73 protein-coding genes and 2 pseudogenes are annotated in these 92,898 nt (G+C 57.2%); 35 read left to right on the forward strand and 40 right to left on the reverse strand.

The window, feature by feature from the left end:
• Positions 1 to 902 (forward strand): annotated as a pseudogene (locus tag GG681_RS17730) (hypothetical protein); the annotation flags it as partial.
• Positions 903 to 954: 52 nt separating this feature from the next.
• On the opposite strand, the gene GG681_RS15775 reads toward GG681_RS17730, so the two are convergent.
• Together GG681_RS15775 and GG681_RS15780 are read right to left on the reverse strand one after the other, a co-directional pair.
• A complete protein-coding gene (locus GG681_RS15775) occupies positions 955 to 1,608 on the reverse strand; it encodes an ABC transporter ATP-binding protein (protein WP_153549002.1) in 654 nt (217 codons plus the stop codon).
• A gap of 10 nt (positions 1,609 to 1,618) precedes the next feature.
• Positions 1,619 to 3,154 carry a sugar transporter gene (locus tag GG681_RS15780; protein ID WP_235900016.1) on the reverse strand — a complete coding sequence of 512 codons (1,536 nt, stop codon included), beginning with the start codon at positions 3,152 to 3,154 and terminating at the stop codon, positions 1,619 to 1,621.
• 101 nt (positions 3,155 to 3,255) lie between these two features.
• Here GG681_RS15780 and GG681_RS15785 point away from each other — a divergent pair, with 101 nt between their 5' ends.
• Positions 3,256 to 4,095 carry an ABC transporter permease gene (locus GG681_RS15785; protein ID WP_153549003.1) on the forward strand — a complete coding sequence of 280 codons (840 nt, stop codon included), beginning with the start codon at positions 3,256 to 3,258 and terminating at the stop codon, positions 4,093 to 4,095.
• 6 nt (positions 4,096 to 4,101) lie between these two features.
• On the opposite strand, the gene GG681_RS15790 is transcribed toward GG681_RS15785, so the two are convergent.
• From GG681_RS15790 to GG681_RS15800, 3 genes are all read right to left on the reverse strand, one after another.
• Positions 4,102 to 5,088 (reverse strand): glycosyltransferase, encoded by a 987-nt coding sequence (locus GG681_RS15790; RefSeq protein WP_153549004.1) that lies wholly within the window; start codon positions 5,086 to 5,088, stop codon positions 4,102 to 4,104.
• Between the two features lie 254 nt (positions 5,089 to 5,342).
• On the reverse strand, positions 5,343 to 6,494 hold the full coding sequence (locus GG681_RS15795) for a ParB/RepB/Spo0J family partition protein (protein WP_153549005.1): 1,152 nt from the start codon (positions 6,492 to 6,494) through the stop codon (positions 5,343 to 5,345).
• Between the two features lie 53 nt (positions 6,495 to 6,547).
• A complete protein-coding gene (locus tag GG681_RS15800) occupies positions 6,548 to 7,966 on the reverse strand; it encodes an AAA family ATPase (RefSeq protein WP_153549006.1) in 1,419 nt (472 codons plus the stop codon).
• Positions 7,967 to 8,502: 536 nt separating this feature from the next.
• Here GG681_RS15800 and GG681_RS15805 point away from each other — a divergent pair.
• Both GG681_RS15805 and GG681_RS15810 read left to right on the forward strand, forming a co-directional pair.
• A complete protein-coding gene (locus tag GG681_RS15805) occupies positions 8,503 to 9,507 on the forward strand; it encodes a replication initiator protein A (RefSeq protein ID WP_153549007.1) in 1,005 nt (334 codons plus the stop codon).
• A 204-nt stretch (positions 9,508 to 9,711) separates the two neighbouring features.
• Positions 9,712 to 10,275 carry a hypothetical protein gene (locus tag GG681_RS15810; protein WP_153549008.1) on the forward strand — a complete coding sequence of 188 codons (564 nt, stop codon included), beginning with the start codon at positions 9,712 to 9,714 and terminating at the stop codon, positions 10,273 to 10,275.
• Between the two features lie 107 nt (positions 10,276 to 10,382).
• On the opposite strand, the gene GG681_RS15815 is transcribed toward GG681_RS15810, so the two are convergent.
• On the reverse strand, positions 10,383 to 12,746 hold the full coding sequence (locus tag GG681_RS15815; RefSeq protein WP_194287204.1) for a M10 family metallopeptidase C-terminal domain-containing protein: 2,364 nt from the start codon (positions 12,744 to 12,746) through the stop codon (positions 10,383 to 10,385).
• Between the two features lie 961 nt (positions 12,747 to 13,707).
• Between GG681_RS15815 and GG681_RS15820 the strand changes: the two genes are divergently transcribed.
• A complete protein-coding gene (locus GG681_RS15820; RefSeq protein WP_153549010.1) occupies positions 13,708 to 14,628 on the forward strand; it encodes a glycosyltransferase family 2 protein in 921 nt (306 codons plus the stop codon).
• A gap of 12 nt (positions 14,629 to 14,640) precedes the next feature.
• Here the strand turns inward: GG681_RS15820 and GG681_RS15825 are convergent, their stop codons facing one another.
• From GG681_RS15825 to GG681_RS15835, 3 genes are all read right to left on the reverse strand, one after another.
• On the reverse strand, positions 14,641 to 15,183 hold the full coding sequence (locus GG681_RS15825) for an acyltransferase (RefSeq protein ID WP_153549011.1): 543 nt from the start codon (positions 15,181 to 15,183) through the stop codon (positions 14,641 to 14,643).
• Positions 15,184 to 15,251: 68 nt separating this feature from the next.
• Complete coding sequence (locus tag GG681_RS15830; RefSeq protein WP_153549012.1) at positions 15,252 to 16,610, reverse strand: O-antigen ligase family protein; 1,359 nt, start codon at positions 16,608 to 16,610, stop codon at positions 15,252 to 15,254.
• 91 nt (positions 16,611 to 16,701) lie between these two features.
• Complete coding sequence (locus GG681_RS15835) at positions 16,702 to 18,096, reverse strand: oligosaccharide flippase family protein (RefSeq protein WP_153549013.1); 1,395 nt, start codon at positions 18,094 to 18,096, stop codon at positions 16,702 to 16,704.
• Between the two features lie 320 nt (positions 18,097 to 18,416).
• Here GG681_RS15835 and GG681_RS15840 point away from each other — a divergent pair, with 320 nt between their 5' ends.
• Positions 18,417 to 19,598: a polysaccharide pyruvyl transferase family protein gene (locus GG681_RS15840; protein WP_153549014.1), complete on the forward strand. Its 1,182-nt coding sequence runs from the start codon at positions 18,417 to 18,419 to the stop codon at positions 19,596 to 19,598.
• A gap of 44 nt (positions 19,599 to 19,642) precedes the next feature.
• Here the strand turns inward: GG681_RS15840 and GG681_RS15845 are convergent, their stop codons facing one another.
• A complete protein-coding gene (locus GG681_RS15845) occupies positions 19,643 to 20,884 on the reverse strand; it encodes a right-handed parallel beta-helix repeat-containing protein (protein WP_235900025.1) in 1,242 nt (413 codons plus the stop codon).
• A gap of 290 nt (positions 20,885 to 21,174) precedes the next feature.
• Here GG681_RS15845 and GG681_RS15850 point away from each other — a divergent pair, with 290 nt between their 5' ends.
• From GG681_RS15850 to xrtD, 3 genes are all read left to right on the forward strand, one after another.
• On the forward strand, positions 21,175 to 21,804 hold the full coding sequence (locus GG681_RS15850) for a polysaccharide biosynthesis/export family protein (protein ID WP_153549016.1): 630 nt from the start codon (positions 21,175 to 21,177) through the stop codon (positions 21,802 to 21,804).
• Between the two features lie 45 nt (positions 21,805 to 21,849).
• Complete coding sequence (locus GG681_RS15855; protein ID WP_194287206.1) at positions 21,850 to 23,226, forward strand: hypothetical protein; 1,377 nt, start codon at positions 21,850 to 21,852, stop codon at positions 23,224 to 23,226.
• A gap of 104 nt (positions 23,227 to 23,330) precedes the next feature.
• On the forward strand, positions 23,331 to 24,923 hold the full coding sequence (gene xrtD / locus GG681_RS15860) for a VPLPA-CTERM-specific exosortase XrtD (protein WP_153549018.1): 1,593 nt from the start codon (positions 23,331 to 23,333) through the stop codon (positions 24,921 to 24,923).
• A 153-nt stretch (positions 24,924 to 25,076) separates the two neighbouring features.
• Here xrtD and GG681_RS15865 read toward each other — a convergent pair whose 3' ends face one another.
• Both GG681_RS15865 and GG681_RS15870 read right to left on the reverse strand, forming a co-directional pair.
• Complete coding sequence (locus tag GG681_RS15865) at positions 25,077 to 25,685, reverse strand: DJ-1/PfpI family protein (protein WP_153549019.1); 609 nt, start codon at positions 25,683 to 25,685, stop codon at positions 25,077 to 25,079.
• 409 nt (positions 25,686 to 26,094) lie between these two features.
• Complete coding sequence (locus GG681_RS15870) at positions 26,095 to 28,533, reverse strand: tetratricopeptide repeat protein (RefSeq protein ID WP_153549020.1); 2,439 nt, start codon at positions 28,531 to 28,533, stop codon at positions 26,095 to 26,097.
• A 527-nt stretch (positions 28,534 to 29,060) separates the two neighbouring features.
• Between GG681_RS15870 and GG681_RS15875 the strand changes: the two genes are divergently transcribed.
• The 4 genes from GG681_RS15875 (at position 29,061) to GG681_RS15890 (ending at position 33,799) form a co-directional block, all read left to right on the forward strand.
• Complete coding sequence (locus GG681_RS15875) at positions 29,061 to 29,921, forward strand: ExeA family protein (protein WP_153549021.1); 861 nt, start codon at positions 29,061 to 29,063, stop codon at positions 29,919 to 29,921.
• Positions 29,922 to 31,481 (forward strand): GumC family protein, encoded by a 1,560-nt coding sequence (locus GG681_RS15880; protein WP_153549022.1) that lies wholly within the window; start codon positions 29,922 to 29,924, stop codon positions 31,479 to 31,481.
• Positions 31,482 to 31,524: 43 nt separating this feature from the next.
• The gene (locus GG681_RS15885; protein WP_153549023.1) at positions 31,525 to 32,364 is read left to right on the forward strand and encodes a CpsD/CapB family tyrosine-protein kinase; all 840 of its coding nucleotides are present in this window, start codon (positions 31,525 to 31,527) and stop codon (positions 32,362 to 32,364) included.
• A 169-nt stretch (positions 32,365 to 32,533) separates the two neighbouring features.
• Positions 32,534 to 33,799 carry a Coenzyme F420 hydrogenase/dehydrogenase, beta subunit C-terminal domain gene (locus tag GG681_RS15890; RefSeq protein WP_153549024.1) on the forward strand — a complete coding sequence of 422 codons (1,266 nt, stop codon included), beginning with the start codon at positions 32,534 to 32,536 and terminating at the stop codon, positions 33,797 to 33,799.
• A 94-nt stretch (positions 33,800 to 33,893) separates the two neighbouring features.
• Here the strand turns inward: GG681_RS15890 and GG681_RS15895 are convergent, their stop codons facing one another.
• The 5 genes from GG681_RS15895 to GG681_RS15915 form a co-directional block, all read right to left on the reverse strand.
• The gene (locus tag GG681_RS15895; RefSeq protein WP_153549025.1) at positions 33,894 to 34,757 is read right to left on the reverse strand and encodes a spondin domain-containing protein; all 864 of its coding nucleotides are present in this window, start codon (positions 34,755 to 34,757) and stop codon (positions 33,894 to 33,896) included.
• A 317-nt stretch (positions 34,758 to 35,074) separates the two neighbouring features.
• Entirely contained in the window at positions 35,075 to 35,629 is a 555-nt protein-coding gene (locus GG681_RS15900; RefSeq protein WP_153549026.1) for a VPLPA-CTERM sorting domain-containing protein, read from the reverse strand.
• A 486-nt stretch (positions 35,630 to 36,115) separates the two neighbouring features.
• A complete protein-coding gene (locus GG681_RS15905; RefSeq protein WP_194287207.1) occupies positions 36,116 to 36,616 on the reverse strand; it encodes a glycosyltransferase in 501 nt (166 codons plus the stop codon).
• Complete coding sequence (locus tag GG681_RS18040; protein ID WP_214645156.1) at positions 36,613 to 37,089, reverse strand: UDP-N-acetylglucosamine--LPS N-acetylglucosamine transferase; 477 nt, start codon at positions 37,087 to 37,089, stop codon at positions 36,613 to 36,615. Before GG681_RS18040 ends, GG681_RS15905 begins: the two co-directional genes overlap by 4 nt.
• A 212-nt stretch (positions 37,090 to 37,301) precedes the next feature.
• On the reverse strand, positions 37,302 to 37,961 hold the full coding sequence (locus tag GG681_RS15915) for a rhomboid family intramembrane serine protease (protein WP_153549028.1): 660 nt from the start codon (positions 37,959 to 37,961) through the stop codon (positions 37,302 to 37,304).
• Between the two features lie 217 nt (positions 37,962 to 38,178).
• On the opposite strand from GG681_RS15915, the gene GG681_RS15920 reads away from it, so the two are divergent.
• Positions 38,179 to 38,442, forward strand: coding sequence for a spike base protein, RCAP_Rcc01079 family (locus tag GG681_RS15920; RefSeq protein WP_153549029.1), 264 nt, complete (start codon positions 38,179 to 38,181; stop codon positions 38,440 to 38,442).
• Positions 38,442 to 40,463: a hypothetical protein gene (locus GG681_RS15925; protein WP_153549030.1), complete on the forward strand. Its 2,022-nt coding sequence runs from the start codon at positions 38,442 to 38,444 to the stop codon at positions 40,461 to 40,463. The genes GG681_RS15920 and GG681_RS15925 overlap by 1 nt, the downstream gene beginning before the upstream one ends.
• Here the strand turns inward: GG681_RS15925 and GG681_RS15930 are convergent, their stop codons facing one another.
• From GG681_RS15930 to GG681_RS15940, 3 genes are all read right to left on the reverse strand, one after another.
• Positions 40,464 to 41,174, reverse strand: coding sequence for a metallophosphoesterase (locus GG681_RS15930; protein WP_328593421.1), 711 nt, complete (start codon positions 41,172 to 41,174; stop codon positions 40,464 to 40,466).
• Between the two features lie 3 nt (positions 41,175 to 41,177).
• Positions 41,178 to 42,344: a nucleotide sugar dehydrogenase gene (locus tag GG681_RS15935; RefSeq protein ID WP_328593423.1), complete on the reverse strand. Its 1,167-nt coding sequence runs from the start codon at positions 42,342 to 42,344 to the stop codon at positions 41,178 to 41,180.
• Between the two features lie 93 nt (positions 42,345 to 42,437).
• Positions 42,438 to 43,814, reverse strand: a complete 1,377-nt coding sequence (locus GG681_RS15940; protein WP_153549032.1) for a phosphomannomutase — start codon at positions 43,812 to 43,814, stop codon at positions 42,438 to 42,440.
• 150 nt (positions 43,815 to 43,964) lie between these two features.
• Here GG681_RS15940 and GG681_RS15945 point away from each other — a divergent pair, with 150 nt between their 5' ends.
• A complete protein-coding gene (locus tag GG681_RS15945; RefSeq protein ID WP_153549072.1) occupies positions 43,965 to 44,936 on the forward strand; it encodes a KpsF/GutQ family sugar-phosphate isomerase in 972 nt (323 codons plus the stop codon).
• A gap of 21 nt (positions 44,937 to 44,957) precedes the next feature.
• Positions 44,958 to 45,752 carry a 3-deoxy-manno-octulosonate cytidylyltransferase gene (locus tag GG681_RS15950; RefSeq protein ID WP_153549033.1) on the forward strand — a complete coding sequence of 265 codons (795 nt, stop codon included), beginning with the start codon at positions 44,958 to 44,960 and terminating at the stop codon, positions 45,750 to 45,752.
• A gap of 162 nt (positions 45,753 to 45,914) precedes the next feature.
• Here GG681_RS15950 and GG681_RS15955 read toward each other — a convergent pair whose 3' ends face one another.
• The 6 genes from GG681_RS15955 to GG681_RS15980 all read right to left on the reverse strand — a co-directional run bounded on the left by GG681_RS15955 (position 45,915) and on the right by GG681_RS15980 (position 53,104).
• The gene (locus GG681_RS15955; protein WP_153549034.1) at positions 45,915 to 46,166 is read right to left on the reverse strand and encodes a hypothetical protein; all 252 of its coding nucleotides are present in this window, start codon (positions 46,164 to 46,166) and stop codon (positions 45,915 to 45,917) included.
• A 166-nt stretch (positions 46,167 to 46,332) separates the two neighbouring features.
• The gene (locus GG681_RS15960) at positions 46,333 to 47,010 is read right to left on the reverse strand and encodes a YjbF family lipoprotein (RefSeq protein ID WP_153549035.1); all 678 of its coding nucleotides are present in this window, start codon (positions 47,008 to 47,010) and stop codon (positions 46,333 to 46,335) included.
• Positions 47,007 to 49,172: a YjbH domain-containing protein gene (locus GG681_RS15965; protein ID WP_328593422.1), complete on the reverse strand. Its 2,166-nt coding sequence runs from the start codon at positions 49,170 to 49,172 to the stop codon at positions 47,007 to 47,009. Before GG681_RS15965 ends, GG681_RS15960 begins: the two co-directional genes overlap by 4 nt.
• Positions 49,173 to 49,335: 163 nt before the next feature.
• Complete coding sequence (locus GG681_RS15970) at positions 49,336 to 51,204, reverse strand: polysaccharide biosynthesis protein (RefSeq protein WP_153549036.1); 1,869 nt, start codon at positions 51,202 to 51,204, stop codon at positions 49,336 to 49,338.
• Positions 51,205 to 51,535: 331 nt separating this feature from the next.
• Positions 51,536 to 52,147 carry a sugar transferase gene (locus tag GG681_RS15975; RefSeq protein ID WP_153549037.1) on the reverse strand — a complete coding sequence of 204 codons (612 nt, stop codon included), beginning with the start codon at positions 52,145 to 52,147 and terminating at the stop codon, positions 51,536 to 51,538.
• A gap of 87 nt (positions 52,148 to 52,234) precedes the next feature.
• Positions 52,235 to 53,104 carry an NAD-dependent epimerase/dehydratase family protein gene (locus tag GG681_RS15980; RefSeq protein ID WP_235900020.1) on the reverse strand — a complete coding sequence of 290 codons (870 nt, stop codon included), beginning with the start codon at positions 53,102 to 53,104 and terminating at the stop codon, positions 52,235 to 52,237.
• Positions 53,105 to 53,205: 101 nt separating this feature from the next.
• Here GG681_RS15980 and GG681_RS15985 point away from each other — a divergent pair, with 101 nt between their 5' ends.
• A complete protein-coding gene (locus GG681_RS15985) occupies positions 53,206 to 54,327 on the forward strand; it encodes a polysaccharide biosynthesis/export family protein (protein WP_153549038.1) in 1,122 nt (373 codons plus the stop codon).
• Positions 54,328 to 54,472: 145 nt separating this feature from the next.
• On the opposite strand, the gene GG681_RS15990 is transcribed toward GG681_RS15985, so the two are convergent.
• The 7 genes from GG681_RS15990 to rfbC all read right to left on the reverse strand — a co-directional run bounded on the left by GG681_RS15990 (position 54,473) and on the right by rfbC (position 61,387).
• Positions 54,473 to 55,549: a hypothetical protein gene (locus GG681_RS15990; protein ID WP_153549039.1), complete on the reverse strand. Its 1,077-nt coding sequence runs from the start codon at positions 55,547 to 55,549 to the stop codon at positions 54,473 to 54,475.
• A 146-nt stretch (positions 55,550 to 55,695) separates the two neighbouring features.
• Positions 55,696 to 56,931 carry a glycosyltransferase family 4 protein gene (locus GG681_RS15995; RefSeq protein WP_153549040.1) on the reverse strand — a complete coding sequence of 412 codons (1,236 nt, stop codon included), beginning with the start codon at positions 56,929 to 56,931 and terminating at the stop codon, positions 55,696 to 55,698.
• 8 nt (positions 56,932 to 56,939) lie between these two features.
• Entirely contained in the window at positions 56,940 to 57,815 is an 876-nt protein-coding gene (gene rfbA, locus GG681_RS16000; RefSeq protein ID WP_153549041.1) for a glucose-1-phosphate thymidylyltransferase RfbA, read from the reverse strand.
• Positions 57,812 to 58,660 carry a dTDP-4-dehydrorhamnose reductase gene (gene rfbD / locus GG681_RS16005; protein ID WP_153549042.1) on the reverse strand — a complete coding sequence of 283 codons (849 nt, stop codon included), beginning with the start codon at positions 58,658 to 58,660 and terminating at the stop codon, positions 57,812 to 57,814. Before rfbD ends, rfbA begins: the two co-directional genes overlap by 4 nt.
• On the reverse strand, positions 58,660 to 59,757 hold the full coding sequence (locus GG681_RS16010) for an acyltransferase family protein (RefSeq protein WP_153549043.1): 1,098 nt from the start codon (positions 59,755 to 59,757) through the stop codon (positions 58,660 to 58,662). Before GG681_RS16010 ends, rfbD begins: the two co-directional genes overlap by 1 nt.
• Complete coding sequence (gene rfbB, locus GG681_RS16015; RefSeq protein ID WP_153549044.1) at positions 59,754 to 60,806, reverse strand: dTDP-glucose 4,6-dehydratase; 1,053 nt, start codon at positions 60,804 to 60,806, stop codon at positions 59,754 to 59,756. Before rfbB ends, GG681_RS16010 begins: the two co-directional genes overlap by 4 nt.
• A gap of 26 nt (positions 60,807 to 60,832) precedes the next feature.
• A complete protein-coding gene (gene rfbC, locus GG681_RS16020) occupies positions 60,833 to 61,387 on the reverse strand; it encodes a dTDP-4-dehydrorhamnose 3,5-epimerase (RefSeq protein WP_153549045.1) in 555 nt (184 codons plus the stop codon).
• 481 nt (positions 61,388 to 61,868) lie between these two features.
• On the opposite strand from rfbC, the gene GG681_RS16025 reads away from it, so the two are divergent.
• Positions 61,869 to 62,537, forward strand: a complete 669-nt coding sequence (locus GG681_RS16025; RefSeq protein WP_153549046.1) for a sugar transferase — start codon at positions 61,869 to 61,871, stop codon at positions 62,535 to 62,537.
• A gap of 310 nt (positions 62,538 to 62,847) precedes the next feature.
• On the opposite strand, the gene GG681_RS16030 is transcribed toward GG681_RS16025, so the two are convergent.
• Positions 62,848 to 63,888 carry a polysaccharide pyruvyl transferase family protein gene (locus GG681_RS16030; protein WP_235900022.1) on the reverse strand — a complete coding sequence of 347 codons (1,041 nt, stop codon included), beginning with the start codon at positions 63,886 to 63,888 and terminating at the stop codon, positions 62,848 to 62,850.
• 634 nt (positions 63,889 to 64,522) lie between these two features.
• On the opposite strand from GG681_RS16030, the gene GG681_RS16040 reads away from it, so the two are divergent.
• Both GG681_RS16040 and GG681_RS16045 read left to right on the forward strand, forming a co-directional pair.
• The gene (locus GG681_RS16040) at positions 64,523 to 65,773 is read left to right on the forward strand and encodes a glycosyltransferase family 4 protein (protein WP_153549049.1); all 1,251 of its coding nucleotides are present in this window, start codon (positions 64,523 to 64,525) and stop codon (positions 65,771 to 65,773) included.
• Positions 65,774 to 65,783: 10 nt separating this feature from the next.
• Positions 65,784 to 66,746 carry a glycosyltransferase family 2 protein gene (locus tag GG681_RS16045; protein ID WP_153549050.1) on the forward strand — a complete coding sequence of 321 codons (963 nt, stop codon included), beginning with the start codon at positions 65,784 to 65,786 and terminating at the stop codon, positions 66,744 to 66,746.
• Positions 66,747 to 66,851: 105 nt separating this feature from the next.
• On the opposite strand, the gene GG681_RS16050 is transcribed toward GG681_RS16045, so the two are convergent.
• From GG681_RS16050 to GG681_RS16060, 3 genes are all read right to left on the reverse strand, one after another.
• A complete protein-coding gene (locus tag GG681_RS16050; RefSeq protein WP_153549051.1) occupies positions 66,852 to 67,169 on the reverse strand; it encodes a hypothetical protein in 318 nt (105 codons plus the stop codon).
• 120 nt (positions 67,170 to 67,289) lie between these two features.
• The gene (locus tag GG681_RS16055) at positions 67,290 to 68,321 is read right to left on the reverse strand and encodes an SDR family NAD(P)-dependent oxidoreductase (RefSeq protein WP_153549052.1); all 1,032 of its coding nucleotides are present in this window, start codon (positions 68,319 to 68,321) and stop codon (positions 67,290 to 67,292) included.
• A 135-nt stretch (positions 68,322 to 68,456) separates the two neighbouring features.
• Positions 68,457 to 69,878, reverse strand: coding sequence for a mannose-1-phosphate guanylyltransferase/mannose-6-phosphate isomerase (locus tag GG681_RS16060; protein ID WP_153549053.1), 1,422 nt, complete (start codon positions 69,876 to 69,878; stop codon positions 68,457 to 68,459).
• A gap of 301 nt (positions 69,879 to 70,179) precedes the next feature.
• On the opposite strand from GG681_RS16060, the gene GG681_RS16065 reads away from it, so the two are divergent.
• Positions 70,180 to 71,742: a M10 family metallopeptidase gene (locus tag GG681_RS16065; protein ID WP_153549054.1), complete on the forward strand. Its 1,563-nt coding sequence runs from the start codon at positions 70,180 to 70,182 to the stop codon at positions 71,740 to 71,742.
• 70 nt (positions 71,743 to 71,812) lie between these two features.
• On the opposite strand, the gene GG681_RS16070 is transcribed toward GG681_RS16065, so the two are convergent.
• Complete coding sequence (locus GG681_RS16070) at positions 71,813 to 74,050, reverse strand: calcium-binding protein (protein WP_153549055.1); 2,238 nt, start codon at positions 74,048 to 74,050, stop codon at positions 71,813 to 71,815.
• Positions 74,051 to 74,353: 303 nt separating this feature from the next.
• Here GG681_RS16070 and GG681_RS16075 point away from each other — a divergent pair, with 303 nt between their 5' ends.
• The 11 genes from GG681_RS16075 to GG681_RS16125 all read left to right on the forward strand — a co-directional run bounded on the left by GG681_RS16075 (position 74,354) and on the right by GG681_RS16125 (position 86,508).
• Entirely contained in the window at positions 74,354 to 75,493 is a 1,140-nt protein-coding gene (locus tag GG681_RS16075; protein WP_153549056.1) for a peptidase G2 autoproteolytic cleavage domain-containing protein, read from the forward strand.
• A 194-nt stretch (positions 75,494 to 75,687) separates the two neighbouring features.
• Positions 75,688 to 76,308, forward strand: coding sequence for a D-sedoheptulose-7-phosphate isomerase (locus tag GG681_RS16080; RefSeq protein WP_153549057.1), 621 nt, complete (start codon positions 75,688 to 75,690; stop codon positions 76,306 to 76,308).
• Entirely contained in the window at positions 76,305 to 77,615 is a 1,311-nt protein-coding gene (locus GG681_RS16085) for an HAD-IIIA family hydrolase (RefSeq protein ID WP_194287208.1), read from the forward strand. The genes GG681_RS16080 and GG681_RS16085 overlap by 4 nt, the downstream gene beginning before the upstream one ends.
• The gene (locus GG681_RS16090; protein ID WP_153549059.1) at positions 77,612 to 78,589 is read left to right on the forward strand and encodes a GHMP family kinase ATP-binding protein; all 978 of its coding nucleotides are present in this window, start codon (positions 77,612 to 77,614) and stop codon (positions 78,587 to 78,589) included. The genes GG681_RS16085 and GG681_RS16090 overlap by 4 nt, the downstream gene beginning before the upstream one ends.
• A gap of 29 nt (positions 78,590 to 78,618) precedes the next feature.
• Complete coding sequence (locus GG681_RS16095) at positions 78,619 to 81,198, forward strand: glycosyltransferase family 2 protein (protein ID WP_194287209.1); 2,580 nt, start codon at positions 78,619 to 78,621, stop codon at positions 81,196 to 81,198.
• A gap of 7 nt (positions 81,199 to 81,205) precedes the next feature.
• Entirely contained in the window at positions 81,206 to 81,778 is a 573-nt protein-coding gene (locus tag GG681_RS16100; RefSeq protein ID WP_153549061.1) for a class I SAM-dependent methyltransferase, read from the forward strand.
• 106 nt (positions 81,779 to 81,884) lie between these two features.
• Positions 81,885 to 82,466 (forward strand): hypothetical protein, encoded by a 582-nt coding sequence (locus GG681_RS16105; protein ID WP_153549062.1) that lies wholly within the window; start codon positions 81,885 to 81,887, stop codon positions 82,464 to 82,466.
• Positions 82,467 to 82,473: 7 nt separating this feature from the next.
• A complete protein-coding gene (locus tag GG681_RS16110) occupies positions 82,474 to 83,436 on the forward strand; it encodes a glycosyltransferase family 2 protein (RefSeq protein ID WP_153549063.1) in 963 nt (320 codons plus the stop codon).
• Positions 83,430 to 84,455 carry a glycosyltransferase family 2 protein gene (locus tag GG681_RS16115; protein WP_153549064.1) on the forward strand — a complete coding sequence of 342 codons (1,026 nt, stop codon included), beginning with the start codon at positions 83,430 to 83,432 and terminating at the stop codon, positions 84,453 to 84,455. Before GG681_RS16110 ends, GG681_RS16115 begins: the two co-directional genes overlap by 7 nt.
• Entirely contained in the window at positions 84,452 to 85,462 is a 1,011-nt protein-coding gene (locus GG681_RS16120; RefSeq protein ID WP_153549065.1) for a hypothetical protein, read from the forward strand. The genes GG681_RS16115 and GG681_RS16120 overlap by 4 nt, the downstream gene beginning before the upstream one ends.
• Positions 85,463 to 85,467: 5 nt before the next feature.
• Positions 85,468 to 86,508 (forward strand): hypothetical protein, encoded by a 1,041-nt coding sequence (locus GG681_RS16125; protein WP_194287210.1) that lies wholly within the window; start codon positions 85,468 to 85,470, stop codon positions 86,506 to 86,508.
• An 81-nt stretch (positions 86,509 to 86,589) separates the two neighbouring features.
• On the opposite strand, the gene GG681_RS16130 is transcribed toward GG681_RS16125, so the two are convergent.
• Positions 86,590 to 87,258, reverse strand: a complete 669-nt coding sequence (locus GG681_RS16130) for a sulfotransferase family 2 domain-containing protein (RefSeq protein ID WP_153549067.1) — start codon at positions 87,256 to 87,258, stop codon at positions 86,590 to 86,592.
• A gap of 9 nt (positions 87,259 to 87,267) precedes the next feature.
• Positions 87,268 to 88,440: a UDP-galactopyranose mutase gene (gene glf, locus GG681_RS16135; RefSeq protein ID WP_194287211.1), complete on the reverse strand. Its 1,173-nt coding sequence runs from the start codon at positions 88,438 to 88,440 to the stop codon at positions 87,268 to 87,270.
• Positions 88,441 to 89,079: 639 nt separating this feature from the next.
• Between glf and GG681_RS16140 the strand changes: the two genes are divergently transcribed.
• Together GG681_RS16140 and GG681_RS16145 are read left to right on the forward strand one after the other, a co-directional pair.
• Positions 89,080 to 91,794, forward strand: coding sequence for a polysaccharide pyruvyl transferase family protein (locus GG681_RS16140; RefSeq protein WP_153549068.1), 2,715 nt, complete (start codon positions 89,080 to 89,082; stop codon positions 91,792 to 91,794).
• A 132-nt stretch (positions 91,795 to 91,926) separates the two neighbouring features.
• Positions 91,927 to 92,898: pseudogene (locus GG681_RS16145) on the forward strand (glycosyltransferase); the annotation flags it as partial.

Genomic DNA, 92,898 nt, shown 5'->3' on the forward strand with positions numbered 1-92,898 from the left:
ACCACCGCGCCCTCATTCAAATGCAGTTTGACAGTGTCGCGCCGCAGCCCGACACGCTCTATGGCGGCTGGTGGTTCTTTGCTTTCCCCATCGCCCAGGTGCGCCACCACCCGTTCCCCTTCTTTGTGCGCGGCGATGACAGCTCGTTTTCGCTCGCCAATGATTTCACCATCCGCACTTTCAATGGTATTGTCTCGTTCCAGGATGATTTCAGCGCCAAGGAAACACCGCTGATCCATTATCTCGACCTGCGCTACCACCTGATCCATCATCTCACCTTTGATCGGCTGGCCCGGTCGCCTCTGCGCACGGCATGGGTTGGCCTGCGCCTGATGATACGATCGCTGCTACAGCTGCATTACGCCTCTGCCGAGGCGCAGCTGCTGGCAATGAAAGACGTGATGCAGGGCCCCGAATTTTTCGACCGCAATGTCGACATGAGCGTGCGCCGCGCCCGGATCAAAGAGATCCCCAGCGAAGAGACCTGGCAGCCGATACCCCAGCACCAGCTGAGTGAGCGTCACAAACGTCTGACCCGACTGTCACGCAATCTGCGTACAAAGATCGGCCTTCTGACTCTAAACGGGCATCTGGTGCCGTTCTGGAGCCGGATCGCAAGCCATGTGAATATTGAGATCAGACAGCGTGGTCTGGTGTATTACACTCTGGGCGCTGCCCGCGTGACCTTCTTTAATGCGGCGCGCGATCAGGCCTATACGGTGCGCCATAACAAGAAGCGCTTTTACAAGATCGTCTGGGACATGATCCGCACCACGCGGGAATTCTGCCGCAGCCACGAGGCGCTGAAGCGCCAGTATCGTCAAGGCTATGAAGATATGGCGAGCCGGGCGTATTGGCACAAGACGTTGGAGATGCCTCCGAAACGCCAAGCGGCGGAATAAAGCTCGTTTAACAATGCTGCAAAACAGGCTCTAACAAAGGAAAATCCTCTCATTATGAGAGGATTTTATCATGCAGCTTGATGGCCTCTTCCAGATCGTCGAAATACTCTGCCTTGCCCGCCTCCAGCACCACTCCGGCATCACAGAACTGACGAATCTGGCTCATGGAGTGGTTGACCATAATGGCGCTTGCATTGCGCATACGGTTGGCAAACAGCAGCCGACTTTTGGCGCGAAACGCCTTGTCTCCCACTGCGGTCACCTCATCCACCAGATAGGTGTCAAATTTGATTCCCATCGATGCGCCAAACGTCAGCCGGGTGCGCATACCGCTGGAATAGCTACGCATAGGCATGTGATAGGACGGCCCAAGTTCGGCAAACCAGCCCACAAAGTCCACCAGCTCATCCGTATCCACCCCATAGATCCGGGCAATGAAGCGCACATTTTCCGCCCCGCTCAGATCCCCGTGAAACGACGCCGCCAACCCCACTGGCCAGGATACGGTGCCATTGCTGAGAACCCGGCCGGAATCCGGGTTCATTGTGCCCGCAATAATCTTCAGCAAGGTGGATTTGCCTGCCCCATTGCGCCCCAGCAGCGCCAGCGATCTCCCACTGGGCAGCTCCAGCGACAGGTTATCAATCACCACTTTGCGCTGCCCTTTCAACCAGAAGCTTTTGGACAGGTTTTCCAGTTTGATCATAAAAACACCCTCAGCGGCGGTCGCGGATGGAATAATAGATCAAAATGATCACCGACCAACCCAGCAGCAAAAACAGCGCTGACAGCGCCGACAGTACCAAACGGCGCGGCGCTTCAGATGTTTCCGCCAACGTCGGGCGGATATAGGTGGCAAGATAACGACTTTGTCGGGTGGCTTCATCGCGCGCAAGCTCCAGCGCGGTCAACGCCGCCCGATAGGATTGCTGGGCAAATTCACGATCCACACTCAGACGCTCATATTCGGAAATCAGCGAAGGGTAATCTTCACCGATCCCGCCACTGTCGGTGCCTTCCGCACTGGCAAAGGAGCTCCGCTCCAGGTCGATGCGATCGCGGATCACCTCAATGCGTTTTTGCGCTGACGTGATGCGTGGATCGCTGCTCCCAATCGAGCCGCGCAGCAGGTCCAGCTCAATCAGCGCCTCTGCCAATTGCTGTTGCAGATTGTTCATCACCCCCATACGGCCCTGAATATCGGTTTCAGGATCCACAATGCGGGTACGGGTGCGAAATTGGATCAAAGCTTCGCGGGCAAGCTTCAGCCGTTCCAACGCCTCTGCCAGATCTGTTTGGGCATAGCGCATTGCATCGGTGCGGGCCTGCTCGTTCAGCGCATTGATCCGGGTCTGGCTCAACTCCACAATGGCCATTGTAATTGCCTGGGCCATCTCGGGACTGTAGGCCCGGGCCTGCACTTCCATCAGGCCCGAAGCGGAATCATAAGACACCCGCACCACGCGCTGCCAATACCAGTTCAAGCCTTCGATCGTAGCATCAGGCCACAGCGCAAACACCCAGTCGCGCGGCCAATGGGCTGTATAATGCGCTTTGAAACTGGTCTCAGCAGACACCGCTTCGACAATTTCCTGGCTGCGCACATATTCATAGAGGATGTCGCTGTCAGAGGCGGTTGATGTGCCCGCAAACTGTGCCAGGCCGCCAAGGAATTCATTGGCTCCGGTGCTGTCCTGAGAGCGCACAATAAAGCCTGCAGACGACAAATATTGGTCTTCGGCCAGCACAAAAAGGTAAAACACCACCGCCAGCACCGGCGCCAGTACCAAGGCACCAAAGCTGGCCAGAACGCCCCAGTGACGGCGTTTCATTTGCGCAGGGGCCGCCATGGCCTGCAGGTTTTTGTCCTGCAGCTGGGTCTCCAATGTTTTCACCCGGGCCTCGGCGGTTTCAGCCCGCTTGCGCAATAGCGCGGCCCCGGGCCCCGGCTTAGCGCCCGGTTTAGCACCCGGTTTAGCGCCCGGTTTAGCGCCCGGCTTAGCGCCCGGCTTAGCGCCCGGTTTAGCGCCCGGTTTTTGCGCGGCTTTGGCACCCGATTGGGCCGCCAAAGCCTTCTCAGTGGTGTTTTGATTTGATTTCGCAGGCGCAGCCTGACCTGTGGCCTGCGCGGCATCCGGAGCTTTGCCAGCAGGACCTGCAGCCGCCTTATGTGCTGCAGCAGTATTTGCGCCAATATCCGCATCGACCACAGAAGACGGCTTCATATCGGTCGTCGCGCGGTTGTCTGTCATGGTGACTTATCCTACATCATATCTACGCAAAGAAGGCTTTGTAATTGCGTCATGCTTTGCGCATAGTATCCATCCCTGATGCATATCCACAATGGGGTATCATGTCGTTTTCTTCACCCGGTACGGATGAAACTGCCGCAGCGATTCCTGCGGCTTTGACCCCCGTACGCAGCAGCCCCCGCCGCTTTGCTTCGGCCCGAACCATCCTCGCGCTGATCTTGCGCGAAATGTCGACCCGATACGGGCGCACCCCGGGGGGCTACCTGTGGAATGTGCTGGAACCGCTGGCCGCCATTCTGTTTCTCAGCGTGGGCTTTTCGCTGCTGTTGCGAAACCCATCTCTGGGCAGCAGTTTTCTGCTGTTCTATGCCACCGGCTACGTGCCTTTTGATCTGTATATGTCCTGTTCGCGCAACTGTCAGGCCGCGATCAAATACTCCCGCCCATTGTTGCGCTACCCGGCGGTGACATGGCTGGATGCGGTGTTGGCGCGATTTCTGCTCAACGGGTTGACCGGCTTACTCACGGCCACATTACTGCTGGGAGGGATCATCATTGCCATTGATCATCAGATCATTGAAATGATGCCGATCCTGCGCGCCATGGGCATGGCGCTGATGCTGGCTTTGGGCGTTGGTACGTTGAACTGCTTGCTGCTGGGTTTATTTCCTTTGTGGGAAATCATCTGGAACATCCTGAACCGGCCTCTGTTCCTCGCGTCTGGCGTGTTCTTCCTCTATGAGGACCTCCCCCAGATCGCGCAAGATATCCTGTGGTTCAACCCGCTCATGCACATCACCGCCACAATGCGCACCGGATTTTACCCCACCTATCACCCGGAATTTGTCTCCTACCTCTATGTGACGCTGGTCTCGATGAGCCTTCTGGTGCTTGGCCTCATCTTAATGGGACGGTTCCACCGGGATATTCTGAACCGCTGATATACTCTAATCTGCGCGTTTCAACACATCTGCATGGCTGCGCTGAGACTGCACGCGCAACCCATCCCGCAACGCCAGGCACAGCAGACGCAGAAAGATCTGACGCTCATCGCCGTAGTGGCGCGCTTTCAGCAGCCATTTCGGCAGCACCACCAGAAGCGCAGGCCAAAAGAAGATCCCCGCCGCCATGCGATAGAGCAGCAAGAGATTGCGGTGGTAATAATAGACCTTCCACAGCGGCGCGAGACGGCCCCGTTGCACCGTGGTTTTTTCCACGCCGGTTTGCGCCTGAAAACTGGTGAGATCATGTTCAAACCGCACGCCAGGTTCAAAGCCGATTTTGCCGCCGGATTTGGTCAACCCCAGCGTATAGATCCCATCATCGCCATAGATAAACAGGGCAGGGTCGGGGTAGCCGATCTTGCGCACCGACTGCGCTGAGATGAAAAAACCAACAAAAGAGGTCACATCAATCTGCATGCCTGCGCCCTGGTAATCTGATGGCTGCACGTGAAAGCCAGAGCGCCCGCCACCAAACAGCGTGCGCAGAAACTCGCGCCCGTGCCAGAACGGGTTGCGCGAGGGGCGGTTCATTTCGCAGATCTCACCAGAGGGGAAATAGACCGCGGCCGCCACCCCATCCCATTTACCCTCTGGCAGCGCATGAAACGCGGCCAATGCGCCCGGTTCCGGGCGGCCATCATCATCCATCACCACCAGCCAGTCGGGGCTGTGCTGCTCCATCGCGCGGCGCATGCCCATTTCAAACCCGCCGGCGCCACCGGTGTTTTTGGCGCTGTTCAAAATATCCAGCCGTGGATCATCTAGCCCCGCCAGCCAATCTGTGGTGCCATCGGTTGAGGCATTGTTGGCCACAACCACCATCGCCAGCTCATCTGCCGGGCTGTCCAGCAGCCGCGCCAAAGTGGTCTTGAGCTTATCAAGACGATTATAGGTCACCACCACGGCAACAAGACGTTTGGAGGAAGACATGGCGGGACCCTTAAAGCTGAACGGCTGCTGGCAGAAATCCCCAAGCCACAAGGGAATGTCAATTGCTTTGATCACCCGCGGTGAGATCAGGAGGTGTGACCGCAAGATGGCGCTGCAGGGCAGGGGAGATCTTAATCAAATGTTTCGCATGCGAAACATTCCTCTTTTTATATATGTGTGGAAATGTTTCGCAGAATACGAGTCTATCAAACGAATTAGGCTCATATAAAAAGAGCGCCCGAAGGCGCTCTGATCTACCCCTGTCTGTGACGTAGCCAATCTTGCAGATCTTCCAGCAACTGATCGGTGACTGCGGTGCCCATCAGCTCGATCTTTTTTTCATCCGGGGTAAAGCCAAGGCGCAGGCCCGGGCCCGCGTTTACAATAAGCCGTTCGCCGGGGGCCATCTGCGCCGAGGTGCTGCGCACCCGCGGGCGAGGTTGCGACCGGGGCGGCGCAGCGGGAACATCCGGTGCAGCGGGAGTTTCTTCACGCGCGCTATCTGGCTCTACAGGTTTATTTAGGCTCTGATCTTCTTGTTGAGCCGCATTCAAAACCTGCATCAAAACCTCGATCTCAACCGCAGCTTCAGGGCGATCCGTCCGCGAAAGTTCCAGCCGCAGGGCCTTGGTAAAATCCGCATCCAGCTCCATTTCCCGCACCAAGGACAATCCAAGACGCTCCGTAATTGCGGTGGGATAGAGCAGCACATCATCCAGCGCTTCAACCAGGGTGACAAATGTGCCGATCTTGGAACGGCGCGCGCGGGTGGCATTGGCAAACAACCCCTGCAGCGCCTGTTTCTGGTTGGGAAACACCCCTTCATGCAGCGCACGCACCGCAATGCGGGCACGTTCATAATGGGAGAGATTGACCCGGATTTCATTCTCTTCGACCATCGCCACATAGGCGTCTTCGGCGCTGTCAGGCTCAATGACGCGGGCCAGTACTGTGGCAAACTTAGGGTCTGAAGTTTCTTCATAGAGCCTACGCAAGGCCGTCAATCGCCGCCAGCCCGAGATCAAACCATGGGTGGTGCCACCCGTGCGGGGATCCACCGAAACCACTTCGATCGGGGTCTGCTGGCCGCGCGCCTTGAGCGAGGCAATCAGCGCCTCCATCTCTTCGACGTTTTGCTCCAGCCGGTCGCGCACCAGATGCGCGGCATCAATGGCAGCCAGGGGCAGCTCGGCAATCATCAAGCCCTTGGAGCGCGCGTTTTCCAACACGCCCGAGAGTTCTTCCAGCGCCGCATGGGTCGAGGCTTCGCTGGCGACCTTGGCAATCGGAGCTGCCCCAATCGACGGGCCAGACGATGGACCAGCTGCGAGGCCGGTGTTGGGCACGGCAGGTTTTGCCGTGAGGTAATCTGCTTTTGGTGGCGTTAGCCGTTTGCGTTTTGCCATGCTCTCACTCCTGTGCCAGATCTTCAGCCTGGCAGATGGTTCTTTTTCAGCGGTTACTGGGCCGCGCGCTGATCCGCCTCTTCGCGCAACGCATCGCGCCGCCACACGCCCAGAAGCAGCCGTTTGAACGCGGCATAAGTCGCATCAAATGTTTCCCGGCCCCGCGCATAGGTCTCGCGGTTGAAATCGCGATAATCCGCCTCGTAGATGCCAGAGACCTGCTCGCCGGCCTGGCCGATGAGGGCGGTGAAATCCTGTTTATGCGGAGAAAGCACCCGGCCCATATAGGCCTGCATCAAGGCGGCAAGCTCGCCCTGTTGGGCGGCGTCATAGCGGGTGATCACCGTGCGCACCGCATCCCATTCAAAGCCCATCTCTGGCCGGCCCAGGGCGCGGGCAGCAAGGTTTTCGCCATCTTCAATCGAAGCAAAGGTGGAATGCAGCATGTCAAAGAAACGGCCGGTGCTGTCAAACTCCAGAAACGACGCGCCCATGGGCACCAGCAAAATATCCGCCGCCGACAACCCATTGATGGTGAGATAGCCAAGGGCAGGGGGGGTGTCGATGAAGATGACATCGTATTGATCCAGCACCCCGTCGGCCTCAAGCCGCTCGGTTAGCGCATCCCACAGTTTCCAGCTGCGTGCGGCCATGCGCCAGACCGGGATCTGAAACTCAGCCCAATACAAATTCAGCTGCGCGCCAATGAGATCGATATTGGGCCAATGGGTGGATTGAATGACATCCTGCGCTGTCATCTCCATCGCAGCGCTCAGCGCCTCGTCCAAGGGCTGGGGCGCATCGCCACGATCCAGCCGGCGCTGGTTTTCAAGCCGCAGATGTTCGCCGTAATGGCGCGCCAGAAGCGGGAAGGCGGTTTGCCATTCGTCTTCAACCGTGCCGCCAAAAATCGAGGTCATCGAGCCCTGACTGTCGAGATCCACCACCAGCACCTTGTAGCCATCCAGCGCCGCGGACATCGCCAGATGCGCCGCGGTTGAGGTCTTGCCCACGCCGCCTTTGAAGTTGGCCACCGCCACCATTTTGGCGGGCAGTCCTTCGGGGCGGTAGGGGGTGTAGTCTTTGGCCTTGGAGCCCTGGGCGCCAAAGAAGGCGCGCAGGCGCAGCACCTCATCGAGGGTAAACCATTTGGCGCCGCCCTCGGTTTCCACCCGCCCCTGGGGCAGCTCGGGGTTCTGTTTCAGCACCCGGCGGAAATGGGCCTGCGCCACCGGGATCACATAGCGGGTGATCTCCCAGGTGGAAAACAGGCGCAGCTCTTTCTGGCCCGCCTCATTGAGACCACGGCTGGCAAGATCCGCACGACCCTGACCACAGGCTGTTGCGATATCGGCAAAGCCCTGGGTGGAGGTGGGCGCATCCAGTTCTGCCAGAGCTGCGTCTGGATCAATGTTGAAATAGGGGGGCAGGTCGAGCTCTTTGGAGCGACCCTTGTGGGTATCTTTGGCCATCTGCGTTCAAAGCCTCATGCTTATGGCAACTGCGCGGGGTTGGGCGCAGACCTTAGGGGAGGGGATCACCCAAGGTCATGTGCTGTGTTTTTCGCATAATACGCAAAAAGACGCTACATGAAAGATATATCGCACCAAATCCTGAATTTTCTAAGCAAATCCAAGGCTTGCAACATGTAGTCCGGGGGCGGTGTGAACCCAAATTCAGGGGCTGTGAAATATTTTCCCTGTTATTTTTGAGTTATATATTAGTTACAGCAGCCAGGGTGTTTGCGCAAAGCCCTTTTTTATATGGCGATTTGTGCAAATTTCAGCGGGCAGGTGACTCTGAAACCCCGATTAAATGAATCTAATCCCCCGATAAAGCGAATCCAAACCCCCGTTGCGAGCGCATGTGGATAACTCTAGGGTGGGTGTAATCAAAACCACGAAGATGAGTCGTCCTTGAGATCAGACCGGAAAACCGGCGGCCAGGGGCGCATGAGCAGTAAATCCGCCCTCTGAATTCGGGGGCATGAAGGCAGGCAGTTAACGAGATGACAGACGCGGTGAGCGCCTATCCCCCAGAAGGGCAGGGGGAGTTTTTCCTATGCGATATCTTTGATGCGATCCCCAAAAACGATCTGGCGTCGATGGAGCATCCGCTGTTTTCGCTGAGCACCCGGCCCGATCGGCGCATTCTCAACTATGAACACAATGGCGCAGAAATCACCGTCACCCCCAGCGTCAAAGGGCTGGCGACAATCCACGACAAAGACATTCTGATCTTTTGCATCAGCCAACTGATGGCGGCGTTGAACGCGGGCCGGCAGGTGGCGCGCACCCTGCATCTGACCGCGCATGATCTGCTGGTGGCGACCAATCGCGAAACCTCGGGTGATGCCTACCGGCGGCTGCGCGAAGCCTTTGAACGGCTCGCGGGCACCCGCATCACCACCAATATTGTCACCGGTGGCAAAGAGGTGACCACGGGTTTTGGCCTGATCGAGAAATGGGAAATTGTGCGCAAGGCCCGTGGTGGGCGTATGGTGAGCGTGGCGGTGACGCTGTCGGATTGGCTTTATCGGGCGGTGCTGTCGAAATCGGTGCTGACGCTCAGCCGCGATTATTTTCGCCTGCGAAAACCGCTTGAACGGCGCATCTATGAACTGGTGCGCAAACATTGTGGCCGCCAGCCGGAATGGACCGTCTCGGTGGATACGCTGTTGAAAAAATCAGGCTCCGCCAGCCCGCGCCGGGTGTTTCGCAAAATGCTGCGCGACATGATCGCAGCTGACACGCTGCCCGATTACAGCATCGAAGAGCGCCCCGGCGATCTCATGCGGTTTAGCCGCAAGGGCGCGGTGGTTGAAAGCGGTGCTCCGCAGGCGCTGCCCACGCTGAAGCCGGAAACCCTGGATGCGGCGCGCGCGCTGATGCCGGGGGTGGATCCCTATGGGCTGGAAGCCGACTGGCGCGCCACCTGGCTGCGCACAGGTCAGCCCGCTTTGCGCAATGCGGATGCGGCCTTTCTGGGCTGGGTGAAAAAGCGCACGCGCTGAGGCTGGCCTGAAACTGAGATAGGTCTGAAACCGGCCTGGAATACTGGCCGGGAATATTGGCCCGTTAAAATTTGAACCTGTCACCAAACTGTTGGCATTTCTTTGTGATCTCTTCACATCTGCGCGCCGCAAAGCGCGCTATCTAGCGCCTGTTTGAAGCTGCGGTTTCGCGGCCCCGAAGCAGAGAGAGATGTGAGACGTTTCATGATACGATTGATTTCAACGGTCCTTTTGTTGTGTGCCACGCTGTCCACCGCGCGCGCGGCCACTTTGTCAGATGTGCAGGTGGTGCCGCAGAGCGCGGTTTTGTTTAATGAGGTGATCGTCACCGCAGATGGGGGTGACATTGGGGTTCAGGGTTTTGCGGCCACCTCGTTTTTTGAGGGGCTGCCCACACATCAGTTCGACACCAGCATCACGCTGAATGCCACAACCACCCAGTTCAGCGCTGTGGATCAGACCCTTGGGGCGCTGGCGCTGGAAGGTCAGCTGTTGGATTCCGTCAATCTGGACGGTGTTTTCCTGGCGCTGTTTGCCACCAATGCTGGCACGCTGGCGGCTGATTTTGGCAACTTGTTCCGCACCGCTTTGGTGTTTGATGTGCAGCAGCCTGACCTTCTGTCGGCTTCTGGATTTGTGGGCGATGCGATTTTGATCGTGGAAGCGGTAGAAGAGATTGCTCCGGTGCCGCTGCCAGCGGGGCTGCCGCTTTTGCTGACAGCATTGATTGGTCTGGGGCGCCTGGGGCGTCTGCGCAAAACCGCCTGATCCAATATCTGCCGTCTGGGGTGCGATTGTTTGATTGTGCATTTGAGCCGCACAAGACGGTGTTGAGAAAAAGGCTGCGGGCGGTACCGCCCGCAGCACAAGGGCTATCAGATAAACCAGTCTGAGCTGAGCACCGCATCATCTGCAATACCATTCAGGTGGGCAATGTTGAAGCTGGAGCTGATACCGCTGGTGCTGCTGGAGCTGGCCTGTTCCAGGCTGAGCCAGACGCCATCACTGGTGTTATGCAGGCTCAACGAGCCGTCATTCAACGCGGTCTCCAGATCGGTGCCCAGAGCTTCCAGCAACATATCAATATCCAGTTGATCACCTTCTGCTTGGTCAAAATCAGTGATGGTATCGCCCACATCTGCCAGCGCTTCAAAGATAAAGACATCTGCGCCGTTGCCACCGGTGAGCCGATCGGCAGCCTCGCCACCGTAGATCTGATCGTCTCCGCTTCCTGCGTTGATCTTATCTGCTCCCGTGCCGCCCTTGATGGTGTCATCACCTGAACGACCATGGAATTTGTCAGCTCCCGCGCCGCCATCCAACAGATCATTGCCGTTGCCGCCATCAATGTAGTCATTGCGTGCTCCGCCTGACAGCGTGTCATTGCCATAATTGCCACGCAGGAAGTCAGACCCGTTACCACCTGTGATACTGTCGTCGCCTGCATTGCCATAGAGTTTGTCGTTGCCTGCGCCACCGTTCAGGGTGTCATTGCCGCCCCGACCATGTAGGGTATCGCGCCCTGCGCCGCCAGACAGGTCGTTGTCGAGATCCGAGCCAATGGCTGTGTCATTGGCAGAGCCCAGCAGGAGATGCTCGATGTCACCTTCGATGCTCAACCCGGTGCTGCCAATCTGGCCTTGGCCTGTTGCCAGATTCACGGTGGCTCTGGTGGTGGTGGCGCTGATGTCCAGCGTGTCCAGACCCCCATCAAGATCGCGGATTTCAAGCGTGCCGGCTGCGGCAATGTCAGCCATGTCAAACGTATAGACCGTATCGCTGTTCACCACTGGAGGCTCTGCCGGTGGTGTCACCGGGGCAGGGTCTTCGACGGGTTCGGCAACAGGTTCTGCATCCTGCACCGGCTCCGCCGGGGCCACAACAACAGGTTCTGCAACAGGTTTTGCAGGCGCTGCGGGCAGACCATCGGTGACCAGCAGCGAAAGACCATCCACCGCAGCAGATACCCCTTCCAGGAAGGCCAGTTTGACATCTTGCACATAAAGCCAGGCGCCATTCGCCGCCTCTTTCAGCTGCAGCACACCCGCAGCAAACGGATCATATACAAGCTGGCCGATCTTGTTCAGCAGTGCGGTGACATCCAGACGGTCGCCATCGGCGTGGTTGAAATCGCGGATGGTGTCGCCGGCCTCATCCAGGCTGGTGTAGACAAAGATATCCGCGCCTTCACCCCCGCTAAGCGTGTCCTCGCCCTTGCCGCCGATCAGCACATCTGCGCCCGCGGCCCCCAGGATCTGGTCATGGCCCGCGCCGCCGTTCAATGTGTTGTTGGCTGCATTGCCGGTGAGTTTGTCATTACCCGAGCCGGTGGTTGCATTTTCAATCACGGTGCCGCGGGCAATGGTGAAGGTGCCGCGTTTGCCACCGATATCAGAGAAGCTCTCGGCCACAAGTGACAGGTCGTCATTGGTTGTATGTGACGACAGATCAATCAGATCGATGCCGCCGCTGTCCACCAGCGCCACAGCAACCTTACCGCTGAGATCATGACCGTAGATGCCGGTGGTATTGCCATCCCCATAGATGGTGTTGCCGGTCTCCACATTGGTGGGCACGCCATAGAGATTGTGCACCGCCAGAATATCGGCAAGCTGCGGTGTCACCAGATAGGCAAAGGAGGCATCCACCTGGCTGTTCTGGCTTTGGTTGAAATAGGACATGATCGACAGCTGCCAGCTGTCATTGGCAAAATTGGCATCACTGCTGTAGCTGCCCGAACCGTTATAGTCACCCGCGTGGCCCAGACCCAGGGCATGGCCAATTTCATGGATGAAGGTCTGCAGGTAATAGCCGCCATATTTGGACCAGGCATCATCCACATTGATAAAGCTGCTGGTGACAGTGCCATTGACCACACCGGTGCTGGCAAAGGCGCCGGAGAACACATCTTCAAAGGTGATCTGGCCACGGGTGCTGATTTCTTTGAACTGAAGGCCGCTCACTGCGGTCCAGCTTTGCAGCGCGGTGCGGGCGGTGGCTTGACCCAGCGCATCCAGCCCGCTGAGGTTGACAGTGATCTCACCGCCAGAGCTGACATCAAAAGACCGGGCGCTGCGGTTGCTGTCGGCCCAATAGCCATGGGTCAAATATTGGGCCAGCTGGTCTACCGTGGCAATGGGTTTGCCATTGCTGGCCACTGGAGCTGAGCCATTGGTATCGGAATGGTCCTGAGTGTGTTCTGGGATGCGGTGCTCGTTAGAGCCACAATAGTCACACATGTGCATGCTCCGTGTTTAAGGAGTGAGATTTAAAGAATGGGCGGCGCAGAGCTGAAACGATCTGGCGGGAAACATCCCACCGGGCTGTACCGCAACAAGGGGGGGCAAACCGGTCTGAGCTCTGCGACTGTTCAGCTGCAAATCTGTCAAGCCAGCAGGTATGGGCCCAAGGGGCGCCGATACGGGCTGTTGAAGCAAATGAAACATCAGGCGGCTCTTTCGGTTTGAATTCTTAACGGGTTCAGGCGCCGTTCTGGCGTCCTTCAATGGTTTATTAAGGAAATCGGGTGGGAAAGGTGGCGCATGGGCGGCTGAATTAAGGCAACGTAAACGGAATTGGGTCTGACAGCCGCGGCGGGGCTTTGAAAATGTGAAATCCTGTTGGACCTGCGAAGAGAAAAAACCTGTAAAATCAGAGAGGTTCGCGGCTAAGTAACTTATTTTTAAGGAGTATTAATTAAATTCCGATATCGGAATGTATATTTAGCCAATTGGAAAGATCTGCCGCAATTAAAGCGCTTTTGAGGGAAAACCCCAGCATTTCAACCAAATATGGTGCTGCGATTTCCAGTACGCGCAAAATTGCGGGAGAAAAGGGGGAAAAAACCGCTGCCACATGCCGGGTTGAGTTGAATTAAGGCAGCATTAAGGCAGGCAAGCTTCCCGAATCGTTACACTTTTTTGAAAGTCACCACCGATCTGAGCTCTGGAGTTCGCACCAACGAAACCAGAGCGGGCGTGGGATTGTTGGCAAATCGGGAGCGCGGGTAATCCATATTATGTGTCTTTTGGTGGAAATCGTTAAGCGTAGGTCTGATGCGTATACCTTTGGGCAATAGTGGCATGAAACAGATCGGCCGCACCTTGGCTTTATTGTTTGGTGTTATTGCCTTTCAATCAGCATCATTTCCCAGCATAACAACCTCACTTTGCTTTAATCCGGTATAGAGTTGTTCTTATCATGCCTGATCATTTGTCTTCTTGTATTACCACTCGCAATGACCCGTCCAGATCGGAGGTAACGGCCTCTTACGCGGTGATCATTCCTCACTTTAACGATGTCACTCGCTTGGTTCGTTGTTTGGATGCGCTGGTGCCGCAGTTGGATGAAAAGACCGAGCTGTTGGTCGTGGACAATAACTCCAGCGCGGATCTTAGCCCTCTGACTGCTGCATATCCGGATATACGTCTTGTCCGTGAAAATAAGAAAGGTGCCGCGGAAGCACGCAACCGCGGGGTGCTAGAAACCACTGCGCCTGCTTTATTCTTTCTGGACTGTGATTGCGTGCCCGCGGCCAACTGGCTTAAAACGGCGCAAGACATACATGGCACAGCCGATGTGGTTGGCGGTCAAATTTCGGTGTTTGATGAAACTCCAGCACCGCGTTCCGGTGCCGAGGCCTTCGAAGCAGTGTTTGCCTTTGACAACCGTGTATATGTAGAAGCCAAAGGTTTTTCGGTCACTGCCAACCTCTTGACGCAGCGCGCGGTTTTTGAGGCCACAGGTCCCTTTGTTGCGGGGCTGTCTGAGGATCTCGATTGGTGCCGCCGGGCAACGGCAGCAGGTTTTGAATTACGCTATGCCGACGAGCTGCAAGTCAGCCATCCTTCGCGCAGTGATTGGGCGGCATTGTGTAAAAAATGGCGTCGGTTGACCGAAGAAAGTTTTGGCGTAAATGGAACCCAGGGTGGCAAGGCCCGGCTGCGCTGGCTCTTGCGCGCACTGCTGATGCCTGTGAGCGCTTTGGCGCATACGCCGCGGGTGCTAAATTCCCAAAAACTCACCGGGAAAGAGTGCCGCCGTGCAGTTGCCACCCTCTGGCGGCTTAGACTACAGCGCGCCTCTTGGATGCTGAGACAAGCCGTGCAGGGATGTATATAGCGTGCGCCTGTTTCATTTGCGATACTTTAGAACCTTGGCAGGAATACCGGCTGCAATGGCACCTGCGGGGATGTCTTTGGTGACGACGGAGCCTGCACCGATCACACAGCCTTCACCGAGAGTGACACCTGCGGTGATTACGGCCTTGGTCCCGATCCAGCAATCAGCGCCGATTACCACATCACGTTCGACCATCGGCTGTGTAACGATGGGCGCATGAGCGGCCATGCCGTAATCAGCTGCTGTGATAAAACAATTGGGGCCAAAAGTGGTACGTTCCCCAATGATGATCTTGCCATGTTCACGCCCGCCCCACAGAGCGGTGTGTTCGCCGATTTGCACCTCATCATGGAGGTGTATTTGCGCACCATTGCGAAAGGAGGCATTGGGAGCAATGCGCACACGATGCCCCAATTTCATCTCCGTGCGCGGTATAACATGTGAATAGCCATAGTAATGCAGCAACCGTAGCGGGTGCATCAAAACTTTGGGGTGGAGGAATGAACCCAGCAGGCTCCAGATGCGCTGATGTAATTTGCGATCCCTGTGGGCCATTGGTTGTCCTTTTTATTGAAGTGGCTGCAGTAAATGTGAGTGTTGGATGCGGTCTGATGTGGCGTCGATTACTTGGTCGACGTTTTTGGGGGAAACCGTGTGTAGCGATTTTCCGGTCGTTTGGGCGGCATGTCTGTACCAGTTGTGTCGTCATCTGATGCAGAGTTGGTATTTGGATCAGCTGAGAGCAGCCACATGCCTGCACCAAATATGAAAAATACAAACGAGTAGATATTGGTCCATATGTGAACGGTTGCCAATGTGAACGACAGCCCCACCATGGTGAACACCCAGGCGCGGCGGATGTTGATTAATTGCTCATCTCCCTTCAGAGAGACTGCCATAACACGGAAGAGGCCTGCCAAAAAACCGATCGTCAGCACCATCATACCTGGGATGCCATAGCGTACGGCCAAGACCAGCCAAAAGTTGTCCATACTGCCAGAGACCATATACGACGGGCGCACCCAGTCATTCAGGCCAATTCCAAAGATAGGGTTGTCCCAGACGTTAATCATCCCCCATTCAAATATGATGCTACGCCAGTAGGCGGTATGAGGTGAGAATGTGGCGTAAGTCATAAAGACCCGTATCGGAGTGCGGGTTGAGAGCAGGTCGATGGCGACATAAAGTGTCGCAAAAAGGCCAACAAGCAGCCACCAGCGCCAATGCAGGCGCCGAAGGGCCCAATTCCACAGTATCAAGCCGATTTGAAGGATGAGCGCTAGAAATGCGCCACTGGACAGGGCTAAAAGTCCGGAACAAAAGACAATTCCGCTGATGAAAATGTTTTTCGCACGCGACCATATTGATTTCATGCTGACAAAAGTCAACGAGAACGCGACCGAGCATAGCAGACCAAAATGGATTGGATGGGCAAAGGTACTTTGAACCCGTTCAATACCAAATCTGGGTTCTGCATATACAACTGCAACAGAGCCCACTCCAGGAAGAGAACGGATTAGGTTGATTAAGGTCGGGTTGCCTGTGCGCGCTTCTAGTAAGGAGAAAGGTAAAAGCAATATAATGATGGTGCTTAACCATTTGACCATGCCCAGAAAACTCTCACGATCACGAATGCAAGCACGGCTGATAATATAGCCGCCAATAAATTCAACACCAACAGAACCGGTCTGCTGGATGACCCGGTCTGGATTGTTGTAGGCCAGCGCCACGATCATCCAGAGCGTATGCAGTACAAAGAAGATGTCTGGCAACATCAAGCGGCCGTAGCGGCCCATCAACAGTTTTGCCATGAGTGGTAGTATTGTCAGCAGCAAAAGCACCCGTAGGGCAGAGAGCAGTAAGGGGCCCGCGTGCACATAAATCGGCAAGACGACCGCAAAGAGATACAGAATGACCAGTAAAGGTGTTGTGGTGCGGCCTGAGGAAGCGTTTGGCCCGGCTGGCGAGTGCAAAGTTACCATACGTACCACGCTTTTTGTTTAGTCTGTTTCATAATGCAGTATGTTTTTAGCATAGATATTGCGGGAAAAAGCCAATTCAAAACCTGTTCGTTTACCGTCGCGCGTATGCAGATTGGATACTATGAAGAGTCTCGGGCATTAGTTTGACACAGATACCTAAAAAGCCCATAGCGAGCACACAGTTGAGAACCGGTGTCGCTGCGACAATAGGTTGTACGGCCACGAAGATACATGAAAATAACCAGGCAATCCCGATGCGGGACCAGGACCTGCTGGACGCTGGTATGATTTTATAGCTGTACAAGAGCGCGCAGCTCACCAGGAGGCTGAGGCTTTCACCAAGGCAGGCAAGCAGCAGGATGTCGCTGAGGCTTCCACCCTGATGCGCCCACCACCACGCGACCGGAAGCACTGCAATACGTGGAATGTTGGCGAGCATCCCAACTGTGGTGCGCCCGGCTGCAAGGGCGACGATTGCAGGGCCATTGCGCATCAGGCGAACCCCTTGAGACAGGCCAAACCATAGCATTACCCCAGTCAAAGCGTTGTATTTCTCGCCAAGAAGCAGCGGCACAAGAAGGGGTCCCAACAAGACAACGCTGATTACAAAGCCCACAGCCAAAAACGTAGTCGCCTGCATGCCCATCATTGATGCGTCTGTGAATTTGACGTGATTGTCTTTGAGTGTGGAGAGCTTTGGCAAGAGAAGGTTTTGTGCTGATTTTGACAATACCATGGATGGATTGAGGGTCAGTGTTAGGCCCATTGCGAATATGGCGAGGCTGACCATGCCCATTTCCCGGGCCACGATGAGGCGGTCTCCCTGGAAGATGCAGAACATTAAAATTGCATTGATAAGGAGTGGCCAGCCAAACGTGAAGGCCTGTTTCCAGATCGCTGGGTTTATAGTGGCTTTCCAGCGATGGTCCGCATAATAATGTGTTACCAATGTCGCAACAGCTGCCTGTATCAGCAACGACCAAAGCATAATTTGCCAGTCGTCGAACCAAAGATACAGGGGGGCAAGTGCCAGAACCGCTATCAGCGAGGACAGCCCATGTGTCATCAACAATGGCCGAAACTGCCTGTGGCGCGTTTTCCGATGAATATCAAGATGTTGCAGTGATTTCAAAAACGGTACGAGAGCCAGAATCTGGTACGCCCATACGACTTGAGGGATTTCAAGCAGCTGAGCTAGCGGGTGCGCCATAAGAAACAATACGATGCTGGATAGAATGCCGCGCAGCAGCTGAAACCCCTGTAGCCCGGCTTGAAAATCTGGATCATCGCCATCGGAAGACTGCACGATCTGCTGTTGCAGACCAAAGGCGGATGCCATTTCCACCACGGCCATAGCAACGGCAAAGGTTGCGGCGATCCCATAGTCTTCGACCGGGATCATCCGGGCAATGATCAAATTGCGCAACAAGAGCAGCAGCGATGCCCCAGCATTGCCGGACAACACGGAAACAGCGGATTTGATCATTAAAAAACCTTATGTATCGTAAATCGATTTAGGGTGTTCTTCCCTGTTCTCCGCTGTGGGTCAAGCTGGATTAAAAAACGCATGAACAAAAAAATGTCACAGCAGCGCTCTAAGTGATCCCCTTAGCGCAGGATGTATGTTAGCGCAGTGTGACATCTTTATGAGGCCCCTGAAACGCAATGAAGACAACCCGTAAAAGACGGTCTGCCCGGGGGGCGGCAGATCCGCAATTTAAAGATTTCTTTGCTCTGCCTGTGGCGGCCTGCGCCGGTGCAGAGACTGGACGACTGGTCTTTTGAGACCAAGAAGGAGTATGTGCAATGGCTGCGCCGGTTTTGAATATTTGTTTGATTATGCATTCTACCAGATCCGACAATCTGGGGGTTGGGGCGCTGACGGTCTCTGAGGTTGCCATTCTGCGTGACTGTGCTGTGCGGATCGGCTGTGAGCTCAAGATTACCGTGGTGGACTGGAAAGATGCACGCATCCCCTATGTGACGGGGGCTGATATCCATGTTGTTGATATGGATGGACGCTTCCTGGTCAGCCCGTCGGGGTTTTTCAAAACCGTGCGCCAGGCAGATCTGGTGATCGATATTGGCGCAGGTGACAGCTTTGCTGATATTTATGGCGCAGGGCGGCTCAAACGCATGTTTGCGATGAAGTTTCTCACCCATATTGCCGGCACGCCGCTGGTGGTGGCACCGCAGACCATTGGCCCCTTTACCAAAGGCTGGTCAAAAGTGCTGGCCAAACTGTCGCTGCGCCTGTCCAAGCTGGTGGCAACGCGGGATGCAAAATCCACCGCTGCCCTGCGCGATCTTGGTTATCGGGGCACTGCGATTGAAGCCTCTGATGTGGCGTTGCGCCTGCCGTTTGAACCCGGTGACAAGGCTGCGGGTAAAACCCGGGTTGGTATCAATGTATCCGGCCTTTTGATGGCGGGCGGCTATACCGGCAAAAATGAGCTGGGGATCGCGCTGGATTACCCGGGGCTTATTCGTCGGCTGATCGCCGCGTTTCAGGACAAAGGGGCCGAGGTGCATCTGGTGCCGCATGTGATCGTGCGCGAAGGCCGTATGGTCATGGAAGATGACGCGCGGGCAAGCGCCGCTTTGGTGGAAGAATTTCCCGGCACCATACTGGCACCTGCCTTTGACAGCCCCTCTGAGGCCAAGACCTATATTTCCGGGCTCGATTTTTTCATGGGCGCGCGGATGCATGCCTGCATCGGGGCGTTTTCTTCCGGGGTGCCGGTGATGCCGATGGCATACAGCCGCAAGTTTGAAGGGCTGTTTGGTTCCATTGGGTTTGACCGTACTGTGGATTGCACCAGTGAAACCGGGGATGTGATCTTTGCAAAAATCATGGCCGGGTTTGAGGCCCGCGACACGATCGCACAGGAAGTTGCCACAGCGCTGAGCAACGGGCGCGAGAAACTGGGCCTTTATGAAGCCGCGCTGCAAGATGTGATAAAAAACATGCTGGCTGCAAAAAAGTAGCAAAGTGGGGCATTGTTTCCAATGCCCCAGCCCCTTGGGCGTGATTATCGGTCAGCAAAGGCCTTTTTCACACGCTCTAACATCGTGGCGTCAAATTTTATGCCAAATGCGCTGTCGACGAGTGGCCCATCGGGGTGGGCGGCGAAATCGCCCATCCTTGGGTTTTGGTAAAATGGGGTCACCGGGCTGACAACCATGTTGTCTTTGGCCGCGGAGGGGATGCCTTGAAAGTTAACAGCTACATTGCCACGGACAGTTACGTTCTTGCTGGGTGTTCCATTTTTGTGGGGCTTCACCATGATCCACGGGAATTTTCCGCTACGCAGGTAGGGATGTAGTACCGTGTTATTAAGAATGCTGCCCTTGCGTGCACCATATAGGGCAATTCCATGATATTGGGTCGAAAGCACGAGATTGTTTTCGATTCGGACGTTCTTATAAAACCCATCAAACAAGCCGATACCCTGAAGGGTTCCATGTAACGGGTGATCAACTTGTCCAGTCCATTCTATGAATGCATTTCCAACGACTGACAGGTTTTCAATCGTGGAATCGGGACCATTTCTTTTCGGAGACCAGGATTGAAAGCCATCATCGTGATTGGTGTCAACTTTGAAGCTATCTTGCACGAGGTTGTTGCGAAACAGATTGTTGGACCCGATACCACGCAGACCATCACCGCTGAAACCTTGAATGTGGTTACCCTCAACAACAGCGTCTGGACCTGTGGTCTGAATTGAAAAATCCATTGCTGTGATGGTGCTATTGCGTATGGTCATACTTTGGCCACGCAAAAAGAAGCCGTTGCTGTGCCAGGTTGAGGTCCAGTCTTCAACGCTCCATTTCATATAGGTTTCAATAGCATCAGCACGGCCTCGCACGTCAAACCCTTCGAAGATGAGATTGGCGCTTTGGGCATCTGCGTTCACGAGGCTCCTCATTTTTTTGACCGGCTGTCTCGGCCAGATTGAAAAATTCACAAAGTGAAGGTTTTTCATACGCTTCAAAGACATGATGTCGAAATGGGCCCGGCCAGGGTTGTCAACGGCAATTCGGATCATGCGAGGGGGAGTAATATCCGTCCAATAGACATCTCCATAGTGACCGTCTTGCAGTAGCACATGATCCCCCTGCCCGGCTTCTATTGCCGCGATTGCCTGTGACAGTTTGACAAAAGGGGCTGTGGCGCTGCCCGTGCGCGGGCCATCTGATGTTGCGGTTGGAGGGGCAAGGTAAACCGGTGCGGCCGCAGCTGTTTGTGACAGGCCAAAACAGATCATCAACATCAAGCAAGACACAACAAGCCGTATGCTTCTTTGCATATGCCGACTGCTCCAGCCTGTTGCCCTGTGCGTACTTATAATAAGTGCAGAGTATGTCATCGAGAAAAATCCTAAATTAGGGGGCAAAGCAATCAGCATACTGCATGCGCAGCTGGTGTGTCAGTTAGGTCTCATAAGGAAGGAATTGGCAATAGTGCTGCAGTTTTCCGAGTGAAAAAAAACAGCTGTTTGACGTTTCTTTTTACCTGTATATGAAGATCATAGATGTGATTAGAATTAGTTGAGGGCCGAATATGTTGTCTCGTTTGTTGAGCTTGCTTGTGGTTTGTGCCGCAGCGCTGGCGATTGTGTTGCCAGGTGCCGCTTTTGCCCAAGCTGGCGCTGCATACTCCATTAAACGTGGCGACACGCTGCGTATCGAAGTTTTTGAGGATGCAAGCTTGAACCGTGATGTGCTGGTTGTACCTGATGGCACGATTAGCTTTCCCCTGGTTGGCAGAGTGACTGCTGTTGGGCGTGATGTTGGCAATGTGGCCAGTGACATTCGTCAGCGTCTGGCATCGAATTTTGCAACAGCTCCCACTGTACATGTCTCTGTAGCAGCTCTGGCCACACGCCGTACCGGCTCAGGCACCAGCCGCACCGTTGATGTCTTTGCCCTGGGTGAAGTGGCCGATGCGGGCCGCAAGGAAGTCAAACCAGGCATCACCTTGCTGCAATTTATCGCCGAAGCTGGCGGTCTGGGTCCGTTTGCGGCAGATAAGCGCATCGAGCTCATTCGCACCGATGGCAAATCCGGTGATGTTTCGACCTATCTGTTCAACTATCGCCTGCCTCAGGGCGGCGGCAGCTTTATCTCCGGCAGCACCAGACTGCAGTCCGGCGATGTGGTCAAAATCCCGCAAAAACGTCTGTTCGAGTAAGCAGGTCGTCTGATGGTGCGCGCGTGTTTCAAACGGTTTGGGCCCGTGCCCCGGGTCGTTTCTCTGTCAGTTCTTGCTAGTTTTGCTGTGCCCTTGGTTTGGGCGCAGGAGAACACGGCTGAAGAAAACTTTGGTATCTCCCTGTCGCAAAGCCTGCGCGTCACGGACAATATTCGCCTGAATGAAGAGTCGCAGGGCACCACAACTGCTGCGGAGACGGAACTGTCGTTTGGCTATCGTTTTGGCAGTGGTCTTCAGAGCCTGACACTGAGAGGCGATGCAGTTGCCCGGCTGCAGGATGACCCGGTGCTGGGCAGTGATGCAGGGCTGAATGATCTAAATTTCGACCTTGAATACCTGCGTCAATCGGCCAATGCACGCCTGCAGCTGCAAGCGCAATATTTACGCACCGATCTGTTGTTCAATGACCCGCTGGAGCAAGATGATCTCACAGAAGAAGATCTGGGCGACAACACTGGCCGTCGTAATACCATCACCACTGGGCTAGAATTTGAAACCGGCTTGCAGTCAACAGTTGGACTGCGCCTGGCTGTGCAGCAGCAGGATGAGCGTTACAGCGATGTGATCGATCCGGATCTGTTTGACACAGACACGCGCAGCGCCACGCTGACGGTGCCTGTACGGTTCTCTGAGCACACCGAGGCGCGGCTGATTTATTTCAACAGCCGCTATGATGCTGAAGACCTGGTGCGTACCGAACGTGATAGCGAGCGGTTGACCATCGGGCTGAGCCACGCACTATCGCCGATCTCGCGTCTGTCGTTTGATGTGGGGCACAGTGAGGTGGTGGAAACCTTTGACAGTCGACCGGGCTTTGAAGACCGCGAGACCGGCGCGGTTTACAATATTGTCTGGGATCGCGACCTGGCAAATGGGGCGCTGCAGGCCAGCTATTCGTCCAATATTACCCAGGAGGGGCGGCGCAGCACCTTTCAAATCGAGCGCGTTCTCAGCCTTCCCGATGGCAGCCTGACAGTGTCGCTGGGCGCTAGCGACGGGCGCAACAGCAGCCCACGCCCAATTGGTGCGATCAACTGGCGCAAGCAAAACGGCCGTTCCAACTTTAGCGCGGATCTGAGCCGCAACTCTATCGTCAGTACCACCACATCGGAGGTAACTGAAACCACCCGCCTGAATCTACTCTACGGACTGGAGTTGACCACGCTGTCCAGCCTCAATTTTGGCCTGCGTTACGCCAATATCTCTGAGCTGAACGGACCTGTAGACGAAGAAGATCGCCGTCGTGCCAGCTTTGATGTATCGCTCAATCGTCAGGTCACTGAGGATTGGGATCTGGTCACCGGTTATCAGTTCAGCCATGCACGGCGTGACACCGGTAGCAGTGGTAATTCCAACGCGCTGTTCTTTACACTTAAACGTGATTTTGGCGGCCTGAATTAAACAGCCATTATACGCAGGCTTCGCAAGGAGCCTGCACTGCGTTAATGACATATTGTAGCCCAACCTTTGTTTTATGACCCCGGCAAACCTGCGGATATTTGATCATGACCTCTTTGAACAAGTCTTTGCCTCTAAGCTCTGTTGCCTTTAATCCCTATGGTCTGGGCTGGTTCAGCCTGTTGATCCTCGGTTCTTTGCCGGTGTTCTGGATTAGTCTTCAGTCGCTTGTGAGCGCCTGGAGCACACCGGAATACAGCCATGGGCCGCTCATTCCGGTGATTTCGCTCTATCTGTTCATGCGCGAATTGCGCTCTAAACCGCTGCCCGAGCTTGAGGTTCACGATCGCTGGCCAGGGGTGCTGGTGGTGATCTTTGGCCTGGCGCTGGCGGTCTTTGGCAATCTCACCCGTATTCCCGATATTGTCTCTTATGCGCTGATCATCTGGGTCGGCGGTGTGGTGCTGACGCTGTTTGGCTGGAAACGTGGTATTCAGCATCAATTGCCGGTGTTTCACCTGATCTTCATGCTGCCCTTGCCGCAGTTCATCTATTGGCAACTGACGATTTTCCTGCAGGGCGTCTCCTCTGAAATTGGCGTGTGGATTGTGCGCCAGGCGGGGGTCTCGGTCTTCCTCGAAGGCAATATCATCGACCTTGGCGTCTATAAGCTGCAGGTGGCTGAGGCCTGTTCGGGGCTGCGCTACCTGTTCCCGATCCTGTCGTTTTCCTACCTCTTTGCGATCCTTTATCGCGGGCCGATGTGGCACAAGGCGGTGCTCTTGCTGTCAGCTGCGCCCATCACCGTTTTGATGAACTCTGTGCGCATTGGCATCATTGGCGTCCTGGTCGACAGCTACGGTATTGAACAGGCCGAAGGGTTTTTGCACTTCTTTGAAGGCTGGGTGATTTTCATCTGCTGTATTGCCATCCTGTTTGGCATGGCGGTGGCGCTGCAACGGCTCACCCCCAACCCGCTGCCCCTGTCCGAGGCGGTTGATCTGGATGTATCGGGCCTTGGCCCAATTGGCATGCGCACCCTGGCCATTCGTGCGTCATCGGCGCTGGCGATTGGCAGCCTGCTGACCACCGCGGTCTCTGCCGGCTGGCTGATGATGGGTGATATTGAGGCTAAACCGCTGGATCGGCGCAGCTTTATGCTGTTTCCGCGCCAATTTGACGATTGGTCCGGCACCACATCGCGGCTGGAACCTGACATTGAGCGGGTGCTGGGTGCGGATGATTATCTCAACGCAACCTACCGCCAGCCCGGCAGCAGCGAGTATGTGAACTTCTTTGTTGCCTTCTATGAAAAACAGACCGAAGGCTCGGGCATCCATTCGCCCGAAGTCTGCCTGCCGGTGGGCGGCTGGGAAGTGTTCTCGCTGGAGCCACATCAAGTGGATATGAGCGAGACCGGTTACGGGGTGTTTGATGTCAACCGCGCGGTGATCCAGAAAGGCACCAGCCATCAGCTGGTCTATTACTGGTTTGAACAGCGCGGCAAGCGCATGACCAATGACTATAAGGCCAAGGCCAGCGTGGTTTATGACAGCCTTGCCATGGGCCGCACCGATGGGGCGATGGTGCGTTTTGTCACCCCGATCCGCCATGATGAAACCCCCGAAGACGCAGACAAGCGCTTGCAGGGCTTTATGGCTGAGAGCCTGCAACGCCTGCCGGAATTTGTCCCGGAATAAGCAACCAGACAGAGCTGCGCTTGCGCCGCTCTGTCTTGGCCTACTGCACGCTTAAGTTGAACTTCGTTGCGCCATGATCGAACTGGGAATATGCGGACGGCGTGAGCTTTCGCTGTGGTTGCGCGAATGTCGCCTTACGAGGTTAAACCCTACTCAAACAAGGTCATGGACTCTGGCAAACGGGTCCCAGTCTTTGTCTTTGTGCCAATCGTATTCACTCCACGTCGCAACTTTTTCGGCTGTCTGGCGGTCGTGCATGAGCGCAATAGCACCCAAAGCCATATCCATTCCGGCTGAGACACCGGAAGACGTAATGAACTTGCCGTCTTCCACCCACCGGGCCTGTTTTACCCAATCGACCTGCGGGTACTGATCCGCGATTGTTTTGTAAGCTGCTTTGTTGGTTGTGGCGCGACGGCCGTCCAAAACACCCGCTGCTGCGAGAAGCAAACTGCCTGTGCATACACTTAAGACGTACTCCGCTGAGCCTGATGTTGTTCTGATCCAATCTAAAAGAGGCAGATTGTCAACTTCTCGGCGCGTTCCCATGCCTCCGGGAACGAACAGAATATCGAAGTGGTTAGTACCTGTTATAGTTACGTCTGGGTTGGCGCTAACCTGTTGATTGCTCGCAACCGGGGCAGTTGTCTCTGCTACCAGTTGAAGGTCAAAATCGTTTTTGAGCAACCCGAACATTTCAAGTGGGCCAAAGAGATCCAGCAACTCAAAACCAGGAAAAATCAAAGCTCCTACGCGCCGCATTGCTCAACCTCTTCAATTAATTTGCTTCGAGCATATTGGTAGCGCTGGTCAGATGCTCGCTCCATAGGAAAGTAAAAATTTACTCAGCGTCGCCGGTTGAGAAACCGGACATTCAATATTCATGCAGCATCAGTCAAGTTGGGCTCTTTGGGGGATTTCGCCGCTTGGTGTATGAAAGTCCGGTTCGCGTCACGCATTATCCCGCCCCTACCGGCAGCCGCCCTCCAATACGCCATATATTGATGAATATGATCGTTCGCTGTGCGCTGCGTGGTGCAGACACTCTTAAAGACATGATCCCGTGTTGCCCTGCCCGCCAGACATCAACCATAGAAAAACCGGGCGCTGGTGAACGCCCGGTTTTTTGTCGCTCTCATCAGCGCGCCCCACAGGGCGCGCCTGATCTGGGTTATTGCAGCGCCTGAATACGGGCGATCTCGGATGTGACCTGATCCATAAACGGCGGCTCATTGGCGCCTGCGGCAACAAGATCCACCACCCGTTGATAATAGGGCAGCGCGTCTTGGTCGCGACGCAGCTGACGATAGACCTCAGCCAGGTGGAACTGCACCACCGGATCATTGCCAAGGCCCACGGCAGCAGGCTCCAGATAATCCAGCGCTTCTTGCAGATTGCCCAGTCGCGCGGTGATCCAGCCATAGGTGTCCTGGAACGCGGGCTGCTCGGCCGCGCGCAGACGCCGCGCCACCACAAAGGCACGCTGCAGGCTGTCTTCATCATCGCGGTAGGTGGCCAAGAGGCTCGCCAGGTTATTGGCCACAATCACATTGCCGCTGTCGACCTCATAGAGGGTTTCATAGGTGGCAATGGCGCTGTCGATATCACCACGGGCCTCAGCAACGCTGGCCTGAACCCATTTGATATTGCTGCTGTCTGGCAGGGCGGCTGCGGCCTGTTCCAGCGTGGCATCCGACGTGTCGCGCAGGCCTTGGCTGCGCTGCACCCGATAAAGCGACAGCCAGGTCTGTTCGCTTTGGGGGAATTCCTGCGTCAGCGCCTGCAGCAGCACGGCAGCCTCATCCAATTGGCCTTCGGTGGCCAGAACACCTGCCTGCAAGAAACGCAGCGTGGGGTTTTGAGGATCCGCATTGAGCAGTTCGGTGGAATATTCCAGCGCCTGACTCACATCACCATTGGCCAGATGCAGGCGGATGATTGCAGCCGATGCCCCAAGGTTGGTCTGATCTTTGGTCAGCTCATTGAGGAAGCTGGTCAGATCCTGCGCCCGGTTCTGCGCCGCCAGCAGCCGCGCGGTGAGCTCGGTCACCAGGGCTTCGCTCTGGGGCAGGTTGAGCGCTTCCAGTCGGGTCATGACCTGACGGGCCCGGCCCCAGTCTTCGCTGCGCACATAAAGATCACCAAGACGGGCCAGAAGCTGCGGATCTTCGTTTTGATTGCGCAGCGCCGACAGCAGGATTTCTTCTGCGGCAAACAGCTTATCTTCCGACACCAGATGGGTCACATAGCGCAGCGCCTCTGCCTGGCGGTGGCCCGAGACCTCAACCGCCATGGCCAGCATTTCCGCCATCAACGTGTGATCGCCCGCACGCTGGTGCGCCTGCGCCATCAGCGTCAGGATATCCGGGTCGCGCGGCGCATTGTCCAGTGCTGCGCGCAGTTCCACCAGCGCATCACCGGGGCGGTCATCTTCAACCAGCCAGCCCGCTTTGAGCTTGATGGCACCGATCTGGCTTGAGTCATGCTCCAGCACCTCTTCGACCAGGGCGCGGGCGCCAACCACATTGTCCACCTCCTGCAGCATACGCGCATAAAGCACTTTGATGGTGTCGGTCTCGCGGCTTTCGGGGGCCTCTTTGATCAGCGCATCCATCGCCGCCAGCGCCTGATCGCGGTTGCCGCGTTCAAAATCAAGATTGGCGCGCAGCGAGCGCAGCACCATGGCTTCGGCTGGATCGTCCTCCAGCATGCGGTCTACCTCGGCGATGGCGGCATCGATGCCGCGCTGCTCGGTGATAAAGGACAAAAGCTCAAGACGGGGCTGAGGGCCTTCTTCTCCGTTTTGGGCCTGGTTGGCGATGCGATCGCGCAGATAGGCTTCGGCATCTGGCAGACGGCCATCTTCGATCAGGCGTGAAATCAGCGCCCGGTGCAGACCGGCCTCGGGGAAGCGATCCACCATCAGGCGCAGGTGATCGGCCACCGCATCGCGTTCGCCAAGCTGGTCCAGCACGCTCAGGCGCAGACGGTGCAGATTGAAGGCGTCAGAAACCTGCAGCAGCCGGTCCACCAGCGCCAGGGCACTGTCCCAGTCCTGAAGGCGCACCAGGTTTTCCACCGCTACCATCTGGGCCACCGGCAGGGTCAGATCCTGTTGCAGCAGCGCATTGGCCACTTTGGCTGCTTCGGCCTTGGCCAGGTCATCCTCATCGCGCAACGCATTGCGATAGTTCAACCCCACCCGCACGGAGCGCAGCACCGGGTCATTGGGCGCAAGGGCTTCGGCTGCTTCCAGATGGCGTTCAGCTTCGGTCCAATTGCCAGATTGCGCCGACATATGCGCAAGCTTGGTGCGCCCGTCGAGATCTTCGGGGTATTGTTCGACCAGGCGCAGATATTGGGAATAGGCTGCAGCCTGATTGCCCTGATCTGCCACGGTGCTTGCATAGAGGCGGCGCGCTTCCAGGTGCTCGCCGTTCAGTTGGAACACATTGCGCAGCTCCACCAGAGCCCGTTCCACTTCGCCTTGTTCCAAAAGCTCCTGCCCTTTTTGGAAATGGGCTTCGGCGCGCTCTTCGGACGAATCACAGGCTGCCACCAGGCAAGCTGTTGCGACAAAAGAAACAATTACTAAAAAACGTTTCAACATATGCAGTATACCTTACAATCTCTTATCAGCGTCCACGGCAGCAGGCGTCGAATCCCTGACAGTTGCCCTCTTCTATAACACCAGCGGATTCCTGCACAGCGCCACAATGAGACAAATACTAGGATGTGATGAGCTCAGGCCCCTGTTTTAGCCCCCGCCCCCGTTTCAGGCTCCCGCTTCAGGTCCCCACCTGTGGTCTTTACCGCGCTCTGGCTGGTTTTGCTCATATTAAGCCCGCCTATGATTGCCTGATGGAGGCCTGGTATGGCCTGTGCGCAGCATAGTGTTCTTATCTGACAGCCTGAGCTTTGGGTCCAATGCTGCATTTGCAGCATCAGGCGTCGACATGGGGATCACTTCGGCGAGAATTCCCCGCTGAATCCCTGTGGGGCATTTGAATTTGTGATGCAAATCTCATAAGGCTCCTCTATACCGAAGCCACTTTGGCTCGGGGCTGGCGATCCTCGCGAAATTCATTATGTGGAGCGGGCATGTCCCAGATCCCTTTGTTAGATGTTTGAAATGCAATGAGTGCCCCATCCGATCTTTTATATGCCGCTCATTTCGGCATGACAGAGCGCCCGTTTTCACTGGTGCCCGATCCTGCCTATCTGTTTTGGTCCAAAGAGCATAAACGTGCCTTTGCGGTGCTGGAATATGCGCTGTTCACCCAGGCCCCGATTGCGCTGGTCACCGGTGAAATTGGCGCGGGCAAAACCACATTGCTGCAGGAGCTGCTGTCGCGTCTTGGCAATGATGTCACCGTGGGGCTGGTCTCCAATGCGCAGGGCGGCCGCGGTGAGCTGATCCAATGGATCCTCAATGCGCTTTATGTAAAAACCGCGCCCGAGGCCTCTTATGTGGAAATGTTTCAGGCGCTGCAGGATCACCTGCTGACCGAATATGCCAATGGGCGTCGGGTGGTTTTGGTGTTTGATGAGGCGCAGAACCTTTCGATGGAAGGGCTCGAAGAGCTGCGCATGCTCACCAATATCAACTCGAACAAAGATGTTCTGGTGCAGCTGGTGCTGGTGGGTCAGCCCGAGCTGCGCGATATGGTGATGAACCCCAAGCTGGAACAGCTGTTTCAGCGCATTGCCTCCAATTATCATCTCTCCAAGATGAGCCGGAGCACAATGGAAGACTATATTCGCCACCGGCTCAAGATTGCGGGTGGTTCCGGTGAAGAATTCGACCCGGAAGTGTTTGATCTGATTTTTGCCGAGACCGGGGGCACCCCCCGTCTGGTCAATCAGCTGTGTGATTTTTCCTTGCTGTATGCCTGGAGCTCGGAAGAGCCCAAGGTCAGCCTGGATACTGTAACTCAATTGCTCGATGACGGCGTCTATATGCGCCGTACGCGCCCCTCCAAAGAGGAAGCTGTCTAAATGGACAACATCCGCTATTATTTTTCGATTTTCCGCCGTCGGTTTTCCTATTTCCTGATTGTGGCTATGGTGATCTCTGCCGCTTCAATCATTGCGGCCATGTCGCTGCCCCCGGCCTATGAAAGCCGTGCGGTTCTGGTGATGGAAAGCCCGCAGATCCCGGAGGAGCTGGCGGCTTCGACGGTGCAGGCCCCGGCTTATCAGCAGTTGCAGCTGGTGCAGCAACACCTGCTGGCGCGCGAAAACATGTTGGATGTGGCCTATAAGCTGAAGGCCTTCCCCAAAATCGATGAGATGAACCCGGATGCGATTGTTGCGGCCATGCGCGCCCGCACCACCATTCGCGCCAAAGGGGCCCGCCGCGGCGAAGCGCCGATCATGACCATCCAGTTTGAGGCGTCTAATCCACGTATCGCGGCGGGGGTGCTGAATGATTATCTGGTGCTGATCCAGGCCCGCGACGCTGAATTCCGCCGGGGCCGTTCTGGTGAAACGCTGGATTTCTTTGTCCGCGAAGTGGACCGTCTGAGCGCCGCATTGGATGCGCAAAGCAAACGCATTCTGGAGTTCAAACAGAAAAACAGCGGCGCGCTGCCCGAAAGCCTTGAATTCCGCCTGTCGCAGCAATCCGTGTTTCAGGACCGCATCACCCAGGTGGATCGCGATGTTTCTGATCTCAACAGCCAGCGCGACCGGCTGAAACAGCTCTATGAGCTGACCGGCAATGTGGAAACACCGCTGGACCGGCGCAAGACCCCGGAAGAAGCTGCGCTGGAAGCGGCCGAAAATGAGCTGGCAGATGCGCTGGCGATCTATTCCGCCACCAACCCGCGGGTAAAAGTGCTGCAAGCCCGGGTCGACCGGTTGCTGCAATCGGTCAGCGTTGCGGCGCAGGCCAATCTCAACGAAGAAGATGGTGACACCTCCAACACCGAGCAGCTGCCCGCAGTCCTGGCTGTACAGCTGAGCGAAGTGGACAGCCGTGTTGCCGCGCTGATGGAGCAGAAGATCCAGGCGCAGGAACGGCTGAAACTCCTGGATGCTTCGATTTCGCGCACCCCTGAGGTCTCCATTGTCCTGGAAGAAATGGAGCGCGAATATGGGGCGCTGGAAGGTCAATACGCCCAGGCGCAGGATCGTCTGGCCAAGGCTCAGACCGGTGATCAGATCGAAACCCGCGCCCGCGGTCAGCGTCTGTCGGTGATCGAACAGCCCTCTGTGCCAACCCAGCCCACCAAACCCAACCGGATCATGATTGCCGGCGGCGGCACCAGCTTTGGTATCTTGCTTGGTCTTGGCCTGATTGTGCTGCTGGAGATGCTGAATTCCGCGCCGCGTCGGCCGGAAGATATTGTCAGCAAGCTTGGCATTACCCCATTGACCACCATTCCCTATGTGCAAACCCAGGGTCAGCAAGTGCGCCTGCGCCTGCGCCGCATCGTGATTGCCCTGCTGATTGCCCTTGGGGTGCCTACAGCCATTTATATGGTGCATATTCACTATCTGCCGCTGGATCTGATTGCAGATAAAATCATGAACAAACTGGGGGTCCGCTGGTGATCTTGCTTCTCCAGCACCATCATCCAGTTCGGGAGATATAACGATGGAACGTTTACAGGTTGCGATTGAAAAGGCCCGTGCACTGCGTGGCCAGACCAACCCGGTACGCGAGCGTGGCACTGTCGCTGAGATGGACGAGGCCCCTGAGCTGGGCCCGGTGGCTGAAGCCTGGGAGGCGCTGACGCCGCTCACGCTCAACAATCGCTCTTTGACGCGCAACCGCGTGCGCACCATGGATCAGGGCAGCGAAAGCGCGCCTTTTGATCTGCTGCGCACCCGCATGCTGCAACTGTGCAAACAAAACAGCTGGCGCCGGGTGGCGATTGTCTCGCCCCATGCGGCCTGCGGCAAATCCACCACCGCGCTTAATCTGGCGTTTTCGCTGGCGCGCCAGCAGGATCTGCACTCATTGGTGTTTGATTTTGATATGCGTCGTGCGGGTCTCACCAAAATGCTGGAACAGACAGTTGCCCATGATATCTCTGCGGTGCTGGAAGGCTCGGTGAGCTTTGCTGAGCAGGGTCTGCGCTATGGTGACAATGTGGGTTTTGGGCTTGGCGGCAGCTCCAAGGTGAAAAACCCCTCGGAAATCCTGCAAAGCCAGCAGACCAAAGCGGTGCTCGATGAGATTGAAGCCAGCTATCAGCCCGATCTGATGCTGTTTGATATGCCGCCGCTTCTGGCCAGTGACGACAATTTTGGCTTTTTGCAGAATGTGGACTGCGCCCTGATTATGGTCGCGGCCGAGGAAACCCGCATGTCGCAGATCGATCTGGCGGAACGCCAGGTGGCTGAGCTGACCAATGTGATGGGGGTGGTGCTGAACAAATGCCGCCACACGGCGCATTCGCAACATGCTTATGATTACAACTATTATTACTGAGGCAGACAACTGAGCCAGGGGCCTGGTCGCAGCACACATCTGTTGCCCTCGCCGGGCGGCGCAGCTGTGCCACAGGCCAGGGCGGGGACCAACTTTGGCAAACACGCATGGCGCAACCAAGGTTTAGCCCAGCTTATCTGCCTCAGCCTGTATTTTAAGAGTCAGGCAAATGTCTGGGAGACATGTGACAATGGGTGAAAAAGCCAAGACAAACCAGGTGCACTCACCGCTGTTGTGCCTTGGATGTGGCGTGTGTCGCTATGTCTGCGACAAATCCGAAGTGACCATGGTGGATGTAGACCATGTAGGGCGGCGGCCTTTGTTTTCTCCAGATCTGAGCGCGCGCTCCAAACGCCTATCGCATGCGGTCTGCCCTTCGGTCTCAGCTGATTTTGGCCAGCTCAAACGCTTGCCCGATTATGAACCAGCAGTCGACAAAGTGACGGAACGCAACTGGGGGGCAATCACCGGCATTTGGGAAGGCCACGCAACCGATGAAGAGATCCGGTTCAAAGGCAGCTCTGGTGGCGCGCTGACAGCCATTTCGCTCTATTGTCTGACCGAGCTTGGCCATCACGGCGTCCTTCATACCGGTGAAGACATCGATGACCCCATTCGCAACAAGACGCGCATGTCGCATTCGCGCGCGGATCTGCTCGCGGCTGTGGGCTCGCGTTATTCACCAGCGGCCATCTGCGAAGGTTTGGAACATGTGGAAACGGCACCCGCACCCTGTGTGGTGATTGGCAAACCGGTTGAAATCGTCGCCACCCGCAACGCTATGGAAGCCTTTCCGGCGCTGAAAGAAAAAGTGGGCGTCACGCTATCGTTTTTCTGTGCGGAAACGCCGCCCACATTGGCCACCCGCAAGCTGATGGAGAAGTTCGACGTCCCCGAGGACAGTTTGGAAACCCTGCGCTATCGTGGGTATGGCTGGCCTGGGTATTTCACCACCCGCAACAGCGCAGAAGAGCCGCGCCAGCACTGGATCTATCAGCGCAGCTGGGCATTTTTGCAGAAATTCCGCCCCTGGGCGACACAGCTTTGGCCAGATGGATCTGGTGAGCTGGCTGATATTTCATGTGGCGATCCCTGGTATGAGGAACCGGATGGCGAAAACCCCGGCTTTTCGTTGATTGTGGCCCGCACCAAACGGGGCAAGGAGATCATCGAAGGCGCAATTGCGGCGGGCTATCTGCAGGCCACCCCGGCAGAAACCTGGAAGCTTGATAAATCCCAGGAAGGCTTGCTGCGCAAAAAAGGCGCGGTCTGGGGACGGCGCCTGATGCACCGGCTGTTTTTCCTACCCAATACCAAGTTCAAGGGTCTTGACCTGTTTGGCATCTGGCTGACCCTGTCGCGCCGGGAGAAAATAGGCTCAACCATCGGTACTGCCCGCCGCATTCTTAAGGGCAAACCCTGGTCAAAGCCCTGACTTTAAACGCTGATTGTAAAACCGTATAGAAATGGGCCACCCCGGATAGGGCGGCCCATAATATTTTCACAGCTGCTACAGCCAGCTGGAGCGCTTAGGCGCGTTTAGATGTGCTGCGGGCTTTGCGGCGGGCGGCAAAGCCACCAAAGGCAAGACCAGACAGCAGCAATGCGCCGCCCGCTGGCAGCGGCACCGGTGCAACCACCTCTTCGATGGTGATGGTGGCAATGTTGAACAGGCCCGCATTGCTGGCATCGGCAAAGAAGCTTGGGGGTGCAAGTTCCGGATCAATATTGAAGCCCGCAACCGTTGTGGTGCCCAAAAACTCTTCCAGTGCTGCAAAACCTGCGCTTGCCACCCCGTCGGTGTCGACACCACCCGGCGCGTTAGAGCCTGCAATAAAGGCCGCGCCACCAGAAACATCGGCGTTGTTTTCTTCGGTGCCCGCATCAAATACCTGCAGCCCGGTGATATTGATGGTCTGTGGACCAACAAAGCTGCCGTCATCATTGAACAGATCATAGGCCAGCGCATTGTCATTGGCGACGAACAGATCGTTTGACGGGATGATCATCGACAGGAAGCTGAAATAGCGCTGGTTGGCAATATCGGTGATATCCACCTCGGCGCTGGCGCTTTCGCCGCCAAAGATCGGGCGACCATTGGCAATTACAGCAGCTGTTGAGCCGGGCAATGCCGCTTCGCGCTCGGCGCGCACCGCCGCCGGGCTGCCCAGTTCAGCCAGGGTTTCCACACCAGCAGAGACCTCTTCGCCCAGTGTCACAGTGTCAAAGCTGCCATTGTGAAACGCGCCATAAACCGGGGTCAGGGCAAAACCTGCATCATTGCCGTTGGCGGCAGCGTTTTGGTTGTTGGTGACGGTGATGCGCAGCGTTGTGGCACCTGCAGGCAGCGCCAGCATGGTGGTGGTAGCAAGGATTGCGGTCAGTAACTTCATGGTTTTTCTCCGTAAGGAACCCTGTGTGGTGGTGCCAGCGCAGCGGCCTGAAATCTGATGGTCTGTGTGGGGCAGCCCTGGCCTGTTTTTTCTACCATTGCGCTAAAACAGCTGGATACAGCCGCACCGCGCGATCAGGGTCACGTGGGATCACGTCTGAGACAGAACCGCGTGAGACCGGGCAAAAGGGTTAATGGGGGGTTAACCAATGGGGGACATGAAGCAGGTGCGCGCTCTGCGGAGGTGACCACCAGAGCGCAAAAAAACGGGGCACCAGCTGGCACCCCGTCTTGAATTCTTGATGATTTAAAAAGCGCTTAGGCTTTTTTCGCCTTGCGACGGCCAGCAGCTGCCAGACCACCCAGAGCGCCAACCAGCAGGAAGCCAGCTGCAGGCAGCGGAACCGGTGCTACTGCTGCGTCGGTGGAAACGATCTGTGCGGTGTAGCTTTCTGCGCCACCCAGAGCAACGGTGTCAAATGCCAGCAGTGCTACGGTGTCTTCGAAACCAGCTGCGCTCAGAACGCCGGTTGCAGTGAACTGACCTTCGTTGTCGTCGAAATCAGCGAAATCAGTCGCGGAGAAGGTGAAACCGCCGGTTACGATGGTCCAGATGGTTTGACCAACTTGCGAGAAGTCGATGTCAGAAACCAGAGCAACAGAGTTCGGGTTCACAACAGCCAGGGTGCCGGAACCGTTTTGCGCGGAGCTGGTGCCAGCAAAAGTAACGTTACCGTTAGATGCGAAGGTGCTCGCGTCCAGGTCGATACCACCGGTGATCTGAACGTTGCCGCTGATGGTTGCTGCGTGTGCAGAAACGGCTGCCAGAGAAAGTGCTGCTGCTGCTGCGACGACTTTGATATTTTTCAACATAACTACCCCTAAGGTTTTTACAAAAGTAAGGCATCCGAAAATACGAACGCGCTAAGGTCTTCCAAGAGTTCATTAACTAATGGGATCTTCTTTGCAAATCGCAGATGTGGCCTTGGGTAAGATTAGTTGCGAATTTGTGGTAAAAAACAGGCGTATTTGCCAAAAACACACAGAGACAAGGGGGAACAATCGCTCGTTGAGATCAAGATTGACGACGGTTTGAGATCAATCTTCTGCATCTGCACAATTGGTAGCTGAGGATACGAATCAATGGGAGGTTTCGCGATTTTCATATTTGTGAATATGCAATACACATCGCCTGATAAATGCGTAAAAAGCAATTTAATGCCCCCATGCGGCGATGCAGCATTCGAGGGTAAGCAACACAGGTATTGGGGGAGTTGCGACCAATCCAATGCTCGCCTGTCTCAGCATCTGCTGCGCCCACGCGGTGACGCAGGTCGTGATCCAAGCTGTGATCCGAGATCAGCCGTTGTGGATGAAGCTGCTCAGCCGTTGAATAAGACGCTCTTCGGCAAAAGGCGGCACCCCGTTGCCACTGTTTTGCTGCCCGGTCTGCAAAATGCCATTCAGCTGCTGTGACAGTTCAACCGCGTTTGCCACCGCATGCAGGCCGCTGCGCGATTTGAACCGTTGCAACGTGGCTTCCTGGTGGTCGTTGCGGTGCTCCCCCAGATGGGCGCGCCGCGCCATGATCACCGTGGGCTTGCGAAATGTCATAGCGGTGATGATCGATCCCATCCCCGCATGTCCCACCACCGCAGTGGCCGATTTGACCCGGCGGGTGAAATCATCGGGGCTGATTTTTTGGGCCCATTCAAAGTTCTGCGGGATATAACTGTTGGGACCAATGATGCCAATCTGGCCAAAAACCTTAATATTTTTAGCATGTTCACCGCACCATTCATCCATGGCGCGGGTCAGGCGATCAAAGGGCAGCTGGGTGCCAACCGTTAAAAAGATCATATAACGGATCCGCTGTAGGAAGGGCCATTGGGTTTGGAGAGGTTTTCCCATTGGGTCAGCCAGAGATCGCAGCAGCCCCCCGCCATCTGTCCCGACAGCGAGAGCGTTTCCGCATTGGCGATACTGTCAATCCAGGCGGTGCGCTTACCCATGAGGCGGCCCAGGCGCAGGGCAAAAAAACCAGGCGCTGCGCCGGTGGTGATCACCACATCGGGGCGGCTGCGCAGCATGATCCAGATGATCTGACACAGGGAATAAAGCAGACGCAGCTTTTGCCAGCGGTTGGCATCTTTCACCGCGTAAAACCGCACCTCTGCGGCGTCTTGCGGATCAGACAGAACGGTGTCGCGCAGCTGGGGATCGGTTGACACATAGGTCACCCGGCAGCCGACCCAGGCAGGGGTAAGGCGTCGCAGCTGGACCCAATGCCCACCTGCAGATGCAATTGCCAAAACATGGGGAGGCTTCTTCACGCTAAAATACCCTGTTTCAAAACCCGCCGGATTGTCTCCGACCTGCCGGATTGCCTCCGGCACACTGCTAAAGACCGCTGGTGCGGCCGCCTGACCTGCATAAATCTATACCTCTTTGGGATATAGCGAAATGCTTTTTTACGCATCGGCTTATTTGCGCTGACCTTCTGCCCCTGTTTAAAACAGCCTGATCCGGGCCACAGCAGGGGCGATCAGCGGGGTTTTGTGCTGTTTTTGCCTGATAAGGACAGCAGCAGCGCCGCCAGCCCGCCGCCAAGGTAGCCGCCCAGGTGGGTCTCCCAGGCCACACCACCAGGTTGCAAAAGCCCCATAATCACATTGAGCGCGATGAGCCACAGCATCACCCGCACCACCCCCCAGCGGCTTTCCCCCGAGAGCGCGCGCCATTGCCACAGCTGCCAGGCCCCAATCAGGCCAAACAGCGCGCCAGATGCGCCCACCATCGGCTGCACACTGGCAGACAGCAGCGCAAAAGTCGCTGCCCCCATCAAGAGCGACATCAGGTAGATGACACAAAAGCCAAAAGCCCCCGCCCGCAGCAGCACCATGCGCCCCAGAATGGCCAGCACCAGCATATTGCCCAGCAGATGCCACAGATCCGCATGTAAAAACCCATAAGAGACAAACATCACCCAGGGTTGCAGCGCGTAATTGGGCCGCCAATTGTGCAAAATCCCGGTCCAGAAGGCGGCGTTTTGCAACGCAAGGCTGCGCCAGGGCCCGGCGGCAATCCAGCCCTGATCAGCGGCCAGAAACACCAGCTCCGGCAGGCAGCACAGCGCAATAAGCCCCCACAAAAGCAGCGCATAACGCCTGCGCGGGCGCGATGATATGGCAGGTAGCTCACTCATACCCCTGTTAGAGCATAGCCAGAGGTGTCGGCAAAGCGCTTTGTAATCGCATGGAAATTTCACGCCGATCTGCGCCCGCCGCTTTCTCTGTACCTTCTCTCCTGCGTTAGATTTCCTTAGCCAGGTCTTAACGGCGCGCGCGGCGCGCGCGCCTGGGCGGCAACAGGGGCAAAAGCGCAGCTAGACTAAGCGCTCTTTCTTTCACAGGAGCCCTGTTATGCCGCAATATGATCCCTTTGCCAGCCACCAGCGCAGCCTTACCAGCCCGGCGACGCGCCATTTTGCCATTACACCCGCAGATGGTGTTGATCTGCCGCTGCGCCCCCGGGTGCTGCGGGTGCTGAGCGCAGGCACGCTGGTGCTGCGCGACAGCGAAGATGACATCCTCAGCTATCAGGTGAGTGCGGGGGATATGGTGCTGTTTTCCCCCAAAGGGGTCGAAGCCACGGGCACCACGGCCACCGTTGTGGGGTGGCTCTGATGTTGGGGCTGGGGCTGTTGTCACCACAGCGCGCCGCCGCCGAGCGGCCTTTGGCGCAGGTCGAAACCAGTGGCTGGAGCGCGCAGCTGCCTGACCCCACCGCTGTTGGTGCGCCGCTTTTGGTGCAGCGTCAGGGCTTTGACGCTGCTGCCGCCCCCCGCCGCTTTCCTCAGGAGGTGGCGCTCACCGCGCGTATTCGCGAGCCCTACCCCAATCATCAGGTGCTGAGCGCAGATCGCGTCAGTCTCAGTGATTTCATCTATCAGGGCGATCAGATCGTGGGCGCTGCCAACAATAGCACGCGGCCCGCGCCGCGCCCGATTGCCATGTGGCTGACGCCAGATTTTGAACATATCCGTACCCCGATAGCACGGGTGCAGCTGGCGGTGGCCCATGCCCATGCCCGCGCGGGTCGCCCGGTGGCGGCGGTGCGGTTCACGGTGTCAGACGGCAGCACCAGCGCCAGCGTGTTGGTCAATACAATGACGCCCGTTGCGTTCTCGGAAACAGGGCTGACAGTGCCCTGTTTTGAAGCCGAGCTGGATCTGTCTGCGCTGGCTGAAGGCACGGTAACAGTGGATGCCACGATTTACCCCTGGGTGGGCGCGGCGATGACCCTCTCTGAGGTTGGCAGTGCAGGGCGCGCAAACATTGGCCCGCTGCAACTGGTGAATGATCACGCCGGAGGTGTGGGGACAGCTTATGCCTATGTGGATGCAGCGGGCGATGACACCTTTGGTGTTGCCTCCGGTGCCGATACAGCGGCACAGGCCGCGCCCTTCGCAAGCCTGCGTGCTGCGGTGGCGGCTGCGCGCGCGTTCAACAACGCCAACTTTGGGCGCGACAATGCAGGGGGCGCGGTGGTTGTGGTCAATGACGGCGGACATGTCTGGCAGGATATTGCTGGGCAGGCTGGCACCACCGAATATCCCCTTGTGATCCGTGGTCAGTCGCGCGCCGGTGCGGTCCTCAGTGATGCGGGATCCAACACCACCACCTCGATCCCGGATCATATGCGATTTGAAAACATCACCCTGCGCAAAACCGGTGGCAGTCTGATCATGCTTGATAACGGCTCCGGAGATGATGCTGGCCTGCTGGTTTTTGATGCGGTAACACTGGATCAGAACGGCACCAGCAGCTATGGCGCGTGGATCTACCGAGTGGGCCGTTTGATTGCTCGCAACAGCGATCTTGCTGCACTCGTAAATGCGTTTGGTACTGCCGCCAAGCACGTGGCGCTGATTGGCAGCCGCGATAGCGGCAGCGGCGCAGCGCTCTATAACGCAGCAGGTAGCCGGATGGTTACATTTTCCAACCTGCACGCGGGCGCGGGCGGTCGCGTTCCAGCTCGTGGCCAGCTGTGCAGCCATTCGTTTATTTCACAGGCGAGTGCTTCAGGCCGTTGCCTATCCTCTGTTGCACCCATTGGGCCTGAAGGTTTTGCGGTTATTGGTACAGTTATGGAAGCAGTCTCCGGTTCGACTGCACCTGCTGTCAGGTTGAATGCTGATGGCAATCTCGACCCGGTGGAAAACCTGGTCTTCCTCGGCAACACGGTGATCGGCAGCCGGGTGAACTGGCTCTATCAGGATGTTGGCTCCACCACTGTGGAGAAATCCGGCTACCGCAGCTTTAATGTGCAACTGCTGCAGAACTGCAAATCCGATGTGTTTGGCGCAGATCCCGCGCTAAATGGCAACTGGTCGGAAATCTACAATGTGGGCAATAGCCACAATATGGCGCTGCAGGGCTCCAATCAGAATGATATCTACGGGGCTGGATCTTGGTTGGGTGAAGTCGCGGGTGTAGGGGATGTAAACGGATCTGAAGCATCGCCGCTGGATCCGCGCTGGGTGCATGACGCCAGTGTCTCGGGCACTGGTGCAGGACAGGGTGAGTATCGGCCACAGCTGGGCACGGATGTTCCGGTGCTGCCTGCGGCGCTTGCGCCTTACAGCCATGATCAGAACGGGCGGGCGCTGGCAGAGGGCAGCTATATTGGTGCCCTATGTGGGTGATCAGCCGCGCGCCTCAAGGAATGTGATCTGGGCGGGCGCAATGCGCGCCGCACTCAGCCGCCCGGTGGCAAAAGCACCGGTGTCGATATTGATATGGCCGCGCTGCTGCAGTGGCGCGGGTTCAATCACATGCCCATGCACAAGCCACAGCCCATCGCGCCGCCTGAGCCGGGGGAAATCCGGATGGCCCCAGATCAGATGTTTGCTGTCTTGCGCCTCAATTGGCCCGCGCGGATCTGCGCCAGCGTGGGTGACAACCATATTGCCCGACTGCCAGAAGGCAGGCCGCGCCCGGATCCAGCTGATCAGATCCGCGCCCATGGCCTGGGAGAGCTGGTTGCGCAGATCTTCTGCGTGCTCTTCCGGGCCTTGCGGTACCGCAATGTCAAAGCTTTCCAGCGTCTCCACCCCGCCATAGCGCAGCCAGGGCGCGCCGCGATCGGGATCATCGAGAAAGCGCAGCAGCATGACCTCATGGTTGCCCATCAGGCAGGTGATTTCAGGATGCATCTGCAAAAAGCGCAACACCTGTGCGCTGTGGAGGCCGCGGTCAATATAATCGCCCACACAGACCACCGGAATTTCAGGCTCTAATTTGGATAAAAGCGCCTGAAACAGGTCAAAACAGCCGTGAATATCCCCCACTGCATAAAACGGTGCAGCAGGGGCAATTGGGGGATCTTTCCACAGGGCTGTCCAGCGGCTCAGCACCGATCAGTCATTGCCAAAGAGATCGCGGGTAAAGACCTTATCCGCCACATCCAGCAGCTCTTCGGTCTGGCGGTTGGCCACAATCACATCCGCCTCGGCCTTAAAGGCGGCAAGATCGCGCACCACTTTGGAGCCGTAAAACTCATCCTCAGGCAGGCTCGGTTCATAGACAATCACCGGAATGCCCTTGGCCTTGATGCGTTTCATAATGCCCTGAACCGAGGACTGGCGGAAATTGTCCGAGCCCGCTTTCATCACCAGACGGTGGATGCCAACGCAGGTGGGTTTGCGGCCAATGATGGCCTCGGCCAGATAATCCTTGCGGGTGCGGTTGGCGTCGACAATGGCGCGAATAAGGTTTTGCGGCACCTCGGCGTAATTGGCCAGGAGCTGTTTGCTGTCTTTGGGCAGGCAATAGCCGCCATAGCCAAAAGACGGGTTGTTGTAATGGCTGCCAATGCGCGGATCGAGCCCGACGCCCTGGATGATCTGACGCGCGTCCAACTCGCGTGACAGCGCATAGCTGTCGAGCTCGTTGAAAAAGGCCACCCGCATTGCAAGATAGGTATTGGCAAAGAGCTTGATCGCCTCGGCCTCGGTGCTGTCGGTGAACAGCACCTCCACGTCATCATCCAATGCACCCTGTTTCAGCAGCGCGGCAAATTGCTCGGCTGCCTCGGACTGGGCACCGACAATGATGCGCGAGGGGTGCAGATTGTCATAAAGCGCGCGCCCTTCGCGCAAAAACTCGGGGCTGAACACCACGCGATTGCTGCCAAGGCGCTGCTGCAGCCCCTGGGTAAAGCCCACCGGCACGGTGGATTTGATAATGATCGTTGCGTGATCGTTTAGCGCCAGCGCCTGTTCCACCACGCTTTCCACGGTGGAAGTGTCAAAATAGTTGGTTTGCGGGTCGTAGTTTGTGGGGGTGGCAACAATGATGAAATCCGCGCCGCCAAACGCTTCGCTTGCTGCGGTGGTTGCGCGCAGATCCAGCTCTTTGGTGGCGAGATATTCTGCCAGTTCCGCATCGACAATCGGGCTTTGGCGTTGGTTCAAAAGATCCACCCGCTCCTGGGTGATATCCAGCGCCACCACCGTATTGTGCTGGGCCAGAAGCACCGCATTGGACAATCCAACATAACCAATACCAGCAACTGCAATCTTGATTTTTGCCATAACACGCATCCAACTATCGGGCACCTAAATGGGTGCAATATAACTTAGCTGCATATAGGCAGCTTCGAAGAGATCAGACAAGCCTCAGCCCAGTGTGGCGCGCAGCTGCTTAAGCCCCGCATTCAGGCGTTCTTGCGCCAGTTCCTGGGTTTCAGCCTCGACATAAAGACGCAGCTCGGGCGCGTTGCCCGAGGGGCGGATGTGGAGCACACCGCCTTCTGCCACCGTCATGCGCACCCCATCGGTGAGATCGAGCGCCGCTTCTGTGAGGGAGAGCGTGCCAAGAAATTCAGCACGTGCCGCGGCATCTTGTGCAAGCTTTGCCACAAAGGGCTGCGAACGTTCCTGCGCCACCTCTTGCAGGCGATCGGCCACGGTGACCACCGCAGGTTCTTGCGCAACCCGCGCCGACAAAGGCCCCGGCTGCATCAGCGCCATCAGAAGCGGCAGCACACAATCGCGGGTTTTGAGCGGGGTGAATGTGCCAGCGGGGCCTTGCGCTTCAAAGCCCAGCAGATAGCCGCCATTGGCCTCATAGCCGACCACATTGCCCTGCCCCTGATCTGCGGCGGCCTCCATGCCTGCAATCACATAAGGGGAGCCAATCCGGGTGAGCGTCACCTGCGCAAAACCTTTCTGCGTCACGCCGGAGTTTGAGGAAATCGGCGTCACCACAACCTCGGCCCCCAGCGCCTCAGAGGTGATCTGGCCGATGATATCACCGGGCACGATATTGCCCTGTTCATCGGCAAGAAGCGGCCGGTCACTGTCCCCATCGGTGGAGACCAGCGCATCAAGATTATGTTCAGCGACCCAGGTTTTGATCTGGGCACGAGTGTCTGGGTCTACCGCTTCGGTATCCACCGGGATGAAGGTTCTGGAGCGGCCCAGATCAAGCACATAGGCACCAAGCTTTTCGAGGATTTCCGCCAGAAGATTGCGCCCCACCGCCGAGTGGCTGTAAAGCCCGATGCGTTTACCGCTGAGCGCGCCTGATCCGCAGGCGGTGACATAACGCGCCACAAAATCCGCGCCGACGCTGGTGTCTTTTTCAACAGAACCGCCACCAGAACGGGGGCTGCGGCCGAGGTTTTCCTTGATCGCGGCCTCATCGACTTTGGTGATTTCCCCTGTCTTAGAGTAGAATTTCAGCCCGTTTCGATCAGCGGGGATATGGCTGCCGGTGATCATAATGGCCGCCGCGCCGCGTTTTTGCGCCGAAAGCGCCAGCGCGGGCGTTGGCACCGCACCGCAATCAATCAGCGTAATACCTTCGCCCTGGGCGGCCTTGCGCACGGCCTCGGCAATATCAGGAGATGAGGGGCGCAGATCCCAGCCCAGGCAGATGCCCGCGCCTACGTCACAGGCGGCAATAAAGGCGCGGATGTGATCGGCCACCAGATCCTCTGTCAGCTCCACCACCAGGCCGCGCAGCCCGCTTGTGCCAAATTTTGGTGCCATGCCCGATCTTCCTTCAGTATCTGAAATGCCTGTTTGCGCCGGACATTATCGCGCGCGCCCCCCCTTGCCTAGGCCGGTCTGCCCGCCTAGGAAGACAAAACCACCCGTGTCAGATGAGGATTTTCCATGTCACAGGAACTGTCGCAAAAGATGTCAGCTGCAACGCCACAGGCATCTGCTGAGGCCATCATTGCCTCGGGCAAGGCAGTGCTCGCCACCGAGGCGGCAGCGCTGCAGCAGATGGAAGAGAACCTGCCAAAAGATTTTGCCGCCGTGGTGCAGCTGATGATGGGGGTCAAGGGACGGGTGATTGTCTCAGGCATTGGTAAATCCGGCCATATCGGGCGCAAGATTGCCGCCACGCTGGCCTCAACCGGGACGCCATCTTATTTTGTCCATTGCGCCGAAGCGAGCCACGGTGATCTGGGCATGGTCACCACCTCTGACATCTGCCTGTTGATTTCCAATTCCGGGGAAACCACCGAGCTGCAGGATATTGTTGCCCATACCCGGCGGTTTTCCATTCCGATGGTTGCGATTTCCTCCAAAGCGGACAGCACCCTGATGAAAGCAGCCGATTATCAGCTGTGTCTGCCGGGCGCGCCTGAGGCCTGCTCGATTGGTATGGCGCCGACCACCTCAACCACGCTGACGCTGGCGCTGGGAGATGCGCTGGCGGTGGCCTTGATGGAGCAGCGCGGCTTTGTGGCGGAAGATTTCCGGGTGTTTCACCCCGGTGGCAAACTGGGGGCGCAGCTGGCAACCGTGGCGCAGCTTATGCATCAGGATCTGCCATTGGTCAGTGCAGACACGGCGATGCAGGATTGCCTGCTGACCATGACCTCCAAAGGGTTTGGCATTGCGGCTGTTGTGGACGGTGGGCGTCTGTCGGGGGTGATTTCAGATGGGGATTTGCGCCGCAATATGGCGCAGCTGATGCGGGTCAGCGCCGGGGATATTGCCAGCAAGGACCCCATTACCATTGCACCTGATGAACTGGCGGTGAGCGCGCTGGCCACCATGAATGCACGCAAGATCTCGGTGCTGATGGTGGTGGATGGCGCGGGTGCGCCGGTGGGCATTTTGCATATCCATGATTTGCTGCGCGCGGGCGTGGCGTAAACCTCTAACACAGGGTGTTTTATGAAAACCGTCATTTTGATCCCGGCGCGTTATGCGTCAACCCGTTATCCCGGCAAGCCGCTGGTGGAACTCAGCCAGCCTGATGGCAGCAAAAAGAGCCTGATCCAGATGAGCTGGGAAGCGGCCCGGGGTGTTCAGGGGGTGGATGCGGTCTATGTGGTGACCGATGATGAGCGCATCAAAGCCGCCTCCGAAGGGTTTGGCGCTGATGTGATCATGACGCCAACAACATGTGAAAACGGCACCGCGCGCTGTGCGGCTGCATTGGAAACGGCTGGGATTGATGCGGATCTGGTGGTCAACCTGCAAGGGGATGCGCCGCTGACGCCCGCGTGGTTTGTCGAAGATCTGATCGCCGCGATGAAAGCGGACCCAGAGGCGCAGGTGGCCACACCGGTGCTGCAATGTGACCCGCTCACCTATGGCCATTTTGTAGAAGACCGCAAAGCGGGCCGCGTTGGCGGCACCACGGCAGTGTTCAACGCCAAGCGTCACGCGCTCTATTTCTCCAAAGAAGTGCTGCCCTATATCGATCCGGGCAAAGTGCCCAGTAAAGACATCCCGGTCTATCACCACGTGGGGGTTTACGCCTATCGCCCTGATGCGCTGCGCGCCTATGGCAGCTGGGCGGAATGTGATCTTGAACAGCGCGAAGGGCTGGAGCAGCTTCGGTTTCTGTTCAACGGTGTTGCGGTGGCCTGCGTCGAAGTTGAGGGGCGTGGCCGCGTGTTCTGGGAGCTCAACAACCCCGAAGATGTGGAGCGCATCGAAAGCGTGCTGGCAGATCAGTTGTAATCAGATCTGCCCCCTCCCATCTGGGAAGGGGCAGGTGATGGCGATCCCCCAAAATCCCCACCAAAAAAAACGGGCGTGATCAACCTAGGATCACGCCCGTTTTTTATATCTATGTAGCTGCCTGCTCAGTCTCGGCCTGCTCAGGCAGAACCGCCAGCGGTCTTAGTTACCGGTGGTGGTGGTGGTGCCGCTTTCATCATCGTCAGATGCAACCACACCTACAACAACAGCAGCTGCCAGTGCGCCAGCTGCAACGGTGCCTGCTGCCAGACCGGTGCCAGCAAAGCCTGCACCGGCGCCTGCACCGGCGCCTGCACCACCGCCAGCTGCGCCAGCGCCTGCTTCAGTACCTTGTGCGGATGCTGTACCCGCGGCGAGAACAGCCATCATGGCTGCTGCAAAAATCTGTTTCATAAAACCAAACTCCATGGGTATTCGTTGGGGGTCCCGATTGCGACACTAGGCAAGACGCAGGCGGTTTTCAACGCAACTTATGAGATCAAAATCCTTAAAAACCGGTTTGTTTGGCGATCCGTGCACAGATGCCACGCTCCTGCGGCAAAAAATGGCACGGATCCGCTCAAAGTGTCAGCTGACGGATGCGAATATAGCCATTGAGCGGCCCGGCCCATTGGCGTGACTGCCAGATGCGGCCGCTGCGAGATCCAACCCAGAAGTCATTCACGATATGCCCACTCTCGTTTTCGCAGTATTCCTGCAGATGCCGCGTGGGATAGGTAACCTCAACAATCTCCAGCGGTTTCGGGCCAAGATCGCGCACCACACAGGCAAATTCCAGCTGTTTGGATTCGTGATCCCCCAGGCGCAGATCAAAGCGGCGCGCGCCCTGCCCTTCGGGGCCTTTTGCCCCGCCAGAGCGCGCCAAAGTTGACGCCGACAGCAGATCGCCGCGCAAACCACGGGTGGCAATCAAAATCCCATCGCGCAGGGTGACAGTGACCTGATCCTCCGTCACCCAGGTGATCACTTCGCCCGGCCCGTCATCGCGGCGCACAATTTGAGGCTGCAGATAGGCAAAGATGTCGCTCTCTTCCAGCGTCACCTCGATATAGGGGCTGGTGACCGTATCCAGAAACGCCCGCGTCAGCGGTGGCCGGTCCTGTTTGGGCGCGCGCCGCAAGGCGATTTGTTCGCGAATGGTTGAGAGGATCTCAAGCTCCAGCGGCTTTTTTTCAGGCCCTTTGGCACAGGCCACCAGCGCCAGCAGCAGCGCAGCAGTTGGTATCAGGCGCATCATTCCCAGATCCTCGCTTTTTGATCCACCAGGCTTTTGCGGTGGCTGGTGCGGATCTGGCCATAGAGCCGGCCCGGCACCAATAGACGCGCGCCGCCATCACGCTGGGTGGGGCGAACGGTCAGGCCAAAGCTGTTGCGTGAGGGTTTGCCAAGCAGCCAGTCCAGCGGCATGGAAAAGCGAATGCCTTTGTCAAAGGAGCCTTCGCCAAACTCTTCGGCCGAGACATCGGTGAGGGTGAAAAACCCGCCCACGGACCAGCCATTGTTGAATTTCTTATCAACGCTGAAGGTGGCGCCCACGTCACCTGCGAGATAACGGCCCACATCCACCTGGGCCAGAAAGCCGCGCGGCGCCTCATAATAGGCCGAGGCATGGCCGGTGAACACGCTGTAGTCGCGAAATGAGAAGCGCTGATCAAAATCGCGCTGCTTTACATAGTTGCCTTCAACCCCCAGCGCGAGGCGGGAATTCACCGGCTTCCATAGGATTTCGCCGGACACACCGCCAAAATTGCTTTCGAGCAGGCCAAGGGTGGCGCGGGCATAGATATCATCCGCAGGCTTCCAGTTGCGCGCCACATAGAGGTTTTCCAATGTGGTATCAAACTGGGCATATTCCACCCCATCGGTGCGCACCCGTGGCAGCACCGAGTTTGAGGCGCGCCCATCAGCCACATTGCCCCAAAGCCGCTGGCGAATGGTGCCTGAAATCACCCAGCCCGGTGCCGGCGCATAGGTGGCGGAGAAGTCGAGCCCCAGATCGAGCCGGAACGGCAGGTCCGGGTCAAAATAGGAAGGTGACGCATAAGGCGAGATCGAGGTGGCAAACGAGGGATAGAGCTCATCTGACAGAATGGCGCTTTCTGGCAGCGGGCCTGCATTGTGAAAGCCTGTCACCGCAATCAGCGCATCCGTTGCATCGGGCGCATATTCCAGCGCTTCCAGATCACTGCGGCGGATTTCCGTGGTTGAGAGCCCCAGCCCGCGCCGCATGGGCACAATGCGGAAGGTTTCTACTGATGGCGGCAGGGTGCGGGCCATGGCGCGCGCCACCCTGCCCACCGCCAGGGTCTGCGAGCGGTAGCGGTTGTTGCGGAAACGCACTTCGGCGCTGGTGCCCCCCAGGTCCACGGTTTCCAGTATCAGACCATCCGCCTTAAGCGCATCCGCCAGAAGATCCCGGATCTGGGTTTGTTTCTTGCGGCTTTGTGCCCAGTCTTCGCTCCAATGGGCGGGCTCTGGCGCCCAGTCGGCGCGCGGAGCCACCGGAATCGGAGATGGGATGCGCAAGGGCTGGGTGGGTTGGCGTGGATTAAGCTGGATCTGCGCGCTCAGCCCCAGCTCGGAGCCATAAAGATAATAAGCCCCCAGACGCAGATTGGGGCTTTTTTGATATTCCAGACCAAAGTTCAGCGAGGATTTGCGCTCAAACACATCTGAGCGCACAGTCTCAAGCTCATAGGCATCCGAGGAATATTCCGCCTTGATGCCAAAGCGATCATTGAGCTGCCATTCAAGCCCGGCAAAAGGCGCAACATCACCGCGAAACCACTGATCTGTCGACAGTTCACCGCCGGTGTCGCCGCCGTCAAAGGCACCGCGGTTGCCAATGGTGCCAATCGCCCCATTGGAGCCCAGCCGCCCCCAGCCAAGACCCGCAGACAGTTTCAACCGCCCGTCCACACCACCAAGCCCCGGGGTGTCAAAGTTTTTGGTCGCCACGATATATTCAGAGGCGTAAATGCCGGTGCCTGCAAAATCCTGCAACCCCACCGTCAGCGCAGGCCGGTACCGGCCTTCTTTTAGCAGGCGCACGCGGACATCAAAGCCGCGGTCATAATAGGTTTCAAAGCCAAAAAGGTTCAGATCCTGAATGCCATTGTAGCGAAACGAGGCCGACAGCCAGGGCAGCGCCTGAAAGGTCAGATTATACCGGCTGGTGCCGCCAAAATAGGAATAGGTGGTGGCAAACTGGCCTTCGGGCAGGCTTTCGGCACTGGGCAGATCGATCAGACCGGGGGAGCCATAGAAGTTCAGGCTGGGCTGGGGGGGGCGGTCAAAATTGGGCGCCTCGGCCCGGGTTGAGATCTGGCCCTGCGCCTGCAGCGCGCCCGCCCAAAACAGCAGCAAAAGTGCACCTGCACTGTGTCTGAAACCACTCACTGTCTGCCCTGCCTTTTGACGTTATCTGCGCCCGCGCGCTTCTGCCGGGCTTTTTCTGCCTTAGATCATAAAAGCGCGCGTTGGATCAACTGTATGGATCTGTTCGGCGGTGAAATTCGCAGGGCGATCTCAGGCTGTTTTATTGCGCCCGCCAGCGCCGGGGTTATGAGTGCGCGCTTCTGCCCAGATCAATGCCATCGCCTTCGACCCAGCGGCCAATCAGCGCCCGGGCGCCGGCCTCATCATTGGCGGCCACCACCTGACGCAGGGCGCGCACAAAAGCGGCCACTTCGATTTCCGAAATCACCGCCTCATGGGCGCAGAAAATCTTGGGATGGGGCGTCAGCATCAGATCATCGGTCAGCGTCAGCTCTTCTTCCATTTTTTCGCCCGGTCTGAGGCCAATGATATCAATCGAAATATCACCTTCGGGATGGTCTTCATCGCGCACGCTGTAGCCTGCGCTTTCAATCACCTGACGCGCCAGCTGAATGATCGGCACCGGCTTGCCCATATCCAGTACAAAGACCTCACCGCCCTTGGCGTCGGCCCCGGCCGTCAGCACCAGCTGCACCGCTTCCTGGATGGTCATGAAAAAGCGGCGCACATTGGGATCGGTCACCGTCACCGGGCCACCGCGCGCCACCTGCTCCTGAAACAGCGGCACAACCGAGCCGGAAGAGCCCAGCACATTGCCAAAGCGCACCATAGTGTAAACCGTGCTTGTGCTGCGGCTGGCCAGATCCTGCAGCACCAGTTCGGCCATCCGTTTGGACGCGCCCATTACATTGGTGGGGCGCACCGCCTTGTCAGAGGAAATCAGAATAAAGCGTTCAACGCCAAAATCTCCGGCCGCGCGCGCCAATGTGCGGGTGCCAAAGACATTGTTGGCAAGCCCCGCCAGCGGGTTTGCTTCCACCAGCGGCACATGTTTATAGGCGGCCGCATGCAGCACCACTTCAATCTGGTGGCAGCGCAGCACCTCGCGCACCTGACGCGGATCGGTGACAGACCCCAGTACCGGCACCAGTTCGATCCCCTGGGCTTGTGCCTGGGCGCAAAGCTCCTGATGGATGGTATAAAGCGCAAGCTCCGAGAGCTCATAGAGCACCAGTTTCTGCGGCCGGCACGCCAGCACCTGACGGCAGAGTTCCGATCCAATGGAGCCACCAGCCCCCGACACCAGCACCACCTTGCCCCGATAGGCATCCGCAGAGAGCGGCACATCATGGGCGCGCCGACCCAGGAAGTTTTTCGGCGCAACCGGGGTGAGTTTTTCCACCAAAGCCTCGGTGCCAACGAGCTGGGCAAACGATGGCAGCGCCTGCACATCCAGTTTCAGCGCCTGCAGGCGCTGGATGATTTTGGCCTGTTTCGGCTGACTTTGGGACGGCATCGCCAGCAGCACCCGCGAGATCTGGCGGCTTTTCACCAGCTCTTCGATGCGGGCAGGCGCGTAGACCGGCATCCCCACCAGCGCCATGCCCTGCAGCGATTTATTGTCATCGACAAAGGCAACAGGATCAATCCAATTGTGGCTGCGCAAGGCCTGTGCCAGCTGGGTACCCGTGGCCCCCGCGCCATAGATCAGCACCCGACAGCGCGGTTCCGCCCGGCGGTAGATCGCATTGACCACCTGCAACAGCCAGGCGCGCACTGCCACCATGGCAATGAAATAGATCAGCGCAAACACCACAAAGGTGCCCAGAGCCACCTGCGGCCCAAAAATCCCCAGCGCCACCACCAACGCGGTTGTGGCCACCAGCGCCACCAGCACCGTCAGCCCAACCGCATGGCGTTCATAGGCATTGAGCTGCACCTGCGGCAGCCCCAGTTTGCGCGCCGCCAGCGCCACCAGCAGCAAAATATAGGGCAGAACCGGCAGGGCTTCAAAAAACAGTGGCCAGACAGAGCGTGCAGGCATCTGCAATGCCAAGGCCGCAAGCAGGGCTGCGGGCAGGAACATCAAATCGATGGCGAGGAAAATATAAGATTTTTGCGCCCGGGTCAGAGCGCTCAGCAATCGAAACATTCAACTCCGGTCCACCGATGTGGTGGCCTCTTTCTATGCCCAGCAATACCAGGCGCGCGTCACGGTTTTACAACAGCCCTGGCGCTGCAGGGATTAGCACTGTTCTTGCTGATCACAGAGATCCCAAAACAGCGTAAAGAAATTGAGGTTTCTGGCATTGCGATCAAATAATCAACATCATCCCGCAAAGTCGCAATCCTCCCCGGTCAACAAACAACTAAAAGTTGCGATTTGTATCAGGGCCTGTCAATGTCGAAATCTGAAATCGGGCCACATCCGGCTGGATTTGGCCGATGATCTGACAAAAATATCGCAACTGCTGAAAGGGTGATCAGCTGCGCCGCAGCAGATTGCCAATGGTCTGAAACACCAGATCAAAATCATACCGCATGCTTTGATGGCGCTGATAGATCAGATCCAGCCGCGCCTTTGCGGGCACGCAGGTGCGGGAATAGACCGCATTGGTCTGTTCAGAGTTTTTGCAGCGCTCCAGCAAGCGGGTTTCATGTTTGTGATAGACAATCGAGGCCAGCCCGGTGACCCCCGGGCGCGATTTCAGCACCTCATTGTAGATCTCGGGATAGGCCTCGACATATTGGCGCAAAGGTGGGCGTGGCCCCACAAAGGACAGATCACCCCGCAAGATGTTCCAGAGCTGGGGAAATTCATCCAGCCGTTTGGCCCGCAGCCAGGCGCCGGTTTTGGTGATGCGCGCCGCCTTGTCACCGCCAGAGACCCCGCTGTCTTCCTCCACCACGGTCATGGTACGCAGTTTCCACAGGTTAAACGGCTCAGTTGGGCTTTTCATGCGCTCGGCCACGTAAAACAGCGGGCGGCCTTCTTTCAGCAGCAGCCAGACCACCAAGAGCAACAGCACAGGTGCCAAAATCACGATCAGCAAGGTGACAAAAAACAGATCAAACAGCCGTTTGCTCCAGGTCATGAACTATCCCTCAATTCTAGGTCTGCATCTTATAGGGTAAAACTGCGCCCTTTGTGCCCTTATAGGGCAAACTACACCCCTGTGCCCTTATAGGGCCAAATGACGCCATTGTGCCACCAATGCCTGCACCTCAGCCGGAGCCACGGTGATATGTGCGTTCAGCAGGCTGAGGTCAAACGCCACTTCAGCAATGGCTGTGGGCGGGGCCGCGCGGGTGGTAAAGCTGAGATCTGCAGCACGCAACAGATCCCCCATTGCAATTGGGCCAGGCTGGGCCAGGTTCAACACCTCAGGCAGCTGCGCGCAATCAAGCAGATCCACCAGCGCCTGCGCCAGGGTTTTTACCCCGATATAGCTGCGCCGCGGGGTGGTGCCATCCGCAAACTGATCCAGGCAGAACCCCGGTTTCCAGCCGCCCAAAATCGCATCAAAGCCGGCCACATTGCCAATGCGCAAAATCACCAGTTCAACTCCACAGGCTGCGGCGCGCGCCTGCGCTTCCATCTCTGCTTTGGCGCGCCCGTAGTCATTCAGGGGCTGCAGCATCTGATCTTCGCGCAAAAGCCCGGCCTGGGCGCCGTAAACCGCCGCCGAAGAGGTCAGCACCACCCGGCGTGCGCCTGCGGCACGTGCTGCATCAATTGCCGCCAGCGCCAGCGCGCTATTGTCAGACAGCTGCCCCTGTACCACCCCGGCCAGACAGAGGATCTGGTCGCAGCCCTGGGCGGCTGCACAAAGCTGCTCGGGAGCGGCTAAAGGGGACAGGATGTGCCAGTTTTCCGCAGGCAGCGCCGCAGCTGGGCGCGCGCGCGCCTGCAGGGCAAACCGGCTGGGATCTGGCGCAAACTGGCGCAGCGCCCGGCCAATGCGCCCGTTGGCCCCCATGATCAGAACTGTCTCTTTGCCCATGTCGATATTGCCTGCGCCGATACTGCCTGTGTCGATACTGCGTCCCATTTGCCCCGCCCGCCAGGTGGTGCCGCGCTTTGTGTTGACGCATGTGCCACGCAGGTTATCTTGCCGCCAGCCGACTTAAGATTATTTTGACTGGATTCTCAATGCTTCGCATCCTGTCCGCCGCCCTTCTTGTGGGTGTGACGCTCCTGCCTTCCGCCTGCAGCCGCCTGCCAGGTGGAGCCCCGGCCAGCCGTGAAATATTGCGTGAATCCCAAGAGGCTGAGGCCGATTTTGCCCTTTATCCCGTCACCCGTGCCTTTTTGCCCAGCGTGGCGCAGTGGCCCGATGCGGGCACTGAAAACAGGCTCAACTGGATCAGTCACAGCCAGGGCGCCAAAAGCCAGATCATCCAGCCCGGCGATCTTTTGACCATGCAGATCTGGGACAGCAGCGAAAATTCGCTGCTGACCGCGCCACAGCAGAAAGTGGCGCAGCTGCAGGGGATGAAAGTGGCCGGTGATGGTACAATTTTCATGCCCTATGTGGGCAAGGTGCGCGTACGGGGCATGACCCCGGATCTGGCCCGCGAGCGGCTGCAACAAGCGCTTGAGGCCATTGTGCCGTCAGCGCAGCTGCAACTCAGCATGGCGGAAGGGCGCAACAACTCGGTGGATCTGGTGTCTGGTGTGGCGAGCCCAGGCACCTATCCGATGCCCGATCGCAACTACACGGTGATGGGGCTGATTTCCGCAGGGGGCGGCATTGGGCTGAACCTGAATAATCCGCAGATCCGTCTGGTGCGCGGCAGCCAGATCTATGGCACCTCGGTTGAGATGCTGCTCAATAATCCCAAACTGGATACCCGCCTGCGCGGCGGCGACCGGGTGTTTGTAGAAGAAGATGAGCGCTACTTCCTCTCCTTTGGCGCCACCGGCACCGAGGCGCTGCATACGTTCACCAAAGACGATATGTCAGCGATGGATGCTATTTCTGTGGCTGGCGGGCTGTCAGATCGCAGCGCCGATCCCCAGGGCATCCTGATTTTACGCGAATACCCCGATGCGGCCATTGCGCCGGGCCAGCGCGGCCCGCGTAAAAACCGGGTGGTGTTTACCCTGGATCTGACCACCGCAGATGGGCTGTTTTCTGCCCGCCAGTTTGAAATTGAGCCGCAGGATCTGGTGATGGCCACAGAATCCCCGATCAATGATGTGCTGACGATTTCGTCGATCTTTGGCAGCTTTGTTGGTGTCTTTAATACCGCCAGCAATATCGGCAATTGATCCGGGCCCACGGGCCGCTGGCTGCGCGTCTGAACGTTATCTGATTGACGTCTGATGGTGGCGTCTGGCCTGGCGCAAGCGGGGCTGACAGCCTTGTCTACGCCCCCCGTCACACACGCCCCGTCATGCGCCTTTGAAACGGCGCTCAGGGGGCCGGATCACCACCTTCGGTTATAAAGGCGCTGCCCCAGTCATCAGTCCAGTCACCGGTCCAGTCACCACCAGCCCATGTTTTGGCACCCTGCAGATAAAACACCTCTGTGCCCGCCTCAACTTCTGCCTCAGCCTGGGCAAGCTCGGCAATCACCTGCTGCAGATAGATCTCTGGCGCAAAGCTCATCCGTGGGCCAAAATCACCTGATGCAAAAACATGTTTGGACTGCAACCCGGCTTGATGCTGATCCAGCATCTGTTCCAGCCCGGCGAGCTTGTCATTGAGTTTGCGCACATCGGCCACGTAACGCTGGATATTGTTGCAGATCGCCCAGGTGCTGTCGCCGCTTTGGCTGCCCCAAAACCGGGTTCTAAAGGTGCCTGTCTCGGAGCTGGCGATCTTGAAGCTGCTGCGAAACTCATCCGATGACAGGTATCGATAGCACAGCTCACGCGCCTGGCGCACGTCTTGATCAGCTGCAAACAACAGCGAGGACTGGGCCTCGGCCGCTGGCTGATGCAGCCCATAGGGTAAGGCCTGCGGGGATATGGCATGGGTGGATACGGTTTCAATTTCTGAAAGCATGCTCAGATCCGCGCAGTCGGCGGTTTTGCAGCCCGCGTCTGGCAGCGGCTGCCCCGCCGGGGCAAACTGCGCGCTGAGAAATTCAACCGGCAACCCGGCGCGGGCAATCGGGACAGCGGTCTCAGACGCGCTGGTCTGATTGAGCCACTCCGATGGGCTGAGCGCGGGCTCTGCGGTTTGCGCGCGCTGCGATGGTGCAAGCCAGCTGTCGCGCGCGATATCGTGACGCCCTAGTTGCGCCAGCACGCTTTGTGCCTGCTCTAAACGCTGCTCTGACGGGGCGCGGCCCGCCTCATTGGGCCCATGTTCGAACCATAAAAAGCTGTGGCGCGTACCTGAATAATATTCAAATCCACCCACCGCGGTCTGCGCCACCCATACAAGCCCCAGCAATGAGGCCCCAAGCTGCAAGCCGGTTTTAAGATCCCGTCTTTGTTTGGATTTTCGTCTTTTGCGCTGTCTGCGGGCGGGATCAATGGGCATGCGGAACAAAACCAAATATAGGTTCAATATTTCTGCATTCTTATCCGGAGAGAATCTGAACAAAAGGTTAAAATCAACCAAGAGATGAAATCTTTGTGATAATTCACCCCTTGGTTAAATTTTAGCTGCTGCTGCCTAAAAGAGGCTCATCTGTGCTGCGGCAACAGGCTGTGTATCTGGCTGAGATGCTCTGGCAGGCAGCGGGTCAGGAAATCATAGTGCTCTACCACATGCGCCCGCGCATTCACCCCCAGATGGGCATGCTCTGCCGGATGCGTCAGCACTTCGGTGACCTGTTTGGCCAGCGCCTGTGGATCAAAGAAATCCACCAACAGCCCGGTTTTTCCGTGCTCAATCACCTCACGCACGGGGCCCACATCCGTGGCCACCATCGTGGCCCCCATCGACATTGCTTCAAGGCAGGACCAGCTCAAGACAAAGGGCATGGTCAGATAAAGATGACAGCGGCTGATCTGGATCACCTGCTGATAGGCCTCATAAGGCACCTGACCAAGAAAATGCACCCGGCTCCAATCCACCCGGTGGCCCAGCTCCGCTTCCATTTCACCGCGCAATCCGCCGGGGTGGCTGCTTTCGCGCCCATATGAGGCCCCATTGCCGCCAATCACCAGCACCCGCGCCTTGGGGCGCGCCTCTAAGATTTCCGGCAGCGCCCGCATGAACACATGGAAACCGCGGGTGCGTTCAAGGTTGCGCGCCATAAAGGTGAGGATTTCATCCTGACGTGTGAGCGGCTGATCCAGCCGCCCCAAAGACAGGTTCACATGGGGATCGGGGCGCAAAAGATCGGTGCGAATGCCATCATGGCAGCAGTAAAACTGATTATGAAAGCGTTTGGGGAAGCTTTCCATCTGCCAGCGGGTGGGCACATTGCCCAGATCCACCGCATCCAGATTGGCATTGGGAACCGCATTGCGGGCGCGCAGAAGAAACGGGCTGTGTTCGCTCGGTGGATCTTCGGGGTCAAAGCCCACCGGGCCGCCCGTGTTCAGATAGTAATATTCAAAGAACCCCAAGACCGGCACATCGGGGAAGATGTCTTTCATAAACAACAGCTCACCCCAGCCGGTATGGCCGAGGATGATATCCGGTTTAAACCCATCTTCGCGCGCCAGTTTGCGCGCAGCCTCTGCCGCGCCAAACCCTGCGCCTGTGGCCTCTTCCCAGACCTTCGAGAGCCCATAGGCATCCTCTGCCGGGCGGTGATGCGGTGCATATTGCACCGTTTTCACCCCTTTAAACTGTGGCGCAGGATGGCGCTGGGTCAGAAACACCAGCTGATGCTCCTTTTGTGCCGCCAGCCACCTGATCATTTCCCGATATTGGCCGGGCATGTTCTGGTGCACAAAAAGGATCTTCATGATTGAAATTACTCCATTAGTTTCGCCAAATAGGCGCCATAGCTGTTTTTCTTCAGCATCTCAGCACGTTCTGCAAGGGCGTCTTTGGAAATCCAGCCTTGTTCATAGGCGATCTCTTCCAGACAGCCGGTCTGCAGACCCTGACGTTCCTGCAAGGTACGGACAAAATTGCCCGCATCAAGCAGCGAGGCATGGGTGCCAGTATCCAGCCAGGCATAGCCACGGCCCATGGTTTCCACGCTGAGCTTGCCCTCATCGAGATAGGTCTGCAACAGATCGGTGATTTCCAGCTCACCACGCGGTGAGGGCTTCACGGCGCGGGCGCGTTCGGGCGCAGATCCATCAAGGAAATACAGCCCGGTGACCGCATAGTTTGATGGTGGCACTGGCGGTTTTTCAATAATTTCGCGCGCTTGGCCATCGGCATCAAAATCCACCACGCCGTAACGTTCGGGATCGGCCACGTGATAGCCAAACACGGTGCCACCGCTGTCTTTGGCATCAGCTGCCGCCAGCAGGTTGGGCAGACCGTGACCAAAGAAGATATTGTCACCCAGCACCAGCGCCGAAGGCGCGCCATCCAGAAACTCTTCGGCCAGGATAAACGCCTGCGCCAGCCCATCGGGGGAGGGCTGCTCCACATAGGTGAACTCAACACCCCATTGGCTGCCATCACCCAGGGTGCGTTTGAACTGGGCCTGGTCCTGCGGGGTGGTGATCACACAGATCTCGCGGATGCCCGCGAGCATCAGCACCGAAATCGGGTAATAGATCATCGGCTTGTCATAAATCGGCAGGAGCTGTTTGGAGACCCCCATGGTGATCGGATAAAGCCGTGTGCCGGAGCCGCCGGCCAGAATAATACCTTTGCGCTGTGTCGTCATGACGCTGCTCCCAAATCTTTCAAAATTTCACTGAGCCCCTGCTGCCAGCTGGGCTGAGAAATACCAAAAACATCTTCTGTGGCCTGACAGTTGAGCCGCGAATTCAACGGCCGCACTGCTGGGGTTGGATAGGCGGTTGTGGGGATGTCTTCCACGGCACAGTCTGTGCCGCTGATCTCAAAAATCGCGCGGGCAAAATCGGCCCAGCTGGCAAAAGGCGCCCCCTGAAAGTGATAGCTGCCAGATTTTTCGCCGTCTTGGCCGAGCTGATGGGCGATTTCCACACAGGCGGCGGCAATGTCACGGGCTGAGGTTGGTGCGCCGATCTGATCAGAGATAATGGTCAGCTTGTCGCGCTCTGCGCCGAGGCGCAGCATGGTTTTGACAAAGTTATGCCCATGCGCCGACACCACCCAGGAGGTGCGCAGGATCGCATATCGGCCACCACCCGCGCGCACGCCCTCTTCGCCGCGCAGCTTTGAACGCCCATAGGCATTCGGGGGCGCCACCGGATCATCGGTTTTCCAGGGGGTCTCACCAGTGCCGGAAAACACATAATCGGTTGAGATATGGACAAAGGGAATATCAAGTGCGGCGCAGGCCGCGGCCATCGCAGCGGGTGCATCGCCATTGATCTGGGTGGCCAGCTCTTCTTCTTCTTCGGCCTTATCCACGGCCGTGTAGGCCGCCGCATTGATCACCGCCGTTGGGGCCTGTGCACGAATAAGCGCGGCGCAGGCTGCGGGATCTGACAGATCCGCCTGATCGCGCCCCACGCAGGTGATGCCTGCATGAGCCGAAAGCTCCTGCGCCACCTGGCCTGTTTTGCCAAAAACCAAAATCATCACAAAGTTCCCCTGCTGGGTTTCAAAGAGCGGCCAGACATAAGGACGCGCAGCCGCATGCTGGGTTTTTCCACCAGATGCCAAGACAGAACCGCCAGCACCACACTCACCAGCAGGCTGAGGCAGGCATTGGCCATGGGCGTGGTCGCAAGCTCCAGCTGAACCAGCAGCTGCTGGATTGGAAAGGCGTAAATATAGATGCCGTAGGAGTAATCACCCAAGCGGTTATAGCCGCGCAGCTTGGCAGGTCCGGCATAGCCAAACCAGAACACCGTATAGGTCAACGCCAACGCAAACAGCATGGCAAACAGCGCGCTTTCATGGCCCAGCGTTGCCAGAACGGCCCCGTTCACCAGCCACATCGCGCCAGCCAGCGTGAGGCTCAGCGGCAGCTGATCCCGATAGACATATGCCGCCGCCCCTAATGCAAAGGGAAAGCCTAGCTTGATCAGGTGATGGATATAGAAAAACACCCCACGGGGCACGATCTGCGCCACATCCAGCCCAACCCGCAGCACCGCCAAAACCAGCACCAGCGCGGCGGTGATCCGCGGCGCGCGGAAGATGCCCAAAAGCCCGGCAAGCACCACTGCCCCGTAACAGAGCACGTCAAATTTCAACGTCCACAAGGATCCGTTGATCGCCCGCGGATAAGGCAAGGTTTCAAACAACCCCGGCATCGGCAGCTGTTTGGCAAACAGCAAAACAGTGGCCAGAATACGCTCTGGCAGCGCGCCCTGATAGGCCTCGGGCTGGGTGCTGACAAAGCCAAGCACCATCAGCGTGACACAGGCCATGATCAACAGCCCGGGAAAGATCCGCAGAATACGCGCCAGCAGAAAATCCAGCATGGATTTTTTGCGTTCAAAACTGGCGGTGATAAAAAAACCCGAGGTGGCAAAAAAGATCAACACACAGACATGGCCCAATGTCGCGCCAATCAGCCCACTCAGCGGTTCCGGCGTGCCTGGCCCCAATGTCAGCGGATAGGCGTGGGAAAAAATCACCCCACTGGCGGCAAACACCCGCAATAGGTTGAAATTGTTATCACGCCCCACGGCCAGTTGGCCCAGGGTTGGGGCGCCACGCAGGCTCATGCTTTGACCCCCAGACGTTCCCCAACACCGTGACGATCCTGCAGCGCGCGCCACCAGGTCTCATTGTTAAGATACCAGGCAACGGTTTTTTCCAGCCCTTCTTCTACCGTGACCGACGGCCGCCAGCCAAGTTCGGTGCGCAGGCGGCTGGGATCAATGGCATAGCGCGCATCATGGCCCGGACGATCACGCACAAAGGTGATCTGCTCTTTGTAGGACTGACCATCCGCGCGCGGACGTTTCTGATCGAGGATCTCACACAGCGTCTCAACCAGCTCAAGGTTGGTGCGCTCATTCTCGCCGCCAATGTTATAGGCGCGGCCGAGTTCACCCTTTTGCACCACCAACAAAAGCGCATCTGCGTGGTCTTCCACATAGAGCCAGTCGCGAATGTTGGAGCCATCGCCATAGATCGGCAGCTCCTTGCCTGCGAGCGCATTGAGGATCACAACAGGGATGAGCTTTTCCGGGAAATGGAAAGGGCCGTAGTTGTTGGAGCAATTGGTGAGCACCACCGGCAGACCGTAGGTTTCGCTCCACGCCCGCACCAGATGGTCCGAGCTGGCCTTAGAGGCGGAATAGGGCGAGCGCGGATCGTAAGATGTGTCTTCGGTGAACATCACCTCGGGATCTTTGGGCAGGCTGCCGTAAACCTCATCGGTGGAGATATGATGGAAACGGAAGCTTTCTGGCTTGCCTGCCTCCATCCAATATCTGCGCGCAGCCTCCAGCATATTATAGGTGCCAACGATATTGGTCTCGATAAAATCACCAGGGCCATCAATGGAGCGGTCCACATGGCTTTCGGCGGCGAGATGCATCACCGCATCGGGCTTATGGGCTGCAAACACCCGATCCAATGCGGCGCGGTCGCGAATATCGGCCTGCTCAAACGCGTAGTTGGGGCTGTCGGCCACGCTGGCCACATTTTCCAGACAGGCCGCATAGGTCAGCGCATCCACATTGATGACACTGTGACCGGCTGCAATCGCCTGGCGCACAACAGCAGATCCAATAAAGCCGGCCCCGCCGGTTACCAAAAGTTTCATCGTCTCATTATCCTTTATCCGCGCGCTCAGCTGTCCCAGGTGAAGGGGCTCTCAAATTCAGCCAGGCTCTGGGCCTTGGCGTCTTTTTCGGACAGGATCGGAGAGCCCTCAAAGCCCCAGTCGATGCCGCAGCTGTCCCAGCGCACCGCACCATCACACTCAGGCGCGTAATAATCGGTACATTTATAGATGATCTCGGTCATCGGCGCGCGGGTGATGAACCCGTGCAAAAACCCTGCAGGCACCAAAAGCTGGCGGCCGTTTTCTGCCGTGAGCTCAACCCCGACCCAATTGCCATAGGTGGGGGAGCCGCGGCGAATATCCACCGCCACATCATAAAGCGCGCCCTGACCGCAGCGCACCAGCTTGTCTTGTGCATGGGGCGGGGACTGGAAGTGCAGCCCGCGAATGGTGCCAACTTCTGCAGACATGGAGTGGTTGTCTTGCACAAATTCCAGATCGATCCCTGCGTCTTGCATCCGCTGTTTGTTCCAGCTTTCGCTAAAAAAACCACGGGCATCGCCAAAGCGCTGCGGGGTCAGGATCAAAACGCCAGGCAGCGCGGTCTGTTCAACCAACATAGTAACTCATCCAAATGGCCAATTGGGGCAAATTCCTCTTTTCCTTAGTCACTCCCCCCAGCTGTGGCCAGTGAATATTTCGCCCCATGCTCCCCCTGTGACTGCGGTGTGACTGCGGTGCGTTTTCCCTGTGCAAATGGATTCGGGGATTTCCGTTTCACCGGCCTAAAAAGAACCAATTTTTAATGATTCCCAGCGCAAGACAGCCCCTGTTCGCGACCGCAGACATATTTACAAAAACACCATGGAATTGATGCACAAAATTGTAGAAAAACCTTGATTGTTTCCACGAAAAAGGCTTCGCCCCAAGGCACGCTGCACAAAAGCTATGCTGCAGGCGCAAAATCGCGCTGAACACGCACTTTTGGGTAGGCAAGTTCCACGTTAGTTGATTAAAACTCGACGCATCTTTAGGGCAAATCAATTTCGAGGTCGGGGGGTGTTCGACCGCAAAGTGAATTGCATTGGGAGTAAATTGATAATGAGTGCCAGTAATATTCAAGACGTGCATGTGGTCGACCGGGCCCCTGCCATTACCAACCACCCGGTTTATGGTCTGTTTGGCAAGCGGGTGCTCGACATCCTCTTGGTTCTGATCGCAGCGCCGATTGTGCTGCCGGTTGTGATGATCCTGTCGCTTATGGTGGCGCTGGATGGTGGTAAACCGTTTTATACCCAAGCCCGCGTTGGTCGTGGTGGCAAGAGTTTTACCCTGTGGAAGCTGCGCTCCATGGTGCAGAACGCAGATAAGAAGCTCGAGGCTTATCTGGAAAAACATCCCGAAGCGCGCGCCGAGTGGGACGAGAAACAAAAGCTCGACAATGATCCCCGCATCACCCGTTTTGGTCAGCTGATCCGCAAGACCTCCCTGGATGAGCTACCGCAGTTCTGGAACGTGCTCACCGGCGATATGAGCCTGGTTGGCCCGCGCCCGATGATGCCCGATCAAAAACAATACTACCCGGGTCAGGATTACTACGCGCTGCGCCCCGGCATCACCGGCAGCTGGCAGGTCTCTGCCCGCAATGAAAGCACCTTTGCCGATCGCGCCCGCTATGACAGCAGCTACCGCCACGCGCTGTCGCTCAAAACCGATATCCGCCTGTTGGCCGCCACCGTCCGTGTGGTGCTGCGCGCAACCGGCCGGTAAATTTAAGCATGTAACCTTGGCTTAAAAGCACCTCAAACAAGGATATATGACCTTACACGCCAGCCGCTCGGGGCTGGCGTTTTTTATTGCACACAACATTACATCTTGCGGCATGTCATTATGGCAATATTCACTCGCGGCGAACTACGATCCTGCTGGATAGCCCCTCTAAGAAGCCACCCCGGCAGGCTCAAAACGCCACATCACGTACTGCCATAGCGCAACCTACGAATGGCAGACACATCGCCCAAGATACTCTGTTCAGTGACTTCTGATATTCAAAACACGCGCATAGTACAGACAGGTAAGATCAGATTTTCCCTGCCTGGAAATCAGATCGCATTTCTTCCAGCGCTGCATTCAGCCCATCTATCCGGTCTTTTCGCACGCTATCCTGACTAAGCTGCGGACGCACAGATTTCAGTTCTGTAAAATACTGCACCAGTTTAGCACGATGACGCCGGTTCCATGTCGAGAACATCGCTCCATCACGCAAATCTGCCAATTTCTCGAGCCCATAATTACGTGTGTTTCTTAGATGCTTCTTTACACGGTTTTTCGCGAAATAAATGGGCCCCGCCGATGTTGGCGGCGGCGGGGTTTGGCGTACATCAAATGTGTTTTGGGGCACATCAATCTGTTGCAGCGCATAATTGAGCCGTCGTGCTGAGCTGCGCTGCAATAGACAGTCCACATAATCTGACGGCGGCAAAGAGTATGGGCTGTACTCCAGCCCAAGTGAACCACACCAATCAAGCCATTTGAATTTAAGAATACGGCTAGGCGACACGACCGGCACCCAAGGAGTGCGATAATAATCAGCAATGATGGCCCCATGTAAGGATTCCACCAATGCCAACTCTGCATGGGCGATGTCGGAAAATACCCGCTCGCAATCCCACAATGGGTCAACGAGCTTAACATCCGCCTCCGAGCACACAGGGCTCCAATTGCCGAATTTGGCGCTCGTCCAATGAGGCACAAAAACAGTGCCTTTGCGCTCTGTTGGCAAAGTCGCGAATTTAGGAATCTGGTTGATCAACCAAGCCCCGTCTGTGATCGCAAGCGCAGGGTCCAGGCCCATCAAGTTCGCTGTCAACGGACCGCGGACGCAATATATTTTCCAATGACGTGCCTGTTCCACTTCTGGCAAGCTGCTATAGCCAGACCCGGTGCCAAAAATCACTTTACGCCCAGCCACCAAATCCAAGTTGCGCGACAGCAGAGATCCCACACCAATAAGGCGCACATCATCTTCACGCTCTAGCATTTCAGGGATCAGCGTCGGCCACAACCAGCTGTTCATGTGGTCACCAAAATTGGTGGACGTAGTATAATAAAACGGATCCATATCGACACAGTTCTTTAAAAATAGCCTCAGGAAATGACCCCAAAGCATCTGTAGTTACGCTCTATGCCGACAGGGCATTATGTTGCTGGCACAATTGAGGGAATTGTCACGCTGGTCAAGCCTAACCTGACAGCTCTCACATCATTATTGTCACACTGCAGCATTACGATAGCACTCTGGACCAGCCCCCCAAAACTGCCCTCGTCCTGATGGAGAGTTACTCAGCCTTTTGAAGAAGCAAACAGATGCGAAAGAGCCATTTTGCCGAGGCATCGATTATCCGGAATGATGTCATCTCGCAGCGTCAGGCCTACCATCTTGTCGGTGTCGACCCAAAGGCTGTTCGGCGTGACAGTCTGCCTGACAATCCTGAGATCCGCAGAAGCGCGCCAGCCATTTGAACAACCGGACATTTGAGCAATTTGACGGCTCCGCGCCCGGCCCGCTTGCCCAAACAGACCCGCAGAATCTCTCTTCTGTAGCAGGGAGCGCCAGAGGCAAGTCACTCTGCACTTCATAAAACCTGTTTTAGTTGCCGATGGCGTATTCCAAAGGTGGCAAAGTGCCCCCAGACTGTTGTAAACAGTCCCCAACATATTACGATTTAACTACGATTAAAAATGAAGGCAACCTGATGTCCGCCACCTCCGATCCGCTTAAAATTGTGGTGATTGCCCCCTCTTTAGATGGCAATGATCTAAGTGAGCCTGAATGGGCCTACCGCTGGGTCGAAGCTCTGTCGCGTCGGGCAGATGTCACCTGTCTGGCCTCTTCGCGTGTGGGGGCCGTCCCACTGGAAGAACAATTGCCCGAAGCACGGGTGGTCACCTGGCCTGAAATCCCGCTTCTGTATCAAAAGCTCGAACGCTTCAATGCAATGGCAAAACCGGGGCTACCGCTGTTTCACGCCCAGGCGCGGCGCTGGATCAAAGCGGCGCAGAAACGTGGTGAGCAGTTTGACATCGGCCATCAGATCCTGCCGCAGGGCATGCGCCATACCACCCCGCTGCGCGGGCTGGGCTTTCCATATCTTGTGGGACCGTTGGGCGGCGGGTTGAAAACCCCGCCCGGAATGGCCGAAGAAGTGCAGACCACAGCCACGATGGCGTCTCGGCTGCGCGAAATTGATGATTTTCGTCTGCGACATGACCGGGGTCTGCGCGCAGGTTATGCTGGAGCCGATCTGGTTCTGGGCGTGGCTCCTTATGTGGAAGAGCGGCTGAAACCCGTGGGCATTCAGCGCTTTTATGCCCTGCCGGAACGGGGCTATGGCGAATTTGCGCCGGAACAGGAGCGCCAGCGCGAAGTTGGTCGGCTCAAGCTGTTCCACGCCGGGCGCACCATCCGCACCAAAGGGCTGCGCGATGCGGTCCGCGCCATGGCGCATCTGCGCGATCTGCCCAATGTCACCCTGACCAGCGCAGGCACAGGCGAAGATCTGGAGGCCTGCAAGGCCGAAGCCGAAAAACTGGGCGTCGCCGATCGAATCACATTTTTGGGCAAGATCTCACGGGCCGAAGTCGAAGAGTATTATGCCCAATCCGATGTGTTCTGCTTCCCCAGCTTCCGCGAACCCATGGGGGGCGTTTTCTTTGAAGCCATGGCCCATGGGCTGCCAATCGTCACTGCGGCCTATGGTGGACCGGACTTCCTAGTGGATGACGGCGCAGGCATCCGCGTCCCCGTCACCACCCCGGATGAATTTGCCAAAGGCGTCGCCGATGCGGTGCGCAAACTGGCATTGGATCCGGATCTGCGCCTGCAGATGGGGCAAGGCTCGCGGGAACGGTTACGTTCCTTTGGCAGCTGGGACGACAAGGCAGAGCTGATGCTCGAGTTTTACCACGATATTCTGGAGCGCCGCACGGCCTCCAAAAGCGCCTGAGGAGCTGGCAATGAGTGATCATCATCCTACATCTCAGCCCAACGTCGCCACGGAAGAGGCGCGCCCGGATCTGTCGATTGTGATTATCGAATGGAATACCATTGATCTACTACGTGACTGTCTAGCCTCAGTTTTTGCCAATCAAGGCGGGCTGAAAATCGAAGTGATTGTGGTCGACAATGACAGCCATGATGGCTCTCCTGATATGGTAGAAAGCGAGTTCCCAGAGGTCATCCAGATCCGCAACGCGGACAATCGCGGCTTTGCCGCGGCCAACAATCAGGGGTTTGACATTTGCACTGGACGTCATGTGCTGCTGCTAAACTCTGACACCTATGTGATCGGAGATGTGCTGGCGGCATCTGTGCGGTATCTCGACCAACACTCAGATGTAGGGGCCATGGGCTGCAGGGTTCTCAATCCAGATAAAACCATGCAAGCGACCTGCTCCATGTGGCCACGTCTTCTGGATCTATTTTTCATGTCTTCCGGCCTATGGAAGCTGAAACACCCCCGCTTCTTCGGCCGCTACCAGATGACCAATTGGCAACGCGACAATGAACGACCGGTGGAAGTGATCTCTGGCTGTTACCTGATGCTACGTCAGGAAGTACTGCAACAGGTGGGGCAACTGGATGAAGACTTCTTCTTTTTTGGGGAAGAAACCGATTGGTGCAAACGCATCAATACTGCGGGATGGAAGCTGATGTTTGCGCCAGTAGGCGAGATCGTCCACTATGGCTCGGCTTCAGCACGCAAACTCAATCACAAGCGTGATCTGATGCTGACAGATGCGACGATCCGGTTACACCGTAAACATAGCGGTGTTCTTGCTGCCCGAGTAGCCTGGATGATCTTATTTGGCTTTAACCTGTCGCGCGCCGCGTTCTGGAGTCTGCGCAGCCTGACGGCAGGTGGCAGTGCCAGCCCCCGCGCAACACATTTCCGAAATGTGGTGAAAGGTATGCTCTAAGCAGTGGTGTGTCTGGCTGGGAGCAACATGATCGGTGCCCCACCAGATGCCCTTTTCAGCATGTCTAGCGCTGATCCGCGACAGGGCTGTGGCTTGGCGGCTGGCTTAGGGCTTGCCCACGGCCAGAACAGGCTCAGCAGTGTCATAGGAACGCAGGCGGCTGGGCCCTGCACGGTGCTGTGAACGGGGCTGTGTGCGGCGCTGTTTGATCTGGCTGTCGTAGACAATTGCCACAATCATCCCGGCAATCGCCAGCGGCCACATCAGGCAGAGCATCATGGCACCCAGGCGCCAGAGCCGTGCAAAAGGAGAGCTGGATGGTGACTGACCGCGCGCCTCGCGCCAGGTCATATAAAGAAAGAGCGTCGCAATCGCCCCATAACACAGGATTGCAATACTTTGCCCTACACTCAAACCGTCCATGTCGTCCCGCTCCTGCTTTCTGCATGCAGCCTCGACTAAAAGTGTAAAAAATGGCTTAAAATGGGTCAAACTGCGGAGCAATTATGAAACCAGACCGGCGTGAAGTCGCCGAGGCGGTTTTTAGCACTGATAGTAGCTGCGATACCAATCGACAAAACGCGCCACCCCCAGATTGAGGCTGGTGTGCTGCTGCGCCCCCGTCAGCGCTTCGAGCAATGTGGTATCGGCCCAGGTTGCGGGCAGATCGCCCGCTTGCATCGGCAACAGATTCTGGATCGCCGCCTTCCCGGTGGCCGCTTCAATGGCTGCAATGAAATCTGTCAGCTGTACCGGTTTGGAATTGCCCAGGTTCACAATGCGCCAGGGGGCCACCGGTGACAGGCTATCTTGCGCACCAACCGCGCCCAAAGGCACCGCCCCAATCAGCGCTTTGATCGCGGCCACCAGATCATCGATATAGGTGAAATCACGCTTCATATCGCCGTGATTGTACACATCAATCGGCTGGCCTGCCAAAATCGCCTTGGTGAATTTGAACAGCGCCATATCCGGCCGACCCCAGGGGCCATAGACGGTGAAAAACCGGAACATGGTGATCGGCAGCCCATAAAGATGCGCATAGGAATGCGCCATGGCTTCGCCTGCTTTTTTGGTCGCCGCATAAAACGACAGCGGATGATCCGAGGCGGCCATTTCCCCATAAGGCATCTGGGTGTTGGCGCCATAAGCAGACGAGCTTGACGCCAAAAGCATATGCGCGGGCGGATAGGCGCGCGCCGCTTCCAAAAGCTCAAACGTGCCAGATATATTGCTGTCGAGATAGGCGCGCGGATTATCAATCGAATAGCGCACGCCGGCCTGGGCCGCGAGATGGATCACCACGTCAAAGCGATGTTGCTGAAACAGATCCTGCAACAGGCCCGGCGTTTCCACCGCCCCTTCGACAAAATCAAAATCGCCCTGCAAAAGTTTAAGCCGCGCGTGTTTCAGCGCCACATCATAATAGTCGCTGAGACAATCCAGCCCCACCACGCGGTAGCCTGCATCCAGCAGCATCTGACAGCAGTGATAGCCAATAAACCCCGCCGCCCCGGTGACCAGAGCAGTTTTACGGGCTGTCCCTGTTGCGCAATCAGGTGTGGCTGAGGTCATCGTGGCATATCCTTCACAGACGTGCGCTGCTTGAACACTGCCCCAGCCGCAAAGGCAAGCCCCAGAGGGGCCTGCCACATGGATCATCAGCGGATCATTGGGCAGATCTCCCGCCCAATCAGAGCCTAAAAGGGCCTATTTGCGGGCGTAGACATCTTCATAGCGGATGATGTCATCTTCGCCCAGATAGCTGCCGGTCTGCACCTCAATGAGCACCATTGGCACTTTTCCGGGGTTTTCCATCCGATGCACCGCACCCAATGGAATATAGACCGATTGGTTTTCGGTGACGAGTTTTACATCCTCATCCACGGTCACTTTTGCGGTACCTTCCACCACAATCCAATGTTCCGAGCGGTGGTGATGGCTCTGCAAGGAAAGCGCCGCGCCTGGATGCACATGGATGCGTTTCACCTGAAAGCGTTCACCAATGGCCAGGCTTTCAAACCAGCCCCAGGGGCGGTGGTCCTTGGGCAGTTGCACCGCCTGTTTGGCGGATTTTTCTTTCAGCGCCGCAACCGCTTTTTTCACATCCTGCGCGCGATTTGCATCCGCCACCAGCACCGCATCGGGCATGGCCACGGTGATAATATCCTTCAGCCCGATGCCCACCACTTCGAGGCCTGCATCTTCCGAGCGCAGCAGGCTGTTTTCACACTCAATTGCGGTGGCATTGTCAGAGGTGACAACCCCATTTTCATCCGGGGTGCTTTCGCGCCAAACCGCATCCCAGCCGCCCAGATCAGACCAGCCCGCCGCAAAGGGCACCACGGTCAGATTGTCGGCCCGCTCCATCACCGCGTAATCAATCGAGATGTCTTCCGCGCCGGCCCAGGCCGCGGGATCCAGGCGCAAAAAGCCCAGATCCACCTGACCCTGATCAACCGCTGCCGAAACCGGGGGCACCAGATCCGGCGCGTGGTTGCGAAACGCCTGCAAAATGGTTTTGACGGAAAACAGGAAAATGCCCGCGTTCCACAGATATTGCCCCGAGGCGAGCATCTTTTGCGCGCTGTCCAGGTCGGGCTTTTCCACAAAGCGTTTCAGCGCAATGGGTTTGGGGGCAAAATCACCGGGATCGCCATCAAGCTCAAGATAACCATAGCCGGTTTCCGCATGGGTTGGTTTGATGCCAAAGGTCACCAGCTGACCTGCGCGCGCACGCTCTTCGCCGGCCGCGACTGCGGCGCGAAACGCGTCTGGGTCGGGCACCACGTGATCAGAAGGGGCCACCAGCATCAGCCCATCAGGGTTGGTTTTTTCCAGCCACAGCGCCGCCGCCAGCACCGCAGGCGCGGTATTGCGCCCCTCGGGCTCAATCAGGATGGCACCGGGATCAATCCCCACCTGCTGCAGCTGTTCCGTCACAATAAAGCGGAAATCAGAATTGGTCAGCACCAGCGGCGCGCCATAGCCCGCACCACTCAGGCGCTGGCTTGAAGCCTGAAACAGGGTGGTTTCGCCAATGAGCGGCACAAATTGCTTGGGGTAGCTTTTGCGCGACAAAGGCCAAAGCCGGGTGCCAGAGCCGCCACACAGGAGAACGGGGGTAATCATTGCAACATCAAATCCTTATGCCAGACCGGTAAATATAAAACCCTGTAAGAATTGTTGTTGCGGCTTTGACATCACGGGTCAAGACCAAAGCCCACGGCCATCCTTTTACAAGGGCACAGACCGCCCCCTGCCAGCCATTCCACAACCTATGGCTTTTTTGTCTCGAATTTTTCTCGCTGATTTTTCACCAAATACGTAGCTGTTGTAACTGCCGCAGTTTATCCAGAACGTGCCAGTATTTACCAGCCTGCCAGGATCTAAACGACGCACCCTATAGTCTCCGCGACCAAGAGGATTTCACATGCCAACCTATTCTGATTACCGCTCTTTGATGGCCGATGGCGACCGCTCCTGGCACGATGGCAATGCAACGATCCGCTATGATTATATCACCAGCAGCACGGTGCCCGGATATTATCGCGACGGCTTCGGCTATGAGGTCGATAATACGTTTTTCAGCCGCGCCTCTGATCTCAGCATGGATGGGCGCCAGCGTGCCATGATGGAACAGGCGGTGGCGCGCTGGGATGAGGTGGCCAATATCAACCTTGTGCGCGGGGGCGGCAGCCGGGCCGATATTGCCATTGGCAGTGCGGATTTTGGCAATGATGGTCTTTATGGGTTTGCCTATTACCCCAGTGAATTTGCGCTGGGAAACTATCCAAGCTTCAGCGGCGACGTCTGGATCAACAACGGCTTTGACCAGCAATATATTCCCGGGGTTGGGCCAATCCACGGCCACTCCAGCTGGTACACCTATATTCATGAGCTGGGCCACGCGCTGGGGCTGAGCCACCCCAATGATGATCCCAATGATCCGGACAGCAGCTCCAAATACACGGTGATGTCTTATCTGGAGCACCCGTCGCAGACGCATGAATCCTATGATGATGGCGGCTGGCCGGTGACCCCGATGGTCTGGGACATTCAGGCGATACAGGCGCTTTATGGCGTCAATACCGAAACCCGCAGTGACGCAACCGTCTATGTGGGAACAGGGGCCGGTTTTGACAGCGCAGCCGAGCGCGCGTTTCAATATGACGATATGCAGGTCACCGGCGAAGACGGGCAGGCGCGCGATGCCATTTTCACCATCTGGGATGCAGGTGGGACTGATCTGATTGATGGCTCAGCCATGCATGATGACGCGCACATTGATCTGCATCCGGGCGCGTATTCCTCATTGGGAGGGGGCGAAGACAATCTGGCCGTGGCGGCGGCCGTGCATGCCGAAGGCCGGGTGATCAATCTGGTGGAAAACGCCTGGGGTGGGCGCGGCAATGATGTGATACATGGCAATGGCACCCACAACGCGCTGCACGGCAACCGCGGCAACGATCAGATCTTCGGCTATATCGGTGATGACCAGCTGCACGGTGGCGGTGGCGCGGATCGGCTGCACGGCCAGCATGGTGATGATCAGCTGCTTGGAAACTACGGGCCGGATCGGCTGTTCGGCAACGAAGGCAATGACCGCCTGTTTGGCCATCATGGCAATGATCTTTTACGCGGCCAGGACGGGGCGGACCGGCTGTTTGGCGGCGAGCGTCACGACCGGCTGTTTGGCGGCCGTGGCAATGACAAGCTGGCAGGAGGAGGTGGCAACGACCAGCTCACAGGGGGGCAGGATGCGGATGTCTTCCTCTTTTCACGCGGGGCTGACCGGGTGTTGGATTTTGATGCCAGCGAAGGCGATCAGATCAGCCTCATCCGCACGCAGGGCATCACGGGTTTTCAGGATCTGACCCGTACCCATCTGCGCAACACCACTGACGGGGTGCTGATCGAAGATGCGCGCGGCGACAGCCTGCTGCTGTTGGCTGTGAACGCAGAGGACCTCAGCGCCGACCACTTCATCTTCTGATCACGGGACTGTCCCCCATGGTCCCAAACCGGCGTGTCATGGCTGGTATCAAACCTGTGAAGACCGACACTCAGAACAGGAAATCCTCTGACTGCATGACCAGCTCCGCCTGCCCTTGCAAACGGAGGATGCCGGTGCCGAGATCCAACAACAGATCCGCACCGCTGCGCGTTATCAAAATGTCCGAGACCCGCTCCACCGTCTGCAGCAGGCGCAGATCCAACAGATCTTCGCCCGAGGTAAAATCCAGGATCAGATCTGCCCCATTTTGATGTTCAAAAACAAATACATCCGAACCACTCCCCCCGCTCAACGTATCATTGCCAAACCCGCCCCACAGCCAATCCCGACCCAGACCTCCATCCAACACATCATGTCCGCGCTGTCCCCAGAGACGGTCATTGCCACGTTCCCCATACAGCTGGTCTGAATCGCGCCCGCCCCGCACGACGTCATAGCCGAAGCCGCTCCTGATAATATCCCGCCCGGCATTGCCATGGAGCACATCACGGCCTCTGCCCCCAAACAGGCTGTCATTTCCTACCCCACCCCACAGCGTATCTTCGCCCAAATGCCCCCGTAAAACATCATCGCCAATCACACCTCTGAGCTGATCTGCCCCAAACCCGCCCATCAGCGTGTCGCGACCATTGCCCCCTTTCAGCGTATCTGCACCCCGATTGCCAAACAGCCAATCATCTCCGGTTGCCCCCAGGATCAGATCGGTCCCATCCCCCCCCACTAGACGATCGCCTCCGGCACCACCTTCCAGCCGATCATTGCCTGCCCTTCCTTGGAGCCGGTCCGGCCCCGCCCCCCCGCGCAAAGTGTCATGGCCCGCGCCCCCCTGCAGCAGGTCAGCCCCCTCTCCTCCCTCCAACAGAATGTCTTCAGGCGCAGGCTCAGCAGGCACATCATGGCCCGGCAATGTCTCCCCCGGCGGCAGCCGGTCGGGCTGCTGCCAGCCCAATGGCCACAGATCGCTCAGGCTCAGGCGGCTGCTGTCATGGCTTTGCACTCTGAGCTCAAGATCGCGCCAGTTGAGCGTAATGCCATCGTGGCGCGTCTCCACCCCCAGCTGGGATATCGACCTCAGCCCCTTAAGCAGGCTCAGATCCAGCTGATCACGCCCGGCTTCAAAATCAACCACCACCACCCGGCTGCGGTCTTTCGCCACGATATCAGGCTCTATGACAAAGATATCCGCGCCCAAACCGCCCTCAAGCTGCTGTGCCGCGCCCGTCGCCACCAGCATATCATCGCCCGCACGCCCCTGCAGATGCGCGCCCTGCCCCTGCGCCAGCAACAGATCATCACCGGCGCTGCCCAAAAGATCGCGCCCCTCCAGCACCTCCCCGAGCTGAGAACGTTCCAGGGTGTACTGCGCCAGCCCTTCGCCCGCTTCAGAGCTGACAAAGATACGAAGATGCCCCGCCTCCAGCGACAGCGCGATATCGGTGACATTATAAAGCCCCGCGCCGCCCTCAAGACGGCTGACATGCACAAGCTGGCCACCAGGCAAAAGCCGCAGCAGTTCCAGCCCCGCATCTGCGCCCGCCGCAATCACCAGCACATGGCCATCCACCTCGACCACCTCCAGCGCCGAGATCTGGCCAAAGCGGCTGGCGCGGGTGTCCAGCAAATGATCCGCAAGCCTCAGCGCGCCATCGCGCCCTACCGCCACCAGGCTAAGCGAACTGCTGCCCGCCGCCCCCAACAGCACCCAGTTCTGATCATGAGCCGCAAACATCTTCAGCACGCTGGGCTGGGCAATGCTCAGCCCGTCGCCTGCATCAAGCCCTGCAAGCGGGGTCAGACCATTGGCGCGATAGCTGCGCAGCCCGGTGGCCGTTGCCATCACCAGAATATCCTCAAACTGCTGCAACAGCACGCCGCCCTCATAGGCAGCGGTATCGCCCTGGCGCGTCAGCGCCGTGGCGCGCGCGCCTTCAATCTGCCAGCCGCGCAGCGTGCCATCCGCCAGGGCAAACACCCGATTGCCCGCCGTGTTCAGCGCGCTCAGGACCTCATTCCCCGGCAGCGCCCAGTGATGCACCGTCCCCTCGGGCGACACCCCGCGCAGCGCACCACGACTGCCCGACAGCAGCAGCACCTCGCCAAACAGCGCCCCCGCCCCAACCGCAAGCGGCGACAGCCCATGGGGCGCTGCGTCCAGCTCCCGCAGCGACGCGCTGTCATAGCGGCGCAGCCCAGAACGCTCCACCACCCAAAGCTCGCCTTCGGGCGACTGCACAAGATCCACCACCCCACGCGCGCGGCCAAAGCCCTGTGTAAACCTGATCTCCATTATGCCATCGCCCTGAAATTGCCCGATTTACACAGGCTGAAGCTGTGCAACGGTGCTGATCAGAGCAAGATTGCGGCAAAATGGTGAAGATTGTTTTCAATCTAACAACAATCGGTCGCAATTATGCCGTGCTTTGATCTGGTTTTGCTCCAGATGCATCATGGTGCAACGGCAGTTTCCCCTCTGTTTTCAGACCCTTGGAACAGGTGTTGCCAGGGGGGCGTACGCCCCGTTAGCACCCTGTTGAACCGCAACTGTCAGGCTCAGGCGGAATTTGTTTTGCAGCCTTTCAGGAGCCCGCTCATGTCTGATCTTTCGCCCCGCCTTGATCTGCCTTTCATCCTGCCCGCACAGGCGCAAAAACATGTGACCCACAATGCCGCGCTCAGCCGTCTGGATGCGCTGGTGCAGCTGGTGGTGCAGGCCCGCGATGCAGACACCCCGCCAGAGCCCCCCGTTCCCGGTGAAATCTACGCGCTTGGTGCTGCGCCGGCCGGGGACTGGGCCGGGCACGGCGATGATCTGGCGCTCTGGCAAGACAGCGGCTGGCTGTTTCTCACCCCGCGTCCGGGCTGGCAGCTGTGGGATCTTGAGAGCCAGCAGATGTATATCTGGGACGCAGGCTGGCAGCCGCTGCCGTGCCAGCGCACGCCGCAAATGGGGGTAAATACCGCAGCAGATGGGCTAAACCGGCTGTCGGTGGCATCCGAGGCGACGCTGTTCAGCCACACAGGCGCGGGTCATCAGATGAAACTCAACAAAGCCAGCAGCACCGACACCAGTAGCCTGCTGTTTCAGACCGGTTTCAGCAGCCGCGCCGAGCTTGGCCTTGCGGGCAGCGATGATCTCAGCCTGAAGCTCAGCACCGACGGCAGCAATTTTTCTGACGCGCTGGTGTTTTCTGATCGCGCAAATGCGCCGCGTCTCACCCTCAGCCAGCCAGAGGCCAGCGGTGATCTTTTGCGCATCGACGCAGCAGGTCAGGCAAGGTTTCGCCTTACCGCGGGCGGCGATGGTCTGGCGGCCGGCAGCTGGCAATCAGGCGGCGCCGATTATGCGGAGTTTTTTGAATGGTGCGATGGCAACCCAAAGGGCGAAGACCGGCGCGGCATTTCGGTGGTTCTGGAAGGTGAAAAGATCCGCCCCGCCCGTATGGATGAATGCCCCATCGGGGTGATTTCCAGCCATCCCGCGCTGCTTGGGGATGCAGATATCAACCATTGGCCCGGCAAATACCTGCGCGATGCCTATGGCAGCCCAACAGATGTGATTGCGCCAGAATTTGACCCTAACAAGGCCTATATCCCCCGCGCCGCGCGCCCAGAATGGGCAATGGTCGGGCTTTTGGGCAAGCTCACATTGCGCGCAGATCAGCCCAAAGACCCCCGCTGGCATCGACTAGCCCCCGCCAAAGACGGGCTGGAACGCTGGCTGCTGCGCTAGCGCGGCCCCTTCCCACATACGACATAGCACCCCCTCAGAACTGAGCCCCTGAATTCGCCCATAATTCACGCGTTGTGTTCAAACTTGAGACTTGTATGGGAAACAGCCACATGCTCTAAGAAATCCGTAGTACTGCCGTGGTAGAACACACGCAAAACATTGCAAGTCGCAGAATAAAAAGTGAGATATTACATATGCTTGACCCTAGGCATCGCAACGTTTTTCATAACACGTCCTCACTCGATGAATTTGTCGACGCTTATATACAAGATTTCTCCCGTGGCCTGAAAGCAGTTGATGTCGCCGCACTTGCACAGGCAATCACCGCGATCCAGACCGCAATTGACAACGGCAAGCGGCTCTATGTTGTCGGAAATGGTGGTTCCGCTGCCATCGCCGATCACCTGGTGTGCGATTTTGCCAAGGGCACCGACACCGAAGGGCACCCGGCCCTGGCTGTTCAGTCTCTGGCGAGCGCCCCTGCGCTGATCAGCGCGCTTGCCAATGATTTTGGCCTTGAACATGTCTTTGCAAAACAGGTCGGATATTTCTGCCAGCCACAGGATGTGCTGATTGCGATTTCATCTTCCGGCAACAGCGCCAATATCATCAACGCCGTCACAGAAGCCAAAAGCCGGGACGTGGCCGTTGTTGGCCTGTCCGGGTTTGCTGGTGGCAAGCTGGCAGAACTGGCAGATATCCCGCTGTATGTGCCCGTAGACAATTATGCCGTGGTCGAAGATTGCCACCAGTCTCTGATGCATGTCATCACCTTGGTCATCGCCCGGCGCCGCGAAGGGACACTGGGCTGGTGAGCCTCGCGCCGAAGGATGTAACAGCCGTCTTCCTTGTTGGAGGAAAAGGCACACGCCTTGGGCTTGGCGATATTCCCAAACCCATGGTGGACATGCAGGGCATACCGCTGTTGCAGCGGATGGTCACGCACCTGGCCGATCAGGGCGTGCGGCGGTTTTTGATGCTGGCAGGCCATGGAGCCTCTTATATTGAGGCACATTTCGCCAAACATGCCCCCAAAGGCACCACGGTCGACATCGTCGTCGAAACCGCCCCTTTGGGAACCGCAGGCAGTTTCACCCAGCTACGAGAGCACCTCGACCAGCCGTTTCTGGTGGTTTATGGGGATGTATTGTTTGAAACGGACATCGCACGCTTCCTTGCTTTTGCAAGTGAAAAAGGGGGGGCAGGCACGCTCTACGTGCATCCAAATGATCACCCCGAAGACAGCGATCTGGTGGATGTGGACGACGATGGTCTGGTGCGTGCCTTTATTGCCAAACCCCATCAGAACCCCGATTGCGGCAATCTGGTCAATGCCGCCTTCTATCTTTTTGATCCGGTGATCCTGTCATATCTGCCTGATCAGACCACCGAAGTGATCGATTGGGGGCGTGACATCCTGCCTGGCATCACCGCCAAGGGGGCACATCAACTGTTCGCCTATCGTGGGAGCGAATATCTCAAGGATATCGGCACCCCAAAGCGGATTGAACGCGGGCGGCGCGATTTTGCGGCAGGGACGGTCGCGGCCCGCAGCTACCAGCATCTGCAACGTGCTATCTTCTTTGACCGGGATGGGGTTTTGAACCGGGAAATTGATGGCGTATTCAAACCCGACATGCTGGATTTGATCCCCGGTGCCGGACAGGCATTGTACAAAGTCAACAAAAGCGGCCTCTTGGCCATTGGTGTGACCAACCAGCCCGCCATCGCCAAAGGCTTCATGTCCTTTGAAGATCTGCGCCAGGTTCACAATCGACTGGACTGGGCATTGGCCGAAGAGGGCGGCGGGTATTTGGATGATCTGCTGTATTGCCCCCACCACCCTGAGCGCGGGTTCGCGGGGGAGCGCGAGGAACTGAAGATCACCTGTGAGTGCCGCAAACCTGCCCCCGGCATGCTGCAGACGGCCGCTGACCGTCACAATATCGACCTCACCCGGTCCTGGATGATCGGCGATCACGCCCGTGACATCGAGGCGGGGCTTGCCGCAGGCTGTCGCTGCATTGTTGTGGGCGGTGCCCAGCATCCTCAAGCCGAAAGCGCAACCACGGTTGTTGAAGCCGTAAGCATGATCCTGACGAAAGAAGGGCTGGCCCCATGATTATCACCCGTACCCCCCTGCGCGTCAGCTTTGTTGGCGGCGGCACCGATTTGGCATCGTTTTACCGTCGCTCTCCCGGTGCGGTAGTCTCTATGGCGGTGAATAAATATTTCTACCTGACCATGCATCCGCATTTTGCCCAAAAGGGTTTTTTGCTGAAATATTCCGAGACTGAGCATCCGGAAACCGCGGCCCAGATCAAACACCGGATTATCCAGGCCGTGTTTCAGCGCTACGGAGTGGAAAACGCTGATTTCTCATCTGCTGCGGATGTGCCCGCAGGCACCGGCATGGGATCATCTTCCAGCTTTACCGTCAGCTTGCTGCAACTGGTACACACCAGCCAGCACCGCTATATCTCGCAGCGGGCTCTGGCCAAGGAAGCCTGTGAGATCGAGATCGATGTGCTTGGGGAGCCAATCGGCAAACAGGACCAATACGGGGCTGCCATAGGCGGGCTCAAACTCATTCAGTTCAACACCGATGACAGTGTCGAAGTGCAGCCGATCCACCTGCGTCAGGAAGAGCGCCGCAAGCTGGAAAACAACCTGATCCTGTTTTACCTGGGAAACCAGCGCAGCGCCTCCGCCATTCTGGCCAAGCAAAACGAGGCAACCGCCACCCAGGAGGACGTGTTCCGATCGCTGGAAAACATGGCCGCACAGGCGCATCAGTTGAAGCAGGACATCGCCACTGATGTGGATTGTCTGGGGCATTATCTGCGCGAGGGCTGGGCGCTCAAGAAATCGCTTTCCAGTGCAATTTCCAACCCGCTGATTGACGAGGCCTATGAGGCGGCCATGGCCGCAGGTGCGCTTGGTGGTAAGCTGCTGGGGGCCGGTGCTGGTGGTTTTCTGCTCACCTATTGCCCGCAAAACAAGCAAGCAGGCCTGCTAGAAAAGCTGTCTCACCTGCCCGCCCACCATCTGAAAATCGATAATTCCGGCAGCACCGTCATATTTGACGATCGCTAATACCTCTCTTTGCCAACGAAATGAGCACCATGTCCAGGCCTTCCTCTTGCGTTGATGTCAGCATCATCATTCCTTCTTATAACTCCGAACCTTTCCTAAAGCGCTCGGTGTTGTCTTGTTTGACCCAGACAGGGATCAGCCTGGAGGTAATTTTAGTCGATGATGAGGGCAAGGATTTCACCCGTGATATCCTTGAAGCCATCCAGCGTGACAACCCGGACGCGCCGCTCAAGACCATCTATCGCCCCGGCGGCATGGGCCAGGCCACCGCACGCAACGAAGGTCTAAAAGCAGCACAAGGGCGTTATATTGCGCTTTTGGACAGCGATGATGCCTTCTGCGCCAATGATGTTCTCGCCCGCTGGGTCGCCGAAGCGGATGCCGCAGACCTCGATATGTCGGTGGCACGGTTTTACAATGTCTCCCCCGCCATGGCACGCCGCCAGTCCCGCCGCATCAACCTGGCCCCCGGCGAAATCCACAGTGTGGCCAGCGCACCAGAACTGGTGAATGTAGTCAGCTGCTGGCAAATCCTCTATCGCCGCAGCTTTTTGGAAGAAAATGAGGTCATTTTCTCACCCCGGCTCAAACAGCGCGAAGACCGTTTGTTTGTCATCGAAGCCTTCCTCAAAGCGCAGAAAATCGCCACAAGCAATCTGTTTGTGGTGGACCATTTCAATGTGGCCAATTCCTCGTTCAAACAGATCGATGCGGGGCAGCTGCAGCAATATGTGCAGCACCTGACAGAGTTGAACGCAGCCTTTGCTGCCGCCCGCAAGCAAGACCGCTCCAGCACTGTTTTTGAACGCGCCAATGCGATCATCTATCTGCGGCAGCTGGATGAATATTGGGCGGGCATCTGTCGCCGCCTGTCCCGTTATCCCCGGCATCGGGCCCTGGTCGAACACTATTTTGCTGCCCTGCGCACCATGGTGGAGGATCTGCCAAAGCTCTATGATGATACGGTGCTGGACACCGGTGCCCAGGATGGTTTCTTACGCGAAGCCCGTATGGACATCCTGCGCCTCGCGCTGAAAAACGGTGACAATGATCTGCTTGTTGACCTGCTGCGCCAGCCCAAACTCCCATTGGATCGGATGGCAGAGCTGCGCCATGTGGACGACAGCAGCGAAGAAATCCTGACACGTGTCTGGTCTTTCCGCCGCAAAGCCCCCGGCCAAGCTGGCGCCGAAGCTCCCGCCCCACTGCAAGATCTGGTCAAGAAAGTCATCCTGCACACCGGGTTGCCCAAGACCGGCACCTCAACCCTGCAGCAGGTTCTGGAACGCAATCGCTTTGCCCTGATGGAAGCGGGCGTACACTACCCGCTGTTTGGCACCAATCGGGAATTCAGCATCCGCCGCGATCGCACCCCTGGGCATGCGGTATTGGTGCATTCCATCCTGAATGACGAAGAAAACCTGCAACAGGGTCTCGCCGCCGAGGTGCAACAGGCCGCCCGTATTGCTGGACGCCCGATCGACACGCTGGTTCTCTCAGCGGAGAATATCGTCTCTCCCCGGTTTTGGACCAATGGTGCGGAATTTGCCAAGTTGGCCGCCTTTTTTGAAGGCATTGAGCTGGAAGTTGTCTGCGTCCTGCGTCACCCAGAAAGCTGGCTGAGCTCGCTTTATGTCGAGATGTGCGGCAACCCCTGGAACCAGTTCTCCAACACGCTCAGCGATCTGGCTGCAGATCTTGACGCACGCGGCCTGTTTGACGGCCAAGCCATTACCGACACGCTGCAAGCCCCCGAACAGGTGAGCCAACTGCACATCGGCTGTTTTGAGACCATTCGCCAGACCGGCGGGATCGAACCCTGGTTCTTTGAGATCATGGGCATCTCCAATGCCGGTTTTGCCCCAGTCCCTGCGAGCCTGACAAACCAGTCTCAGACCCCGTTGCAAGCCGCCGTATTGCGTGGGCTGAAACGGACCAAGGGGCTCGACCGCGAGGCGCTCACCACAGCATTCCAAAACGTTGATACCGATGCGGAACTGGCGGCAGACAAAGGGCTGACCCGGCAAATGGCTGCGGGTCTCAAACAGTTCCGCCAGAGCCATGCAGCGCAGATCGCTGCTTATGAAGCGCGTTTCGGCACAACATCCGGCGGCGAACGTCCTGTCAGCCCTGCGGATATGGAACAGTTGCTCGACCACCAGCTTGCCGCATTGCAGCTGACCCCGGAACCGGAGCTGGTTGCAAAGACCACCACCGACTTTTTGCAGGGGCTGGACAAGGCCTACCGGAAGTCAAACCATGACAGGATCTTGTTCATCACCCGCGAAGACCGGGGGCTTTGTGTGGGGGCCACTTTGCAGCCCGACGAAGTCGCAACAGATCTGAAGATCATAGCATCATCGGGGGCGCTGCCCCAGCCGCTGCTACAGTGGGAAGGACAAGCTCTGACTTTGGTGGATCCGAGCCTCCTCGCTCAGCTCTGGGCCGATGGCGAGCGGGAAATCGAGCTGGAACTGCCCACAAATCAGCGTGTAGGACGCCGCCCGTTCCGCATCATACAGCTGAAGATTGACAACTCCTATTGGCTTGTACCACCAAAGTTTATGGAATTTTTGCAGGGAAATGCCCTGAAGAACCGTTGGGAGTAACCCTGCTATGATCAAAGCAATTCTTGACGAGCGGGCGAGCCTCCTCTTTCAGGCTAGGAAAGGTGGTATCGGGGCTGAAATCGGGGTCCATGAAGGCGGGTTTTCCAAACGCATTTTACAATATGCGCAACCCGAGAAGCTTTATTTGATCGACCCATGGCAATACCAACCTGATCTGGAGGGCAGCCTTTATGGCGGCAGCGGCCTCAATCAAGAGATTCTGGATGCTCGATATGCACAGGTCCAGAAACGCTTCGCCAAGCAATGCACCAGCGGACGGGTCAACCTGTTGCGCATGGACAGCCTCGCAGCCTTAGCGCATGTGGAAGACAACAGTTTGGATTTTGTCTATATCGATGGCGATCACCGTTACCCTGCCGTCAGAGCAGACCTGAATGGCTGGTTCAACAAAGTCAAACCCGGGGGCCATATCATGGTAGATGATTACCGCTCCACTGGCTGGTGGGGCACGGATGTTATCCGGGCCTGCAATGAATTTCTGATCGAGCGCCCCGTTGAGCTCGACACGAAAATCGGCAGCCAGATCGCTTTTAAAAAGCACAATCACACGACGCCGTGATATGTCTCGCTATTGTGGCACAGAGATGATCCCTCTTCGCTCTCTGGTCACGGATATGTATGAATAATATAAAATATGCGCCCCCCTTCTTCCAAGGCCAGGTCCGATGAAAAGCAAAGCTTCCCCAGACGTTTCCCCTTCTCTGCTGCACAGTTTGGCTGCCGCCCTGGAACAGGCTGCTGATCCTTTTGCCGTTGAAAACGCACGGCTTATCGCACTGTCTGATGCGGTGACGGCAACCACCACCCCCACCGCCCGCCATCGCCTGTCGGATGGGATCTGGCTGGATTATGAAAACGACAAAGGGGTGCAGACCCGCATCGCCCCGGTCACGGACGGGCTGCAGCTGACGCTGGACACACGCGGCGAGAGCCGTTGGTATACGTTTTCTTATGCGCTCAATATCGACAGCCTGCGCCAGGGGCGCTATCTGGGCCAGCTCATCAAAACCTCCGGCCCCGGCAACGCGCGGTTCCGCATCTGCCTGCGCTATATTTTCCCGGATGGGTTCCGTGATGTTTTTGCCCGCAATATTGTGGTGCGCACCGGCGGCGCACAGGAAGACCTGATCACGCTGCAGCTGGATCCGGACCTGTTGCAACAAGCCAGGTCTGCCGAAATTCTGTTCTTCTTCGAAGGTCAAAGCTTTGATATCACGCTCAACGCTGTTGAAGCGCTGCTGATCTGAGGCCCATATGATGTCGCCGCGATACAGCCTGGTCATTCCCGCCTACAATGACGCCTCCGGACTGGCCCGCACATTGCGCTATTTTGAAACCTGCAGCGCAGCGGTTGAAATCCTGCTGGTGGATGATGGCTCCGAAGACAATACCGCCGAGGTGGTGGAACAGGCCCGCCTGCCCGCTTCGGTCACGCTTGAGTATCACCGTCAGCCCCACAATCAGGGCCCTGCGGCCGCGCGCAATCTTGGCATTGAAAATGCCCGCGCGGATCGGCTGCTGTTTCTAGATGCAGATGATATTTTGACCCCCAATATCTTTGCGCTGCTTGATCAGGTGGACCTTCGCCAGGATTTCATCCTGTTCAAGCACCATCTCGCCACCCGCAAGGATCAGATCCACAGCTACAATATGCATCTGGCGGACCGGCAGTTCTTCAGCAATCTGGCGCGCGGTGGCTACCCGGCCGAGAGCCTGCGTCTCAAGGATTGTCCCGAGGCCGCTGGCACGGTGAATTTCCCTTGGAACAAGCTCTATCGGCGGGACTTCCTGCTGGAGCAGGAGATCCGCTTTCCCGATTACCGCATGCATGAAGACATTCTGTTTCACTGGCAGTGCTTCCTGCGCTGCGGTGATTTTGCGGTGCTGAACTGGGCGCCCCCGCTGCTGACCCATTTTGAGCTGCCCGCCGCAGGACGGGCCACCCACTATGTGGGTGAAAAGCGCCTGGCGGTGGTCGATCTGCTGGCCCAGGTTGAAGACGAGCTGTTGCGCCATCCCGACGCGCTCAGCTTAGAGCCTGTTTTTGCCGAATTCTGCGAGGAAATCTTCACCTGGATGATCACCACGCTGAAACAGGATGAGGCAGGCAACAGCTGGACCCAGCGCTATCAGGACGCAGCCGAACGCTTCTGGTCCAACTCCAAAATTGCGCCACCAGAGCAGCCTCAAGACGAGACGGGGGACGAAGCATGGTAACAGTCAGCGCGATCCTCACCAGTTATAATGTTGAACCCTATATCGCCACGGCGATGCAATCGGTGATTGATGCCGGTTTTGAGGCACTCGAGCTCATTGTGGTGGACGATGGCTCCACCGATGCCACTCGGCAGGTGGCCGATTGCATCGGACAGATGGCAGATCCAAACAAGGTCCACTACAAGCCGATCTTTTTTGCGCAAAACACCATTGGCGGAGTGGCCTGCGCCGCCAATGCAGGGCTGGATCACGCCAGCGGTGATATTATCATCATGGTGGATGGTGATGATTGGGTAGAGCCACAGGCGCTGGCACAGGCGGTACAGCAGCTGGCCCAGAGCCGTGCCGATTTCATCGTTTGCGGCTGTCAGGAATATTGGAACAACACCGGCTCTTATACCCGCTACCCCGAAGCCCATATCTGGGCACAGGCCGCGCGCGAAGCGGATAAGACCACACGCCAGCAGCTGTTGCTGCAGATGGCTCCGTTTCCCTGGCGCAAGATCTATCGCCGCGCCTTCCTGGAGCGCCACAAGATCCGCTTCCCGGTGGGCGATTATTTTTTTGAAGACAACCCGTTTCACTGGGAAACCACGCTGCGCGCGGAGCAGTTCATTTTATTTGACGCCATCACCCATACCCATCGCATGGCACGGCAGGGCCAGACCGTCACCAGCATGGGGGTGAAACCGCTGCAGATCTTTGATCATGCCAGAACCATTGCGCAGACCCTGGACGCGACGCAACAGGATGCAACCTTTGATGCGGCTTATTTTCGTTGGCTGGCCGATCACGTGCTCTGGTGTGGTCGCTATGTCTCGCCGCATGGGCTCAACCGCCTGTTCGATCAGGCCACTGCCGCATTTGCCCCCTATCCGCAGGATCGGTTCTTTGAATATCTGGAACACAAAGACCGTAGCTGGGCCGAGATCACACAGCTCACCGCGCTGAAACTCAACGACCGTCTGGGTTTTTTGAACGCCTTAAAACCAAAAGAGAGCTCAAAGGCAGACAAATGAAGCGGCTGATTTTGCACATTGGCTTCAACAAAACCGGGTCAACCTCTATTCAAACCGATCTTGTTTTGAATGCAGACGCGCTGCAGGCGCAGGGCGTATTATATCCCAATGATGCCAGTGCACCCTATATGCAACGGGTGCAGCATCTGCCTCTGGCTACAGCCATGTCAGAACGCCGGATTACGTGGATGGCGCCAAAGAAGCGTGCCACATTGGATCAGGCTTATCCAAGCTTGCATGCGGCGCTGAAACAACAGCAGTTTGAGACCCTGCTCCTGTCCTCAGAAAGCTTTGGCGGTCTGGATATGACGCCTCAGAACATCAGCTGGATCAAAGACCAATTCGCCGACTACCATACCACGATTCTGGCTTATATCCGCCGCCAGGACCAGTATTTCCTCTCCAGATACCAGCAAGATATAAAAAACGGTGGGACCAATCGGTTTGAATTTTGCGCCCATACAAAACGGCGACAGCTCGATTTTGCCCACAGGCTGGCACCCTGGCGCAAAATCTTTGGCGCAGACCGGGTGATCGTGCGCCCCTTTGCTCCGGCACTCTGGCATGAAGGCGTGCTGCTTTATGATTTTCTCTCTGCTCTGGGGCTGGAGTATCGCGGACTGCAGCTGAGCCCTCCCGTGAATGAGGGGCTGGACTACCGCGTAGTGGAACTGTTGCGCCGCGCCAATGAGCTGGAGCTGCCCCAGCAATGCTGGCTCAGGCTGTGCCGCGGGCTGAAAGATATCATGCCTGCGGACTTCAGCCCGCGCAAAATGCAGCTCTCCAGCACCGACAGCGAGACCCTGCGCCAGTATTATCGCAACAGCAATATCCGCGCTCTGGAAGGGAGCGGGATTGATGTGGATCTCTTTTTCCCCGCGCCCGACCCCGGGTGCGCCGCCTGCCTGCCGCCCGCCGAGCTGCCTGAACAGCTGCTGTTTGAGCTGGTCACCGCGCTGGCACAGCCCAATATATTAGGGTCTTCCGACCCAGAGAACAGACAGTAATGGTTATGAAAACAGTTTTTTTACACATCGGATTTTACAAAACCGGGTCCACCAGCCTACAGCACAATCTGGCCATGAACAAAACCGCGTTGGCTCAGCAGGGGATTTTCTACCCGTATAACCCGCGCGCGCCCTATACCCAGCGCTGGCAGCATGCACCTTTGGCGGCGGCGCTGCCCGGGCGCACATTAAGCTGGCTGTTGCCGGACAAGGCCAAAACATTGGACCGTGCCTATGATCGCTTGTTTGCCGATTTCGCCAACAGCGGCTGCAACACGCTGGTGCTCTCTTCCGAGGCGTTTTGCGACGCCACTGTGAAACATGATCAGGTCGCGTGGCTGCAACAACAGCTTGCCGATTTCAACGTCATCCCGATCGCCTATATTCGACGTCAGGACAGCTATATCCTGTCGACCTATCAAGAAATGGTCAAATCCGGCCGCGCCGCACCGCTGGATTTCAAAGCCTTCCCCAATGCAAGTCGCCTGCATTTTGCCCATAGGCTCGCCCCGTGGCGCGAGGTGTTTGGCAAAGACAATGTTATCGTGCGCCCCTTCCTGCCCGCGCTCTGGCACAAAGGCGAGCCGCTCTATGATTTTCTGCCCCTCATTGGCGCATCTGCCGAGGGGATGGAGCTCATGCCGCCCCAAAATGAAGGTCTGGACTATCGCAGCGTTGAGCTGCTGCGGCGTCTCAATAAGAACAGCAAGATCAAGCGCCAGCAGCAATCGGGGCTGGTGCGATTGGCCAATCAGGCAGATGCCTATTTCAAAGACCATGGCGGCAAGCTGAAAATGCAGCTCTCCACGGTACAGGCAGAAGAGCTGAGGCTGTATTTCCGCGAAGAAAACGCCAAAGCATTGGCGGGCACAGATTGCAGTGTCGACCTGTTTTTCCCCCCGGTGCCTGAAGGGCAGACAGAGCGTATCCGACCCACAGAGCTGCCTGAGGATCTGCTGCTGGAGCTGCTGTGGCATCAGGCCCCCGAGGCGCTGCTGGGCCGCAAACCCCAGGCGACAAAACCTGCGGGGAAAACATCGTCCTAATTGGTCGCCCCGCATAGGGGCGCAATACATTCAGAGCTTAACCCGCAGGTTAGGCTCTGAAACTCACCTCCTGAATCCCGTTCAGATCCTCTTGTAATCAAAGGTCTCAAAATCGCGCGCATAGAATGTGTTCAGCGCCGCAATGGCCTTTGTGCCCAATCGTTCCGCGTCATAACCGCTGTCATAGCGATCACTGGTCCGGTTGGCCTTATTGCTGAACATATCCGGCAACCAGCCTTCCACCGGAGTGCCACGCAATGCGCTGTGGTCCTCTAGATGGAACACATGGTCGACCCAGCGACGCCCGTCGATATTGGCAAAATTGCACTGCAAGCGAAAATGCACCAGCTTGTGCTCATTTTCCACATCATGGGTTTTCAGCGCGCTCAGGGCAAACCGGGCTGCCACCGCATAAAACACATCCGGCTCATCGATAATGGCCTGGCGCATGAAATGTGTGCCCAATTTCAAATGCTGCGACACCGCAGACATGAAACGCTGATAGGGGTCGCGCACAAAGGTGAACTTCACATAGCCCTGCACCTCCTCAAACGCTTTTGGGAAAAAGCGCCGCATCTGAAACGGGGTGATATGTGCCATGTCCAAAATCTTGCCAGCCGGGTTCACCGGACGCCATTCAAAGAACAGGTTGTCGCGCGTATCATATTTCAACAGCGTATTGTGGCAGCTCATGCCGCCACATTTAGGGTTGTGCACAAAGACAAATTTTTCGCTGTCTGAGACAATCATCAGTCTCTCCTAAACGGGTTCAACAAAAAACGCAGGCGCAGCTTCGCCCTGTTTCAGCGCCGCTTCAAAGCCGCGGGCGGTATCCAGCGCTTCGCGGATGGTCACATCCATATCAAGATAGCGGTAGGTGCCCAGACGGCCGACAAATGTGACCCCCTTCGCCTGTTGCGCCAGCGCCACATAATCGGCAAGCTGGGCTTTTTCTTTCACCTGGCGAATGGGGTAGTAGGGAATGTCATCAGGCGTGGCCGCGCGGGAAAATTCGCGGTAACACACCGAGCCCTCATGGCTTTCCCAGGGGGAGAAATGCTTGTGTTCGGTGATGCGGGTATGGGGCACGCTTTCTTCGCCGTAATTCATCACCGCGCAGCCCTGATAGTCGCCATCAAATTCAAAGCGTTCAAAATCAAGGGTGCGATAGCCCAACCGCCCCAGCTCATAGTTGAAATAGCCATCCAGCGGCCCGGAATAGAACACATGATCGTATTCCTCGCCCATGGACCGGTCAAAAACAGTCTCTAACTTGACGGTAATGCCCGGGTGGTCGAGAATTTTTTCCACCATCTGGGTATAGCCATTTTCCGGCATGCCCTGATATTTGTGGAAGAAATAATTGTCGTCGTAGTTGAACCGCACCGGCAGGCGTTTCAGGATCGAGGCTGGCAGTTCCGAAGGGTGCATGCCCCATTGTTTGATGGTGTAGCCTTTGAAAAACGCTTCATAGAGATCGCGCCCCACAAAGCGCATTGCCTGCTCTTCAAAGGTCTGCGGATCCTCGATCGAGGTGTCGGCCTGTTCTTCCGTAATGAAAGCGCGCGCTTCATCGGGGCGCAGGGTTTTGCCAAAGAACTGATTGATCGTATGCAGGTTGATCGGCAAGGAAAACACGCCGCGGTCGCCATTTGGATCCAGCGAGGTGGTTTTGACCCGGTTTTTATAGGGCATAAACGTCTCAAACCGGTTCACATAGTCCCAGACTTCCGCATCATCGGTGTGGAAAATATGCGGCCCGTAGACATGCACATTGACGCCGGTCTTTTCATCGCGCTCGGTATGGCAGTTGCCGCCGACATGATCGCGCGCATCCAGCACAGTGATCTCATGGCCTGCTTCCGCCAGATGCCGTCCGATCACAGCACCAGACAAGCCGGCCCCAACCATCAAAAGCTTTTGGGAGATCATCAAGTAAGTCCTTCTTCGAAACGCGCCTGCGCGCAGCATTGGTGACACAGGTTGAGCACATATGCGAGCTGCTGGATAGAGCATGTTTTTCACGCCCCGCAGTTGGCCTTTTGGCCTCCTGTTGCGGCGGCGCAGTCACCGCCTTAAAGATTCTGAGCACAACATCGTTTCAACCTTAAACATATGTTGCGTATGTGACATGTCTGCCAAAGTGCCACAAGTGTGCGCCAAAGGGTTCCGCCATCCTGGACGGACGGCTGAAACCGGTACAGCTGCCTGAAGATCGAAAAAAGAACAGCCCCCATGGACGTTACCGGCCCCGGCAGTTTTCAGCACGCAAGCCTGCAGCGCCACTTGATCCTTCAACCGGATCGCTTAAAAGTGCACCCAGTACTTATGAGATCATGGGATATGGGTTCTCTTGATCCAATGGGCATCTGGTAAACATGCACGTGGGTGACGCGTATCTTGACGTAATATCGTTCCGGATCAATCGGTCCGATACGATTGCAATACCATATCGACCTCACAGAGGCTGTGGTTTTAAAAACGCCGATCAGATACAAAAAAGTAACGAATAAACAGTCGACTGCCCAATTGATCACACAACAGAATCTTACGCATTTAAGGACACAGGACATGACGAACACCCCCAGCAACGCAGGTGAATTCGATGTTGGCATCTTGGGCTGGTGGTACGGTAAGAACTACGGCTCGATCCTGACCTACTACGGCCTCAACCGGGCAGTGGAAAACCTGGGCTACAAGGCGCTGATGGTGCATGAACCGCTGGGCTACAATGGCTACCGGGTCAAATGGCCCAAAGACATCCTGTCGATGAAATTTGCCGACAGGGTCGGCTATAGCTACACCGATCAGATCCACTACAGCGAACTGTCGCAGCTGAACGCAAAGGTCGACACCTTCCTGCTGGGAAGCGACCAGCTGTGGAATCCGCTGATCGGACGGGTCAACGGTGATCTGTTCCTGGATTTTGCAGCAGATGACAAACGTCGGGTTGCCTATGCCACCTCCTTTGGCAACCGCAACAACACAAAATTCAAGCCGGATTTCATTGCCAAACATCGCCCCAACCTGCAGCAGTTCACTGCAATCTCGGTACGGGAAAAATACGCCATCAACACCGCTCGCGATGTGTTCAATGTTGACGCCACCCAGACCGTTGATCCTGTATTCCTGCTAGAGCGCGAACATTACGAAGCGCTGGCAGATCGCGCCACGGTGCGCCAGTCGGGCGAATATCTCGCAGTTTTCTATCTAGACCCTGATCCGGACAAAAAAGCCACCGTACGCACGGTGGCCAAAAAGCTTGGCTTTAAAAAGATCCTCATCATCCCCAATCCGGATGAAGGGCGTGCCAAAACAGAAGAGCTGTTTCACGAGCCCGAATTCGACATTCTGGCCGAAGATGCGCCGGAGAACTTCCTGGAAGCCTATCGCAAGGCCAGCTACGTCATCACCGACAGCTTTCACGGCACCGCCTTTGCGGTCATCTTCCAAAAGCCCTTCTCGTCGATCTACAATACCAAACGCGGGATCGACCGATTCAAATCGCTGCTGGGCGCGCTTGGCTTCGACGAGCGCCGCCGCATCTATGCCGGTGACAGTCAGGAAAGGGTGGATGCCAATAAATTCATCTCCCGCAAGATCAATTTCACCGCCGCCAACCGCTATCTCACCGAGGGACGCCAACAGTCTCTGAGCTGGCTGAAAACCGCCCTGTCTACGCCCGCACAGCATAAGGTAAAAACCGTGGCGGCCAAAACGGTTCATGCGGCAGGCCAGATAACAGCGCCCAAAGCGGCTGCCATTGCACCACCGCGGCCGATTGAACCCAATACGGACGGGGTGTTCGGCCGCCATACCGGAGCGTTGGGGCAGACGGCAGCACTGCCCCAACAGCGGCTGCGGTTCCAAAGCAACAGCCCTGCATGGAAAATAGTCAACCTGCCCCGCGGCACTTTGCTGGGGCTGCCCAAGCCCGGCGCGGCAGTGCGCGGCAATCACATCTTTTGCGACTTGCCGCAAAAGCTGCACAAAGGGGCGGCCTACCGGCTTATCATCCGCTGGCGGCTGCGCACCCGGGGCACGGCCGTCAACCTGCACATCCGCAACCCCAAGACCGAGCGCTTCCAGGTCATCGGGTCTGCGGCGCTGCGCGACACCAAAGCCTCCTGGCGCATAGACACATTTGATTTTGTGGCCAAATTCGCAGACTGCAGCCAGTTCATGCTGGGGGCAGTGCATTTCGGTGGTCGCCTGGCCGGAGCTCTGATCGATACGATTTCGCTGCAAGAGCTCACCACCGAGGACATCACCGGCCTGCCCCTGAGCACAGGCTCTGGCCCGGCGCAGGTCTCCAAAAGCCTGGCGCTTGATGATCACGCCCGTTTTGCCGCCAGCCTGGCGCAGAACAGTTCGGCCAAAAACAAAAAAGGCGCCCGCGCCCGGATCATGTTTCATGCCCATGCGATCGAAAAAGGGCTGAGCCACTCCAACTTCCGTGCCGGCTTTGGCAAGATCTCAGTGCCTGCCCTGGCCCGCGAAATGAACGGCTGGCTCAAACATGGCCGTGATCCGCAGGATATTTTCTTCCAGACCGGGGCGGCAGTCATGCAAAGCTATCATCGCCGCCATGAGAGCCTAAAAAGCGACATTTCCCATTTCTGGTCGCAGTTTTCCCCAAAAGTGCAGGACTATATCCTGCATGCGGACAGCCGAACCGGTGGCGTGATGGAAGCCGCTGCACCACGCGAAGATCAGCGGACCTCATCAGACAGCCGCAGCTTCCTGGATGTGGTCAATGGGCGGCGCAGCGTGCGCGAATTCACCAACACCCCCGTCACCGATGCGCAAATCGAAGCTGCGGTTCAGATCGCCATGCAGGCCCCTTCTGTGTGCAACCGTCAGGGCGCACGGGTGCATCAGTTCGACGATCCCAAAGCCATCAAGGCGGCACTGAACATCCAGGGCGGATTTGGTGGCTATAAGATGCCCCCCCGCCTGTTGCTGGTGACTGTGGATCTCAATGCCTTCCTGTTTGCAGCAGAACGCAACCAGCCCTATGTGGATGGCGGCCTGTTCATGATGACCTTGCTGCTGGGGCTCGAAGAGGTTGGGCTCGCCGGCTGCAGCCTCAACACCGCGATGAACACAGAACGCGCAGGTAAAATCCGCAAGCTGCTCAATATCCCCGCAAACGAAGTGTTCATCTCTTTCATTGCCGTCGGCCATTATGATTCCGATGTGCTCACACCGCGCTCCAAGCGAATTTCCATGGGTGAGGTGCTCAAACGCCATGGACAGGAAAAGAAACTGACGCCCGCTCGCTAAATGAGCCCCCGTCCGGTGGTCACCATCGGGCGGGGTTTTGCCCAGCTTCCCCCTGTCCTGCACACCATAGCAGAGCCTAAACAGCGTAATTACGCATCTTATTTCAGTCATGCTCCAACAACAGGCCTTTTCATGATCACCTTGCAGAACTTCCTGGCCCCCGACCCGGCCATCTGTACAGAATCCCAGCTGTACCACCGCGAAGCGGGCACCGTCGGCCTGTCTTATGATAGCGGCACCTATGTGATCCCCCGTTCCTCGCGGCTGTCTTTTGATACCTATTTCAACCTGTTCAATCTCGACAGCTGGCGTCATTGCCAGCTGGATGGTCTGTTTGTCGAACTCAGCGGACAAGGCGAAGTGGAGCTGCAGATCACCCATGCCGCACCGGGGCATTCCTATGAGGTGATCCACCGGCAGGTGACCACCTTACAGTCTGATGCCCCCTACCAGCTTGATCTCAGCCATCTGCTGGAGACCGCGCATGGGGTGGTTTTTGTGTCTCTCACGGCCATAGGTGATCGCGTGGTGCTGGAGCGCGCCCGTTTTGCCACCCGGAGCCTGCCGGAGCGCGTGCTGCCCGAACTCACCGTCTCCATCACCACCTTTCGCCGCGAAACAGCCGTGCGCGCAACCGTTGAACGCCTCGAAGCCTTTCTAGAGGAGTTTCCCTTTGCCGATCACATCCGGGTGCAGGTGGTCGACAATGGCGAAAGCGCCAATATCCAGCCTTCCTCCCATGTGACCCCCTACCCTAACCGCAACCTCGGCGGTGCCGGAGGTTTTGCCCGCGGCCTGCTGGAAGCCGAAGAGGCAGGCGCCAGCCATTGTCTGTTCATGGATGATGATGCCTCCTTTCACATGGAAAACATCGCCCGGACCTATATGGTGCTGGCCCTGGCGCGGGATCCCAAAACCGCCATTGCCGGTGCCATGATCAACAGCCAGGACAAATGGGCCCTGTGGGAAAACGGTGCCTGGTTTGACGGCGTGTGCCACCCGATCGCCAATGGCACCGATCTGCGCAACCACCGCGCCCTCATTCAAATGCAGTTTGACAGTGTCGCGCCGCAGCCCGACACGCTCTATGGCGGCTGGTGGTTC

The sequence above is a fragment of the Tritonibacter aquimaris genome (assembly GCF_009617595.1).
Classification (GTDB): Bacteria; Pseudomonadota; Alphaproteobacteria; order Rhodobacterales; family Rhodobacteraceae; genus Epibacterium; species Epibacterium aquimaris.

Bases quoted from the DNA above. Each gene is read 5' to 3' on its own strand.
- GG681_RS15870 (WP_153549020.1), bottom strand. From the start codon at position 28,533: ATGTTGAAACGTTTTTTAGTAATTGTTTCTTTTGTCGCAACAGCTTGC.
- GG681_RS16065 (WP_153549054.1), top strand. From the start codon at position 70,180: ATGCCAACCTATTCTGATTACCGCTCTTTGATGGCCGATGGCGACCGC.
- GG681_RS16120 (WP_153549065.1), top strand. From the start codon at position 84,452: ATGAAGCGGCTGATTTTGCACATTGGCTTCAACAAAACCGGGTCAACC.
- GG681_RS15880 (WP_153549022.1), top strand. From the start codon at position 29,922: ATGGACAACATCCGCTATTATTTTTCGATTTTCCGCCGTCGGTTTTCC.
- GG681_RS16050 (WP_153549051.1), bottom strand. From the start codon at position 67,169: ATGGACGGTTTGAGTGTAGGGCAAAGTATTGCAATCCTGTGTTATGGG.
- GG681_RS15810 (WP_153549008.1), top strand. From the start codon at position 9,712: ATGATACGATTGATTTCAACGGTCCTTTTGTTGTGTGCCACGCTGTCC.
- GG681_RS15885 (WP_153549023.1), top strand. From the start codon at position 31,525: ATGGAACGTTTACAGGTTGCGATTGAAAAGGCCCGTGCACTGCGTGGC.
- GG681_RS15955 (WP_153549034.1), bottom strand. From the start codon at position 46,166: ATGAAACAGATTTTTGCAGCAGCCATGATGGCTGTTCTCGCCGCGGGT.
- GG681_RS15875 (WP_153549021.1), top strand. From the start codon at position 29,061: ATGAGTGCCCCATCCGATCTTTTATATGCCGCTCATTTCGGCATGACA.
- rfbA (WP_153549041.1), bottom strand. From the start codon at position 57,815: ATGACGACACAGCGCAAAGGTATTATTCTGGCCGGCGGCTCCGGCACA.
- rfbC (WP_153549045.1), bottom strand. From the start codon at position 61,387: ATGTTGGTTGAACAGACCGCGCTGCCTGGCGTTTTGATCCTGACCCCG.
- GG681_RS15890 (WP_153549024.1), top strand. From the start codon at position 32,534: ATGTCTGGGAGACATGTGACAATGGGTGAAAAAGCCAAGACAAACCAG.
- GG681_RS15945 (WP_153549072.1), top strand. From the start codon at position 43,965: ATGTCAGCTGCAACGCCACAGGCATCTGCTGAGGCCATCATTGCCTCG.
- GG681_RS15840 (WP_153549014.1), top strand. From the start codon at position 18,417: ATGGCTGCGCCGGTTTTGAATATTTGTTTGATTATGCATTCTACCAGA.
- GG681_RS15815 (WP_194287204.1), bottom strand. From the start codon at position 12,746: ATGTGTGACTATTGTGGCTCTAACGAGCACCGCATCCCAGAACACACT.
- GG681_RS15940 (WP_153549032.1), bottom strand. From the start codon at position 43,814: ATGGCACCAAAATTTGGCACAAGCGGGCTGCGCGGCCTGGTGGTGGAG.
- GG681_RS15920 (WP_153549029.1), top strand. From the start codon at position 38,179: ATGCCGCAATATGATCCCTTTGCCAGCCACCAGCGCAGCCTTACCAGC.
- GG681_RS15995 (WP_153549040.1), bottom strand. From the start codon at position 56,931: ATGAAGATCCTTTTTGTGCACCAGAACATGCCCGGCCAATATCGGGAA.
- GG681_RS15975 (WP_153549037.1), bottom strand. From the start codon at position 52,147: ATGACCTGGAGCAAACGGCTGTTTGATCTGTTTTTTGTCACCTTGCTG.
- GG681_RS16090 (WP_153549059.1), top strand. From the start codon at position 77,612: ATGATTATCACCCGTACCCCCCTGCGCGTCAGCTTTGTTGGCGGCGGC.
- GG681_RS15865 (WP_153549019.1), bottom strand. From the start codon at position 25,685: ATGCGGCGCGTAGGAGCTTTGATTTTTCCTGGTTTTGAGTTGCTGGAT.
- GG681_RS15970 (WP_153549036.1), bottom strand. From the start codon at position 51,204: ATGTTTCGATTGCTGAGCGCTCTGACCCGGGCGCAAAAATCTTATATT.
- GG681_RS16125 (WP_194287210.1), top strand. From the start codon at position 85,468: ATGAAAACAGTTTTTTTACACATCGGATTTTACAAAACCGGGTCCACC.
- GG681_RS16025 (WP_153549046.1), top strand. From the start codon at position 61,869: ATGAGTGCCAGTAATATTCAAGACGTGCATGTGGTCGACCGGGCCCCT.
- GG681_RS16040 (WP_153549049.1), top strand. From the start codon at position 64,523: ATGTCCGCCACCTCCGATCCGCTTAAAATTGTGGTGATTGCCCCCTCT.
- GG681_RS15915 (WP_153549028.1), bottom strand. From the start codon at position 37,961: ATGAGTGAGCTACCTGCCATATCATCGCGCCCGCGCAGGCGTTATGCG.
- GG681_RS16095 (WP_194287209.1), top strand. From the start codon at position 78,619: ATGTCCAGGCCTTCCTCTTGCGTTGATGTCAGCATCATCATTCCTTCT.
- GG681_RS16030 (WP_235900022.1), bottom strand. From the start codon at position 63,888: ATGGATCCGTTTTATTATACTACGTCCACCAATTTTGGTGACCACATG.
- rfbD (WP_153549042.1), bottom strand. From the start codon at position 58,660: ATGATTTTGGTTTTTGGCAAAACAGGCCAGGTGGCGCAGGAGCTTTCG.
- GG681_RS15830 (WP_153549012.1), bottom strand. From the start codon at position 16,610: ATGGTAACTTTGCACTCGCCAGCCGGGCCAAACGCTTCCTCAGGCCGC.
- GG681_RS15835 (WP_153549013.1), bottom strand. From the start codon at position 18,096: ATGATCAAATCCGCTGTTTCCGTGTTGTCCGGCAATGCTGGGGCATCG.
- GG681_RS16045 (WP_153549050.1), top strand. From the start codon at position 65,784: ATGAGTGATCATCATCCTACATCTCAGCCCAACGTCGCCACGGAAGAG.
- GG681_RS15905 (WP_194287207.1), bottom strand. From the start codon at position 36,616: ATGATCTTTTTAACGGTTGGCACCCAGCTGCCCTTTGATCGCCTGACC.
- GG681_RS16060 (WP_153549053.1), bottom strand. From the start codon at position 69,878: ATGATTACCCCCGTTCTCCTGTGTGGCGGCTCTGGCACCCGGCTTTGG.
- GG681_RS16075 (WP_153549056.1), top strand. From the start codon at position 74,354: ATGTCTGATCTTTCGCCCCGCCTTGATCTGCCTTTCATCCTGCCCGCA.
- GG681_RS15795 (WP_153549005.1), bottom strand. From the start codon at position 6,494: ATGGCAAAACGCAAACGGCTAACGCCACCAAAAGCAGATTACCTCACG.
- GG681_RS16115 (WP_153549064.1), top strand. From the start codon at position 83,430: ATGGTAACAGTCAGCGCGATCCTCACCAGTTATAATGTTGAACCCTAT.
- GG681_RS15825 (WP_153549011.1), bottom strand. From the start codon at position 15,183: ATGGCCCACAGGGATCGCAAATTACATCAGCGCATCTGGAGCCTGCTG.
- GG681_RS16110 (WP_153549063.1), top strand. From the start codon at position 82,474: ATGATGTCGCCGCGATACAGCCTGGTCATTCCCGCCTACAATGACGCC.
- GG681_RS15805 (WP_153549007.1), top strand. From the start codon at position 8,503: ATGACAGACGCGGTGAGCGCCTATCCCCCAGAAGGGCAGGGGGAGTTT.
- GG681_RS16100 (WP_153549061.1), top strand. From the start codon at position 81,206: ATGATCAAAGCAATTCTTGACGAGCGGGCGAGCCTCCTCTTTCAGGCT.
- GG681_RS16130 (WP_153549067.1), bottom strand. From the start codon at position 87,258: ATGATTGTCTCAGACAGCGAAAAATTTGTCTTTGTGCACAACCCTAAA.
- GG681_RS15800 (WP_153549006.1), bottom strand. From the start codon at position 7,966: ATGGCCAAAGATACCCACAAGGGTCGCTCCAAAGAGCTCGACCTGCCC.
- GG681_RS15775 (WP_153549002.1), bottom strand. From the start codon at position 1,608: ATGATCAAACTGGAAAACCTGTCCAAAAGCTTCTGGTTGAAAGGGCAG.
- GG681_RS16140 (WP_153549068.1), top strand. From the start codon at position 89,080: ATGACGAACACCCCCAGCAACGCAGGTGAATTCGATGTTGGCATCTTG.
- glf (WP_194287211.1), bottom strand. From the start codon at position 88,440: ATGATCTCCCAAAAGCTTTTGATGGTTGGGGCCGGCTTGTCTGGTGCT.
- GG681_RS15950 (WP_153549033.1), top strand. From the start codon at position 44,958: ATGAAAACCGTCATTTTGATCCCGGCGCGTTATGCGTCAACCCGTTAT.
- GG681_RS15925 (WP_153549030.1), top strand. From the start codon at position 38,442: ATGTTGGGGCTGGGGCTGTTGTCACCACAGCGCGCCGCCGCCGAGCGG.
- GG681_RS15900 (WP_153549026.1), bottom strand. From the start codon at position 35,629: ATGTTGAAAAATATCAAAGTCGTCGCAGCAGCAGCAGCACTTTCTCTG.
- rfbB (WP_153549044.1), bottom strand. From the start codon at position 60,806: ATGAAACTTTTGGTAACCGGCGGGGCCGGCTTTATTGGATCTGCTGTT.
- GG681_RS15845 (WP_235900025.1), bottom strand. From the start codon at position 20,884: ATGTTGATGATCTGTTTTGGCCTGTCACAAACAGCTGCGGCCGCACCG.
- GG681_RS16105 (WP_153549062.1), top strand. From the start codon at position 81,885: ATGAAAAGCAAAGCTTCCCCAGACGTTTCCCCTTCTCTGCTGCACAGT.
- GG681_RS15990 (WP_153549039.1), bottom strand. From the start codon at position 55,549: ATGCCCATTGATCCCGCCCGCAGACAGCGCAAAAGACGAAAATCCAAA.
- GG681_RS15790 (WP_153549004.1), bottom strand. From the start codon at position 5,088: ATGTCTTCCTCCAAACGTCTTGTTGCCGTGGTGGTGACCTATAATCGT.
- GG681_RS16080 (WP_153549057.1), top strand. From the start codon at position 75,688: ATGCTTGACCCTAGGCATCGCAACGTTTTTCATAACACGTCCTCACTC.
- GG681_RS16055 (WP_153549052.1), bottom strand. From the start codon at position 68,321: ATGACCTCAGCCACACCTGATTGCGCAACAGGGACAGCCCGTAAAACT.
- GG681_RS15780 (WP_235900016.1), bottom strand. From the start codon at position 3,154: ATGACAGACAACCGCGCGACGACCGATATGAAGCCGTCTTCTGTGGTC.
- GG681_RS15820 (WP_153549010.1), top strand. From the start codon at position 13,708: ATGCCTGATCATTTGTCTTCTTGTATTACCACTCGCAATGACCCGTCC.
- GG681_RS16070 (WP_153549055.1), bottom strand. From the start codon at position 74,050: ATGGAGATCAGGTTTACACAGGGCTTTGGCCGCGCGCGTGGGGTGGTG.
- GG681_RS16010 (WP_153549043.1), bottom strand. From the start codon at position 59,757: ATGAGCCTGCGTGGCGCCCCAACCCTGGGCCAACTGGCCGTGGGGCGT.
- GG681_RS15895 (WP_153549025.1), bottom strand. From the start codon at position 34,757: ATGAAGTTACTGACCGCAATCCTTGCTACCACCACCATGCTGGCGCTG.
- GG681_RS15960 (WP_153549035.1), bottom strand. From the start codon at position 47,010: ATGATGCGCCTGATACCAACTGCTGCGCTGCTGCTGGCGCTGGTGGCC.
- GG681_RS15785 (WP_153549003.1), top strand. From the start codon at position 3,256: ATGTCGTTTTCTTCACCCGGTACGGATGAAACTGCCGCAGCGATTCCT.
- GG681_RS15850 (WP_153549016.1), top strand. From the start codon at position 21,175: ATGTTGTCTCGTTTGTTGAGCTTGCTTGTGGTTTGTGCCGCAGCGCTG.
- GG681_RS15985 (WP_153549038.1), top strand. From the start codon at position 53,206: ATGCTTCGCATCCTGTCCGCCGCCCTTCTTGTGGGTGTGACGCTCCTG.
- xrtD (WP_153549018.1), top strand. From the start codon at position 23,331: ATGACCTCTTTGAACAAGTCTTTGCCTCTAAGCTCTGTTGCCTTTAAT.
- GG681_RS15980 (WP_235900020.1), bottom strand. From the start codon at position 53,104: ATGGGACGCAGTATCGACACAGGCAGTATCGGCGCAGGCAATATCGAC.